The organism is Paenibacillus pinisoli (genome assembly GCF_003605435.1).
Classification (GTDB): domain Bacteria; phylum Bacillota; class Bacilli; order Paenibacillales; family Paenibacillaceae; genus Pristimantibacillus; species Pristimantibacillus pinisoli.
Map to the genome: position 1 here is coordinate 1 of NZ_QXQB01000009.1, position 86,675 is coordinate 86,675.

The following is an 86,675-nucleotide window of genomic DNA, read 5'->3' on the forward strand; positions in this document are numbered from 1 at the left end:
ATTGCTCCGTCTTTCCCGAATCGGCCATGCGACCAACTCGCGTATCCGGTATTAGCATTCGTTTCCGAATGTTATCCCAGTCTTACAGGCAGGTTACCTACGTGTTACTCACCCGTCCGCCGCTAACCATCAGGAGTGCAAGCACTCCATCAAGTCCGCTCGACTTGCATGTATTAGGCACGCCGCCAGCGTTCGTCCTGAGCCAGGATCAAACTCTCCATAAAAGTTAGTTTGACTTGCTCAATAACGTTGTTGCTTTTCTGTCATAAATGACAGGGCATTTTCGCTCGTTGTTCAGTTTTCAAAGAACAATCATTTGTCTTTCGTTTTACCGTGTCGGCCGTATGTCTCAGCGGCGACTTAGATAATATATCATGTATGCCTATACGATTGCAAGTACTTTTTTAAAAAAGTTTTCATAGACTCTTTTCTTCTATAATATGTTGTTCTTCTAGCAGATACACTTCGTCAGCCTTCCTCCTCATCATGCAAGCTATCTTGCTATGAACTCCTTAGCTGTATGGTTTCTTAAAACATATATAAAGGGCCCTCCACTAGGAGAGCCCATACTATTATCTATAGATAATGAATTAATACTCTTTGGCTTTTGTATACATCTTGCTCTCTTTGATCATTACCGCTTTCTTCTTGCTCTGCACGACACTAGAATCCAATGTCGTATCGATCGTTACCCACTTGCCGTTCAAATAAACTTCATTCCATGCGTGGTACACGTCCAGGTACTCTGTCTGACCCATGACCAGCTTGGTCGGAATATCCAGGCTGCGAAGCATCGCAGCAGTTAGAGAAGCATAACCGTAACAGATATCGGTCTTGGAAGTAAATGTGCGCTCGATATTCGGCAAATAATCGGATGGCACATTTTTGGCAAGCGCTTGATCATACACGATATTGGCTGTTATGAAATCATATACAGCCTTTACTTTCTCTGCATCGGACTTTTTCCCTTTCGCAAGCTCCTTGGCTTTTTTTATAGGTTTGTCCGTGCTAGTCCAGCGAATATTCTGTACTGAGTTCAAGTATACCGCGTTATCATTCTTCAGCTTTAAGGTGAGCTTGTCCTGCTTCAGGACCTTATAAGACTTCCCCGAGATATTCTCCAGCAAAGAGACCGTGTATTCCCCATTCCCGAGCTGCAGAGGAAAGAATTCTGTACTTTCACCGATCGGCAAATTGTACGTATAGCTTTCTTGGCCCTTTGCAATCATCACTTTTGTTTTCACATTTTTCTTCACATTATAAGAGACAGTTATGATTCCGCTTGAAGCATCTGACTTGTCCAGCCAGCTCTTGCCGGCGTTAGCATATGTCGTTGCAGGTACGTTTGAGAGAAAGAACAATGCCGCAATAAGCAGTAGAGTGAATCTTCGCACGAACAACACTCCTTTCGGTAGCTGGCTGCCATCAATAAAAAGGCCCTATAGCTTTGCGTCCCTGACTTTCGCCAGGTTTGCCATTATCGAGTCTACTATTCGACGATTCGTTCGATATAGACCTATACAGTGTTCTATATAGTCCTATGAAAATAAAAATAAGCATGTCCATTCGGTAGCTGGCTGCCATCATCAGGAAGGCCCTATAGCTTTGCGTCCCTATCTTTCGATAGGTTTGCCATTATCGTGTATTGCTTATATGGTTCTATACTACCACATTTTTCTAGTAAATCAATAGAGAACTTGTTCAAAAATGGTAGAATCACGGCTTGATCCATGCGTGCTGTCGAGCGAGTGAACTGAACGGTCGAGCTAACGAACAATTTTTTTGCAACCGCTGCTTATAGACTACTCTGCAGGCATACGAAAACCCCATCCTGTATTGGGATGGGGTTCTCTTCGTTGGTTCGCCTAAGCCCTAGTATTCGACTTTAGGTTAGTGACCAGTTGATCTAGATATATCATCAATTCATCCTTTAGGCTAGGATTATCTAATGCCATTTCAATCGTTGTTTTGATAAATCCTAGCTTTTCACCAACATCATACCGGATTCCCTCAAAATTATAGGCGTATACAGCCTCGGATTGATTGAGCTCCGCAATCGCATCCGTAAGCTGAATCTCCCCTCCTGCACCTGTTTTTTGATTCTCCAATATTTCAAATACTCTAGGCGTCAGGATGTAGCGCCCCATGATGGCTATGTTGGAAGGAGCATCCTCGACTTTAGGTTTTTCGATTAGCGATTGCACGCTAAGCAAGCGATTGTCGACTTCTTTGCCTGCAATGATGCCATATCTGAACGTCTCTGACGGGTCTATATTTTGTACCCCGATAATGGATGACCGGTATCGATTATACTGTTCAATTAGCTGTCTTAAGCAAGGCTTCTCGGCTTGAACAATATCGTCGCCTAATAGTACCGCAAACGGCTCATTACCAATAAACTTCCTTGCGCACCATATGGCATGTCCCAGGCCCTTCGGCTCTTTTTGCCGTATGTAATGGATATCAACCATTTTAGATGATTTCTGAACCTCATTGAGCAGCTCAAGCTTGCCCTTCTCCAATAAATTCTGTTCAAGCTCGAATGAGTTGTCAAAGTGATCTTCGATCGCCCTCTTGCCCTTGCCCGTCACGATGATGATATCTTCAATTCCAGACGCCACAGCTTCTTCAACTATATACTGAATAGTTGGCTTGTCGACTATAGGCAGCATTTCTTTGGGCATGGCTTTAGTAGCTGGCAAGAAGCGTGTCCCTAATCCAGCAGCTGGAATAATAGCCTTCCGAACTTTCATTCTTTCGCCTCCGATTTCCCAACTAATAATGATTTCATACTGTTTTTGGCTTTCAAAAATCTCTTCCTTTAACCCAAATGATTAGATTTTTCAGAAAAGTAACTTGAAAAAAATGCCCCACAGCTGTGGGGCATGGTTTTATTCGTCATAAGCCGTGTCATCGTATTTAGTGACCGCGCATATGAGGGAACAGAAGCACGTCGCGAATGGACGGCGAATCGGTCAGCAGCATGACCAGACGGTCGATACCGATGCCAAGACCGCCGGTTGGCGGCATGCCGTACTCCAGCGCGCGGATGAAATCATCATCCATATCATGCGCCTCGTCGTTGCCCTGCTCCTTCTCTTCCAGCTGCGCCTCGAAGCGCTCGCGCTGGTCGATCGGATCGTTCAGCTCTGTGAACGCATTGGCATGCTCGCGCGCCACGACGAACAGCTCGAAGCGGTCCGTAAAGCGCGGATCATCGGCATTCTTCTTCGCCAGCGGCGAAATCGCAACCGGATGTCCTGTAACGAACGTAGGCTGGATAAGAGTAGACTCGCAGCGCTCCTCGAAGAAGGCATTCAGAATATGGCCGAACGTCATATGCGGCTCTACCGGAATCTTATGCTCTTTCGCCAGAGCATGAGCTTCTTCATCTGTCATTTGGACGCTGAAGTCAACGCCCGTTACCTCTTTGACAAGGTCAACCATGCTGACTCTGCGCCATTGCGGCGTCAGATCAACGTCATGGCCCTGATACTTGATCTTCGTCGTGCCCAGAACCTCTTGCGCAATATGCGCAATCATATTCTCGGTGAGCGCCATAATATCCTTGTAGTCGGCATAAGCCTCATACAGCTCAATCATCGTAAATTCAGGGTTGTGGCGCGTGGAGATGCCTTCATTGCGGTAGACGCGGCCGATCTCGTATACCTTCTCCAGGCCGCCGACAATAAGGCGCTTCAGGTGAAGCTCAATCGCAATACGCATATACAACTGCATGTCCAGCGCATTATGATGCGTGATGAATGGACGTGCTGCCGCGCCGCCTGCAATGGAATGCAGCGTCGGCGTCTCTACTTCCAGGTAGCCCAGAGAATCCAGGTAACGGCGCATCGATTGAATGATTTTGGAACGGGAGATGAACGTCTGTTGAACGTCCGGGTTCACAATCAGATCGACATAGCGCTGGCGGTAGCGCAGCTCTACGTCCTTCAGGCCGTGATGCTTATCCGGAAGCGGAAGAAGCGACTTCGTCAGCACCTCCACCTCAAGCGCCTTGACCGACACCTCGCCCGTATTCGTCTTGAAGACAACGCCCTTCACGCCTACGATATCGCCGATATCAAGCAGGTCGAACGCCGCGAACTTGTTCTCGGCTACGGAATCCTTGCGGACATAGATTTGGATGCGGCCTGTCAGATCTTGAATATGAGCGAAGGCAGCCTTGCCCATGCCGCGCTTCTGCATGATGCGGCCGGCAATGCTGACCTTAATGCCCTGCTCCTCAATCTCTTCCTTGCTGAGACCCTCATAGGCGCTCAAGATGTCCTTGGCATTGTGCGTACGCTCGAACTTCTGACCGAACGGATCCACGCCTAGTCCGCGAAGCTCATCGAGCTTGTCTCTGCGAATTTGCAGAAGCTCGCTCAGCTCCTGTTCGCTGTTCTGGTTGTTATCATGTTCCAATTCATTCATCTCCTTAACACATTCGGCAAACGCTCAAAAAGCTTCCGGCAAGGAAGCTTTCGAAATCGTGAATCGCACACCTTATTTTTTGATATCGACAATTTTATATTGAATAATGCCCGCCGGTACGTTAACCTCTACGACTGTGCCTTTCTTCTTGCCCAGGATCGCTTTGCCAACGGGGCTTTCATTCGAAATCTTGTTCTGAAGGGGGTCGGACTCGGCTGTGCCGACGATCGCGTATTCCATCGTGTCGCCGAACTCCAAATCCTCTACCGTTACAATCGATCCGATGCTGACGGTATCGATATCAATCTCATCATTATTAATGATGCGGGCATTGCGAAGCATCTTCTCCAGCGTAATAATACGGCCTTCGATGAAAGCTTGCTCGTTCTTCGCATCCTCATATTCCGAGTTCTCGCTAATATCGCCATAACCGATCGCGACCTTGATCCGCTCAGCTACTTCACGACGTTTGACCGACTTCAGGTTCTCAAGTTCCTCTTCCAGCTTCTTGAGCCCGTCTTGAGTCAGAATGATTTGCTTATCGTTCATCTTTCCGATTCTCCTGTCGTGTGACTAATTTTTCATACGTTGTATGAATTCACTGTTACTTAATATATTACGCATGATACCCATCATACCTGCTGTTGCCTATGGTGGACTGTAACTTAAATGTTAGATTATATTGCACGATTATATTGCATGGTCTCTTGAATGTCAATCGGAGCCAGCCCCGCCATTGAAACCGTTTCATTTATGCGCCAAAAAGGAAAGACGACGACAAGCGGTTACTGTCGACCATTGTCGAATAACCGCCTGACGTGTCTTTCCATAGGTTAATGTACGGCTTCCCCGGCTGTGCCAGTCTCAGAGCCTACACCCTCGTTCTCAAGCGAGCGGATGAAGTTGTCCAAGATGATAACCATACGGTCGCGTCCGGTTTCCTCCATAATGGCATCCTTCACGCGCGCGCCGCCAGGCAGTCCCTTCAGATACCAAGCCAGATGCTTGCGCATCTCGCGGACGGCTACCGCTTCATTCTTCAGAGCAATCAGGCGGTCCAGATGGAGAATCGCCACTTCCATCTTCTCGCGAGGGGTTGGATCGCCCAGCAGCTCGCCGGTCGACAGATACTGGATCGTGCGATACAGCATCCATGGATTGCCCAGCGCTCCGCGTCCGATCATGACGCCGTCTACGCCCGTCTGCTCCAGCATCCGCTTGGCATCCTCAGGCGAGAATACATCGCCGTTGCCAATGACGGGAATCGATACCGCTTGCTTGACGTCCCTTATAATGTCCCAATTCGCCTTGCCGGTATACTGCTGCTCGCGTGTGCGTCCATGCACGCTGACGGCGCTGCCGCCAGCTTTCTCTACCATCCGCGCATTCTCGACTGCATACACATGCTCGTCATCCCAGCCGATCCGCATTTTCACCGTTACAGGCTTGTCGACAGCATCCACCACCGCGGATACCATCTCATATATTTTGTTAGGGTCCAGCAGCCAGCGCGCGCCTGCGTCGCACTTGGTTACCTTCGGCACCGGACAGCCCATGTTGATATCGATAATATCGGCATTCGTCTGCTTGTCGACGACTTTGGCCGCTTCGACCAGCGATTCGCGGTCGCCTCCGAAGATCTGCAGGCTGAGCGGCTTCTCCCGCTCATCGACGAACAGCATCTCCATCGTACGCTTGTTGCCGTGCAGAATCGCCTTGTCGCTTACCATCTCCGCACATACAAGCCCCGTGCCGAATTCCTTGGCAATAAGTCGGAAAGCCGGGTTGCACACGCCTGCCATCGGCGCCAGCACGACTCTGTTCTTCATCTCGATGTCTCCGATTTTCAGCATGCCGCCCTTCAATCCTCCTTCATGGTCATGAGTTCCTCGTAGCTGATCCCCAGCGTCTTCGCGATATGGTTGAGCAGCTTGGGATCATTCTTCCGCGTGCCCCGCTCCAGCGATCCCAGCACCGCTACCGATACGCCAAGCTCCTTGGCCAGCTCTAGCTGTGTATAGCCCTTCAGCTTCCGAAAGGCTCTGACGCGCTGCGCCAATTGATTGTTTTCCATAACGTGATGCCTTCCTTTCCTTCCCGAAGCGCCGCATAAGACGCAGCCTGAACCCCTTCGTGCAAAGGATGCGAATCCGAGATCACATCATGCAAGGGAACAAGCACGAACGCCCGCTCCATCATGCGCGGATGCGGCAGCGTCAGCTCCTCTTGATCCATTCTGACATTATCGTATAGGAGGAGATCGAGGTCAATGGTTCTTGGTCCCCAACGTTCATGTCGAATTCTCCCGAGGAGGCGTTCCTGCTCGAGCTGCTCGCGCAGCAGAGCCAAGGGCTCTAAGGTGGTGGACACGGCAATCGCCATGTTCAGAAAAGAAGGCTGATCGGTATAGCCAACGGGCTCCGTCTCGTAGATGCCAGATACGCGCAATACCCGAATCTCCGGGTGAGCGTCGATGCGCTCGATCGCATCCATCAGCAGCTTGTCGCGCTCTCCCATATTGGAGCCAAGGGCGATATAAGCTTCCGCTTCAGCGTTACGCTCGTACAATTCGGCCATCGGCATCCCGCTTTCTCGCAAGCTCAATCGTCACGCCGTCAAAGTGGATATCGAACGGCGGATGCGGCTTCGTCACGCGGACGGTAACGTCATTGATCATAGTATAAGCTTCAAGAACCCGCGATGCAATGTGACCGGCCAGCGCTTCAATCAGCTTGAAGGGAGGCCCCTCCACGATCGATTTGGCCAGAGCGTGAAGCTCCGCGTAGTTCACTGTATAGGCCAGGTCATCCGTAGCTGCAGCCTGCTCAAGATCAATGCCCAGATCCAGATCGACATAAAACTGCTGTCCCAGCTTGTTCTCCTCCGCGAATACGCCATGATACCCATAGAAGCGCATTCCCTTTACTATCATTCGGTCCATGTTGTCTCCTGCTCCCTTCCTGTCCGCAGCTATAGGCTGCGCTAGCACACTCCTAAGTCCGATATAGCATCGCGTCCATCATACGCGCTGTCCGCTTGATGGCGAGCACATCATGCACGCGTACGATCTGGCACCCGCGCGCTATGCCTAGCGCGACCGTCGCTGCCGTCCCCTCAACAAGCTCATCCACCGGCAAATCAAGCGTCTGCTTGATGAATCGCTTGCGCGATGTGCCCAGCAGCACCGGATACCCAAGCGCCGCCAATTCGTCCAGACGGTCCATCAGCTCCAAGTTGTCCTCATAGGTCTTGGCAAAGCCGATGCCGGGATCCAGCCATATGTGATCGTCCTGAACGCCCGCTCTTCTCGCAATATCGACACCGTTCTTCAGATCGGCTATGACATCCTGCACAAAATCATGGTAGTCCCGCTCATGGCGGTTATGATTCAGAATAACCGGCGCGCCATATTCGGCTGCCACAGCCGCCATATCGGGATCGCCTTTCAGCCCCCATATATCATTAATGATATGAGCGCCCGCCTCCAAGGACTGGCGCACCGTTACAGCTTTGTAAGAGTCTATCGAGATGGCGATTCCCGGCAAAGCTTCACGAACGGCCGCTATAACCGGCAGCACCCGCTTCAGTTCTTCCTCTGCGCTGACCGCCTCAAACCCGGGTCTGGTGGATTCGCCTCCGATATCCAGAATATCCGCGCCCGCAGCCACCATCTCCCTGGCGTGAGCGACGGCGCGGTCCACATCATTATAGCGGCCCCCATCGGAGAACGAATCGGGCGTCGCGTTCAATATGCCCATAATGAGAGTGCGCTGGCCCAAATCAAGCTTCACGCCGCCTCCCAGGTCATAGGATCGTTGCCAATATGTCGGTCTAGCATTCATCGTCTGTCACGTCTCCTCTTGCTCATTCGCTCTTCGGCTAGCATGCCCCATATCGCCGCCCTCTCATAACACTGCGGCATCCGCGCGGTATGAACCCAGCAGCTCCATTGTCACCGCACCGGCCGAACCCCCGCCAATCCGGATTCTCTCATAAGTATCAAAGCGAGTCAGCTCTGTGACGGGAACCAGCTCCTGAATGGAATTGGTCAGCCAGATCTCATCGGCTGAGGCAAGCTCTGCCCAGCCGTAATGCCCCTCTTGCACCCTATAGCCCGCAGCTGAAGCCAGCTCCATCACACGCCCTCGGGTAATGCCGGGCAATATGCCCGTATCCACTGCAGGTGTATGAACGATGCCCTGGCGCAAGAAGAACAAATTGCTTACAATACCCTCGGACAGCCAGCCCTCGCGTGTCAGCATTAATCCTTCCGCTGCGGGATGCGCCGGCATCAGATGCGGACTCCTGCCATCACCAAGCCCCAGAAGCTCTCTCTTCGCCATAATATTGTTCATATAATGAAGCGATTTGAATCGCACCGTTCCCTCCGGCGTATTCCGCACCGTGCGAAGCAGACGCAGCTCTTTGCCCAGCCGCAGCGCTTCCTCATTCACGGGCGGCAGCTCCTTCACAAGCAGGATGATCGTCGGCTGCGTATAATCGCCGCTTGGCAAGCCAAGAGCGCCCTCGCCGGCGCTCACCGTCAACCGCACGTAGCCATCCTCCAGCCCATTCTCCCGCAAGAGTCCCCCCAGCCAGTCTTCAAGCTGGCCTATGTTCATATCGAAGGGAATGCCCAGCTCCGCACATCCCGACTTCAAGCGATTCATATGCCGCTCCAGCAGATAGGGCTTGCCATGATAGGTTCGGAACGTCTCGAACAGTCCCAGACCGTACAAAAAGCCGTGATCATAGACTGAGATCACAGCTTCATGCGCGTCAACCACATTTCCGTTCAGACCGATTTTCATTGCACGACGCCTGACCGATGGCGCATGAAGTTGCGAAGCATCGTATGCCCATGGTCGGTAATAATGGACTCCGGATGGAATTGCACGCCTTCGATCGCATATTCCTTATGCCGCAGCCCCATGATTTCGCCCTCTGCCGTCTCTGCGCTGATCTCCAGGCATTCCGGCAGCGTCTCGCGGCGAACGATCAGGGAATGATAGCGCGTCGCTGTGAACGGCGATTCCATACCCTCGAAGATCGTCTTGCCGTCATGCAGAATGGGCGATGTCTTGCCGTGCATCAGCTTCTCCGCTCGCACGACCTCGCCTCCGAAGGCTTGTCCGATCGACTGATGGCCGAGGCAGACGCCGAGGATCGGAATCTTGCCTTTGAAATGGTCAATCAGCGACAAGCTGATACCCGCCTCGTTAGGCGAACATGGACCCGGCGAGATCAGGATATGATCGGGCGCCAGCTCCTCAATGCCGGCAAGGTCAATCTCGTCGTTCCGCTTCACGACGATCTCCTCGCCCAGCTCGCCCAAGTATTGCACCAGATTGTACGTGAACGAATCATAGTTGTCGATTACGAGTATCATGCTCCACATCCCCTTTTTCCAAATCTATTGATAGAAGCAAAGCTCCCCAAACTTTATTGCTCCGATTCTCTGTCTGCGAACCGCTCGCTATACTGAATCGCCTTCCACAGCGCCTTCGCCTTGTTCATCGATTCCTCATATTCGCGGTTCGGGTCCGAGTCGATGACGATGCCCGCTCCGGCCTGAATATAGACGGTTCCGTCTTTGATCGCCATCGTTCTAATAATTATATTAAATTCCATATCCCCGTTATAGTCAATCCATCCCATCGATCCCGTATACGGGCCCCTGCGCACGGGCTCCAGCTCTTCAATGATCTCCATCGTGCGGATCTTCGGCGCGCCGGTAATGGTCCCGCCAGGGAAGGTCGCTGCGATTACGTCATACGCATCCTTGCCGTCCGCCAGCTCCCCATCTACCTGCGACACCAAATGCATGACATGGGAGTAGCGTTCAATCACCATCAGTTCCTTCACCTTAACCGTTCCATAGGCAGAGATGCGCCCCAAATCATTGCGTTCCAGATCGACCAGCATAATATGCTCGGCGCGCTCCTTCTCATTCGTGCGCAGCTCCTCGGCGAACAGCAAATCCTCTTCCTCCGTGCGCCCCCTTCTGCGCGTGCCCGCAATCGGCCGAGTCCCCAGCTCGCGCCCCTTCAGCTCTACCAGCAATTCAGGCGAGGCCGACACCAGCTGGAAGTCAGGCGAACGAAGCATGCCCATATAGGGAGAAGGGTTAAAGAGTCTGAGCCACTCATAGAGCTCCTCTGGCGGCGTCGACACGGCTTTGGATTGCCGCTGGGCCAAGTTGACCTGGAATACGTCTCCTTGCCCGATATAGCGCTGTACAGCCCGCACAGCGTCCATATACATTTCCTTGGAAGTTGGAGATTCGACGCCCGGTATCGACTTGACGTCGATATGAAGCGATTCTCCTTCCATATAAGCCAATCTGCTTGCGCGCAGCTTCTCCGCCATCTCGCGCGCCTTCTCCTCCTCGAACCAGGTCAGCCAATAATCCGCCATTCCCTCGGCCCTTAGCGAGGCCTGCTCGTAGACGGCCCTCAGCTCTTCGTCCGACTGGCCGAACGATACCGGACTATGCACGACGCAATACACGACACTGCGCTTATGATCGACGACCCAAATTTCATTCATCCTCATGAACAAATAATCCGGCAAGCCGGAATCGTCACTCGCCAGCTCCGGCAGACGCTCAATGGTGCGCACGATATCATAGCTCCAAAAGCCCGCGCACCCGCCCAGCCACTTCGGCCCGTCTGCTGCCGCGAGCCGCGGACCTTTGCCGTCGCTCATCCATGCCCGCACTACCTCCAGCGGCTTGCCCTTCCACTTCTTGCGCTCCCCGGAATGCTCGTCCAGCCCGCGGAAATCGATCGACTCCGCCTCCAGCCCTTTGCCGCGAATGACGCTGTCCGGATGCAGCCCCAGATAGGTGAACCTTCCGTCCTTGCCGCTCTCCAGCACGAAGGCATACGGCGAGGCGTCCTGCCACGCTTCCTCCCAGGAGGCCACCTTGCCTCCCTGCTCCCTCTGAAGCGGCAGCTCCTTCACTAGCGGCAGCGTCGTATATCTCTGTTCGGCGCGCCACCGAATCCACTCTTCCCAGGCGGTAATCATCTTGTAAATCCCCCGATCCCCGATGCTTATTTCGCTCAGTATACAGAAATGCCCGAGAAAAGAAAAGCGCCTTCCATCCCGAGGAATGAAAGGCTCTTCTCTGACCTGCGTATGGTATAGATCCTAAAAAGGATTAGTTCTCGAAGTTGAACAGAGGCGTGCTCAGGTAACGCTCGCCGTTGCTCGGTACGATCGCAACAACGCGCTTGCCTTTGCCCAGCTCCTTCGCTACCTTCAGCGCTGCAAAGATCGCTGCGCCGGAGGAGATGCCGCACAGAATGCCTTCTTCCTTCGCTGCGCGACGCGCATGCTCGAATGCATCCTCGTTCTCAACCGTAATAATGCCGTCGTAGATCTCACGGTTCAGGATATCCGGGATAAAGTTCGCGCCGATACCTTGGATTTTGTGCGGGCCAGGGTTGCCGCCGGACAGAATTGGAGATGCCGCAGGCTCTACCGCATACACCTTAATATCAGGGAAGCTTTCCTTCAGCACTTCGCCAGCGCCGGAGATCGTGCCGCCTGTGCCGATGCCTGCAATGAACGCATCCAGCTTGCCGTCCAGGGAGTTGATCGCTTCCACGATCTCAGGTCCTGTCGTCTCGCGGTGGATCTTCACGTTGGCTTGGTTTTTGAATTGTTGCGGAATGAAGTACGAAGGGTTCTCCTGAACCAGCTCTTCCGCTTTGCGCACTGCGCCGTTCATGCCTTCGGAGCCTGGCGTCAGCACCAGCTCAGCTCCGTATGCGCGAAGCAGGTTGCGGCGCTCGATACTCATCGTCTCAGGCATAACAAGAATCGCTTTGTAGCCTTTCGCAGCTGCTACAAGCGCAAGTCCGATACCCGTGTTGCCGCTCGTAGGCTCAACAATGGTGTCGCCCGGCTTAATGCGGCCTTCTTGCTCCGCCACTTCGATCATGCTGATCGCAATGCGGTCCTTCACGCTGGCACCCGGATTCTGGTACTCCAGCTTTACATAAATCTCCGCGCTGTCTTCAGGCACGAGGCGGTTCAAACGAACAAGGGGTGTATCTCCGATCAGATCAGTTACGCTTTGTACAATTTTGGCCATGGAATGAAAGTCCTCCTTATTCCGACTAAAATAGTTGGTTTTTGACTAATTACATCTTATCAATCTCGCGCCAATGTTGTCAATAGTCACTTTTGCTTTCTATCAAGCGTAAACGGCTATCGCCGTCCTCTGGCGGCAACAGCTCACGTTTCGCGGTGAAATATAAGTCCAGTATAGCGTGAAACTTATACTTCCTTATATTTTGGAAAAAAAACGACCGCGCTCCCAGCACGGTCGTGTTCACTTCATCATCATCGCATCATAACGCATGAGCAGCTCATCCTCCATCACATTCAGAGGCTTGGCCCGCTCCAGCGCAAGCTGCCTGCGAGCCTGCTCGAACAGCCGGTCGCTTGCCAGGTTGGACGTTGACTTCCGGCCTGCCAGCTCAATAATCGCATAACCTTTCTCCGCCAGTTCGATTGGTCCGGCAATTTCCGCAACAGCCATTGCGGCTGCTGCGGCCAGAACCTCTTCGTCATGGAACGGATCATCCGCATCGACCATCCCCAGATCCCCGCCGTCTTCAGCCGTAAATTCATCATTGGAGTAGAGCCTGGCCATAGCCGCGAACGACTCCCCGTCCATCAGCTTCGACAGCACGCTCTCCGCCTGCTCTCTTGTACTCGTCACAATCCAGCGCAGATGGTATTGCAGCTGCGGCTCGAATTGCTCCGGGTGGTCCTGCATGTAGCGCTCCACCTCATGATCGGCGACCGTTATATCCTTGATTGTAAAATGCTCCAGCAGCAGCCGGTAGCGGTACTCTTCCTGAATCTGCTCCCTGGACAATCCGAGCTGTTCCTTCATCATTCGATAGAACGCTTCTTCATCCCCGTAGCCTTCCGCCGCAGCGGCAATCTCCCGGTTCAGCTCCTCCTGGGAGACGCGGTATCCGGTCGCCTTCGACTCCAGCTCCAGCGCATGCCGGAGCATCAATGCCCGAAGCACTTCGTCTCCATACTGCTTGTACAGCTCGCCGGTCAGCTCATCTCTTGTAATCGGCTGGCCTCCAACCGACGCCACTACGCTCCCATCGGAATCGGACGGAGCAGGGGGCATCGACGGTCCGCCTTGCTCGCTTCCCCGTAAACCAGGCAACGGCCACACCTTCACCACCACCATGCCCGTCAGAGCAATCATACAGACGGCTTGAAGGATGACCACAGCCTTCAGAACCTCATATCTCTTCATGGCCTGGACTGCCTTTCTATTATTGAACCGGCTTCGGCTTTGCTTGTGCCAGCAATTGCTCCAGCCGCTCCTTGCCGAACGAATACTTCTCATTGCAGAAGTGGCATACGACTTCCGCCTTTGCATCATCCTCAATAATCATGCGCAGCTCGGATTCCCCAAGGCTGATCAGCGTCTGCTCCACTCTCTCCTCGGAGCATTGGCATTTGAACATCAGCGGCATCGTATCGTGAATAATCAGATCTTCCTCGCCTACCAACCATTTTAGCAGATCCTCCGGCGTCTGGCCTTGGGCCAGCAAAGTCGTCACCGGCGGCATCTTGGCTACCGCCTCTTCCAGACGGGTAATCTCGGCGTCCGAAAGGCCCGGCATCAACTGAACGATGTAGCCGCCTGCTTGCAGGACGGAATTATCATTCTCCACCAACACGCCTACGCCTACAGCGGATGGCGTCTGCTCCGATACTGCGAAATAATACGTGAAGTCCTCCGCAAGCTCCCCCGAGATTAGCGGAACGCTGCCCCGGTACGGCTCCTTAAGGCCAAGGTCCTTCGTAACATGGATATACCCGGACGTGCCCACTGCACCGGCCACGTCGAGCTTGCCTCTCTCATTGCTGTTATGATGTGCCTGAGGATGATCGACATAACCGCGAATCTCTCCGTCTGCGTTGGCATCGACGACGACCTGGCCGATCGGCCCGTCGCCCTTCACTTGAATCGTCAATCTTTCCTTGCCCTTCAGCATAGCGCCCATCATGGCGCCTACCGACAGCGTGCGGCCCAGTGCCGCCGTCGCCGTAGGGAAAGAATCGTGACGTCGCCGCAGCTCCTCCACGATATTGGTCGTGCGGGTCGCGAATACGCGAATCTTCCCGCCCCAAGCCGTGCCGCGCACCAATATGTCCTTCAGCTGCTCTGTCATCTATTTAACCCTCCTGGTTGCGTTCATAAATAATTCTCAAGCCTTCCAGCGTCAGCAGCGGATCCACCTCTTGAATCGTCTCCGATTCGGCGGCAATCAGCTCCGCCAGCCCGCCTGTCGCAACCACCTTCGGATTCACGCCGAATTCGGCCCGAATGCGGTTCACAATACCATCAACCTGTCCAGCATAGCCATAAATAATACCTGCTTGCATCGACGTAATCGGATTTCGCCCAATGACGCTCTTCGGCTTCTGCAGCTCAATGCGCGGCAGCTTCGCTGCGCGCTGATAGAGCGCTTCCGTAGAGATGCCGATGCCGGGCACGATCGCTCCGCCGAGGTAACTGCCTGTTGTATCAATATAATCGAAGGTAGTTGCTGTACCGAAGTCAACGACGATAAGCGGGTAGCCGTACTTCTCGATGCCCGCAACCGAATTCACAATCCGGTCCGCCCCCACTTCTCGCGGATTTTCGTAACGGATATTCAGACCTGTCTTCACGCCCGGTCCGACAATAAGAGGCGTCTTGCGCACATATTTCAGGCAAAGCTGCTCCAGCGTCCGCATCAGCGGCGGAACGACCGAGGAGATAATGACGCCATCCACTTGCTCCATCTTAATCCCTGCATACAGGAACAAGTTATGAATGTTCATGCCGTATTCATCCACGGTAGCCGAGCGGTTCGTGCTCAGCCTCCAATGATATAGAAGCTCCTGGCCGCGGTAGATGCCGAGCACAATATTCGTATTGCCCACGTCAATGACCAGAATCATCCCCGGCCGACCTCCTTCTTCTCATTGAGATCCAAGCTGATATCAAGCGCTTGGAAGGAGTAAGTCAGACCGCCGACCGAGATCACATCGACGCCGCATGCGGCAATGCCGTGTATGGTATCCAGCTTCACGCCGCCGGAGGCCTCTACAATAATATGAGGCGACGTTGCTTTGATCAAGGCAACGGATTCCCTCATCAATTCATGCGTCATGTTGTCCAGCATAATGATGTCAGCGCCGCAAGCGAGCGCCTCCTCTACCTGTGCCAGCGACTCCGTCTCCACTTCGATCTTCATCGTATGCGGAATTTGGCGGCGTGCCGAAGAGACGGCAGCGGCAATGCCGCCTGCGCCCTTAATATGGTTATCCTTGATCATGACCGCATCATACAAGCCGAACCGGTGATTGAAGCCGCCGCCTACTCGCACCGCGTACTTCTCCAGCATGCGATGGCCAGGCGTTGTCTTGCGCGTGTCGACCAGACGGACCGGAAGCCCTTGAAGCGCATCGACAAAAGCTTTTGTTTTCGTAGCAATGCCGGACAGCCGCTGCATAAGATTTAGCGCAAGCCGCTCGCCAGTCAGAATGCTGTGCGTGCTGCCCTCTACTTGAATGAGCACCGTGCCCTTGGTGACGTTATCTCCATCGTTCACCTTCGCTTCGAAGGCAAGCTCCGGGTCCACCACCTCGAACACCAGCTTCGCCAGCGGAATACCCGCGATAACGCCATCTTCCTTCACATGGATGACAGCGGTCGAACGGGAGCCTGCCGCAATCGTCGTCTCCGTCGTGATGTCGCCGCTGCCGATATCCTCAGCCAGCCAGCTTCTGATCTGCTCTCTCATCTGCGCGTCATATCCGCCTGTCGTCCACTCAAACATCTTCGATTCGCTCCTCGGTCATGCCTTTTGTACGGTGCAGCACCGTATGTTTTCTCCATACCAGATCATCGCGCTCCGGGAAGTCCTCCCGGTAATGTGCGCCGCGGCTCTCTTCGCGCGTAATCGCCGACTCCGTCATCAATAGGGCGCAAGTGAGCATATTCGCGAACTCGAACTCCTCGCGTTCCGTCAGAATGGACTGGAAGATCGGCAGCTGCCGCTTCAGCTCTTCCAGACCTTTCTTCAGACCTGTCTCATCTCGCTTCAGCCCGACGTACCGGACCATGATCTTCTGCAGCTTCAGCCGGCGCTCGACGACCGCCTGCATAGGAGCGCTGCTGCGCTCAACTTCATTATAGAACTTAGGCTCCATATCAAGCGGCGGCGAATGCTCAATCCGCTTCACGATACGGCGGCCGAATACAATCGCTTCGGACAGCGAATTGCTCGCCAGCCGATTCGCGCCGTGCACGCCGGTCGAAGACACCTCGCCGCAGGCGAATAGCCGCTTAATATTCGTCTCGCCATTCAGGTCCGTCTTCACGCCGCCCATCATATAGTGCATGGCAGGCGCTACCGGAATCCAGTCAGAGGTAAGATCAAGCCCGTATTTCAAGCAATATTCATAGATCGTCGGGAAGCGGTGCTTCACCATATCGGCATGCTCATGCGTAATATCCAGATACACAAAGGTCGACTTGGTCGCTTCCATCTCGCTGACGATAGCCCGTGCCACAACATCGCGAGGCGCAAGCTCCAACTGCTCGTGGTAACGCTCCATGAAGCGCTCGCCTTTGATGTTGCGAAGGACAGCGCCTTCTCCGCGTACCGCTTCCGATATGAGGAACCGCGGAGCGCCTGGGTAGCATAGAGCCGTTGGATGGAATTGGACAAATTCCGCATCCCTTATGTAAGCGCCGGCGCGATAAGCCATAGCTACTCCGTCACCTGTCGCCACTTCCGGATTGGTCGTATAGCGATAGAGCTGACCCGCGCCGCCCGAGCACAGAATCGTGGCTTTGCCGCGCACGAACAACCTCTCGCCATTCGGCTTCTGCACAATCGCCCCGCAGCATTCTCCGTCCTGGGTAACTAGATCGATTACAAAATGGTCATCCCACACTTCGATTTTTTCATTGGCGACCGCATTCTCAGACAAGGCCCGCACAATCTCATATCCCGTTGCGTCGCCGTTGGCATGCAGAATACGCCGCTGGCTGTGGGCGCCTTCCTTGGTCAACGCGAATTCGCCGTTCTCCAGATCGAACTGCGTGCCCATCTTGATAAGGCTATGAACACCCTTCGGCCCTTCATGCACCAGGACATCGACCGCTTCCTCCGAGCATAGACCTGCGCCCGCAACGAGTGTATCCTGCCTGTGGTAGGCAGGCGAATCCTCATCGGAGATAACGGCAGCAATGCCGCCCTGTGCATAACGCGTATTGCTGTCGAGCAGCGACTTCTTCGTGATCATCAGCACCGAATGCTGTCTGCTTGCCCGTATAGCGGTAAAAAGACCGGCAATGCCGGCCCCAATTACGATGACATCTTTATCTAAGACTGGCAGCTTATCCAGCTCCACATCGACCAAATATCTTGGAATCATAACGCTTAGCTCCTTCACCCAGGTGTCATCTAAATTTGAACACTGCGACTACCGCGCATAAGCGAAGCAGCGCATGCTACTTCACTTGCAGCATGCGCTCGAGCGACAGACGGGCTTTGTCCGCAACTGCAGGCGGAACGTAAATTTGCGGCTGCATCGTCTCAAGAGCTTTGACGAGCTTCTTCAAATTGTTCACCTTCATGTTCGGACATACCAAATATTTGGACGCGAAGTGGAACGTCTTGTCCGGGCTGTCCAGTCTCAGCTGATAGCCTGTTCCGTCTTCTGTGCCCACGATGAATTCCTGAGCGTCGGACTCTTTGCAATACTTAAGAATAGCAGTCGTGCTGCCGACAAAATCGCCAAGCTCCACGACTTCCGGACGGCATTCCGGATGAACGACGAACTGCGCGTTCGGGTACTTCGCCTTCATCTCTTCAACGTCTTTCACCGTCAGCATGTCATGCGTGTTGCAGTAGCCTTCCCAGATGATTATCTTTTTGTCGGTGTTCTGCTGCACGTAGTGGCCCAGGTTTTTGTCCGGCACCCAGATCACTTCGTCGCTTTCTACAGAGTTGACCACCTTCACCGCGTTCGCCGATGTACAGCAAATATCCGTCTCCGCCTTGATCTCGGCCGACGAGTTGATGTATGTCACGACTGTGGCATTCGGGTGCTGAGCCTTCAGCTTGCGCAAGCCATCGACGTTGACCATGTCAGCCATCGGGCAGCCCGCGCGTTCGTCCGGAATAATAACCGTCTTGTTCGGAGCCAGAATCTTGGCGCTCTCCCCCATGAAGTGTACGCCGCAGAACACGATAACCTCGGCATCCGTCTGGGCAGCCTTCTGCGCAAGCAAGAAGGAATCCCCGCGGAAATCCGCTACTTCCTGTATTTCATCCCGCTGATAATAATGAGCAAGAATAATGGCATTACGCTCTTTCTTCAATTGCAACAGCCTCTCGCGCAGCTCACGATTCTGCTCCGCTTTGCGCTCCAGTGCCAATGCTTCCACGTTAATCCTCTCCTCTTATGAGGGATGGGCCTTTCGGTGACGCGCGATGGTCCCATTCCGTTATGCGGCATAGCGACTTTGTGAAATGATGCACAAACTCAGGGATTCGCTTGCCTATAGTTTAAACCAAAAGGGATAAATTCATTTGATTAAGATTTAATTTACACTTGGCAAGTGGCTCTGTCAATGGATGTTTCCTCATTTTATAGAAAAGAAGCCCGTCCTTGCCGGACGAGCTCTGGTCATTATTATTCGGTTCTGCTGTTATATCGAACATTCGGCTGCATTAGGCCAGGTTCAATTGCCACGTTACCCCGAAGCGGTCGGCTACCCAGGCGAACTTTCGGCTGAAGCCGTATTCACCAAGGGGCATCAAAGCTTTTCCGCCTTCCGACAACTTTGCACATAACGTCTCAATCTCATGCTCGGAGGAACAATTTACATATAAGGAGATCGCAGGCGTAAAGCCGAATGCATGCTTAACATGGCTATCGATGCACATGTAGGTGGTGCCAGCCAGCTTGAACGTGGCATGGATGACTGTCCCCTCCTCGCCGGGTCCTTCAGGCCCGTACCTGGAGATGCTTATCACTTCAGAATCCTCGAACAGCGAGAGATAGAAGTTCATGGCTTCCTCCGCTTGACCCTCGAACATCAGGAACGTATTGATTTTTTGCATTTGAAATTCCTCCTCTAGTCTTAAGAATGATAAGTCAGGCCGTCTTCTGCAAAGTCTTTCTAGCCAAGCCGAATATGATTCATCCCATGCTTGCATGTCTGCATGCTCTGACTAAAAAGATCGCACTCCTTCGCTGGCTGGCTGCAATGGAGTGCGATCTTTGACATAAGAGCGACCAAGCGGGCCGCTCATGATTCAAGCTACCTTCTTGCCGGGTCGTACGGCTGTCCAAGCGCCGCAGGAGCGCTGGAGCGGCCGACTGCCGCCGCAAGAACGATCAGCGTAAGCACGTACGGAAGCATGTAGAACACTTCCGTCGGGATTTGCTTCGAGAAATCGAACAGCTGCGCGAAATTCCGCAGCGCCTGCGCAAAGCCGAAGAATATGGCTGCGCCTGCAAGGCCAAACGGATTCCACTTGCCGAAGATCAGGGCGGCAAGCGCGATAAACCCTTGGCCCGAGATGGTATTGTGCGCGAAGCTGCTTGTCGTCGTCAGGGTAATGGTCGCTCCGCCAAGACCGGCAAGCGCGCCGCTCAGCATAACGCCGATATAGCGGTATTTCGTCACGCTGATGCCGACGGTGTCAGCCGAGCTTGGATGCTCGCCGACTGCGCGCAGACGCAGTCCGAACGGCGTCTTGAACAGCACGAAGAAGCTGATGATGACAAGCACAATAACGATATAAGTTGTCGGATAGGAACGGAAGATGCCTTCCCCGATAATCGGAATATCCGACAGGAACGGAATCGCTACCTTATGGAATACTTCCGTCAGCTGGCTCGTCTGAGCCGATCCGTCATAAAGGCTGCGGGTGAAATAAATCGCAGTTCCGAGCGCCAGAATGTTGATGACTACGCCGACTACCGTCTGGTCCGACTTGAATGTGATCGTCGCCACCGCATGCAGAAGCGAGAACACGACGCCGAAGACGGCTGCCGCAATCAAGCCGATCCAAGGCGAGATGCCGCCGAGGCCTGCCTGCGTCGCATAATCCGTAGCGACGGCCGCTGCGAAAGCGCCCGACACCATCAGACCTTCCAGACCAATGTTGACTACGCCAGAGCGTTCCGAGAACATGCCGCCGAGAGCGGCGAAGATAAGCGCAGTAGAGAATACGAGCGTAATATTAATCAGCTGGCCGGATATTTCAATAAACTGCATCTTACGCCGCCTCCTTCCGCTTAGCGCGTTTGCTCATGAACGGTTTGAGGATAAACTTCACGATGCCATGAGCCGCTACGAAGAAGATCACCGATCCGATGACGATCCGGACAATCTCTTGCGGCACGCCTGCACCGAAGCTCATGCCGGCGGAGCCGTAGCTGAGACCGCCGAACAGGATAGCTGCCAGCAGGACGCCTACCGGCGTATTGCCGCCAAGCAGAGCAACCGCAATGCCGTCAAAGCCGTAGCCAGGCGAAGCTGCCATAATCGTCTGGTTGCCGAATACGCCCAGAACCTCGAACACGCCGCCGAGTCCTGCGAACACGCCGCTGATCATCATGGATTTGACAATCGTGCGGTTGACGTTCATGCCGGCGTATAGCGCCGCTTCAGGATTGTGTCCGACTGCGCGCAGCTCGTAGCCTTGCTTCGTGCGCCACAAGATAATATAGAAGATAATGACGCATGCGAGCGCCACGAAGGTGCCCCAGTGAATTCGCGCTTTATCCATCAGCTGAACCAGCCAGTCGATATTCATCAGCGCCGATTCGTGAATGGCCCGGGACTTCTGCTGGCCCGGATCGGTCAGGAATCTCGATACAATCAAATTCGCCAGATAAAGAGCTGTCCAGTTCAGCATGATGGAGGAAATAACCTCGTTCACGCCGCGCTTCGCTTTCAAGTAGCCGACGATGCCCGCCCAGAGACCGCCGAACACTGCGCCGGTAATCACCGCAAGCGGACCGTGAATATACCATGGCAGATCAAGCAAAACGCCGACCAGCGTCGCGCCTGTCATGCCCATCACGAATTGTCCCTCTACCCCGATATTGAACAAGCCGGTACGGAAGGCGAAGGCAACCGCAATACCGGTAAAGATAAGCGGCGTAATCGCGCGAATCGTCTCACCCATATGATACGGGCTGCCGATGACACGATTGAACAGGGAGCTATAAGCTAGAATCGGATTATAGCCTCCCGCCAGCATCGCGATGGCTCCGATCAGCAAGCCAAGCACAATAGAAACGACTGGCACGAGCAGCGATCTTTTTTCGTTAAAAATCTTCTTTATCACGTCCATAACCGCTAGCTTCCCTCCCTGTCATGATCGGCATTGCCGGCCATCAGCAAGCCAAGACGCTCATCATCGCGATGATCGGCATCGACAGCGCCGACAAGCTTGCCCTCATACATAACCTCGATCCGGTCGGACAAGGCATACAGCTCGTCCAGCTCGAATGAGACAAGCAAGACCGCTTTGCCTTCGTTGCGCGCTTCCATAAGCCGCTTATGAACGAACTCGATCGCACCGATATCCAGACCCCGCGTCGGTTGAACCGCAATAATGAGATCAGGGTCTTTATTCAGCTCGCGGGCGATGATCGCCTTCTGCTGATTGCCTCCCGACAACGCGCGCGCATGCGTGTAAATGCCGGAGGTGCGGACGTCGAACTCTTCCACGAGCCGTGTGGTCAGGCTGTCCATCGCCTTCTCGTCGATGAAGCCCGCCTTGCCGTATTCCGGCTTGAAGTACGTATTCAAGATCATGTTCTCGCTTAGCTTGAAATCAAGCACAAGCCCATGCTTATGGCGGTCCTCCGGAATGTGGCCAACGCCCGCATTGGAAATTCTGCGCGGAGTATCGTTCGTAACATCTGCACCGTTCAGCTTCACATGCCCATCCTGCACCTTGCGCATGCCGGTGATGGCATAGATCAGCTCGCTTTGCCCGTTGCCGTCTACACCCGCAATTCCGAAGATCTCGCCGGAGCGTACCTGGAAGGTGGTGCCGTCGAGCACCATTTTCCCCTGGTCGCCTTTCATGCGAAGCCCATCGACAGACAGAACAACTTCGCCAGGCTGACGTTTGGTTTTCTCAACCTGGAAGTTCACGTCACGTCCCACCATCAGCTCAGCCAGCTGCCGCTCATTCGTCTCGCTTGTGCTGAGCGACTTAATCACCTTGCCCCTGCGGATGACCGTGACAGAGTTCGCCAGCGCCATAACCTCTTTCAGCTTATGCGTAATGATGATAATGGACTTGCCTTCGGCAGCCAGGTTACGGATGATATCGATTAATTCCTCAATCTCTTGTACCGTCAATACAGCGGTCGGTTCATCGAAGATCAGAATCTCCGCTCCCCGATATAACGTTTTCAAAATTTCAACCCGTTGCTGCATGCCAACCGTAATATCTTGAATCCGCATCTGCGGATCTACTTTCAGACCATAGCGCTCGGAGATCGATTTGACCTTCTCGTTCGCGAGCTTGTAATCAATCGTAAGCCCCTTCTTCGGTTCATTGCCGAGAACGATGTTCTCCGCTACCGTGAAGGGCTGCACAAGTTTGAAATGCTGATGCACCATGCCGATGCCCAGCTCAATCGCTTTGGAGGCGCCGTCAATGACCGTCTGCTCTCCGTTAATCCAGATCTCTCCCTCATCCGGCTGATACAAGCCGAACAAGATATTCATAAGCGTAGACTTGCCTGCACCGTTCTCGCCAAGCAAAGCGTGAATCTCGCCTTTCTTCAGCTCGAAGTTAATGGAATCATTCGCAACCAAGCCAGGAAACCTCTTGGTAATGCCCTTCAGTTGTACGACTGCCCCGCTCTGATCCATGCGTTCATCATCTCCCGGGATCACATATAGTTATTCGCTCTTTCTGATCAGAGAAACAGGACAAGACCGGCTCATGCCGGTCTTGCCTCTGTGACCCATGCCAAGCTTTATCGTGAGTCCGATGGTTCGTTCTTATGCAGACGGAACCGTAATTTCTCCGCTGACGATTTTTGTTTTGTACTCTTCTACCTTCTTCAGAACGTCTTCTGGAACGTTCTTCGTGGAAGTCTCTGGCAGACCTACTGCGTCGTCTTTCAGACCAAGGACTTGATGCGAGCCGCCTTGCCATTTGCCATCGATCAGATCTTTGGATACTTTCGTTACCGCCGCTTCAACGCCTTTCATCATGGAAGTCAGCGTTACTTCGTCGCCGAACTCCAGCGATTGGTCCTTGTCTACGCCGATAACCCATACTTCTTTGCCGCTCTTCTTGCGCTCGATCGCTTCGTTGAATACGCCATTGCCTGTACCGCCGGAAGCGTGGAAAATGATGTCCGCGCCGTCGTTGTACATCGTAGCTGCAATGCTCTTGCCAAGGTCAGGCTTATCGAAAGCGCCGGAATACGTAATATTTACTTTAGCTTCCGGATTCACGGCTTTAATGCCAGCCTCAAAGCCTTTCGCAAAGCGTGTAATAACCGGAATTTCCATGCCGCCAACAAAACCGATGTTGTTCGTTTTTGTCATCAGACCTGCTACTACGCCTACCAGGAAGGAGCCTTCTTGCTCAGCGAATGTAACGGAAGTTACGTTCGGAGCTTCTACAACGGCGTCAATAACCGCAAGCTTCGCGTCTGGGTTTTCAGTTGCTACTTTCTTCATAGCGTCTTCGAACAGCATGCCGATGCCCCAAGTCAGGCTGTAGCCTTCGCGAACGAAGTTGTTCAGGTTCGGCTCCATGTCTGCTTCGCCTTTGGACTCCAGGAACTTGGTCTCAGCGCCAGTGGATGCTTTCAGCTTCTGAAGAGCTTCCCATGCGCTTTGGTTGAACGATTTATCGTTAACTCCGCCTACGTCAGTTACCATGCCGATTTTGAAATCTTTGCCGCTTCCGTCTGACTCGACTTTGCTTCCGCCCTCATTGGTGCCGCCATTCTTAGCTTGTCCACAAGCAGACAATACGAGCGACATTGCTACTACTAGCATGAGCATAAAGCTAAATGTCTTTTTCATGCTTCAATTCTCCCCTTAATTAAATTGTTTTGAAACAGAACAACAACAAGCACAGCATTACCCTAACAGTATTGCTGTTTCTTGCCGCTATTATTTCATTATAGTTACAAAAAAATTTCCGTCAATCAAATTGTGTTAGATACATTAACACCGCCACTGCATGTTTATGTAACAATTTGCATGAATAATCATACTTGTCTAAAAAATGAAACGTCCCGCAGCTCCATGAAGGAGCGACGGGACGAATAGATGTTACTTTTTGTCAGGATCTTCGGAGCCGTTGCCGGTATTATCCGGTGGCGTCGCGTCCTTCGCTTCCGCCTCATCGCGAGGCTGAATGCGGACTTTCACGTCGCCAATCTCGTCGATGATCGGTTCAGCAGTTGTTACCTCTGCTGAGGAGGAGCCTTCGCCAGATGGCGTATCGCCTTCTGCCTTCAGCACGCCTTGTTCGATCAAGGATTTGATTTGCTCCATTTCAAGCGTCTCTTCCGTAAGCAGCGTATTCGCGATCAGATGCATCTCTTTGCTCTTCTCGGTCAGGAGCTTCTTCGCTCTGTCGTAGCAAGCATTGATAATGTTCTGCATCTCTTGGTCGATCTCGTACGCGATTGCATCGGAGTAGTTCTGCTCATGGCCCAGATCGCGGCCCAGGAACACTTGGCCTTGCGAATTGCCGAATTGCATCGGTCCGAGCCTATCGCTCATACCGTACTCCATAATCATGCTGCGCACGATGCTTGTAGCCGACTTGAAGTCGCTGTAAGCGCCGGTTCCGATCTCGCCGATGTATACTTCCTCCGCTACGCGGCCGGCAAGCAGTCCCGTTACTTTATCAAGCAGCTCTTGCTTGGTGACCAGCATGCGGTCTTCCTTCGGCAGCATGATGACATATCCGCCAGCGCGTCCCCGCGGGATGATTGTTACCTTGTGCACCTGATCGGCATGTTCCAGGAAGAAGCCGGCAATCGTATGGCCTGCTTCGTGGTAGGCAACGATACGTTTCTCGCGGTCGCTGATGACACGGCTCTTCTTCTCCGTGCCGACGATAACGCGGTCAATCGCATCATCGATATCTACCATGTTGATTTCTTTCTTGTTGCGGCGTGCCGCAAGAAGCGCCGCTTCATTAAGCAGGTTCTCGAGGTCTGCGCCGCTGAAGCCTGTCGTACGCTTCGCGATAACGTCCAGCTTCACATCGCCGGTAAGCGGCTTGTTGCGCGCATGGACTTTCAGCACCGCTTCGCGGCCTTTCACGTCTGGACGGTCAACCGTAATCTGACGGTCGAAGCGGCCCGGACGCAGAAGCGCAGGGTCCAGAATGTCCGCGCGGTTCGTCGCCGCGATAATGATTATGCCTTCGTTCGCGCCGAAGCCGTCCATCTCAACCAGCAATTGGTTCAGCGTCTGCTCGCGCTCGTCATGCCCGCCGCCGAGTCCGGCGCCGCGCTGACGGCCGACTGCGTCGATCTCGTCAATAAAGATGATACAAGGCGCGTTCTTCTTGGCGTTCTCGAAGAGATCGCGTACGCGGGATGCGCCGACACCGACGAACATCTCCACGAAGTCGGAGCCCGAGATGCTGAAGAACGGCACGCCAGCCTCACCCGCAACCGCACGGGCAAGCAATGTCTTACCTGTACCCGGAGGACCTACGAGCAATACGCCCTTCGGAATGCGCGCGCCGACGAGATTGAACTTGCGAGGATCCTTCAGGAAGTCGACGACCTCCACCAGCTCCTGCTTCTCTTCGTCCGCGCCTGCCACGTCCTCGAACGTGACGCGCTTCTTCTCCTCATTGTACAGACGGGCACGGCTCTTGCCGAAGTTCATCACTTTGCCGCCGCCGCCTTGAGCCTGATTCATCAGGAAGAAGAACAGTACGATAAGCAGAATGAACGGAATAATCGACGTCAGGAACGTCACCCAGAAGCTAGGGGTATCCATCGGCTCGGCCTTATACTCAAAACCGTATTCCTTCTGCCAGGCATCCAGATTCTGCTCTGCCGCAAAGGTGTTCATTGAGGTGGTGAAATTATCGTTCTCCGCACCCTCTGGCCTGTTCTTATATTTACCCGTAATGTAATACGATTCCTTATTGTACTTCGCGGTAATCGAAGCTACATTCCCCGCTTCCACAACTTGGCGGAATTCATCGTATCTCAGCGGCTTGGTGGAATCCCCTTGACCGCTAATATAATTAAAAACACCAACGGTAACCAAAAAGATGATCAAATAAAAACCGGTATTTCGCATGATCCGATTCATTCCCTACCTCCTCTCAGACGCTTTAGATATTTTACCATAGCATGACTTTCCATCACAATAGAGGCTACCGGAGGGTGGACATGTACGGTTCAAGCGCGATTACTTCTCGTAAACCTGAGGCTTCAAAATGCCGATATAAGGAAGGTTGCGGTATTTCTCCGCATAATCCAGGCCATAGCCCACGACGAATTCGTCAGGAAGCGTAAAGCCCTTATAGTTCGGCTCCAGGCTAACCGTGCGGCGCGCCGGCTTGTCGAACAGCGTGACGACCGTCACAGACTTCGTGCCTCTGTGCTCCAATACGTCGATCAGGTAGCTCAGCGTCAGACCGCTGTCGATGATATCTTCGACAATAAGGACGTCGCGTCCTTCCACCGACACGTCCAGATCCTTAATAATCTTGACGACGCCGGATGACTTGGTGGAAGCCCCGTAGCTGGAGACGGCCATAAAGTCGATCTCAAGCGGAACGGTAATAGTTTTCACCAGATCGGACATAAAAATAAACGCGCCTTTGAGGACGCAAATAACGAGCGGATTCCGCCCTTCGTAATCGGCGCTGAGCTTGGCTCCCAGCTCTCTTACCTTGACGCCAATCTGCTCTTCGCTGTATAACACTTCTTTGATGTCGTTCTGCAATTCAAAAGCCTCCCACACGTTACCTATGTTTATGTGTATTCCCTTGTTCCTTATTCGTTGAGCGCCGTAATACGCAGAACCTGCGTGCTTCCGCTTCCTGGCAGGGCATGCGCGGACCGGCGGATGCCGGGGATCCACAGCAGCTTGCCGTCCCCGTCGCAGAGCAGCGGATACAGCTCTCTACGGGAGGGCGGTACCTTCTCGTCAACGAACATATCTTGCACTTTTTTCGACCCATTTAATCCTAAAACATGAATCCTGTCTCCCGGCACGCGGTTGCGCACATGCAGCGGAAAGACGAGAGCGGCCACATCGAAGTACGCTTCCATGCGGGATGACGGCCTCTCAGCCGCAGTCCCAAGCCAATCAAGGCGGAAGCTCCATCCGCTTGGCTCTGCTTCAATTCGGTCATCGCTTCCCTGTTCGATGACGTAATCGTACCTGCTTGCCATAACCGGCCTTGCATTCGTATGTACCCATCTCATAACACCGTATTCGCGCAAGCAACGGATTCCGCCTGCGGCGTCCATCCGCCACGTAGCCGGAGCATGCGGAGATGCCGCCTGCCGCATCGTCTCAACAGCGCTATAGGTTATGTTTTCCGTATCCTGAGACAGATAATTTAATATTAGTTTAATCAATCTCCTTTGTAAAGCGACGTGCAGACCGGACAGCTCCCGGCATTCCACTTGGCATTCGCCCTCTTCCAGGCGTACGATGCGGCTGAACCATTCCCCCGCCTGCTGCTCCATCCACTCATCCTCCGCGCCCGCTACTTCGGCAAGCCGCTGAAGGGACTGGGGAAGCTGAGGATTGAACTGCATCAAGTACGGAATAATGTCCAGGCGAACCGTGTTGCGGAAATAATACCGAGCGAGATTGCTGCTGTCTACGCAATAAGGAATCTCATGCTCCTCGCAATAACGCAGAAGGTCTGACTTGTTCATACGAAGCAGGGGGCGTATGAGTTGCACATTTTTTTCGCGGCGGACACTGCTCATCCCGGACAGCCCCGATAGCCCCGCTCCCCGGATCAGCCGCATCATCACCGTCTCGGCCTGATCATCGGCATGATGGGCCAGCGCAATGCGCGTCGCGCCGTGCTCAGCCGCTGTCCGGTACAAGAATTCATACCGTTTCTCCCTGGCGGCTGCCTGCAGATTCAATCGGTTTTCTTCTATATAAGTAGGCAGATCCATGACGATTGTCTCGCACGGCACGCCTAGGCTGGCGGCGAACGTCTGGACTACCTCCAGCTCGAAGGCGGATTCCTCCGCCCGGAATCCGTGATTCACATGGGCAGCCACAAGCTTGATGCCCTGTTCAAGGGACAGTGCATGCAGCATATGGAGCAGCGCCATGGAATCGGGGCCTCCCGACACGGCGACCAGAATCTTGTCGCCTTCCTCCCACATGCCGTGGGCAGCCGCTTCCTTCGCGAGCTCCAGCTGAAGCGGTTCATTCATTATTCTGTTGCCCTCCTCTGCTACATCCATACATTGCGAAGCAGCCAGACGAATATCGATGCCGCAAGCAGTATGCCTGAGGCGGCCACCAGACCCTTCAGCCAGCCCGGCATCGAGGAGGATCGGCGCGTCTCCTTCCGGTGCATCAGCAGGCGCCATGCAGCCGCAGCCTCGTCCGCATCCCTGAACTCGCCATGCAGCGCCTTGCGCAGCCAGCCCGCCACCGGCTTCAGCGCCGCACAGCCCTCGGCAACCGCCATCAGCTCCACCGTCGACCGGTTCTGCGGCAGCAGCTCCTTCGTGAGCTGATGGAGGCGCTTCGGCTCATGCAGCTGGATGCACAATACGCTGTAGGAGAAGAGATCGTACTTCGGGTCAGCCGAGCGAGAGCCGCTGTTCCAGTATCCGCGGTCATAGATTTCCGTGAACTGGCGGATGCCCTTGCCGATAGCCGTCATGCCTCCGAAGTCGACCAGCTCGACATGACCGTAATCGGCCACCATCACATTCTCCACCTTCAGGTCGCCGAATACCCATCCCGCCCGGTGCAGCCTGCCAAGCTTGCCCAGCAGGTTCAGCCCGACAAGAGGGAACCATTCCGCGCCTTGCTCCAGCAAGTAGCTGGCAAGCGTCGTCCCGCGCACATACCTCATGACGTAGAACGGGTATTCCTTCCCGCCCGGTCCGTACAGGTCGTCGACGTCGAACAGGAACGGGTCCATGCCCTGCCCCTTCTGCTTCGCCAGCGACTTCAGCACGTTCACCTCGGATTGAAGGTCTACCGCATCCGCGCCAACCTTAAGCGCGTACCAATCCCTGTCCTTCTGGACCAGATAGACTTTCCCGTTGGCTCCTTCTCCCAGCAATCGCTCCACCCGGTACTTGCCTTGTCTCCACTTGCCGATTACGACGCTTCCGCGCCGCAGCTCCAGCTTAAACGACGTAGTCACCCATCATCCCATCCGTTTCATGTCTGCCTCTGCGGCCATAGTCCCCCGCTTCGCCCTGCCTGTAATAATCCACTACCTGCATAATCGCAGGCCCGGTCGGCGTTGTTCCGCCCATCTGGAGCTTGGGAAAGATCGAGTGCACCCCATTCAGATGGCTGGTCCATGCCAAATCCATAATGCAGTCGTCGCCATGGCGCGAGCCCGGGAAATGGAACACCGATATTTCACTATTACCCTGTCTGGCCTGCAAGCTAAGCATCAAATCGTGAATGGCCTCCTCGACAGCTGCCAGCTTCGGCTTCATGCTCGCGCTTGCATCGATCAGCAGAGCTACCCGAAGGCCCGATGACTCGCCCAGCTCATCGATGACACGCACGACTTCGCCGCGCTTCTCCGGAGGCAATGCCTCAATCGAGCCGTTGCCCAGTACCTGCTGCAGCTCCTTCTGCACCGCGATCTGGATCGTCTGTACCACGGTCTTCCTGGTCATCATCTGGACCGTCTGCGATAATTGCCGCGTATTGACCATACGGCTAAGTCCCCCGCCGGCCCGCGCAATCTCTTCAATCTCGGCCGCGCCAAGCTCGCCTACGTCTCCATGGTCAAGCACGCCTACCACATTGACATGAATGCCTTCCGACTTGGCATGAGCCGCCGCCACCACCGGACTGAGCCCCACATTCGAACAGCCATCTGTTATCAGCAAAATTTGCCTCATCATCGTCTATCCCTCCGCATCGCAAAGTTATAAAGCCTTTTCTATCAGCTTTGCCCTTTTTGAGAGAGATAAACGCCTATCGCCTATCATTTTCCTATTCCTTACCCGTATTTATCGGCTTTTCGCCGCTAGAAGGTAAGCTTCATATTAGTATAGCCCATACCTCCCGGGGTTTCCATCGCCCGGATCTGACAGCATTCGAACCGGATTGGGCAGAAGGACACGGTGACTTCGGATAGATTTACAGAGCGGATTCCCCATTAGATAATAGGAGTGTATGCCAAAAAATTCCTTGAAGGAGTGAGCGCATGTCGAACAAGGTTCTGCTGATTACGGGTGACGGAACAGAGGTTTTGGAAATTTTTTATCCCTATTACCGCCTGCTAGAGGAAGGTTATGATGCCGTCATTGCATCCCCGGAGAAAAAAGTGCTGAATACCGTCGTTCATGACTTTGTCGAGGGCTGGGAGACCTACACGGAGAAGCCTGCCCATCTGCTGCCGTCTCATGCTTCCTTCGCGGATATCGATCCGTCGGAATATATCGCGCTTGTCATTCCCGGCGGCCGCGCCCCGGAATATATACGCAACCATCCTGAGCTGCCGCGCATCGTTGAGCATTTCCTCCAAGAGGACAAGCCGATCGGCGTCATCTGCCACGGCGCGCTAGTCTTTATGGCGCTGAAGGATACAAGGTACTTCGAGGGCCGCACGATGACGTGCTACAACGCCGTGAAGCCGGATGTCGAGCGTCTCGGCGCTACGTACACGACGGACACGCTGCATGCCGACCGCAAGCTGGTCAGCGGCCATGCCTGGCCGGACCTGCCGGGCTTCATGAGAGAGTTCATCCGGCTTGTTCGGGAGGAACAGGCTGCACGTTATGAAGATGAGACATTAGTTCTATAAGAAGGCAGGCTATTCTAGCGGGTTCATTGGGATCTGTTGGGGTAGCCTTTTTAATGAAAGTGAAATTACAACTATAATACAAAAATCGGCCTTAGTCCCTAAATACGATTAGGGCTAAGGCCGATTCTATTTGACTATATAGATTTTAAAAATGCTTTTTAGAAGCGTAACAGAAGTTACTCCTCTGCCAACACCTTGAACTGCTCCAGCGTCTGCGTAAACCTCGCTCCATGGCCTTCAGCCGCCTCGAGGAAATAATTCATCGTCAGGATGAAGCTGCCTTGCCGTTCATTGCTTGTGACGTATACCGTGATGACTTCACTCAGACGATCATGACCGTTGATCGCGTGAATACGGTAGCCTTTCACGGGCTCGCTCACCTTCTCGATATCGCGCACCTCTGCAAACTGGTCAGTCAGCTTGCCCGCGATATCTGCAGCCAGCTTCTCCGGCAACGCGTCTACATCCTGTTCTATGGTCAGCGATACTTGCGGATACGGCTCTGGCAGCGGTTCAATGGTCGTAATGACGTCTTTTCCGTCCTGTTGAATGAGCTTATAGCGCTCTTTGTCATAATAAATCGCGTAGCGGCTCTCTTCATTTACATGGACCTGTCCGTTCGTCTCTTCCTTGTTCCCTTCGACCTCAACCTCGATTTTCTTCTCCGGCGCAAACCAATTCTGCACACTCTTCATAAATGCCTCTCCCGGCGGCAAGGCCAAAAAAGCTGCGATAGCAATGACGGCTGCTGTAAGTCCTGTAGTTGCTTTGATGATTGTCATCGTCCGTTTTCTCCTTTTCCCCTGTGGCTGTTCTCTGTTGTTCAATTTTCCCTCTATGGAATCTGCCAGAAACGGAGAGCCGTTCTCCAGTTGCGACTCGATCTTCGCCCACATCTCTTCCTTCAGATTGGAAGGATAGTTCGATTCTTCTTCCAAACGCTGCTTAAGCTTTTGATCCATATGGCTCCCCTCCCAATCGGTCTCTCATTTGCTCCCGCCCCTTGAGGAGGCGCGACTTCAGTGTATTGACGTTGAGCTCCATGATGTCGGCGATTTCCTTCTCGCTGTAGTTATGGAGATATTTTAGGATGAGCGGTATCCGGTACATATCTTGGAGAGATTGGAGGGCATCGTACAGATCGAGCTTGCCATCCGGCATGCTCGCTTCCACAGCCACCCGCTCCAGTTGCTCACCCAGCGGAACAACCTTCTTCTCCCGCTCCATCACCCGATAGCACTCGCGAAGCAAGATGCTGTAGAACCACGGTTTGAACGGCTTCGCTCTATCATATTGCCAGATATTCCGGTATACACGGAGGAAAGTCTCCTGCACCGCATCCTTCGCCCATTCCCGATTCTTTGCCACCAGCGCGGCTGTCCGCATCGCATAGTCGAAGTACTCATCATACAGACTGCGGAACGCCTCCCTGTCACCCTGAACGATCCGGCTGATCGTATCAAGCTCCACCTCATTCACCTCTTTCTTGCTGTTCTATAAGTATTACCCGGCAAGTTCGGAGAAAGTTTGCTCTTATGAAAATATTCGTGTGGAATGAAAAAAGCGCTTGTCTTAGAGACAGGCGCCACTTGCTTTCATATCTATCTTTATGGTTCAAACTACTTTATTGGTCTCTTTTCTATCCCTAACCCCCCACCGAATCCTATAAGAGGAACAGGTGTTACATGAGCTTTAAATTGACCATTCTCAAACTTTATATAGTAGCTTCGACTTCCTAGTGAAACAGATATACTCGAAGCCATATAATAATTGTTTTGCATTTGTTGCAACATGGTTGCTTCCATCATTCCAATGTTCATATCAAAACCGATAAACAAAGTTCCAACGGGATCAATATAAAAACCTACATTAATATTTGCCAGAGAAAATTCAAATCGCAATATGTCTCCACTTTCAAATGTAAGTTCGAAACCATTTTTATATTTGGAGTAAGAGGTATAAGCGCCAAAACCTTCCGATAAGCTAAACCCTATTTTTTCAGAGTACGCATCAAACATCTGGTCATAACCAGAGAATTCCTTAACAATTGGTTTTGCAGTATGTGAATTTTTATTCGTAACTGGCCCTGGATCCCGGACAGTTGGCTTTCTTGTAGCATTCCAAGCATTAAATTGGATGTTTGCTTTTTTGTAAGCATCAGTATAAACACCGCCTCTACCTACAAGATAGCCATTTTCAACAACTGGCTGATTGGCATCGGGGAACCAATATGATTTTTGTAGATCTTTGCATTCCCCAGCATGTGCCCAGTTACCATCTGCTGAAACACAGTAATTTCCTGTCGGATCGATATACTTCAAAGGATTATTTATTACATAAGTATAATAGTTTAATGTTTGTGTTTTATAAATATCACCTTGATACGTATCCTCATTAACAAACCTTCCAGTGATAGGATCATACCAACGTGCACGTAGATACTGCAATTCTGTCGAACTATCCCAGAACTCTCCTGAGTACCTGAATGTATTTGGAATTTCTTCTTCCTCAACAATTGGCTTACCCCAAATATCGTAGGAATATTCATTTAGTACGCTACCATCTGCCCCTATAATGCCCGTAACATCACCATGTCCGTTATAACCGTAGTACCCTACTTGGTTATTTACATCCTCTAACATTTCCAACTTATTTCCACGTAAATAGCTTACCTTTTCCACAATCATACCATCTGGCTGTACAATTCCTTCAGCTATGATATTCTGACCATCGTAATAATATCTAATGGTACTGCCATTTTCGGTCCGTTCAACCAATAAGTTATCGCCATTATATCGGTATGAAACAGAAGTGCCATCAGCCTTGGTCACCTTGGTTAATCGATCCCATTCATCGTACTCATACGCAATATTATCAGAAAGAGAAGGAGCAGAATCAGTTGTAAGGGTTTGGCGATTCCCTCTATTATCATAACTATAAGTTTCGTTAAACAGAGTAGAGCTTTGGATACGATTCAATTGGTCGTATGCAAAACTGTTATCAGAAGTAACTTCCTCATTATTTCTCTCGGAGATACTAGTAATATTTTTGTTGTTGTCATAATTATACTGGTATTCTCGCTTTAATTCTCCGTTGGCAGTTTCTTGTTTTAGCCTTGACAAAGAACCATTCGTATACGTATGAATTGCTTCCATAGTATTGTTACTATTTGTTTTTTGTAGTTGACCATTACTGTAGTAAGAGTAACCAATGGATTTCAAGTCATTCCATTTCAACTCGCTCAACTGATTTGTCGTATTATATTTATACGTAACTCTATCACCGAAAGGAGTAGTCATACTTACTCTTTGTCCCTGATTATTATAACTATAAGCAATGACCTTGCTATCAGGGAACGCAACATTGGTTACTTGACCTGTATGCGGATCATATCCATAATTCGTAGTGCCTGTATTATCCGTCATCGATTTTCTTGATCCATCGTTATAATACGTGAAGGAAATAGTCTCAGTGGGCCCTTGTTTTGACAACAACATATTCCGGTTATTGTAGGAATACAAGAAGGTCTGTCCCTTCTTATCCACTAATTTGCTTCGATTACTATTAGCATCATAAAAATATGTGACCTTTTGATTCATTGAATCAATACTCTGAATTAATCTCCCAAGCTCATCATACACTTTTTGAACTTCATTCCCATCGGGGAACGTTGTTTTAATATGTTGACCAAGTTGGTCATAGCTATACCTTGTCACTTCTCCCTTGGAGTTGGTTACTGCTGTAAGCTGACCTAGTATATCGTACGAAAATATTGTTGTAGCCTGATTGGCATCTGTCTGCTGTTGTAATAGTCCATTCATTAAATTATATGAATTGTGCAGCATTATTTTACGGCTTCCATTTGCTAGCTTCTCTTCTGAACGAATCGAACGTCCAAATTTATCAAATACCTCAATTGAAGTGTTGCCAACTGCATCCGTAATCAGTACTTCTCGACTAGAGTCGTTATAACTAGTAACCGTCTCAGATTTATTCGGAGAAATCGTTTTAGTAGAACGCCCCCATGCATCATACTGAAAAGAGTTCCTATTGCCAAAAGCATCTTCTACCCAGAGAGCCCGTCCATTCTGATCATGATCAGTGCGTAACTTAACTTCATACCCGTTCTTACCTATAATCCCCTCTTCGGATTTCCATCCTAGGCCATTGTAGACAGTACGAAGCTTTCTTCCCATTTCGTCAGTTACCGTCACTATATTTTGCAAATCGTTGTATTCCGCAATTAGTGACGTATTATCTGGATGAGTTACTCTAGTGATTCGTCCTATTTTATCAAGGTCATATGTTGTTCTGGCATCGTTGCCATCAACATATGCAATTAATTGACCATTTGTCTTATTGTATTCAAATCTCTTAGATATATGGTTCTGAATCCCATAAGCATCTTTATACAGAGTGATTTGCCTAGAAGGGAATGCACGATAAGTAGAATCATATTCAATTATAGTTAATTGCATCTTTGAGCCATTAGCTATATTGACTGTCGAGAAGTTGCCATGAGCATCTATTGACCCTTTGTATATATAGCTCAAAACTTCACCAGTCGAATTGTTTTTTCGTACAAAGGTTTCTACAATGTCCCCTTTGGCATTACGAATATACTCAGTATAAAGATATTGATTCGTATCAACCTGTTGAAGAGAATTCTTCAACCATTTTTTTGTCGCATCGTACGTATACGTTGTAGTTGCACCACTTGGATCAACAGACGAAATTACATTTCCATAGTCATCATATTGAATAGTGGTCGTTAACGTATCTGAAGTCTTGTTGTCACTCGAAATAATTGTTGTAGGTGAGTTTACCGCATAGTTGCGAGTTCCTACCTTTTTGGTATAAGTATTAGTTGTTGTCTTCTGCCAACCCTCGGCACTAGTCGATTGAGACTCTAGATAGAACTGTACAGGTTGATTATTATTAATAAATTCTTTTTTGTAGTTAAATAAGGTACTTGTTAATCCATCGAATAAAGTCGAACTAAACGTTTCCGTCTTTCCATGTGATTTCAAGTAATCCCCATTATAAGTAATCGTATGATAATTATTGAGCATCGAAGATCCATCACTGTACTGAAGACGGTCAGCTCTAGCAGATATACGATATGCTTCCATGAAAGATGAAGAACCCATATACCGTTTCACAGGTGCAGTCTCGTAGGTATATTCTGTTATAGCTCCTGTTGGATGATTGATCTTGGATAATAGCGCATAAGGATTAGATATGGCACGATTCTCGTCAAATCCCATTAAATTAAATTTTGCTGGCGCCAGGTTATAAGAATAGGTTGTTCTTCTACCTTCTTGGTCCGTTACAGCATCCAACAGTTCTTTACCATTTTCAGTTCGTTTTTCATATACAACTTTCTCTGTTCCCTTAGTTAAGATAACATTAGTTGTTGTATACGTAATATTAATAGAGTTTCCAATACTATCCGACACTTGGCTTAATAGCTTGCGATTATATGTTGCGTTTTGTGCATAGTGAAAACTGATAGTATTATTGTAGGCATCCTTCATTTGTATGATTCGACCATCGCTGGTGAAGTACTGCTTCAACATTTCATCCACAGTACTCAATACATATTTCGAAGACTCCCCATTTACACTGACTGTCGTATCCTCCTTAAAAGATAGGCCTAGCCATGTATAATCTTTCAGGTTTCCATTCTCAACATCATAGCTGCCGCCGTCGGCGAGGTATACTTTCTGTTTGCTGCCGTTTATTTCTACATGCGGAAGCTTCCAAGACCAGCCCTTTCCGATTGGATAGAGCTTCTCATTCAATGGTTGCTTGGTGGTGTTAATATAGCGATAGTCCTGCTCTTCACCCACTGGAAGCGGAACAATTGTTGGGGCCGGATTACTGCTTATATAATAATTATAGCCGTTGGAACTTTCGACAAACGCGCCTACTGATGCATTAATCCTATTAAGTTCACTAAGAGCATCTTCATAATCTAGGAAGACAACTGTGGTACGTTGTGTTGATTCGCCAGTACTTTCTCGAGGGTCGATCCAAGCAGACGTAATTTCATAAACATCTCTCTCATATCTGCCGTTTCCAATCGAACGCCAGCTTGAAGTTTTTGTTTTACTTGAGCTTCCTGGCTTTATTACTTGACCTTGATAGTTTTGTTGCCAAACTCGAGTATCCGATGCAGGCCTGGTAACTGTACCGGAATAATTAGCTATCCAGTGACCTGTACAAGGTGTGTTTGCCTTGCCGGTGGCCGGACACTCATTAACCGTTGTAGTTGTTGTTCTAGGCAAATTGCCGGAATAACCCCCGCTATTATAGGGATATGTGGAGGGACATTCAGGATCTTCACTGGTTTTCACCCATACTCCAGAGGAGTTGTACGATCCATATTTTTTACGAGAACACGATGCAGGCTGTGTTTTAGAATCAGCCGGTATATAGCTACCAGAAATAACAGACGATGTCCCCTGCTTGGTCAATGTTCCTGTATATCCATCTTGGCTATAGGATACAGATGCAGGAAAACTATTTGTGCTGCTCGTTCTGGATGTAGTTTGCATTCTGGAGTCAGCAGCTATTGTGTAAGTAATTCCTTGATTAAGTACTTGCGTCGCTTGACTATTAGTCGGGTAATTGCCATAAAGAACACTTTTATGAGATGGAATAAAGCTTGAGTCATCTGGGAGACCATCACCATTATAGTCATACTGAAGGAAAGACTTTTCATTGTACATAATGTCATAGGATACATATTTTCTAGTTGCATAAAATGAAACGTAATAGAAGTTTATAGTGACGGGGTAATACTGAATGGAATAGTCCATATCAAAAAATGCTGAGTCATCACTGCTATATTGTCTAGTCAGGTTAAATGACATTCCATTGCGTCCTGGAAGTGACATGTCTGTCATCCCAGTCATTAAACTACCCGACAAGCTCGATATAACTTCATTATTTAGGTTTACAGAATACGGCGCTTGGCTCATACTTTCCTTGGTATAAACCGGTGGTTCTTCTTTTGTAGGAGGCTTGGCCGCAGCAGCACTCTTGGAAGATGCGCTAGCTTTGTTTTCCAATCCTCCTTGCGACATATTTTCTTCTTCAGAATTATTCGGTTTTAGTTCCTGAAGAACTAGACTTACAGGCAATTCTGCATTTTTTACTTCGCTGGTAACCGTTTGTGATTCATTCACTTCAGGCGCCAGCAATATAGATTTTGCTTCCTCATATGTCATACCGTCTTGTTCAGCACGATAAAGAATAGAGTAGACATGACTCAATAGAAGCCCTGTATCTACCTCAGATTGAACAAACTCTTTACTTACATCAAATCGCTCTGAGACAATAGCGCTTGTAAGAGAGGACGATGATTCCTGTTGCTCTTCTGCATAGGCGCGATTGTTCAATGGAGCCTCAAATAGAGATACGAATAAAGAAATAATTAGAATGAATACAATTGCCTTACTTCTCCAACTAGCTCTCACTACATACACTCCTCAATAATTTTTATAACACACGTTATTGCTGCAGATAGACAGTCCCGCTATAGCTTTGCCGCCACACTCTTGTATCGACTTCCGGCTTAGTGACTGTACCGGAATAATTTGAAATTAATTGAACCCTACATCCTGTATTCGGTGTGCCGGATACAGGACAGGATCCCATTTGTGTAGTTGATGTTTTAATTAAAACTCCTTGAAAACCATTGCTGGAAATTGGAATAGCATCAGGACATAATGTTTCACTAGCTTTTTTCCATATGCCTTCACTATTGTAAACTCCAAACCATTCCCCAGAACAAGAATATGATTGTATTCTGCTTTCTGCTGGGCTATATGTACCCGATAACACTTCAGCAGCTCCTACCTTAGTCAAAATCCCTTTATACCCCCCCTGATCATATTCAATAGAATCAGGGAAGTTATTTAAGTTATTTGTTTGATAAACGGTAACTGTCTCTGACTCTGCTGGGCCCGGCTCAATTTCTCCACCATACTCAAAACTCATCGCATCCGCATATACCACACCTGCGCCGCCAGTTTCCGTGGATACCAGTTCTACAATTACTTCAGCGCGTACTGCTGCTGCCGGAATTTGTCCTTTTCGCTCCAGCTTCATGTAGCCGCTGGTTGTCGCCTCAGCCTTCACTTCCTGGTCGCCCAGGTGATTCCAATCCTGGTCAAAGAAACGTACGAGCAACTGGGCATAAGCCTTCGTTAATTGCTCCACCTTCACATGTCCGCTTAGTGTGTAGGCCTGTCCACCTTGCACCATTACTTCTTGACGAATGTGGCTCTTCTCCCATGAGCCAAGCCCTTGCGAATGGATTTTCACTGCACGGCTTCCGCTATATACAGGTGAGGCTACATTCTCTACAGCTCCTGTTCCGCTTACTTGTCCCTGCCAGCCAATGGTCTGTGTACCGTTGGCATATTCAAAATCCGGATTAGAAAGCAGATTGCTTGTTGGCGCTTCGTATGTGAATGAAATATCATCAAAATACATCACGCCGCCACCCTGATCTTCCGTAGCCACTAACCAAACATGGATTTGCGCTCGCTTCGCATTCGCCGGGACGATGCCTTGCTGTTCTACGTGAATAAAGCCCGTTGTCACTTCGTTGTGGGTAGCATTCTGATGAACAATGTACTGGTTGTTCTCATCCAGGAAGGTTACTTGCACCGCAGCCATGCTCTTCTCCAGCTGACTCACTTGTACCTCGCCAGACAATTTAAACCCTTGTCCACCCTCTACTTCGAACTCTTGCATGACTTGCGCATTATGCCATGCGTTTAATCCCGCTGCCTCAATCTTCAGTGCTCTTGTACCGCTTTTTACAGGCTGTTCCACAACCGTCACAGCGCCTGTACCCGAGCTGTCTTTGCCGCTTCGCCAGCTGGACATATCGGCTCCCGTGGAATACTCGAAGCCGCCATTACTCACCAAGTTATCGTCTGCTCCATACTCAAAACTCATTGCATCCGCATATACCACACCTGCGCCGCCAGTTTCCGTGGATACCAGTTCCACAATTACTTCAGCGCGTACTGCTGCTGCTGGAATTTGTCCTTTTCGCTCCAGCTTCATGTAACCGCTGGTTGTCGTCTCAGCCTTCACTTCCTGATCGCCCAGGTGATTCCAATCCTGGTCAAAGAAACGTACGAGCAACTGGGCATAAGCCTTCGTTAATTGCTCCACCTTCACATGTCCGCTTAGTGTGTAGGCCTGTCCGCCTTGCACCATTACTTCTTGACGAATGTGGCTCTTCTCCCATGCGCCAAGCCCTTGTGAATGGATTTTCACTGCACGGCTTCCGCTATATACAGGTGAGGCTACATTCTCTACAGCTCCTGTTCCGCTTACTTGTCCCTGCCAGCCAATGGTCTGTGTTCCATTCACTCGTTCAAAGCTTGCATTATTGAGTAAATTTGAAGTCGTTTCCTTTAAGTTTTCGATTGTGATTAAATTTCCATTTGAATCGTAATAGTATTTACGAATAAATTCACCGTCTTGCTTTATGCCAATTAGCTGATTGTTTGAATCATATACATACTCATACTGAAAGTTTTGTGACGCTGAATAAGCCATTGTTCCTAGACTCATCTGCAATAATAAGACAAGTAACATTAGACTTCTTACTCTCTTTAACATGAATAGAGACCTCCAACTTTATTAATAAAAACACTATCCTAGTTTACAGTTCTAAAGTTCTAATGTCTTTAGCTGTTTTTGTCGATATATGTCGATTAAACTTATATATTCATTATTACAATAATAAAAAGCTGGTTGATAATTAAAACATCAACAAGAACAAACTAAAAATCACCAATTTAACATCAGTTCATTAGTTCCATAATTCTATGCAAGGAAATATTTTATATAAATTTATCAAAACTAAAAAGTATGCTTATGTCCAAACATACAAAAAAGCTGGCCCAGTAATTAACCTGAGCCAGCTTGCAAGCTATATAATACTTTGAAAGTGATAATTGATTACCCTTTATGTTCTGTAAGATTGTTCAACTCACCGTCCTCGGACGCTCCATCCGCGTAACGCCTGGCCATCTGAACGAGGCCCATTCCGGCAGATGCTTGTCTACGCGAGCGACGAGCACAGTCATGTCGTCCACGATCTCACCCTCGTGGTAACGCACAACCGTCTCCAGCAGCGTATCCGCAATCTCCTGCGGGTCATCCGTCTGCATCTCGCTAATGATGCGCTTCATCCACATCTCCTTGTTCACCGCATGGCCCGGCGCATCATAGATGCCATCGCTCATCATGACGAGCGTATCACCAGGCAGCAACTGCATGGAGACGAAGTCGACATCGATATCCTGAATGATGCCGATCGGCAGATTGTTGGCCGTCACAGGAATGACCTCCTTGCCGCGCTTGATAAAGCTAGGCGTAGAGCCAATTTTCATAAACGTCGTATGAGCCGTATACAGATCGACAATCGCCAGATCGACCGTGGCATACATCTCCTCTGAGGAGCGGAGCAGCAGCACCGAATTGACCGACTTCACAGCCAGCTTCTCATCCATGCCGGACTGCAGCAGCTGCTGCAGGATCGACAGCGCCGCGCTGCTCTCCTGGCGCGCACGCTCGCCATTGCCCATGCCGTCGCTAATCGCGACTGCAAATTTCCCGTTGCCTAGCTCGACCAGGCTGAAGCTGTCTCCCGACAGCAGGTCTCCACCCTTGGCTGCTCCGGCCACTCCTGTCTCTATCTCATATTGCTTCGCTGAACCGAACGTCACCATAGTCGGCTCGCCATGCTTGGCTGGCGGCACCTCCGTCTTCACCGCAATATGCTCGCCCAGAATGTCGCTCAGCAGCGGCGCAATAATTTTGCGGCACTCGTCGAATCCCCTTTCGAACGAATGATACACCTCAATCTCGACGTTCCCCTCCTCCAAATTCACAATATCTACGCCCTGAATGGACAGCCCAAGCCCTTCTACCGCCTCTCTAATTTGCTCTTCCTGCAAATGCAGCGTCTGTCCCTCCCTCTTAATCTCCTTGGACAGGTCCTCCATGACCTGAGATACGCCCAGCAATTGATCTGCGACCAATTGGCGGGAGTCCAGAATCTGCTTCTTCCAATGCTTGTTGTTCTGATGCATCTCGTACTGATGCTTCATCACCGTCAGCACCTGAGAGGACTTCACGCAATGGGATCCCCACGTACGCGGCTGATCCTTCGTAGCCGGCACTTGGTTCTCCTCTACGGTCGTCATCATATCGGTCATCATTTTGTAAGTGTGGAAGAACTTGTCCTCCCAGCATGCCTTTTGCCGATGGCAGCTTGCACAGCTGCGCTCCGCAACCGCATTCATGAAATGTCCGATCTCCTCCTCGCGCTTCACCTCCGCTACATTCTGATTAAGCTGGCCGAAGCTGCGGGAGAGCTGGCGGAACACATCGGAGAATTGGGATACCCGCTCCGCCGTTACCTCCCTCACCCGCTTCGCATACTCATGCTGCGACTTCACATGCTCGTTGGTTCCCGGCACATAACGGGCAATGGTGCGAATAACGCCCCGCGGAGTGAGCAGCAGCAGCGTAGCGGCTGCGACGGACTCCCATGTCGAGCTCATGACATCCGGCCCCGTGCCAATATATATAGAAAGAATGGATGTGCCAAGCAGCAGGCCGAACGCAGCCGCCATCTTGCCTCCATCTCTTAGAAGCCCCGCCAATAGTCCGGCAAAAGCCAGCATGCTCATCTGAACCAGCGCGCTGAAATCCGCCAAGCTCAGAATCAGCCCTCCAATAACGCCCACGGAAGCCCCAAGCGGCGCACCCCCAGCCATTGCGAACAGGAGAATGAGGTACCTGGACATCACATGCTCAGCGGACATCCCGTACATCATCCATCCCACAGCACCCGTCATTACGGACGCAAGCAGGATCATCACGCAGATGATCTCCTCATGCTTGAGCGCCGCAGACTTCTTGGTCATCGTAAGCACCGGTATCGCATGGATGAAGACAAGCGTCAGCACGAACGCAAGCGCCGCCTCCACCACGACCAGCATAAAGCTGTACCAACTCAGCGTATCCCCGATAAAGATATTGAACAACTGAACAAGCAGCGTTGCGGTAAAGACCAGAATAGGAGCGGTTGACAGCTCCGCTTTCTCATACGCCTCCAGTCCCTTCATAAGCAGGAACAGCACCGCAATCTCCATCGCAATCCACAGTGGCGCAGGATCGACTGCGAACCAGCTTCCCGCTACCAGCGAGATGGCTACCCAGCCATAGATATCCCTTCTCATAAAATAAAGGACGGCAAAATAAGCAACGGCAAACGGCATCAGCGACTCTAGAATAACGGCTCGTCCGAGCAAAAATCCGATAGCGACAAGCAGTATGGTCCACTTCTTCGCGAGAAGCATGCTTGCCGCCCCCTTGACGGCACGCATATCCTTCCCTCTCTGTACGGCTTTCTGAAACCATCCCGCACGCTTCAGCGCCGGGATTCCCATCACGCTTTCCTTCTTCACTACTTGACACCACCAATCCGGGTTTGTTGTGTTTCCCATTATAGGAGCTTGTCCGTATGAAGTTTGTCACTTATCGTAATACGCCCAAAAGTTTTTTCCGACAAATTCGCGGGGCCATGCAGTCATTGTCACGTCAGGGTCAATCGCGCGCCCCTGCTGGCTTTGCCTGAGATCTGCACTGTTCACCAGCGTGTTCTCTATCAACAAAAAAGACAGATAGCGCTTCCAATTTGATGGCGAATGGACGCGGTAACCTGTCGGGATTAGCGGAGGATGGAAGAAAAGTATTTGTTTCAAATAGGAATATCGCTCAAACCGACTTCTCCGCCCCCGCACTCGACAGGTATTGAGCAATTGCCTTGCCCTCTGCCTCTTGCTGACAGCATCTGAAGAAGAGAAAAGTATAATCGCGGTCTAAGATAGGACAGTACCAGCCATACGCGTTGCATAAAAATCCCACATCTAAGCGCCCATTGGATTGAAAAGAATGCTGAGTACAACTGCGGACTACTAATCGAGATCGCACCGAGCGAAAAGGATGCTCCAAGTCGAGAAACTCGGCTTAGAGCGCGGCGATGGGCGGATCGCTAGGCTGCAGAACGAGAAACTCGGCTTAGAGCGCGGCGCCGAGCGGATCGCTAGGCTGCAGAACGAGAAACTCGGCTTAGAGCACAGCGCAGAGCGGATTGCTAAGCTGCAGACCGAGAAGCTCGGCTTAGAGCGCGGCGCCGAGCGGATCGCTAGGCTGCAGACCGAGAAACTCGGCTTAGAACGCGGCACCAAGCGGATCGCTAGGCTGCAGACCGAGAAACTCGGCTTAGAGTGCGGCGACGGGCGAATAGCTACGCTGCAAGACGAGAAACTCGGCTTAGAGAGACCGCCTCCAAACAGCACAGCCCGCCCCCCGCACTGGCACAATAAAAAAAGCAGGACCGCGTAGGTCCTGCTTGATCTATAGGATAGTAAGTAACGTTCAAGTTTATACTCGCTTGGCGCCGCGTCCGCCGCGTTTGCCTTCGGTGTTCTTCTTCAGGGAAGAGATACGCTCTTCGCTATCTTTCAAGAAGCGAGACATTTTATCCTCGAATGACGGTTTGCCGTAGGACGGTCTGCCAGACGATTGCTTGTTGAAGGGACGTCCGCCTCGGTCTTGGCCTCCGCGGTTGAATCGTTCTCCGCCTCCTGGTCCGCCTGCGCCTGTGCGCTCGCGTTGCGGTGGTGGCTGGTGGCCTTCTGGCCGGTCAATGGCTTGCTTAATGGAGAGTCCGATCTTTCCGTCTTTATCAACGTTGATCACTTTGACCTTCACGACGTCGTCAATCTTCAGATGATCCTTAACGTCCTTGACGTAGTTGTCGGCAATCTCTGAAATGTGAACTAGACCCGTGACACCTCCCGACAAGTCGACAAATGCCCCAAAATGCGTGATGCCCGTCACTTTTCCTTCTAACTTGGCGCCCACTTCAATTGCCATAAAATAAAATGTTCCTCTCTCAAAGTTTTGTGATAATTCAATTGCCCGACCATGCCAGGCGAACAAAACTTATTCGTCATTAAGCCGGGGTCAATTGACATTAAACACGATTACCGTATTTGAAACATCTATCTAGCCCTGCCTTAAAAAAGTCTTGTATCTATCGTGATTATAACCGAATCGCAGAAGCAAGGTCAACAGACGTTCACCCGATTCGGCGCCCCATTATTCGCTAAATATTTGCTGTTCTCCCTGTTTTACCATTCCTTGCTCCTTGGTGGCAAGCTGGGAGATATATTCGGGATCATTCAGACGCTCCACTTCGCGTTTGAGCGCTTCCGTCTGAGATCGTGTCTCCTCGATACTGCTCTCGATCGTCGTCAGCTTCTCGAATGTCGCCTTCTGCTGCTGCATTTGACCGAATAAGGTGTAACCCGCCCAGCCCATAAACAGGACAATGAACATCATCCAGATCCTGTACCGGCGTTTCGCGGCAGATCCGCTTACTTGTTTTTTTGCAGCTGCTTTCGGCATTAACGCTGACCCCTCCTAAACCATTGATTCCAACGTCCGGCAATGGCAGCTAGTCCCTTCGCGAGACGCTCCTCTACCTTCCATCGCTCCCAATGCGGCTTCAGCCAGCGCCCCAGCGGGCGCGTCGCAGGCTTTAACAGCCACGACAGCAATAGCCAAATTGGACGAACCAATTGTACCACAATTTTTAGCAGGAAAATAGTGAGTGCAGACCCAAATCCTAAAACGACCATTACTGTTTTATATAGCAGCAGGATCGGCTTCACGATCAGAATGTCGAATACCTTCAAGATGAAGGAGACAAGCGCTCGAATAGCGCCGATGATCCATCTCACCAGTCCGATCACGGGTCTGCTGAGCAGCCAATAATAGAGGATTACCCCGATAGCCAGTCCTAGAAACACGTATGCCCGCACCTCGCCGTTGTTGCTGGCATACAGCATCCGGAAGACGACGACTGCCGCCGCCATCCAGTAGATGATATCAAGCACCGGCAGCCACCATCGCGGAAATCGCAGCTCATTCGACACGACACGGTAGCCGTCGAAGACGACACCCATGCCAAGGCCGGATAGGAGCATGACGGCTACCGTCAGCCATTGAACGCTAAGGCTCACTTAAACAGCTTGCCGAACAGCCCCTTGGACTTGCTGGCTGCCGCTCCGTCCAGATAGGCGAGAGAGTGAATCAATCCTTCAATGGCAACCAAGCCCTGATCCAGGCTCAGATGCTTAATATGCAAATTTTGTCCCGTAACCGTCAGAAAGCCCAGCTCCGTCTCCAGCAGAAACTCTTCGCTATCGAAGCTCTCCACATTCACGACGCCGGTAAGCTCCAGCAGCTTCCGATTAATCAGCTTCACATCCTGATTCTTCTGCCCCTTGCCCGCTTCAGCCATAGACTCGTCCCCCGCTTCGTTAATTTCTCTATTACTGTATGGGGGAGGGACAAGGTTTAGAACCTGCTAATGGATTGGAGCGGAGTCGACCTAATGTGGCGCATAGCTAGCTGCAACTAGCTGCAACTAAGAGAAGCATCCCCCGAATGAACCTGGATGATCCCAAGGAACAAACTCACCCTGCGGGTGATTGAAGGACGAGTGATTGAAGAGCGGGTGATTGAAGGGCTCAAGCGTTCAATCCTGATCCTGCTTCCTAACGGAACTGAGCGACTCTATGCTTCATTTTTTATATGTTTATATCGTCTAACGGAATGAGGAAGCCTTATTGGCACCATCCGACCCGCATTCCGGCTCATTTAGGGCAAATAAGGGCTCTCTGTTCCTTTACCATTTAAAAAGGGCACATGGACGGGCAAATAGCGCCTCGTAGTTCCCTTACGAATGTTCAAAGAATGACTTACCCCGCTTCAGGACTTGCTTCAGCCAATTTAAGGCAGTTTTTTGCTGCTTAGAGCTTCTTTCCTTTCGAATGAATTAATCCACAACTTCTAAAATGGCATTATTTCCCAAACAGCAAAAAGGACCGCTCAGCATATAGCCAAGCAGTCCTTCTATTATTGCTTCTCCCAATCGAGATCGTTCTCGCGAGGGCGCTGTTCTTCTTTCACCAAAGTATAAAGCTCACCGGCTTCATCCTTGCGGGTCGTCTCGGTGAGACGCTCCACGCGGACCGTTACGATCTTCTGACCGTACTGGATCTGGAGCTCGTCCCCGACCTTGACGGCGCTGCTTGCTTTCGCTTCGCGGCCGTTGATCCACACCCGTCCTTGCTCGGATACATCCTTCGCAACGGTACGGCGCTTGATCAGGCGGGATACCTTGAGAAATTTATCTAAACGCATGTATTACTTGATCGCTTCTTTCAGCTTGTTGCCTGCTTTGAATGCAGGAACTTTGGATTCTGGGATCGTGATTTCTTTACCCGTTTGCGGGTTGCGGCCCACGCGGCCGGAACGTTTGCGAGTTTCGAAAGTACCGAAGCCGATCAATTGTACTTTGTCGCCGCTTGCAAGCGCGTCAGTTACTTCACCAAGAAAGCCGTTCAGGACAGCTTCAACGTCGCGTTTCGTCAGTCCACTCTTCTCTGCAATGTTGTTGATCAGGTCTGTTTTGTTCATGTGAATATCCTCCTAATAAATGACGGTTATTTGTGGCTGCCGCGTTGTAGCGGCTCACCCGTTGGCAAAATCTGCTCTTACGAAGAATACTTATTCTGCTCGAGAGAACAAAATCCTGCCGCGTACTGCAATTTTTTTTGGGAATAGTGCGGAATTTAGGCGAATTGTGGCGAAAGTCATGCAGCTAAAGTCTCTTAGCCTCTTCCCACCATCGATCCATCTCTAGTAAATCAGTTTGGTCAAAAGTTTTGCCGTTTATACGAAGCTGCTCTTCAATATATTGAAATCGGCTCTTAAACTTTCGATTTGTCCGAGAGAGAGCTTCCTCGGGATCAGCGTGGATGAATCGCGACGCGTTCACAACGGCGAACAGCAGGTCTCCCAGCTCATCGGCTTGCTTCTCTTCGTCTCCGGCAGAGATCGCTTCCCGCAGCTCTAGCAGCTCTTCTTCGATCTTCGATAAGACCGGACCCAGCTCGTCCCAGTCGAAGCCGACCTTCGCGGCCTTCTTCTGCAGCTTGTAAGCCTTCATGAGCGCAGGCAGATCCGGCGGAATGCCGTCCAGCTGCGACACCCTTGCAGCGTCCGTTCCCTTCCTCCGCTTCTCCTCCGCTTTCATGCCTTCCCAGTTCGCCAGCGCTTCGTCCGCATTCTGCGCGCCGGTCTCGCCGAACACGTGAGGATGACGGAAGATCAGCTTCTCGTTCAGCGTCTGAATGACGTCATAGACCGAGAATGCGCCAACTTCCTCTTCCATCTGGCTATGCAGCATGACTTGAAGAATCACATCTCCAAATTCCTCTTGCATGCCGTCCGGATCGTCGTTATCGATGGCTTCCAAAGCCTCATAGAGCTCTTCAATGAAGTTCTTGCGAATCGATTGATGCGTCTGCTCGCGGTCCCACGGACAGCCTTCTGGACTGCGCAGGATGGCCACGATCTCATGCAGCCGCTCGAATGACCGGTTGCGCAAGGCCGGATCCTCAGAACGCGGCACATAGATGATCGACAGATTGCCATATTCCTGATTGCGGTCGAGCTCATAGACCGGAACGGAGATCATCCGCTCTTGTCCCTGTACACCCAGCGCATGGCCGATAACGACCTCATAATCCTCCGGGTAACGCTCCATCAGCGCCAGCTTCACGTCGGAAGCCGTAAAAGCATCATACACCTGACCGATGATAGTATGCAACTCCGGCTGTAGAAGCGATGCCTTCAGCTCCGCCGCATCCAGCAGGGAGAAGCCCTCAATCGGATCAATGCCGAGAGAGGCGAAGGATGCATCCAGGAAGCTCTCGCCGCCCAGCACCGTCAGCTCGACGCCCTCTGCGGCGCAGCGCTCGCGAAGCAGCTGTACCGTGCGCTCCGCCACCATCGGATGGCCGGGAACGGCATACAGGATCGCACGGTCAGAAGCGGCAGCTCCCGACTCATGCCCGCCCTGCAGCGCTTCCTGCAGCAGTCTTGAGGCAATCGCCTCGTAGACCTCCGGGAAGGAATCATGCTGCTCGTACAAGCTGTCGAATGAAGTGTACGAGATATTATTCTCTTGAAGCAAAGCCATCACGGGATGGTGCTCGGTACGGACGAAGATGCGCTTCGCCGCCTGCAGCCGCCGCCAGATGCCCAGTGTAAGTTGATCCGGGTCGCCGGAGCCGAGTCCGACGATCACGATTGGCGAATTGGCCATGTGAATCCTCCTCCTTATGTAACGGACGGGCTAATGCTCGTCCAGCGGCGGAATCAGCCGAAGCCGCCGCAACCGGGCGGCCAGCCGATCGCCGCCCGGAATCGCGCGCCATTCGCGCGCGTCTATCGCGCCTGCGCGCAAAGCGGCGGCGGCGAAGACCACTACGCCGACGGCTGCGCCCGCCAGCGTCAATGCTGCCGCGAGGCTTCGCTGCGGCAGCCCGTGTCCGAGCGCGGCGCCTAGCGCGCGCTCGGCAAGCAGCACCGCGCTGGCCATAACCGCCAGCGCGACAATGCCTGCGGCTGCGGGGCCTATGCCGGCGCGCCGCTTAAGCTGTCCGTGCGGCGGGCGGAGCCCCGCAGCCGCACGGCGCAGCGCCGCCGCGCCCAGCAAGGCGGCGGCGCTTAGCGCGATCACGCCGGAGAGCGCTGCCCCCTCGATGCCGAGGGAGGGCACCAGCGCGGCGTTCAGCGCGCCCTTCAGCAGCGCTGCGAGCAAGAGCAGCGCCGCAGGCGCCCGCACCGAGCCAAGCGCTTGCAGCGCGGGCGCGACAACCGCGTTCACGCTGCCGGCGAGCGCCGTGCAGCCGACAAGCGCGAAGGCTAGCGTTCCCTTCGCATCCTTGTACAGCATAATATTGATCGGCTCAGCCAGCAGCATGAGGCCGATGGCCGCGGCTCCGCCCATCATCCAGGCCATCCTCAGCTGCAGCGACAGACGGGTCTGCAGCTCGTCAAGCCGGCCTCCAGCCTTCGCCGCCACGAGGCCTGGCACCATAGCCGCAGCTGCCGCGGCGGCAACCATCGTAACAAGCTGCACCAGCGGACCGCCCCGGCTGTATACGCCGAAGAGGCTCATCGCCGTCGCTTCGGCCATGCCGCTGTCACCGAGCAGCCGCGGCACCATGAATGCATCCACTACCCCTACAATCGGCACAACGATAGAAGCCAGCGCTGCCGGAGCGGCTATCGCTGCCAATTCCTTCATCTCCTGCGCAATGCGCTGGAATCCCAGCGGATTCCGAGCGGCCGTGCTCCTTGCAGACCGGTCACGCAAGCCGCCCAGCGAGAGAAGAATAAGAGCGGTGACCGCGCCTGCGCCTGCGCCGCCCATGACGCCCGCGGCCAAAGCGGAATCGCTCCATCCCGCGGTAAGGCCGAGCTGCAGCGCAAGGACCATAATCGCAACCCTGGCGCATTGCTCTGCCACCTGGGATGCGGCCGACAAGCCCATCCGCCGCCTCCCTTGCTGATAGCCCCGAAGCACCGCAGCAAGCGGCGCAAATATAAGCGCCACAGACAATACGCGTATAGCCAGCGCCGCGGAATCATCGCCTATCCATGATGCGGCCAGATCGGCGGTCAGCCACATCCCGATGAAACCGATGAGGCCCGTCATCCCCAGCAGAATCGCTGCGGCAATCACGGTGCTCCTCGTGCCTTCCAGAGCCTCATCTTCCTTCAGCTTGCGTGCAATAATGATGGATATTGCCGTAGGCAAACCCGCTGTAGCCAAGACTGCAATCAGCTGATAGAACGGATATACGGCATTGTAGATGCCGAATACGCGGTCCCCTGCCAAATTCTGCAGCGGGATCTTCTGCAAAGTGCCTACCAGCTTGGAGATCAGCGCAGCTCCCGCCATCAGGATTACGCCATTCCGCCAGATTCCGCCTCCGCGAAGTCTCGATGCCGTCCGGCCCATATGATAGTCCCCTGTTCCCTATGATTGGTTATGATTAATGATTATACCGTAAAGGGAGCAGATACCAAAAGAACAAACTCACCCTGCGGGTGATTGAAGGTCACAAGCGCTCAATCCTGATCCTGCCTCCTAACGGAACTGAGCGACTCTACGCTTCATTTTTTATATGCTTATAACGTCTAACGGAATGAGGATGCCTTATTGGCACCATCCGACCCGCATTCCGGTTCATTTAGGGCAAATAAGGGCTCTCTGTTCCTTTACTATTAAAAAAGGGCACATGGACGGGTAAATAGCGTCTCGTAGTTCCCTTACGAATGTTCAAAAAATGACTTACCCCGCTTAAGGACTTGCTTCAGCCAATTTTAAGCAGGTTTTTGCTGCTTAGAGCTCTCTTTTCGGCGAATTGATCCATAACTTCTAAAACGGCATCATTCCCTAAACAATGAAAAAGCTTCCCCGCAAGCGGCCGGAGCCGTACGGAGAAGCCGGTGTCTTCTTGCCTTATGTCCAGGCAGCAATAAGAATTCGAGCTTATTGCTCCATCTGCTTCGCCAAGAAGCCTGCAGCCGTCTCAGCCATCTTCGTCTCCAGCTGGCCCATCTTCACCGAATCATCTTTGCTGAGCAGCACCACAGCGCCGATCGGATCGCCGCCCGCAATAATCGGTGCTACGACGAAAGAGCTGTATTGATCTTGCACATCCTTCACAATTTCATAAGCGCCGCCGTTTGTTTCAGCCAGTGTCTTGCGGTTCTCCATGCAGGACTCCAGCGTATTGCCGACCGGCTTGTCCAGCAATTCCTTCTTGGAAGCGCCCGCTACCGTAATGATGGTATCACGGTCGGAGATAAGCGTAATATGTCCGGTACTCTCGTACAGCGACTCCGCATATTCCTTGGCAAAGTCGCCCAGCTCGCCGATCGGGGAATACTTCTTCAAGATGACTTCGCCGTCACGGTCGACGAAGATTTCGAGTGGGTCGCCCTCGCGTATACGCAGCGTACGGCGGATCTCCTTCGGAATCACCACACGCCCGAGATCGTCGATACGACGTACAATTCCAGTTGCTTTCATTTCTTGTTGCCCCGCTTTCCCTAGAGGATTTTGAATCGACTGGATGCTTGCATCACTTTTTTATAAAGAAACATCACTGAGAGCTCCACGAGGACTTGCGGCGTCCTCGAATTTCTTCCGGGTAGCGCCAAACGCAAGGCTTGGCCAATCCTATCCCATACCAGAACATTCGCAGCAGGCCGTTGTTATCGTAGGGTCTTGGTGCTGCTCCGGTACCTGAAGTGTTAAGATCCTTCAATGAAGAATTTGAATCTGACCATAGTATTCATCCGCTCCCAATTTCTTATGCACGTCTCCAGCGCGCCCCGCTGTTCCCTTGTTGAACCTTTAATCCGCCAGTCCAAGCCCTGCACTGCACAGAGTCTGTCCGCTTTAGTGATTAGTTCTTACGGTAAGAGACGGTCCTCGCAAGACATCCGGAGCCTTAGAATGCCCTCCAGAGCCGCATGTATCCAGCGTTGACCATTACACGGCAAAGACGGCATACGCAGCCATGTGCGTATGCCGTCCGTATTATTCCTCTTTGCGGGGCTTGCCGAGCCGCCCTGACTTGGCAAGCGCTTCGCGCAGCAAATATTCAATATGGCCGTTCACGCTGCGAAATTCGTCAGCGGCCCATTGCTCAAGCGCACGATGGATGTCGGGATCGAGGCGCAGCGGGAACGCCTTCTTCTCTTTCCCCATAATTCAGCGTTCCTTAGCTGTAGAGGGAGCCCGTATTGATGACCGGCTGCGCTGCCCTGTCAGATACGATCGAAACCATCAAATTGTTGACCATCGCGGCCCGCCGCTCGTTGTCCAGGTCGATTCCGTTCTCCTCCAGCTTCCGCAGAGCCGCATCCACCATGCCGACTGCGCCCTCAACAATCTTCTGACGCGCCGCCACAATGGCAATCGCTTGCTGCCGCTGCAGCATCGCGCTTGCGATCTCCGGCGCATAGGCAAGATGCGTAATCCGCGTCTCGATCAGCTCGACGCCGGCCACTTCCAGCCGAGCCTGAAGATCGCGCTGCAGCTCAGACGCCACTTCATCCGCATTGCCGCGAAGCGATACGCCATGCTCATCATCGAAAATATCGTACGGATATTGCGCCGCAATATGGCGAATCGCCGTCTCGCTCTGAATCTCGACGAACCGCTCGTAATGATCGACGTCGAACGTTGCTTTCGCTGTATCTACAACCTTAAAGACAACGACCGCGCCGATTTCCACAGGGTTGCCCTCTGCGTCGTTCACTTTCAGCTTCTGACTGTTGAAGTTGCGCACCTTAAGCGATACGGTCGCCTTCGTCGTGAGCGGCAGCGCCATCCACAAGCCGCTCTGGATAATGGTGCCGATATACGTGCCGAAGAAGGTGATCACCTTTGCTTCATTCGGCTGAACGATGACGAGCGATGTCGTAATCAGAAAAGCGGCAAGCAGAAGCACAAGACCCAATATGATGCTAAGTGCCGATACGGACGCTGAGGACAGCTGAAGAATAATAAGCGCCGCTCCGCCTACGGCTGCTACAATGGCGATAAGCAGCGCCAAATATCCACTGACATATAAAGCTTTTTTCTCCCTCATGAGATCCACTCCCATATCATTATGATATGTTCATGATATCACTTTTTACAAATATAAGCAATGGTTATTCATATCAGCCAAAGCATAATCAGTATCGCAAGACCTAGCGTCAAGTGGATCCAGCCGAATACTTTGGACAAGCGAAGTTCCCGGTTGCTTACATGAGACTCCCTTGCGTCAATGAACAACAGAAACAAGCCGCACAAGATGCATATGAGAAAGAGATAGCCCGTTAGGCCAATCGTGACCGCGTTCAACACTATACTTTAGAACCCCCTACATTCAGGTATACTGCCGCCGCTAATCCGTAGCGCAGCATAGACCTAAATCGCCTTCATGCCGATTCGCCGAATCCGCACCGCCACCTCAATATCGAAAGTAGTCTGCTTGTACATCTCCTGCCACTTCTCTTTTGATCCGACATATTGATGCCAGTACCCCGGCTTCTTGGCTCTGACCATCTCGCCGAAGCCGAATATATCGGAGCTCTTGCTTTGTGTCTTGGCAATGATGTTTTTGTAGAATTGGACGGAGCCTTCCTCTTGCTTGCGCTCGATCATGGCAATGGAAGCCGGATCCTCCAGCGAGATGCCGTGGCCCATCTTCTCTGCCAGATTCGCCTCGAGCTCCACTTTGATCTTAAAATACGGCTTGCCGTCCTTTATGCTTAAGTCTATTTTGGAATGACGATGCGTGACATTCGTCATGACAGCCGTAGTCAGGTCATCCTTATCCAGTAAGACGACCGCCCGGTATCCGGCCGGATTAATGCCCCGCAGCCCCAGAAAACCGGATATCTCCATCGGCTTCGTAACACCGACCAGCCTCTCCCCGCAGAAATACGCCAGCCCCTGAATCTCGACGTTATCCTGCTCCTTAATATCCACATAGGGCAGGAAGCCCTCCTGCCCTTTCTTCGAGGAATTGCTCCAATATTGTCCCAGATAATCCTTAGGGAACTTGCCCATCTTAATGGCGTTATCGAGCGTGGACATCAAGTAAAGCGTCGGAATCCTCTCCAGCCTGGGTGCCGCATTCATGAGCGCGAACGCTTTTCCTTTGGAGACCATCATCCATGCCATTCTGCGCACCTCCGCATTGCGGCGGAAGAAATCATTAATATTGCTCATATCCTTTTTCGCCACCTCCTCGGAGATGACGATAATCCGCAAATGGCCAAAAAACAGCTTGCTCGATACCTGCTGCTGCAAATTCATAAAGGCATCGTTAATGGAATGGCCTACGACATGAATGACCCACACCGTCCGGTTCGGGCTGCTGCCTGCCGAGCCGCCGGCTTCTCCCGGCCCAAGGGGAATTTGGCCCGGCAGGGCGATCTGCACGCCTACCTTGACCATACCCTCCTTGGGCGGAGGAAGCGAGCCGCGGACATGCGACACTTCATTTTCTTCCTTTCGAGCTGCCTCCTCATTTTCTGCCTCATCAATCGATACCCCAAGCACGACTGCCCGATCGTCGATCTCCAGCCGGTCCCAGCAGCCGCTCAAGACAGGGACAAACAGAAGCAGCACTCCGAATAATTGCAGGGAGCGCCTTGCAGCCATGCTCTTCATCACATTTGCCCCCTCTTCTTGCGAATCATCGCCAGCAGCAGCAGGAGCGCCGGATATGCAATCGTAATAATCAAGCCATACCTTCCGACCATTTCGATAATGCCATAGAGCTGTGTTACATTCTGGGGAACCATCGCCATAAAGAAGATAAAAGGAAACAGAATAAACGAAAACACCCGATGCTCGCGCAAACGGAATAATTGCTTCATGGCGTAAGCTGTCAGAAAGTAGCTGGACAGCAGCGTTGTGAACACTGCCGTCACCCATACTGCCAGAAAGGCGGCATCCAGCCTCTCCAAGATGTTCGCTGGCAGATTCGTCGCTTTCGCAAGCTCCAGTGTAGGCCACAGCAGCTTCTTGATTTCCTCGGAACCGAACACACTTACCGACGCTGCAACAATGACGATGTAGAGGCCGCCCGCGATCAAGATGCCGTATAGGCTTGCTTTCATCGCCTTCTTGGGCTGTTTCATAGACGGAATAATCAGCGTCAGAATGAAAGAGCCCTGGAATAGAGCGGCAATGGTCAGCACGCCAACAAAAACATGATTGGCCGGCGACCATATAATGGGCTGGAGGTTAATAATTTCGGCATTGTTCAAGGACAATATCGCAATCATCAAGCATGGCACCAGCAGCAGCGGGAAATAGAAATTATGAATATACGCAAAGGTCGTCAGCGACTTCCGCGCCGATATCGCGGCCAGCATCAGCATCACGATGACCGTCACCTCGACAGGGGTCGTTTTCAGTACCGCTGTTACGACCACTTCGCCGAACTCTCTAGCAGTCAGCGATGTTAGTACGGCAAAAAATGCGATGATAAATACACTGCCTAAGCGCCCAAGCCATTTGCCTATAATTTGCTCGCTATATTCAATGATCGTGTGATCCGGAAAGCGTATGCCGAGCCAGGTCACAAGCGCCAGTCCAAAGAACGCTATTACGCTGCCGATGAGCGTAATGATTGGAGCAGCCGATTCGGCTGCTCTCGCCGCGAATAGAGGGAGCGACAACACGCCGACACCGATAATCGTGCTGACGAGAATAGCCGCTGTCTGTAACACCGTAATTTGTCTGGTCTGCGTATTGTCCATGCCGGTTCTCTCCTTCTCTATCTTTTCTCTGGGCTGGTTTCACCTGTGCTAGGAGATGGCGCCTGATCCTCCACATGAAGCTTTATATTATCCTGCGGATGAAGGAACGCCGGCCTGTTCTTCATCCATTTGATCGGCGCCCGAATGAGCAGATCCTTCATGCCTTCCTTATCTCCCGGAACAAGCGGGCTCAGATAAGGCACGCCGAACGATTTGAGCGAAAGCACATGATTGGCAATAACGATAAGGCCGACCATAATGCCGTAGAGCCCAAATATGCCAGCCATAATAATAAGCGGAAAGCGCAGCAGCCGAAGCGCGAGCGCCGCGTTATAGGCTGGCGTGGCAAAGGAACCGATCGTCGTCAGCGCGATAATAACGACCGTAATCGGACTGGCGAAGCCCGCTGCTACTGCCGCCTGCCCGATTACGAGAACGCCGACGATCGACAAGGCGCCGCCGACCTGCTGGGGCAGCCGGATAGTGGCCTCTCGCAGCACCTCCATGGAGACCTCCATAATTAGCACCTCGATTACAGCCGGGAACGGAACTCCCGCTCTGCCTCCCGCTACGGCCACCGCGAATTCCGTCGGAATGAGCTCTGGATTGAAGGAAATAATGGCGACATACAAGGATGGAAAGACAAGCGAGAAGATTAGGGCAACAAGCCGTGCCAAGCGAATCGCGCTCATAAGCAGGAATCGCTCCGTGTAATCTTCTACCGTCTGATAGAACTGCCCGAATACGGTAGGAATAACCAGCGCCAAAGGCGAGCCGTCTACGAGAATGGCTACACGGCCTTCCAGCAGGTTCGCTGCAACCTTATCCGGCCGTTCCGTATATTGCACCTGAGGGAATGGCGACCACTTGTTATCCTCGATGAACTGCTCCAAATAGCCAGAGTCGAGGATGCCGTCAATCTCTACTTCGGAGAGCCTGCGGTCCAGTTCCTTCAGTACTTCCGGATCTGTAATGCCGTCCATATAGCAGATCGCTATCTTGGACTTGGACCGGGAGCCCATTTCCCGGGAATCGATTCGAAGCTCTGTCGACTGCAGCCGGTACCGGATTAATGCCAAATTCGTGCCCAGCGATTCGATAAAGCCTTCACGCGGCCCGCGGATAACCTGCTCTGTCGCCGGCTGCTCGATGCTCCTCTTTTCAACGCTGCGAGTTCCGATAATAAAGGCTTCCTTCATGCCTTCTACAGCTACAACCGTATCCCCGCCAAGAATAGCCCGAATCAGCAGATCGATGCCTCCCTGCAATTGGACTTCTCCATGGTACAGCGTCTCATATAGGAGAATGTCAGGCAGCTGCGCCAGCTCAATGGAACGGCCTTGCAGATGCATCGGAGCATGCATGAATGGCTTTAAGATATCTTCATTAACAACAGCTTGCTGTACCATATGGGAGAAGCTGTACATGACAGCGGGAAACCTGCCGAATACATGTAATTTGCGAATCGCAAGATCAGCGCTTTTGCCCACCGTACTGTCTATAATTCCTTCCAGTTCTTGTAGCGAGCCGCTCAACTTTTTTCCTTCGAACTCCGCTAAAGTATGGTTGGCAGGAAGCTTCTTCGGTTGCTTCTGTTGTTTTGTCCGCCTGTATCCCTTAATCAGCTTCATACGGTCACCGCCCTTTATTGCTGTCTGCAGCATGTTCTGCGCCTGATCCGTTTTAGTGTTTTCAATTCAGGGAAAATCTATCCAAGCCCGCCCATAGAAAAAAGACCGTATGCCCGGCATGATGCCGGACAAACGGTCTTCTTCGTTAAGCGATAAAGCAGAATTTATTCTGCTGCTTTCTCGTCATTAGCCGCGCCATCCGCTGGAGTCTCTGTTGGAGTCTCGGATGGTTCCGCGCCTTCACCCTCGCCCGTTCCTTCGCCTTCCTCGGACTTAGGCAGCGTGATCTTCAGCTCTTGCTTCGGCATCTCTTCCGTCATGAATTTCTCCATGTACGTATAAGCCGCCGCGCCTTTCACTTGGTTCTTCTCATCTTCAGTCAGCTTATCCAGCGTTTTGTCTTCACGCTTCTCAACTTTGATCACATGGTAGCCAAAATCCGTTTTGACCGGCTCGCCGATCACGCCGATTTCTTGCTCATACGTCGCGATTTTGAATGGCTCTACCCATTTGCTGCCCGCGTAGCCTTCATACAAGCCGCCTTTTTCCTTAGAGCCGGTGTCATCGGAATACTGCTTGGCCAGCTCAGTCCAGTCGCCGCCTGCATCCAGCTTCGCCTTTACTTCTTTGGCGCGGGCCAGAGCCTCTTCGTCCGTACGGAGCTCTTTTGTCTCTTGCGTATTCGGATCGGTCTCTGTCGTAGCAACCAGGATGTGGCGCACGTCGGACACCGCGAAGTCTGCTTTCATGGTTTCGAAGGCTTTCGCCATATCTTCATCTGTAACTTTGGAATTCATATGCACGACAGCCGCGGAGTTAAGCAGCAGGAACGTGGCAATGTCTGCGTCGGAGATTTTTTTCTTCTTCAGCTCTTCGGCAAAGGTCTTGTCCGAGTCCTTCAGCTCCTTGAAGCCTACCAATTGCTCGTCTACTTGCTTGCGTGCTTCCTTCAAGGAATCCTCCGATGCTTGAGCGCTCAGCAGCTTGAAGCTGACATATTGCTCCAGAAGCATCTCTTGGAATTGCGGCAGCTCAACGATCGATTCGTAAGCCGGCTGAGCCAGAACATAGACATCCAGATACTTTTTGAGTTCATCTTGCGTAACTTTGCCATCTTTGTAGGTTGCGACAACTTCGCCTTTGTCTACATTCTTGAACTGCAAGGAATGTTCGCCCTTCCCCTTGCCGCATGCCGCCAGCATCGTCATGACGAGCACCGCTGCAAGGACGAGCAGTGCGCTTCTGCGCCATGTCGATTTGCGTGTACTGTGAAACATGTTGAATCCCCTTTCAGATTATAAACTAGAGGTTGTTCAAAAAATCGTCTTCTGATCACGAAACAGCCAAGAAGCGTATTCGACACACGAATCTTGCGTTCGAAAACCCGACTTTTAGAACACGTACTATATAGAGGCTGTTCAATAGTCACTCCTGGTCACGAAGCATGACATGATGCCAACCGACTTTGAACATAAACTGTTATTATTGTATCAGAAAAGGAACCCGAAAAGCGAATCTGTCCTACGAGGTCGCATTTTGCAGCTCTTCTTTCTTAGGCAGCGCCTCGCTGAAGCCCTCCATGAACTTCTCCGACAAATGCAGCTTCTGCTCCATATTCAGCCCTTTCCCGCGCAGGAGAATAGTCGGCGGCGATTCTTGCTCTCCGCTTTGCTTGAAGCGGTTCTCCAGCTTCAGACAGAGCTGGTCCACCTTTTTGCGGGCGATACGGCTTCTCTTCGCCTCAGACAAACGGAAGATAAGGTCGTCACCCTTCTGGGTGATGGTCTCGATGCCATACTGGCTGCCATAAATCTTGAGCCTGGCCACAGACATCAGATTGCTGACCGCCTGAGGCAGATCTCCGAATCTGTCGATCAACTCGTCGATGAGATCGTCGCTTTCCTCGAACGTGCGAATGGCCGCCACTTTTTTGTAGATTTCGATTTTCTGTATGCTGTCGTAGATGTAGTCGGACGGCAGATACGCGTCGACGCTAATGTCGATCAGCGTGCTGACGGTCTTCTCCTCGACTACCTCTTCGCCTGTCATCTCTGCCTTGCGCTTCGCGATCTCCTCCGCCAGCATCTGCGAATACATATCGAAGCCGACGGACGCAATGAAGCCATGCTGCTCCGCCCCAAGCAGATTGCCGGCGCCGCGAATCGAAAGGTCGCGCATGGCGATCTTGAAGCCGGAGCCCAGCTCCGTAAATTCCTTGATGGATTGCAGGCGCTTCTCCGCCACTTCGGTCAGCACCTTGTCGCGCTGATAGGTGAAATAAGCGTAAGCAATGCGATTGGAACGTCCCACACGGCCTCTCAGCTGGTACAGCTGGGACAAGCCCATTTTGTCCGCGTCATGGACGATAAGCGTATTCACATTCGGAATATCGACGCCTGTCTCGATAATGCTCGTGCTGACGAGCACGTCGGATTCGCCGTCCAGGAAGTCCAGAATGGTCTTCTCCAGCTCCTGCTCGGACATCTGGCCGTGTCCGACCGTGACCTTCGCATCCGGCACAAGCGCATTGATCGCCTCGGCCATCTGATAGATGCCTTGAACCCTATTATACAAGTAGTAGACTTGCCCGCCTCTTGCAAGCTCGCGCTCGATTGCCTCGCGCACTAAAGCAGGGCTGTATTCCACGACATAGGTCTGAACCGGGAACCGGTTCTCCGGCGGCGTCTCGATGACTGACAGATCGCGTACCCCCAGCATGGACATATGCAGCGTGCGCGGAATCGGCGTCGCCGTCAGCGTAAGCACGTCCACATTCGTCTTCAGCTTCTTCAGCTTCTCCTTGTGGGACACGCCGAACCGCTGCTCCTCGTCCACAATAAGCAGGCCAAGCGACTTGAAGATAATATCCTGGGACAGCAGTCTATGCGTGCCGATGACGACATCGACAGTCCCGTTCTTCAGTCCCTTGATCGTCTCATTCTGCTCTTTGCGGGAGCGGAACCGGCTCAGCACCTGCACGTTGATCGGATAGCCGGAGAAGCGTTCGCGGAACGTCTCGTAATGCTGCTGCGCGAGAATGGTCGTCGGCACAAGCACCGCTACCTGCTTGCTCTCCATCGCCGCCTTGAACGCCGCGCGCACCGCTACTTCCGTCTTGCCATAACCTACGTCGCCGCACAGCAGACGGTCCATCGGCTGGCCCTTCTCCATATCTTTCTTAATCTCTTCAATCGCGCGAAGCTGATCTCTCGTCTCATCGTAAGGGAACATCGCTTCGAATTCCTGCTGATAGGATGTATCCTGTCCAAAGGCAAAGCCCGGCGTCGACTGGCGCTGCGCATACAGCTTGATCAGATCGTCGGCGATATCCTGCACGGACGCTCTTGCCTTGCTCTTCGCCTTCGTCCACTCCGCGCCGCCCAGCTTGCTGACCTTCGGCTCCTTCTCCTCGGACCCGACATACTTCTGGATCATATCGACCTGGTCGATCGGCACCGACAGCTTGTCGCCGCCGGAATACAGAATGTGCAGGTAATCGCGGTGAATGCCGCCAATCTCCAGCGTGCCGATGCCGACGTATTTGCCAATGCCGTGGTTATGGTGAACGACATAATCGCCAACCTTCAGCTCGGTATAGCTCTTGATCCGCTCGGCGTTGTCCATCTTCTTGTCGATACGCCGCTGCTTGCGCTGCTTCTGCGAGAACATCTCGCCTTCCGTAATGACAACCAGATGCGAGGAAGGCAGCTCAAAGCCTTGCTGAAGATTGCCCTCCAGCAGATTAGGCGGTTCTATCCCGTAATCATCCAGCACGCGGCGCATGCGGTCCATGCGTTCAGCATTGCCGGCCAGCATAATGACGTTCGCGCCGATCTTCTTCCAGCGCTCCATCTCAGACTTCAACACATTCATCTGTCCGTGGAAGTTTTGCATGGAACGGCTTGTCATATTAAGTATATTTTGCGGCTGGCTATGCGGAATCTGTCTTAAGAACAAGGATAAGAACAGCGTCGGGAACGGACGGTGGTGCAGAATCTCATCCGTCTCGCGCGCCAGCGTCAATCCAGGCAGCGACTTGCCGCTCTGCAGCAGATGAAGCGCCCACTCGCTCTCGTCCCGCTCCAGCTGCTTCGCCGTCTCGATGAGCCGCGTCGGCTCGTCAAGCACCAGCAGCGTATCGCTAGGCATATAATCCAGAATCGTCTGGCGCTCCGGATAAAGCAATGCAATATATTTATAGATTTCAGGAAAGTAGACTTGCTCTCTCAGCTTCTCCAGCTCGCTGCCCATCTCAGAACGCAGTCGGTCCTTCGCCGTACGGTCCGTCATCTTGTCGAGCTGCTTCTCAAGCAGGTCGGCAGCATGTCTGGCTGCTGCGGACATACGGGCGGCGTCTGCGATAATTTCTTGGCAAGGCGGAATCACATATGAATCCAGACGGTCCGAAGAACGCTGTTCTCCAGGATCGAAGGCTCGAATGGAGTCAATCTCGTCGCCGAACCACTCAATCCGGTACGCCTCCGAAGCTGTAAGCGGATAGAAATCAACGATGCCTCCGCGCACGCTCATCTCGCCGCGCGATTCTACGCGGTCCGCCCTTACGTAGCCGAGCGACGTCATCTGGAGCAGGAAGCCGTCCATGGGCAGCGTATCGCCGACTGCAACGCTAATCTGCGCCTCAGCCATGACACTGCTGATCGGCAGGTAACGCCGCACGCCGGAGAACGGCACGACAATAATCCCGCGATAGCCCTTGGACAGCTTGATCAGCACGTCCATGCGCTGCGCCAGCGTCTCGGGGCTCGAGATCGCCGCTTCGGCAGCCATCAGCTCATTCGCAGGATACAACATGACCTTATCGGGTGATAAACATTCTTGCAGATCCTCCGCTATCTTCTGAGCGGAGAACATATTATGCGTCACAACCAGCATCGGACGCTCTACCGCTTCTTCCAGCGCTGCGATCAACACTTGGCGGGAAGAGCCGGCGAGCCCGGATACCATCTGCTCACGCATCCCTTTGCGGATACCGGACAAGATTGACTGGACGTCCGAATCCGCGGCAAAAGCTTGAATTAGCGCTTTCAACGTTTGCGGCACCTCTTTTCTATACACAACCATGTTCGGCTAAAAATTTGATGTCATAGATTAGGGACTTGCAGCATTCCGTCAACCGATCATCCTCGCAAGCCGGTTAGCTTGGAAGCTTCAGCCCGGATTGATCTGCCCACGCAAAAACAGCTACATCCGGCCATAGGGCGGCATAGCTTGTTCTCGCAGTTACCTATCGGTTATTGAAGTGGGTTGCTGACCAGCAATAGATCAGGATTCGTAGTCAGCGCTTCATTGCAATAATCGCATACGACCTTGACCGTAACATCACCGTTCGAGTCATACGCTATTATATCGCTGCGCTCCTCGGGGGTCAAGAAATGGAAACCGAGCTGCTGCTCCGTCACCGACGGGCCGTCGATGGAGCCGATTGACGTCTTGCAATGCCTGCATATATAGTTTACAGCCATATGTATGCCTCCTGAAGAGTGGTTATACCCTTCAGTATGCCCCGCAAAGCCATAAATTAACGGATTACCGATTAAACTTTGCCATCGTTTCTTCGAACGGGGCCTTCAAGCCAAATTCTACGGCATCGCAAGCCTGCTCAATCATATGCGCCAGCTTGTCTCGCTCCGCCTTCGGGAAGTTCGCAAGCACGTAATCGGAGATGACGATGCCTGGCTGCGGACGTGAAATGCCCATCCGAATCCGGTGAAACGATTGCGTATTCAGATGCTGAATAAGCGACTTGATGCCGTTATGCCCGCCCGCGCTGCCTTGATAGCGCAGCCGCAGCTTCCCGACCTCGGTATCCAGATCATCATAGACAATAATGCCATCGGCAATATCCGCCTTATAGTAATCGAGGAAAGAACGCACCGCTTCCCCTGACAGATTCATATAGGTCATCGGCTTGATCAGCGCTACCTTCTGGCCGCCCACATTGCCTTCGCCAATAACCGCTCTATGCTTGCCCTGCGGCGTCAGCGCAATGCCCCAGCGCTTCGCCAGTTCATCTATCACCATAAAGCCGACATTGTGCCTCGTATCCTTATATTGAGCGCCAGGGTTACCCAGCCCAACAATCCATTTCATTTTAATCCTCCTCAAAGGTTTTCGGAGAAAACCTGCATCGTAAGCATAAGCTAAGGTTTTCGTAGCACCTCTATCTCGTACCTAATGTAGCATAATTAGCGCTATTTTGCGAAGAGTCGTGTTCCTAAACGCAAGCAAGCTGTCCTCCGTGGAGGACAGCTTGCAATCCTGTATCTATAGGTCCGCTTAAGTGCTTGTCGAGATTTCCTCGTGAACCGCATTGTCGGAACGCGACTCTGCTTCCTGCGCCTCCACATCCTGCGCTTCCTTCTCTTCTTCGCTCAGCTCTTTCTGTGGCGCCAGCACGGTGACGATCACAAGCTGGGAATCGGATTTGGCCTCTACGCCCTGAGGGAGCTTAAGATCGGAGACGAGAATGCTGTCGCCGATGCCTAGCTCGGATACATCAACCTCGATGGCATCAGGTATATTGCCTGGCAGGCATTGAACCTCCAGCTCATGGAGAATGACCGACAGAATTCCGCCCTCGCGCACGCCGGTGGAGTCGCCTGTCGCATCAATGCGGACGCTCGCCCGAACTTCCTCATCCATATTAATTTGGTGGAAATCAACATGCAGCAGCTTATGACTGAGCGAGTCGCGCTGTACATCGGCCACCATGACGGAATGCACACCGGATTCAGGTACAGTCAGCTCCAGCACTGCATTAGGGTTAGAACGCAGCAAAGATGACAATTCCTTCTCGCTAACGCTGACCGCAGCCGAAGACTGCAGTTTTTTGCCATATACGACGCCAGGCACCTGGCCGCTCATGCGCAGCTGGCGCAGATCGCCTTTAGTAACCCCGGCCCTTTGTTCTGCTTTTATTGCTATAGCCATATGGAACCCTCCTCGAAGAATTGGATTTCCATATCACTTTACCCACAACTACCAGAAATTAATCACATAAGTGCGTGTTCAAAACTACTCTTTGCGTTCTTTCTTCGCCTTCGCACGAGAGCGGATCTTGTCCGCGTAGCCCGGCTTATTAACCTGGCGCTCACGGGCAATCGCCAGATCGCCCTCAGGCACATCATGCGTAATCGTCGTGCCCGCCACCACATACGCGCCATTGCCGACCTTCACAGGCGCAATCAGATTGACGTTGCTGCCGATGAAGGCGCCGTCGCCAATCTCGGTGACCGCTTTGTTGAAGCCATCATAATTGACTGTTATGGCGCCGCAGCCAATATTAACATCCTTGCCGACCACAGCGTCGCCTACATAGCTCAGATGCGACACCTTGCTGCCGTCATCAAGCGATGCGTTCTTCAGCTCGACGAAATCGCCAACCTTGCAACCCCGGCCTAGCTTGGAGCCTGGACGAAGGTTCGCATACGGACCGACGGAGCTCTCTTCTCCAATAACCGATTCGGCGGCTGTCGAATATTTGATGCAGGCCCCGTTCTGAATAACAGTATCCACTACTTCCGCAGCCGGACCAATGACGCAGTCCTCGCCAATGACCGTTGCGCCGCGCAGTACCGTACCCGGGTAGATCACCGTGTCCGAACCGATCTGCACGCTGGCCTCAATATACGTATTTGCCGGATCAATAATCGTGACGCCGTTCAATAGATGCTTGCGGTTAATGCGCTCGCGCATATAACGCTCCGCTTCCGCCAGGGCAACGCGGTCATTGACGCCGATTGCTTCCGCCGTATCATCGGTGCAGAAGCCCTGAACGATCTCTCCCGCTTCCTTCAGCACGCCGATTACGTCCGTCAGATAGTATTCGCCTTGCGCATTGTCATTCGTCACCTTGCTTAGCGCGTCGAACAGCTTGCGGTTATCGAAGCAATACGTGCCGGTATTAATCTCTTGTACCGCAGCCTCTTCCGGCGAGCAATCCTTATGCTCCACGATCCGCTGCACCGTGCCGTCCTCTCCGCGGATAATACGTCCGTATCCCGCCGGATTCTCGAAGGAAGCCGATAGAATCGTAGCAGCCGCTCCGCTATCCGCATGCAGCTTCAGCATGGCATGGAGCGTAGATGCCTGCACAAGCGGCGTATCCCCGCAGATGACGATGGTTGTGCCCTCTTCCTTGCTTAGCAGCGGCGCAGCCTGCAGCACGGCATGGCCTGTTCCAAGCTGTTTCTCCTGCAGCACGTATTCCGCAGCGTCGCCCAAATGCGACTTCACCATCTCGGCGCCATGTCCGACCACGACTACCGTCCGCTCGCTGGACGCCTCCCTCACCGTATCGAGAACATGCCCTACCATCGGTTTTCCACTGACGGGATGAAGCACTTTATATAGTTTCGATTTCATCCGTTTGCCTTGACCGGCAGCCAGCACAATCGTCATTACTTTCATTTTTTCATTACCTCCCTATCGCCTAGCAATCCTCACTCGAATATAGCTCATATTGAAACAAAAGAAAAGAGAGCCGCGGCTCTCTTTTCCATACGATACCATTTTTGCAGAAGCCGAACAGCTCCGCTTTTATGCCCCTTCTTCAATCGCAACTTCATCAGCCGCGCGCTCATATTCTGCCAATACGGCAGCTTGAATCTTCTCACGAGTCGTGGAAGAAATCGGATGAGCGATATCACGGAATTCACCATCTGGAGTCCGCTTGCTAGGCATAGCTACAAACATACCATTATTACCATCAATAACACGAATATCGTGAACGACGAATTCGTTGTCAATGGTTATGGAAGCAATAGCCTTCATGCGACCTTCCGAGTTCACACGGCGGAGTCTGACATCAGTAATTTGCACTTGTGTTCACCACCTTTGCCTATCTGAGACTTGGTGTATACTTCCACGTTTTTGTGCCAATTCCTTCTGCATTTTTGGTAAAATGATACTCAATTTAAAATATTTTTTTTAGTATGCATTTTTTTCGTTTTCATTCGACATTTGTCGATGCAATCACTTCTATTTCGACAAGGACGTCCTTCGGAAGCCTTGCCACCTCTACAGCAGAGCGTGCCGGCTTATGGTCGCCAAAGTAGGATGCATAGATGCCGTTGACTGTCACAAATTGGTTCATATCTTTCATGAATACGGTTGCCTTCACCACGTCCTGGAACGTCGCTCCCGATGCTTCTAATACCGCTTTCAAATTACGGAACACCTGATGCGTCTGTTCCTCGATGCCGCCCTCTACCAGAGCGCCCGATGCATCCAGAGGAATCTGGCCGGACGTAAAGAGCAGCCCGCCCAGCTTGATCGCTTGCGAATAAGGACCGATTGCCGCCGGCGCTTCACTCGTCGAGATCACTTCAAGCTTCGGATTCGTTGACATGACCCTACCTGCCTCTCTAGCTTTTGAAATAATTGCCCGGAACAACTGTCGTCTGCTTCGTCTTCATATCTACGGCAGTAAGCTTGGCCAGTGAGATATAGTCTTCCAGCAGCCGCTCCTCCAGCTCGACCTCGCCGGATTCTACGAATACGCCGACTCCCGCAACCGTTGCCTTGAATTCATGCAGCAAGTCCATCATTCCCTGAATTGTACCGCCGGCCTTCATAAAGTCGTCGATAATGAGAACATGGGACTGCTCCTTCAGCGCTCTGCGCGCAAGCGACATCGTCTGGATGCGCTTGGTCGAGCCCGATACGTAATTGATGCTCACCGCGGAGCCTTCCGTCACCTTATTGTCCCTGCGGACAATAACCACCGGAATATTGAGGCAAGCCGCTGTCGCATATGCCAGCGGAATTCCTTTGGTCTCCACCGTCATAATGCAATCGATCTTGCGGCCTGAGAATGCCGTCGCGAACATGCGGCCAACATCGGCCAGCAGATCCGGCTGTCCCAGCATATCTGTCATATACAAATACCCGCCAGGGAGCACGCGGTCCGGCTGCTCCAGCTCCAGACAAATATTCTTCATAATATCAAGTGCGACGGACTCTCGCATCTGCGGCATATATCTCACGCCGCCGGCCGCGCCGGCCAGCGTCTGCAATTCGCCGATGCCCTCTTCCTCGAACACTTCTTTTATAATAGCCAAATCCTCGCTAATGGACGACTTCGCGGATTGATAGCGATCAGCAAATGCTGTCAGCGAAATTAACGTGTGGGGACGAGATAACAGATATTGCGTCATTTCTACCAATCTCGAGCTTCGCTTTAACTTCTTCATTTTGATCTCCCCCCCGCTAAATCCGAATAATATAAACCCAATATAACATTTTTATACGGATTCAATCAAGAAGAACGTCATCATTATGTAAGCATTCTTACCACGTATACTTCTTTGCAAAATCCGCGAAGGCCATTATAGATGCGAGGAAGCTTGGCTTCCTTCGATACCAGCCCGAATACGGTAGGTCCGCTGCCGGACATAAGCACTCCGTCTGCGCCAAGGCGAAGCATGCTTTCCTTCAATTGAAGCACTTCCGGATACATCTCCAGGGTGACGGTCTCCAGCACATTGCCAAGACCTGCGCACATGTCCTGGAAGGATCCTTGCGTCAGCGCCTCTCGCATTGCTGGAATGGATGGATGATGCTTCAGCTCATTGGCGCGCAGCCGCCCGTACACATCGGCGGTCGAGACGTTAATCGGCGGCTTCGCCAGAACGACCCAGCACTGCGGCGGCGGACCAATATGCTCCAGCTTCTCTCCCCTGCCCCGCGCGATCGCCGTGCCCCCTGTGACGCAGAATGGCACGTCGGAGCCAAGCTCCGCTCCAAGCTCGCACAGCTCGTCCTCCGATATGTTCAGATCCCACAGCCGATTCAGACCGCGAAGCGTAGCGGCAGCGTCGCTGCTGCCTCCTGCGAGTCCGGCGGCTACCGGTATCTTCTTGTCCAGATGAATATAGACGCCCTTTCTGACGTCATAACGTTCCTTGATCAGTCTTGCCGCCTGGAAGGCCAGGTTCTTCTCATCCAGCGGAATATAGCCGACTTGGCTCGATATAATAATCGTGTCGCGCGGCAGCTCCTCCATCTCCAGACGATCGGCCAGATCGACCATGGTCATGATCATTTCGACTTCATGATAGCCGTCTTCCCGTTTGCGAAGCACATCCAGCAGCAAATTAATTTTGGCTGGCGCTTTTTCATATATTTTCATCATGTTCACCCGTTCGTCTCTAAGCTTAGCTTAAGCCCCATTATAACAAAGGAATACAATAAAAGCTAAACCATGGCAACTGCTTCCTAGCAGTCGCCGAGGTTTAGCCTTTATGCGCCTTCATTATGGCTGCTGTGACTTTGACGCTGCCTGCTCCGCAAGCTGGATGGCACGCTTGACCATGTTGCCGGCATCCTTCGCTTTAATGCCGCCCCAGCCTTCCTGCTGGACGGTATCGTAGAATCCCAAGTCCTTGGCCAGCTCATACTTGAGCTGCTCGGACATGATACTGCGCCTTCTGCGTCCCATATCCATATCCCTCCGCTCATGGTTTGCCAGCTGATGCTGCAACTCAGCTTGACGAAGGTAGTATGTGTCCCCTACGGGCGATTATGCGCAAAAAAAAGCGCAGATTGCTCTGCGCCAGATGCCTTAACGGCCTTGTGAAACCTATGTCGATCTATTGTTGAAAAGCGATGCGTACTTGACCCTCATCATTGCACACGGTCACTTCCACGGATTCTGTCAGGATGTCCGCATAGCTGTAGGAGACGCGTTTGAAAGCGTGCTGTTCCTCATCCAGCTTGACAATGAACACAGAAGGGTAGATTTCTTCCAACGTACCGGTCCGTTCAATGGTCTTTCGGCGACCACCGTTTGCCCGAAGACGGATCTTGGATCCCACATGGGCTTCCAAGCTGCGTTTTATATCCAACAGCGCATTTTTTGCCATTGTCAGCTACCACCTCTTTCCTTGTCCATTATAACCAAAAAAAGAGGGTTTGTCAAATGAGGCAAAATATTATATCAGTCCAATATTTCTCTTGTCAACGGTGATTTCACCCATTTTTTTAAAAATGAGAAAATCTAAACAATAGTTTGTGCATTATTTCCTTGATTATACAATCCAATAGTCCTACGGGGCCGATGTCACCTTCGGCTTGGGCAAGCCAACGCGGTATCTTCCCATCGTCTCGATGCCGCCCACACCGTCAATACCGCTGATGGTGCCGTGAATGACATCCGGCAAATTAATCGCATCTCGTATGGATGTATAGCTGGCCTTGATGGCGATATAGACAGGGTCCAGCGCATGAATCAGGATGCGGCCCGGCGAACTGGCAAAGTTGGAGCCGGCCTGCAGCAGCGCCTCAAAATGCGATTGGCATGCGCCGGCTACGACGATGAGGCCGTCCCGGTTCTTCTCATACTCCCTGGCTACTCGCACTGCGTTCACGAAGTTCTGCGAATTCTTATAACTTGTAAGGCTGTAGATTTCATTCGGCGCACGGTTCTTGAGCACTCCGTCATGACCCGTAATGACAACGATGTCCGGCCTGATCTGAGGGAGCAGCCGGTACAGCACATCCGCCATCTGCGATTCATGAATATGAAGGCCATGTGCAGGCACATGCATCGTGTTGTACAGCTGCATGCTCTTCTTCAAGTAATTCCCGTCCCCATCCAGATGAAGCACCTTTCCGGGCACCTCAAAGTAATGGGCATTCTGCTGCTGCTCCTGGGCAAGCCTGATGGCTTCCTCGGTGTCATGCGTCTGCCGCTCTCTATCGGTCTGCATTTTCTTAAGCGATGCATTCACTTTAATTCGTACTTGCTGCACTGCGCGCGTAGACTCGGGATCGCGCACGACCGACAGATCTGGAATTGGCGCGTCCGCCAACAGACGGTAGTCCGTGCCCTTCAGGACGGCATGGTGAGTACGTACATCTTCGACACGGAACAACACGTCACCGCCGTACGATTTGCGGACGACCAGGTCTCCTTGGTTCATAGGTTAATCACCTCTTCGTCTATCCTATGGGCAGAACTTCCGAATGGTGATCAAAAATGTAGGCTAACGACTCCAGCCCGCTTCATACAGATTTCTCGACAGCTCGGCGAATTCGTCCAATGACAGCGTCTCGCCCCGGCGGCCCGGGTCGATGCCGATACGGTTCAGCATAGCCGTCATCTCCTCCCGGCGCTCCTTGCCGACGAAGGCCGTCAGATTATTCGCCAGCGTCTTGCGGCGCTGCGCAAAGCTGGCCTGTACAACGCGGAAGAAATATTCCTCGTCAGGCACGTCTACGGCAGGCGTGTCTCTTACCGTCAGCTTAATAACCGCAGAGTCGACGTTCGGCTGCGGGATGAAGACCGTATGAGGCACGGTGCATACAAGCTGAGGCACGCAGTAATACTGGACTGCTACGCTAAGGCTGCCGTACTCCTTGCCGCCCGGCTTCGCCGCCATCCGCTCGGCGACTTCCTTCTGAATCATAACGACAATATGCTGAAGCGGCAGACGCTCCTCCAGCAGCTTCATCAGAATCGGAGTCGTGACGTAATAAGGCAAATTCGCCACTACGCTGACGCCATTGCAATCAGCGAACTGCGTCTCGAACAGCTCCTTCAGGTCCAGCTTCAGCACATCGCCGTGTACGACCGTCACTTCCGGCCTGTCGGCGAGCACATCAGCCAGAATCGGAATAAGCCGCTGGTCAATCTCGACGGCCGTTACCTTGCCTGCTGTCTCCGCGAGCTTCTGCGTCAGAGAGCCGATGCCCGGGCCGATCTCCAGTGCGCCCTTATGCTCGTCCAGCTCTGCTGCGGCCACAATCTTGCTTAAGACGTTGCCGTCAATCAAAAAGTTTTGTCCAAGGCTCTTCTTGAACGAAAAGCCATGCTTCGCGATAATTTCCTTCGTACGTCTCGGCGTGCCGATATCGGGTCCGCCGGACTTCTTCGGCCCCTTAGCCTGTTCGCTGCCGCTCTCTATGCTCATCTTCATGATTCCTCCAGTTTCTTCTCCATCTCGCGCAGCGCGTCTTCGAACTCCGCCTTCGAGATGCAGAAGCTCGTACAGCGCTTATAGAACGTCTTGCCGTTGGCGTAGCCGATGCCAAGCAGCTTGCCCATAATAAGTCTCCGGTTCGCAGCATCCTCATGGACGATCAGCCCCGCTTCGATCAGGTCCTCCCACGCAATCTCGCCCTCTTGCGCCTGCGATTCCGTCCGAAGCTCGGACAAGGCCTTCACAATCGCCTCAGGGCTTGCGTTCTCGATTCCGATATCGCCTTTATAATAAGCCATCTCCTGCGGCAGGAAGGCATGCTTGCAGCCTGGGGCCCGGCGAGCTACAATCTTGCGGATGCGCTCGCCGGCATGATCGGGATCCGTAAAGATGATAACGCCTCTCCGCTGGTTCGCCAGCTCGATGCGCCGCAGCACATCTTCGCCGATGGCCGAGCCGTTCGTCTCGATCGTATCCGCATCTACAGCACGCTTGATGGCCGCTGTATCGCTTTTGCCCTCTACTACGATTACTTCCTTAATCAACGTTCCCATTCCTTCCTGTTCGTTCCCTTAGCTTCAGCATATCCTACCTTCCCTAATCATGCAAAGAAAGTTCATGGATGCCGCAAGAGGAAACGGGGCTGTTCCGGTGGTCATAATGACCCTCGGAACAGCCCCGCTTCGCTCTGACGCAGGTTAGCTTGCCGTCGGTTTGTTCGGACCAAGAATGTAGACCGTATATCCCGTCTTCTTGCCGAACTTCGTGGCATGGCTATTGCTGTCAAAATAAACATCGATCTTATTGCCCTTAATGGCGCTGCCTTTATCCTCCGCCCGGCGGAAGCCGATGCCCTCGATGTATACCCACCAGCCGATTGGTATAACCTTCGGGTCAACCGCAATGGTGCGGCCTTCCTTCACGCGAGTGCCGGAGGCAGTAATGCCATAGTCCGGATGATCCGTATCCTTGCCGGTCGACGCCACACCAGCCGAGTAGGCTGTCAGCGTTACATTCTTCAGCATCTTCTTCGCCTTGAACGTTACGTCGCCTTTGGTTACGGTCATCACGCTCGGACTGTTGTTCGACAATACGGTTACCTTCGGTTCAGGCTTCTTGGTGCCTACCGCGACCACCTGATCCACCGCCGCTGTCTGAACAACCTTGTTCACAATCTGATTCGATACCAGTACGCCATCCTCGTACTTTTCTTGCTTCTGCTCAACCACAACGCCTTCCTTACCGGTCTGTACGACCTTCTCCTTGCCTTGTTCCAGCGTCGGGTCTTCTTTCTTCACGATAGAGAATGGCACGGTCTTCTCGAGCTCGGACACTTTTGTGTTGACTCGAACTATAGTTATCGTCTCTTCCGCCTCCACGGAATCGTGAAGGGACGGACTAATTTTATCTTCATTGCGTAGCGTTAGATTGAGTTCCTCTATCGCTGCCTGTACCGTCTTCTCTGTCGTGTACACCGTTGATGTCTTGCCATCAGCTTTTACAACAACCGGAATTGCATGATTGACTTCAACCCGGTCCCCATTCTTAATCGGTGAATTAAGCGGGATAGACACCTCGTCATGAGGTCCAATTGTAATAGCTTGTTCATCCAGTAGGCGTTGCAGGACCCATTGTTTTGTTTCCACAACGGTTTCTTGTCCATTCACTACTACGGATACGCTTTTGACAGCCGTTCCGTACAACAACACCAAAAACATGAAAGTCATAGCGATTGAGATTACAGCGCTCAACATAATCAAACGCAAGTTTCCATGCTTCCATCGCATTGCGAAAGTCATGCTGGATGATCGTTTCCCATGGGTGTCCTTTGATGCCTGGATTAATCCCACTTCTTCGGTCCTCCTTCATAGCCCCGCCGCCAAGTGTTACGCATGTTACAACTGACGCGACTATAATATATTGGCGTGCAAGCACGCGCTCCAGTAAGCAGTCCCTCTCACCTCCCTGTTTATCCCTATGACGACGTTTTACTGTTTATTCAAACTTGGGATGGATGTCGCCCTTGTGAAGGATGTGTGTGGTAGGCGCCTAAGCGTTCACATGCGGGATGGGAGTGAGGAGTTATCATGAGGCTTATGATGGGCTGCAAGACTGGAAATCCAATACAAAACGAAAAGCTCTGATTTGAATGATACCTTCATCAGAGCCCAGTTGTAAAGAAGCGATAAAATGCGATTTTCACGAAAAAAGCAGGAAAACTTCAAAAATATACGTGATTTCAGCGACAAAAATCAGTTTTATTGCGCTAAAGGTCTTTATTTCTCGCTTTTAGACCGACTTTCATACGATTCCAAAACATTTTTTACCGTTTTCGGTGGTGATTTGCGCAATTTCGTCCACCGTTTTCCCCTTAATTTCAGCTGCCGCCTCTGCCACAAGAGACACATAAGCGGACTCATTTCTTTTGCCACGATATGGATGTGGAGTAAGATAAGGGGAGTCTGTTTCGATCAATAAACGGTCCATTGGAACCCTTTCCAAAACCTCTTTGGGAACCCTTGCATTTTTGTATGTGAGGGGTCCTCCGAATGAGATATAAAAGTTCATATCCAGACAAATTTTGGCGGTTTCCCAGCTGCCTGAGAAGCAATGCATCACCCCTCCGACTTCCTCGGCCCGCTCCTCCTTCAAAATTCGGATAATATCCTCATGAGCATCGCGATTATGGATGACGATCGGCTTGCCGATCTTGCGCGCAAGCCTGATTTGCTCCCGGAATACACGGTGCTGCACATCCTTCGGCGACGTATCCCAGTGATAATCCAGTCCAATCTCGCCGATCGCGACTACTTTCTTATGCTTGCAAAGCTCCTCGATCCAGTCCAGATCCTCCGGCTTCATATGTATGCTCTCCACGGGATGCCAGCCGACAGCCGCATAGATGAAATCATACTTCTCCGCCAGCTCCATCGTCGTTGGAATTGTCTCGCGGTCAAAGCCGATATTAACCATCAGCTCGACACCTGCGGCGCGCGCTCGTGCGATAACCGCCTCACGATCTTCGTCGAATTTGTAAGAATCAAGATGGGTATGCGTGTCAAAAAGAATCGGTAAAGTCATTCTGTCATTCACTCCTGTAGTTCAATTATTCCTTCATTAATCAAGCTTGAACAATTTCACCATCCGCTCAGGCAGTCGCTCTATATTTTCCCGCAGCGGCTCTTCTGGAAAATACAAATGATACTGCCCCTGGTGCAGCCCTGTAATGGAACGAACGATGTCGGATTTCATGGAAATCTCGCTAATTCGCTCCTCGTTGTCGAGCAACAAAATCGGCGCTTTTTCACGCTTTTCTCCGTTGTTCTGATCCGGCCTGTACACATCATAAGGAAGGTCGAACGGGTAGTCGATCTCCATATGGTAATCCGGGTTCAGACCGATGGACGACAATGCATCCGCTACTTCTAATAGAAGTGATTCATCCGGGTTATCAATGGTTACATACTTATATAACTGCCTGTTCATGAAGCGGCGGCATAGATCGCTGAGCAGCTCATCGGATTCCTCTGCCCATTCGGCGAATGCCGTCTGGGCAAGCGGTTCGTCCAGCTTTACATAATCTTCTAATGAAAGTGAATTGTTCAGAAGCTGCTGAAGCGGAGCTGCCATCCAGCGGAATGTGTAGCCCTGTTCGTTCAACTCCTTGGCTCGCCGGAAAATTTGCCTCAATATAATCTCCGAGCTGCGCGTGACGGGATGGAAGTAAATTTGCCAGTACATCTGATACCGGGACATCAGGTAATGCTCCACAGCGTGCATGCCGCTTTCCTTCACCACGATCTTGCCCTGATACGGCCTGAGCACCCTTAGTATGCGCTCCAGATCGAATGTGCCGTAATTGACGCCGGTGAAATAAGCATCTCTGAGCAAATAATCCATCCGATCCGCGTCCATCTGGCTAGAGATCAAGCTGACGACAATCGGCTTCGGATATTTCTTCTGTATAACAGCGGCCACTTTATCCGGGAAGTCCTCGGACACTTGTCTAAGCACTTTATTAATATCTGTATTGCCCTGCAGAATATTGCAGGTCCATACTTCATGGTCCGTATCGAAAATTTCTTCCAAGGAATGTGAGAAGGGACCATGGCCCACATCATGAAGCAATGCGGCACATAGCGAGACCAGCCTCTCTTCAGCCGGCCAATCCGGATAGCCGCTGCGCTCGAACTGCGATATGATACGCCGCGTAATTTCGTAGACGCCCAGCGAATGGGAGAAGCGGCTGTGCTCCGCTCCATGGAATGTCAGATAGGTGGTGCCGAGCTGCCGGATTCGGCGCAGCCGCTGAAATTCCTTGGTATTGATCAGATCCCATATGGTCTGATCACGAACGTATACATAATCGTGAACGGGATCCTTGAATACTTTTTCTTCCGTTAAAGGCTCTCTCATCTTCTCATCTCCTTTGTTCATAGTTTCGACACAAAACGCAAATCCTTTGTCGAATAGTGTCGTAAAATAGTTTCCAAAATGTCGAAGCTGTTGTATTCTATTACATAGCAATTATCCGACGATATCCCGAGATCGCTTGTGGCTACAGCGATCTGGCAGAAGATTCTAGGTTGACTGTTTTGGGAAGAGTTGGTATTATAGTAACATAGAATCTACAAACATTGTCGAATGATGACGAAAATACATTTTGTGAGAGGATTGATAGATAATGATGAAATCTACAGGTATCGTACGTAAAGTGGATGAGCTTGGCCGCGTGGTAATTCCAATTGAGTTGCGCCGTACGCTGGGTATTGGCGAGAAGGACGCTCTTGAGATCTATGTAGACGGAGAGCGCATCATGCTGAAGAAATATGAGCCTGCTTGTATCTTCTGCGGCAATGCAGAGAACGTTTCCTACTTCAAAGGAAAAATTGTTTGCCATATTTGTTTATCAGAAATGCCTACTCCTGTGACAAAATAAAAAAAATCGGTTATAATCAATTTATACCTACTTGTTAATTCTAACCTTTTTATACTCCTTGTTGCCTTCCTGCGCTAGAACCCGGCCAGGAAGGTCCTTTTTTTGTCCGGCCATTTCTATAGAACCTTCCCCTGTATACTACCGGTTTACTTCATTATAGATATCCCGCTTAGGCACTCCCCGATCAATAGCCGTCTTTTTTATCGCTTCTTTACGATCCATCATCGTCTCGTAGTGAGCGACATGTGCAGCGACGTCCAGCTCGGACCACCATGTCTCCTCATGAGCTGATTGGGCCGCTTCCGCTCCTGCGCCTTCTACGACGATACAGAACTCTCCCAGCGGGCCGTTATGGTTGAACCAGTCCAGACATTCCGATAACGATCCTCTCACCGCTTCCTCATGCCGCTTGGTCAATTCCCGGATGACAGCCGCTCTGCGATCGCCCAGATGCTCAAGCATAGCGTCCAGCGTCTTCGTCAGACGATGGGGCGATTCATACATAATGAGCGTCGCCGCTTGACCCGACAATTCCTTCAGCCACTTCCCAAGCGACTTCTTCTCTCTCGGCGGGAATCCCGCGAACAGGAATCGGTCCGTCGGCAAGCCCGACATAATCAAGGCCGACAATGCCGCATTCGCCCCCGGTACCGGAACGACCGTAATGCCCTGCTCTGTCGCTTCCGCCACAAGATCGGCCCCCGGATCAGATATGGCAGGCAAGCCGGCATCGCTTACTAGGGCAATCGATTGTCCTTCTGCCAGCAGCCGTATCAATTCAGGGCCGCTTGCGTTCTTATTATGCTCATGATAGCTGACCAGGCGGGTATGGATGTCGAAGTGGGTAAGCAGCTTGCGGGATTGTCTCGTATCCTCCGCAGCAATCAAATCCACTTCCTTCAGAATGCGAATCGCGCGCATGGTCATATCCTCCAGGTTGCCGATCGGCGTTCCTACCAAATAAAGCGTTCCCGCTTCTCCATTCATGCCATCGCCGTCTTGCACCGAATAGCTTCGCTGTCTCCTCATACGATCTGTACTCCTTCATCGTTGTATACCATAATAGGCGGCAGCAGCTTAATATCCGGCTTTCCGTCACGCATGGCCTCTATTAACACCATATTCGCTTCCGCTCCCGCATGGGGATGCACGAACTGGATTCGCTTCGGCTCCAGCTTCCAGCGTCTAAGCGACTCTACAATATCGAGCAGCCTGGACGGCCGATGCACCATCGACAGCTTGCCGCCCGGACGCAGCAGCCTGCAGCAAGCCTGTGCCAAGTCCTCCATTGTGCAATGAATCTCATGGCGGGCGATGGCATAATGCTCATTCTCGTTCTTGTCGCCTGCGGTTACCGGCATATAGGGAGGATTCACCGTTATAGCATCATAGGCGCCGTTCCCCGCAATCTTGGGATAGGTCCGTAAATCCTGCTCCAATACGGTAATCTGCTCCTCCAGCCCATTCATGGCGACACTTCTGCGGGCCATGTCAGCCAATCTCGTCTGAATCTCGATCGCATCGATAGAAGCCTTCGTGCGCGAGGAGAGCAGAATCGGAATTACGCCGTTGCCTGAGCAGAGATCGGCAATTCGGCCATGCTTCGGAATATTAGCAAAGCGGGACAAGAGCACCGCATCGAGCGAGAAGCTGAATACCTCGCGGCTCTGAATGATTCTCAGCCCCGTACCCGTCAGCAAATCATCGATTCTTTCGCCCTCGGCAAGCGGTATAGTTGGTTGTTCAGACACGTTCATGGTCTCTCCTTTATATCCTTCGTTCATTTTTTCCATTTTTAGGGGTTATTCAAAAAGTCCGCTTTTGATCACGAAGCATATCAGGAAGCCACTTCGACATCGAATATTGAATTCAGCCGGAACTTCCGGTGCTCACGTAGCTTCCACTACGCTCCGCTCCTCATTTCCTAGCTTTATTCAATCTTCTGCAGCGTTTTTAAAAAAACGCATCATCGGAAGCATAAGCTCATATGCTGAAAACCGGACTTTTTGAACTTACACTTTTTGACTGTTTCTTACCCTAAAAATTTTTAGAAAAAAGACCGTCCTCAGCGGTAAGGACGGCCTGTCGATACGGATTCCACTTTACTTATTCAAGAAGGAGAGGCAGAACAAGCAGTCGCCCTCCGTTCGCAGATGTCCGTAATATACGTTGCAAATATGGAATCCTTCATGGTATAGCCGCGTGAGATTATCATGGCCCTCGCCTACCGCAACGCTGCCCTCTTCAAGGCCAGCCTCATGATTCAGCGACAGCTCCGCATCTGCCGTACTGCTCTCGCTCTGTACGGCGACTCCCACCGCTTCGCGTTCGGAGGCCGTCTCCCTCTTGAATACCTGCCGCAGCTGATGATTCTCAAGGCTAAGACGTTTGTTCTCCTCCAGCAGCTCCTTCACCCTTAGCTTAAGGGCGCTGAGCTCGGCATGGAATACTCCCATTCGATTATCCAATTCGTCCATTTGAACAAAAATATCTCTCTTCTCCAAGTTCCCACCCCAGAACTTCAAGCGTGAGCGTTACCTCACCTATCAGAATGACTTCTGCCGCTTGCTTACTTCACAACGACGTCGTCGAACGGCAACTCTTTTGGCTTGCCTGGCACATCGAACAGTTGTACATACACGCTCTTCGTGCCGGCGTTGATTCCTGTCACTTTGCCCTCACCATACGAAGTAACGACGATCTTGCCCACGGCAGGCAATTCTTCGCGCACGCTCTCATAATTGTCATGCTCATACTTCAAACAGCACATCAGACGTCCGCACAGGCCCGATATTTTCGTAGGATTAAGCGAAAGATTCTGGTCTTTGGCCATCTTGATGGAGACCGGCTCGAAATCGCCGAGCCATGAGGAACAGCAGAGGACACGTCCGCAAGGCCCGATGCCGCCAAGCATCTTCGCTTCATCCCGTACGCCGATCTGGCGAAGCTCGATTCTGGTCCGGAATACACTGGCCAGATCCTTAACGAGCTCCCGGAAGTCGACACGGCCTTCGGCCGTAAAGTAAAAAATAATTTTATTGCGGTCGAACGTAAATTCGACATCAACCAGCTTCATGCGAAGCTGATGGCTCTTGATTTTATCAAGACAGGTTGCAAATGCATTCTTAGCCGCTGCACGGTTCTCTTCCACAACCTGCGCATCAACATCGCTTGCAATTCGTATGACCTTCTTGAGAGGGAGAACAACATCCGATTCACCGACTTGCTTCTGTCCCACCACCACTTTACCGTATTCGATTCCGCGGGCGGTCTCAACAATCACATGCTGTTCCTTATCCACGGGGTGCTCGACCGGGTCAAAGTAATAGATCTTGCCCGCCTTCTTGAAGCGGACACCGATGACATTATACAAGGATTAGCCCTCCTGTAAATTTACCAATAGTTGCTCAAACGCCAGTTGTGGCGATACATTCGCCCGCATGCGCTTGCCTGCTTCCAGGACATGCTCCATACAGCTTACCCAACCTGCGAAGGAGCGATTATAAGCATTGCTGCTTATCCATTCCAACTGATCTATGAAAACAAGCTTGTCCTGCCTTCCGGCCTGGAACTGTGTCAAATCTTTAAACCATAGTGTCAATAATGAAAGCAGCTGATCCATATGATTCGCTAAGTCTGTTTTAAAAAGCTGCTGCTGGGCAGTGATCATCGCCGCGGTGAATCGGGACGTACTCTCCTTGCCTAATTGTATCACTAGGTTTCTGATTTCTGCAAACCCATTCTGCTGGAGAATTTGTCTAGCGCCGTCCAGTCCGGAGGACAACTGGACTGCGGCTCGGGCCAACAGCGGCGAGGCCCCTTCAGCCGTCAAGCGCTCCAGCATCGCCTCTGCCGGCATTGGGAGGAAAGGCACCCACTGTGTCCGCGACCGAATAGTCGGCAGCACGGCTTGTCCGTTATCCGTAATTAAAATCGCAACGATCGGAGATACCGGCTCCTCTAGAAACTTCAGCAGGCTGTTCGCCGCTTGTATGGTCATCTTCTCCGCCGCTTCAATAATGTAGACAACGCGTCCTGTCTGCGTGCTGCGATAGGACAGCGAACGTTGCAATTCACGGATCTGGTCAATCTTGATGCTCTGCCCGTCCGGGGCCATCATAATCAGATCGCTTTGGTTGCCATGGTCGAATTTCCGGCATTCCAGACATTCGCCGCAAGCATCCCAGCCATCCGCGCTGCAGAACAGCGCTTTGGCAAATTGCCGGGCCATCTCCATTCTTCCCGTTCCGGAGGGCCCGCTGAATAGATAGGCATGTGAAATTTTATCGCTTTGGAGGGCGTGCTTCAGAATGCGCTGCGCCTTCCATTGTACGTCGGCATGCTCCAAACTCATCACTATCGTTCCTTACCTTTCCTGGCGTCGCAAGGCTAGAACATGAGATTGATCAGAATCCCCCGTATCTCGCCTATCTTGTTCAACAGCTCGATTCTGCCTTCCTCGCTGTCGAGCAAGTCCTCCGCCATCGTTACAAGCGTAGCATCGATCTCATCCAGAAGCTTGTATCGCTTCACGCGCCCGCGGCGGTCGAAGCCTCTCACTTCCTTCAGTCCAACACCGCGCCTGATTGTATCCTCCAGGAACTGCTTCACCATTTGGCGATAAAGCATCAGCTCCCGTACGGTCATATTCTTCGCGAGGCGATCGCCCTGCCGGTGAATATCCTGCAGCTTCTGGTTCAGCTGCTCCTGCGTCCGCTGCGCATCCTGCTGTACCATCACATCTGCGAAGCTTGTGGGTTGCACCGGCTTCATGGAAGAATCGGCGCTTGCCCGGTTCTGCCCGACCGGGCGCCAGCTTTGGTCTACTCTCATCTATGTCACACCCAATCAGAAGTGTTCGAAGCGTTCTACCGGCATTACGAATACCGCAGCTCCGCCGACCTGTACTTCAACAGGGAACGGAATGTAGGAATCCGTCGATCCGCCCATTGGGGATACCGGCGTAACCAATTGATCGCGCACCTTGCAATTCGAGCTGATCACTTGCAGCACTTCATGCACCCGCTCATCTTCAATGCCGATCATAAACGTGGTATTGCCTGCACGCAAGAACCCGCCCGTACTGGCCAGCTTGGTCGCTCTGAACCCTTCCCGAACAAGCGCATTAGACAGTTTGTTGCTATCCTTGTCTTGAATAACCGCAATGACTAATTTCATCTTCATTCCCCCTTGGCTTCATTAGAGATAGGTAAACAATAAATGACTTAGTCTTCCTCTGTGCTCGTGGCGCGAAGCAAGCTATATCCCACTCAAGCGTTGTTCGACAATAGCGACAACCGCTTGCAGCACCCGATCCGGCGTTTCCTCGGCATCTACCCGGCGTATGCGATCCGGGAAGCGGTCGATCAACAAGTGATAACCCTCCCGCACCCGTTCGTGGAACGATTGCCTCTCCAGATCAAGACGGTTAATCTCGCGGTCCGGGTTGCTCGCAATTCGCGACAGCCCTACCTCCGGCGAGACATCCATATAGATCGTCAGATCGGGCATCGTGCCGGCGATGGCGAATTGATTGATTTGCCATACTTCTTCAATACCGAGTCCCCTTGCATGGCCTTGATAAGCAAGGCTGCTGTCGACGAATCGGTCGCAGATTACGATCTCTCCTGCCTCCAGGGCCGGAATGACCTTCTCCACGAGATGCTGTCTGCGGGAAGCAGCATACAGCAGCGCCTCCGTTCTCGCATCCATTGTCGTATGCTCAGGGTCCAGTATCACGGTGCGGATCTTCTCCGCGATCGGTATCCCCCCGGGCTCTCTCGTCACAACGACACGATAGCCCTTATCCTGCATTGTATTCGCAAGCTGCCCAATGAGTGAGCTTTTGCCTGCGCCCTCTCCGCCTTCTATCGTAATGAACATTCCCCTGCTCAATCCTCGGTTTCCCCTTACTGTAAGTAACGTCTTTGTCCTTTCATTGTAACAAAGCGGTACTGCTACTACAATGAAATTTAAAGGGATATCGCCCGTATTTCGAGCCAGTTCAACATTTCTCTTCTATTAATATAGCGACCGTAGCCATAGTGCCATCCTCGGCCCCCTGAAACCTGGCCCCCGTATCCGATAATCGCCGAATATCCTTAAGATGCATCTCGGTAAATCGTTCGCCCGGATAGAGAATCGGTATCCCCGGAGGATAAGGTATGATCATCTCTGCAGATGGTTGATGCAGGGCTTCTTGCAATGGAACCCGCTTGCTTGGACGATCCTTTGTTCTTGCAAAAGAGACCGGCTCGCTGATCCCTTCGCTTAAGTCATCGGACACAGACTGCTTCTGATAAAGCGCCTCGCGACTTGGCTCAGCTACGAAGGATTCATGAATGTCCCTCAAAGCATCCTGCAACCGAGTTATGGCTTCATCAGCGGCAACATGTGGCCCTATGACCATCACCGTATACAGCGGATCCGACATCTCTGCCCAGCAGCCGCGCTTCTCCAGCTCCCGATGCAGCTCGAATCCTGTCAGCTGTCCACCAGGAACGGTTAAGATGAGTCTCAGCGGATCCTGCTGCTGACCCGGGAACAACTCAGGCTCTGCTGTTGCGAACATCGTATTAGTTTCTTTTACCCACATTCGGAAGGAATGTACCGCTTCGATAGCGGAATGGAACAGCCTATCGCCAAGACGATCGACTATTGCGCGGGAAATATCGAGCGAAGCCATGATCGGAAAGGAAGGACTGGAGCTTTGCACCATGGCCAGCGCTTCTTTTATCCTGCGACGATCCAGCAGCTGCCCCTGCATATGCAGCATGGCTCCCATCGTTAACGCCGGCAAAGTCTTATGCGTCGATTGGACTACGCCGTCTGCTCCTGCCCGAATGGCTGAAGTCGGCAGATCAGGATGCATCCCGTAATGAGCCCCATGAGCTTCGTCGATAAGAAGCGGTTTCCCCTGCTCATGACAAGCTTTCGCATATGTATCAAGCTTCATGCCCATTCCATAATAATTCGGGTTCGTGAGGAATACGGCTTTGGCCTGCGGGAATTGATACAGCGCCTGCTTAACCTGTTCAATGGACGGGACCATGGAGAGCCCTGTATTTGATTCCAGGCGCGGGGTCAAAAATACAGCCTGAGCGCCTGCAAGCTTCAATCCGTTAATAACCGACTTATGGACATTACGCTGTACGATGATGATATCGCCAGGATTACATACCGCGAGAATCATTGCCAAATTACCGGACGTGCTGCCGCCAACCAGGAGACAAGTTTCCTCGGCTCCATAGCATTGTGCAGCTAACTGCTGCGCTTCGAGGATAGCCCCTTCCGGATGATGAAGATCATCGGTGGAAGACAGCTCTGTCACATCAAGACGCATGACAGCTGATAGTTGCTTTTCTAATTGTGCTGCATCCTCTATATGGGATTCTCTGAGTGTGTGAACAAGGGCGGCGCCGTTATGGTGTCCAGGCACATGAAAGCTCGCGGGCTTGTTCTCCGCATGCTTCAATAACGCTTCAAGAAGCGGAGCTTTTAGTTTACCCATCATGTTGGTTCATCCTTCCGTTCCAATCCATTTAGTCCTACACCTATTGTAAGTAGTCCTGTCCCAGACGTAAATAAGAGATGCAGCCTATCGTCTTTATCCGCGGATACAAAAAAACAGCCTCTGTTACCAGGGCTGTCTCAAGCGTTTTTTTCCACAAATAATTGTTTCATCTGATGAATAAAGAATGGATATTTGGCATCCTTCACATCCGTATGGACCATCTCGGTCTCGCAATCGGCGCAGATGAAGCCGAGTACAATGCGGATCCCTTCTCCTTCGAGCTTCGGCTTGCCGCAAATCGTGCATTGATGAATAGTGGTTTGATCCATAATCATCCCCGCTTTCTCATTCCGTTAACTCTGTTCCTATTATTATGCCACGAATTCTATCGAAATATACTTGTTTCATAACTTATTTCAAATATTTATATATCTTATGCGCGAACTGGGCGAATGGTGATTGACAACGGGCGCAAAAAGTTGAACTTCACGAAGCATCTGCGTTTGCCGATATATGTAATAAAGTTTTAGCAAGATTACGGAAGGATGTCCTGCATGAAACAATCGTTAGCGGATCAAATGAACGCCACGATCTATCAATATCAATTGATCAAAAGAGTAATCGTCAAGTCAGAGCTCATCCTGAGCCATCTCATTATAGCCGCGATCTTTCTGGGCGTTCAAATGCTCAATTACGGCATTCATGGATTATTCGCCTGGCTATTTGGCTTTGCAGCTATTCAAGTGCTCCATCTCCTTATTATCGTTCTAACCTTTATCTCTGTCACTGAAGCAGCGGAGCGTCAATGGACATGGCGCATCACCCCGCCATGGATCGGATTCAAACCGGCCAATGATATCTCGCTCCTGATCTTCAGGCGCGTTCATCGTCATCTATTCTGGCTTGGCCTATGCATTATCGCTCTTCTCTACCCATGGACACCGCCATCCATTATGATCAGCCTTATATCATGGCATATCTGGCTCATCATCCCCCGTCTGATGTTATCCTTCGCTTTCCGCAAACAACGCAAAGACGGCGTCCTGCGTCTTCAATGGAAAGAAGCATCCTACTACCACCGCTAATCATGTCTATAATTATAGCCCTGTTGCAAACCAACAACAGGGCCCCTCAACATTCTCCCGTGGAGGATGGTATTTTGACTTTAGTTTTTGACTTTAGTTTTTGTCCTTAAAAATAATCAGCCTACCTGTCCATTCTGGTAGGCTGCTGTGCTTGGCGACGTCCATTCCGCACCGGATGAATCGGCTTCGAAGCTCTCGCATCACGGTCGGCGTCTGAACCTACCGCTAAGGCCGGGCCCACATCTCCGAGTTGCTTCGATGAAAAGGTTCAGACACTCTCCCAGACCGGGAGAGGAACGTCGCCGGGGTCATGGGGGTGAAGGGCTGCGCCATCCCCATGACCCCGAACGCACAAAAAACCTGCCGCATCATTCTGCGGCAGGCCATTTTGTGCTTGGCGACGTCCATTCCGCACCGGATGAATCGGCTTCGAAGGGTGACTTCACGGTCGGCGTCTGAACCTACCGCTAAGGCCGGGCCCACATCACCGAGTTGCTTCGATGAAAAGGTTCGGACACTCTCCCAGACCGGGAGAGGAACGTCGCCAAGCGTTTCGTACAGGCATAGCCTCGTACGAACAACAAAAACCTACCGCAAGTGAATGCGGTAGGTTATCTGTGCTTGGCGACGTCCTACTCTCCCAGGACCCTGCGGTCCAAGTACCATCGGCGCTGAAGGGCTTAACGGTCGTGTTCGGTATGGGAACGCGTGGTTCCCCTTCGCCGTC

The 86,675-nt window shown here is 51.9% G+C and carries 82 protein-coding genes, 2 rRNA genes and 2 riboswitches; of the genes, 5 read left to right on the plus strand and 79 right to left on the minus strand.

Annotation, left to right across the window (positions count from 1 at the left end):
- From D3P09_RS26165 to D3P09_RS26310, 30 genes are all read right to left on the minus strand, one after another.
- A 16S ribosomal RNA gene (locus D3P09_RS26165) occupies window positions 1–224 on the minus strand; the annotation flags it as partial.
- Window positions 225–590: 366 nt separating this feature from the next.
- Window positions 591–1,394, minus strand: a complete 804-nt coding sequence (locus D3P09_RS26170) for a transglutaminase-like domain-containing protein (protein WP_120114395.1) — start codon at window positions 1,392–1,394, stop codon at window positions 591–593.
- Window positions 1,395–1,407: 13 nt separating this feature from the next.
- Window positions 1,408–1,486: riboswitch (cyclic di-GMP riboswitch) on the minus strand.
- Between the two features lie 79 nt (window positions 1,487–1,565).
- Window positions 1,566–1,644: riboswitch (cyclic di-GMP riboswitch) on the minus strand.
- A gap of 221 nt (window positions 1,645–1,865) precedes the next feature.
- The gene (gene galU, locus D3P09_RS26175) at window positions 1,866–2,753 is read right to left on the minus strand and encodes a UTP--glucose-1-phosphate uridylyltransferase GalU (protein ID WP_120114396.1); all 888 of its coding nucleotides are present in this window, start codon (window positions 2,751–2,753) and stop codon (window positions 1,866–1,868) included.
- A gap of 166 nt (window positions 2,754–2,919) precedes the next feature.
- Complete coding sequence (gene lysS / locus D3P09_RS26180; protein WP_424452707.1) at window positions 2,920–4,425, minus strand: lysine--tRNA ligase; 1,506 nt, start codon at window positions 4,423–4,425, stop codon at window positions 2,920–2,922.
- A gap of 81 nt (window positions 4,426–4,506) precedes the next feature.
- Entirely contained in the window at window positions 4,507–4,983 is a 477-nt protein-coding gene (greA, locus tag D3P09_RS26185) for a transcription elongation factor GreA (protein ID WP_120114398.1), read from the minus strand.
- Between the two features lie 284 nt (window positions 4,984–5,267).
- Window positions 5,268–6,287, minus strand: coding sequence for a tRNA dihydrouridine synthase DusB (gene dusB / locus D3P09_RS26190; RefSeq protein WP_120114462.1), 1,020 nt, complete (start codon window positions 6,285–6,287; stop codon window positions 5,268–5,270).
- Between the two features lie 8 nt (window positions 6,288–6,295).
- Window positions 6,296–6,508, minus strand: a complete 213-nt coding sequence (locus D3P09_RS26195; RefSeq protein WP_120114399.1) for a helix-turn-helix domain-containing protein — start codon at window positions 6,506–6,508, stop codon at window positions 6,296–6,298.
- Entirely contained in the window at window positions 6,460–7,011 is a 552-nt protein-coding gene (gene folK / locus D3P09_RS26200; protein WP_120114400.1) for a 2-amino-4-hydroxy-6-hydroxymethyldihydropteridine diphosphokinase, read from the minus strand. The genes D3P09_RS26195 and folK overlap by 49 nt, the downstream gene beginning before the upstream one ends.
- Window positions 6,989–7,375 (minus strand): dihydroneopterin aldolase, encoded by a 387-nt coding sequence (gene folB, locus D3P09_RS26205; RefSeq protein WP_120114401.1) that lies wholly within the window; start codon window positions 7,373–7,375, stop codon window positions 6,989–6,991. The genes folK and folB overlap by 23 nt, the downstream gene beginning before the upstream one ends.
- A 52-nt stretch (window positions 7,376–7,427) precedes the next feature.
- The gene (folP, locus tag D3P09_RS26210) at window positions 7,428–8,276 is read right to left on the minus strand and encodes a dihydropteroate synthase (protein ID WP_120114402.1); all 849 of its coding nucleotides are present in this window, start codon (window positions 8,274–8,276) and stop codon (window positions 7,428–7,430) included.
- A 63-nt stretch (window positions 8,277–8,339) separates the two neighbouring features.
- The gene (locus tag D3P09_RS26215; protein WP_120114403.1) at window positions 8,340–9,245 is read right to left on the minus strand and encodes an aminotransferase class IV; all 906 of its coding nucleotides are present in this window, start codon (window positions 9,243–9,245) and stop codon (window positions 8,340–8,342) included.
- Complete coding sequence (pabA, locus tag D3P09_RS26220; protein WP_120114404.1) at window positions 9,242–9,823, minus strand: aminodeoxychorismate/anthranilate synthase component II; 582 nt, start codon at window positions 9,821–9,823, stop codon at window positions 9,242–9,244. Before pabA ends, D3P09_RS26215 begins: the two co-directional genes overlap by 4 nt.
- 53 nt (window positions 9,824–9,876) lie before the next feature.
- Window positions 9,877–11,466: an anthranilate synthase component I family protein gene (locus tag D3P09_RS26225; RefSeq protein ID WP_120114405.1), complete on the minus strand. Its 1,590-nt coding sequence runs from the start codon at window positions 11,464–11,466 to the stop codon at window positions 9,877–9,879.
- Window positions 11,467–11,599: 133 nt separating this feature from the next.
- Complete coding sequence (cysK, locus tag D3P09_RS26230) at window positions 11,600–12,538, minus strand: cysteine synthase A (RefSeq protein WP_120114406.1); 939 nt, start codon at window positions 12,536–12,538, stop codon at window positions 11,600–11,602.
- A gap of 240 nt (window positions 12,539–12,778) precedes the next feature.
- Entirely contained in the window at window positions 12,779–13,732 is a 954-nt protein-coding gene (locus tag D3P09_RS26235) for a peptidylprolyl isomerase (protein ID WP_165867592.1), read from the minus strand.
- A gap of 19 nt (window positions 13,733–13,751) precedes the next feature.
- Window positions 13,752–14,657 (minus strand): Hsp33 family molecular chaperone HslO, encoded by a 906-nt coding sequence (gene hslO, locus D3P09_RS26240; protein WP_120114408.1) that lies wholly within the window; start codon window positions 14,655–14,657, stop codon window positions 13,752–13,754.
- Window positions 14,658–14,661: 4 nt separating this feature from the next.
- The gene (locus D3P09_RS26245) at window positions 14,662–15,432 is read right to left on the minus strand and encodes a type III pantothenate kinase (RefSeq protein ID WP_120114409.1); all 771 of its coding nucleotides are present in this window, start codon (window positions 15,430–15,432) and stop codon (window positions 14,662–14,664) included.
- Entirely contained in the window at window positions 15,429–16,313 is an 885-nt protein-coding gene (gene nadC / locus D3P09_RS26250; RefSeq protein WP_120114410.1) for a carboxylating nicotinate-nucleotide diphosphorylase, read from the minus strand. The genes D3P09_RS26245 and nadC overlap by 4 nt, the downstream gene beginning before the upstream one ends.
- Window positions 16,306–17,919: an L-aspartate oxidase gene (gene nadB / locus D3P09_RS26255; RefSeq protein WP_120114411.1), complete on the minus strand. Its 1,614-nt coding sequence runs from the start codon at window positions 17,917–17,919 to the stop codon at window positions 16,306–16,308. The genes nadC and nadB overlap by 8 nt, the downstream gene beginning before the upstream one ends.
- Window positions 17,920–17,995: 76 nt before the next feature.
- Window positions 17,996–18,934 carry a quinolinate synthase NadA gene (gene nadA / locus D3P09_RS26260; RefSeq protein ID WP_120114412.1) on the minus strand — a complete coding sequence of 313 codons (939 nt, stop codon included), beginning with the start codon at window positions 18,932–18,934 and terminating at the stop codon, window positions 17,996–17,998.
- 286 nt (window positions 18,935–19,220) lie between these two features.
- Window positions 19,221–19,613 (minus strand): VOC family protein, encoded by a 393-nt coding sequence (locus tag D3P09_RS26265; RefSeq protein ID WP_120114413.1) that lies wholly within the window; start codon window positions 19,611–19,613, stop codon window positions 19,221–19,223.
- 200 nt (window positions 19,614–19,813) lie between these two features.
- Window positions 19,814–20,776: an ABC transporter permease gene (locus D3P09_RS26270; RefSeq protein WP_120114414.1), complete on the minus strand. Its 963-nt coding sequence runs from the start codon at window positions 20,774–20,776 to the stop codon at window positions 19,814–19,816.
- 1 nt (window position 20,777) lies between these two features.
- Window positions 20,778–21,860, minus strand: a complete 1,083-nt coding sequence (locus tag D3P09_RS26275; RefSeq protein ID WP_120114415.1) for an ABC transporter permease — start codon at window positions 21,858–21,860, stop codon at window positions 20,778–20,780.
- A 5-nt stretch (window positions 21,861–21,865) separates the two neighbouring features.
- Window positions 21,866–23,401: an ABC transporter ATP-binding protein gene (locus D3P09_RS26280; protein WP_120114416.1), complete on the minus strand. Its 1,536-nt coding sequence runs from the start codon at window positions 23,399–23,401 to the stop codon at window positions 21,866–21,868.
- 132 nt (window positions 23,402–23,533) lie between these two features.
- On the minus strand, window positions 23,534–24,574 hold the full coding sequence (locus D3P09_RS26285) for a BMP family lipoprotein (RefSeq protein WP_120114417.1): 1,041 nt from the start codon (window positions 24,572–24,574) through the stop codon (window positions 23,534–23,536).
- Window positions 24,575–24,826: 252 nt separating this feature from the next.
- Window positions 24,827–26,842, minus strand: a complete 2,016-nt coding sequence (ftsH, locus tag D3P09_RS26290) for an ATP-dependent zinc metalloprotease FtsH (RefSeq protein ID WP_120114418.1) — start codon at window positions 26,840–26,842, stop codon at window positions 24,827–24,829.
- A 99-nt stretch (window positions 26,843–26,941) separates the two neighbouring features.
- Window positions 26,942–27,481 (minus strand): hypoxanthine phosphoribosyltransferase, encoded by a 540-nt coding sequence (gene hpt, locus D3P09_RS26295; protein ID WP_120114419.1) that lies wholly within the window; start codon window positions 27,479–27,481, stop codon window positions 26,942–26,944.
- A 50-nt stretch (window positions 27,482–27,531) separates the two neighbouring features.
- Window positions 27,532–28,947, minus strand: coding sequence for a tRNA lysidine(34) synthetase TilS (tilS, locus tag D3P09_RS26300; protein WP_120114420.1), 1,416 nt, complete (start codon window positions 28,945–28,947; stop codon window positions 27,532–27,534).
- Window positions 28,948–28,967: 20 nt separating this feature from the next.
- The gene (locus tag D3P09_RS26305) at window positions 28,968–29,897 is read right to left on the minus strand and encodes a serine/threonine protein kinase (RefSeq protein ID WP_120114421.1); all 930 of its coding nucleotides are present in this window, start codon (window positions 29,895–29,897) and stop codon (window positions 28,968–28,970) included.
- Entirely contained in the window at window positions 29,881–30,615 is a 735-nt protein-coding gene (locus D3P09_RS26310) for a vWA domain-containing protein (protein WP_120114463.1), read from the minus strand. The genes D3P09_RS26305 and D3P09_RS26310 overlap by 17 nt, the downstream gene beginning before the upstream one ends.
- 308 nt (window positions 30,616–30,923) lie before the next feature.
- Here D3P09_RS26310 and D3P09_RS26315 point away from each other — a divergent pair, with 308 nt between their 5' ends.
- Window positions 30,924–31,523 carry a DJ-1/PfpI family protein gene (locus tag D3P09_RS26315; RefSeq protein ID WP_120114422.1) on the plus strand — a complete coding sequence of 200 codons (600 nt, stop codon included), beginning with the start codon at window positions 30,924–30,926 and terminating at the stop codon, window positions 31,521–31,523.
- Between the two features lie 176 nt (window positions 31,524–31,699).
- Here the strand turns inward: D3P09_RS26315 and D3P09_RS26320 are convergent, their stop codons facing one another.
- From D3P09_RS26320 to spoIIE, 5 genes are all read right to left on the minus strand, one after another.
- Entirely contained in the window at window positions 31,700–32,485 is a 786-nt protein-coding gene (locus D3P09_RS26320) for a hypothetical protein (RefSeq protein ID WP_120114423.1), read from the minus strand.
- Window positions 32,469–32,993 (minus strand): RNA polymerase sigma factor, encoded by a 525-nt coding sequence (locus D3P09_RS26325; RefSeq protein ID WP_243644532.1) that lies wholly within the window; start codon window positions 32,991–32,993, stop codon window positions 32,469–32,471. Before D3P09_RS26325 ends, D3P09_RS26320 begins: the two co-directional genes overlap by 17 nt.
- Before the next feature lie 149 nt (window positions 32,994–33,142).
- Window positions 33,143–39,007 (minus strand): RHS repeat domain-containing protein, encoded by a 5,865-nt coding sequence (locus D3P09_RS26330; protein WP_120114424.1) that lies wholly within the window; start codon window positions 39,005–39,007, stop codon window positions 33,143–33,145.
- Window positions 39,008–39,041: 34 nt separating this feature from the next.
- Window positions 39,042–41,174: a carbohydrate binding domain-containing protein gene (locus D3P09_RS26335; RefSeq protein WP_120114425.1), complete on the minus strand. Its 2,133-nt coding sequence runs from the start codon at window positions 41,172–41,174 to the stop codon at window positions 39,042–39,044.
- A 368-nt stretch (window positions 41,175–41,542) separates the two neighbouring features.
- Complete coding sequence (gene spoIIE / locus D3P09_RS26340) at window positions 41,543–44,017, minus strand: stage II sporulation protein E (RefSeq protein WP_120114426.1); 2,475 nt, start codon at window positions 44,015–44,017, stop codon at window positions 41,543–41,545.
- Between the two features lie 556 nt (window positions 44,018–44,573).
- Between spoIIE and D3P09_RS26345 the strand changes: the two genes are divergently transcribed.
- Entirely contained in the window at window positions 44,574–44,975 is a 402-nt protein-coding gene (locus D3P09_RS26345) for a hypothetical protein (protein ID WP_120114427.1), read from the plus strand.
- A 39-nt stretch (window positions 44,976–45,014) separates the two neighbouring features.
- Here the strand turns inward: D3P09_RS26345 and D3P09_RS26350 are convergent, their stop codons facing one another.
- The 33 genes from D3P09_RS26350 to D3P09_RS26510 form a co-directional block, all read right to left on the minus strand.
- On the minus strand, window positions 45,015–45,509 hold the full coding sequence (locus tag D3P09_RS26350) for a S1 domain-containing RNA-binding protein (protein ID WP_120114428.1): 495 nt from the start codon (window positions 45,507–45,509) through the stop codon (window positions 45,015–45,017).
- Between the two features lie 225 nt (window positions 45,510–45,734).
- Window positions 45,735–46,043 carry an FtsB family cell division protein gene (locus D3P09_RS26355; protein ID WP_120114429.1) on the minus strand — a complete coding sequence of 103 codons (309 nt, stop codon included), beginning with the start codon at window positions 46,041–46,043 and terminating at the stop codon, window positions 45,735–45,737.
- A complete protein-coding gene (yabQ, locus tag D3P09_RS26360) occupies window positions 46,043–46,660 on the minus strand; it encodes a spore cortex biosynthesis protein YabQ (RefSeq protein WP_243644536.1) in 618 nt (205 codons plus the stop codon). The genes D3P09_RS26355 and yabQ overlap by 1 nt, the downstream gene beginning before the upstream one ends.
- Entirely contained in the window at window positions 46,657–46,941 is a 285-nt protein-coding gene (gene yabP / locus D3P09_RS26365; protein ID WP_120114430.1) for a sporulation protein YabP, read from the minus strand. Before yabP ends, yabQ begins: the two co-directional genes overlap by 4 nt.
- Window positions 46,942–47,558: 617 nt before the next feature.
- Window positions 47,559–47,846 (minus strand): RNA-binding S4 domain-containing protein, encoded by a 288-nt coding sequence (locus D3P09_RS26370; protein ID WP_120114431.1) that lies wholly within the window; start codon window positions 47,844–47,846, stop codon window positions 47,559–47,561.
- Window positions 47,847–47,849: 3 nt separating this feature from the next.
- Window positions 47,850–48,122 (minus strand): HU family DNA-binding protein, encoded by a 273-nt coding sequence (locus D3P09_RS26375; RefSeq protein WP_116050095.1) that lies wholly within the window; start codon window positions 48,120–48,122, stop codon window positions 47,850–47,852.
- Window positions 48,123–48,306: 184 nt separating this feature from the next.
- Window positions 48,307–49,815 (minus strand): bifunctional methyltransferase/pyrophosphohydrolase YabN, encoded by a 1,509-nt coding sequence (gene yabN, locus D3P09_RS26380; protein ID WP_120114432.1) that lies wholly within the window; start codon window positions 49,813–49,815, stop codon window positions 48,307–48,309.
- A gap of 30 nt (window positions 49,816–49,845) precedes the next feature.
- On the minus strand, window positions 49,846–51,519 hold the full coding sequence (locus D3P09_RS26385) for an oligosaccharide flippase family protein (RefSeq protein ID WP_120114433.1): 1,674 nt from the start codon (window positions 51,517–51,519) through the stop codon (window positions 49,846–49,848).
- 534 nt (window positions 51,520–52,053) lie between these two features.
- On the minus strand, window positions 52,054–52,596 hold the full coding sequence (spoVT, locus tag D3P09_RS26390; protein ID WP_120114434.1) for a stage V sporulation protein T: 543 nt from the start codon (window positions 52,594–52,596) through the stop codon (window positions 52,054–52,056).
- A gap of 513 nt (window positions 52,597–53,109) precedes the next feature.
- Window positions 53,110–53,280, minus strand: coding sequence for a type II toxin-antitoxin system antitoxin (locus D3P09_RS26395; protein WP_120114435.1), 171 nt, complete (start codon window positions 53,278–53,280; stop codon window positions 53,110–53,112).
- A gap of 13 nt (window positions 53,281–53,293) precedes the next feature.
- Window positions 53,294–54,166, minus strand: coding sequence for an SPFH domain-containing protein (locus tag D3P09_RS26400; protein ID WP_120114436.1), 873 nt, complete (start codon window positions 54,164–54,166; stop codon window positions 53,294–53,296).
- Window positions 54,167–54,234: 68 nt separating this feature from the next.
- Window positions 54,235–54,426, minus strand: coding sequence for a CLC_0170 family protein (locus D3P09_RS26405; protein WP_120114437.1), 192 nt, complete (start codon window positions 54,424–54,426; stop codon window positions 54,235–54,237).
- Between the two features lie 63 nt (window positions 54,427–54,489).
- Window positions 54,490–55,740 (minus strand): Ger(x)C family spore germination protein, encoded by a 1,251-nt coding sequence (locus D3P09_RS26410; protein WP_120114438.1) that lies wholly within the window; start codon window positions 55,738–55,740, stop codon window positions 54,490–54,492.
- Complete coding sequence (locus tag D3P09_RS26415; RefSeq protein WP_120114439.1) at window positions 55,740–56,837, minus strand: GerAB/ArcD/ProY family transporter; 1,098 nt, start codon at window positions 56,835–56,837, stop codon at window positions 55,740–55,742. The genes D3P09_RS26410 and D3P09_RS26415 overlap by 1 nt, the downstream gene beginning before the upstream one ends.
- A 17-nt stretch (window positions 56,838–56,854) precedes the next feature.
- Entirely contained in the window at window positions 56,855–58,468 is a 1,614-nt protein-coding gene (locus tag D3P09_RS26420) for a spore germination protein (protein ID WP_120114440.1), read from the minus strand.
- Window positions 58,469–58,632: 164 nt separating this feature from the next.
- A complete protein-coding gene (locus D3P09_RS26425) occupies window positions 58,633–59,745 on the minus strand; it encodes a peptidylprolyl isomerase (protein WP_120114441.1) in 1,113 nt (370 codons plus the stop codon).
- A 244-nt stretch (window positions 59,746–59,989) separates the two neighbouring features.
- Window positions 59,990–63,550 carry a transcription-repair coupling factor gene (gene mfd / locus D3P09_RS26430; RefSeq protein WP_120114442.1) on the minus strand — a complete coding sequence of 1,187 codons (3,561 nt, stop codon included), beginning with the start codon at window positions 63,548–63,550 and terminating at the stop codon, window positions 59,990–59,992.
- Window positions 63,551–63,720: 170 nt separating this feature from the next.
- Entirely contained in the window at window positions 63,721–63,951 is a 231-nt protein-coding gene (fin, locus tag D3P09_RS26435) for an anti-sigma-F factor Fin (RefSeq protein WP_120114443.1), read from the minus strand.
- Window positions 63,952–64,015: 64 nt separating this feature from the next.
- A complete protein-coding gene (gene pth / locus D3P09_RS26440; protein WP_120114444.1) occupies window positions 64,016–64,579 on the minus strand; it encodes an aminoacyl-tRNA hydrolase in 564 nt (187 codons plus the stop codon).
- Between the two features lie 186 nt (window positions 64,580–64,765).
- Complete coding sequence (locus D3P09_RS26445) at window positions 64,766–65,419, minus strand: 50S ribosomal protein L25/general stress protein Ctc (RefSeq protein WP_120114445.1); 654 nt, start codon at window positions 65,417–65,419, stop codon at window positions 64,766–64,768.
- Window positions 65,420–65,503: 84 nt separating this feature from the next.
- Complete coding sequence (glmU, locus tag D3P09_RS26450; protein ID WP_120114446.1) at window positions 65,504–66,898, minus strand: bifunctional UDP-N-acetylglucosamine diphosphorylase/glucosamine-1-phosphate N-acetyltransferase GlmU; 1,395 nt, start codon at window positions 66,896–66,898, stop codon at window positions 65,504–65,506.
- A 129-nt stretch (window positions 66,899–67,027) separates the two neighbouring features.
- Entirely contained in the window at window positions 67,028–67,309 is a 282-nt protein-coding gene (gene spoVG / locus D3P09_RS26455; protein WP_087571183.1) for a septation regulator SpoVG, read from the minus strand.
- 130 nt (window positions 67,310–67,439) lie between these two features.
- A complete protein-coding gene (locus D3P09_RS26460) occupies window positions 67,440–67,838 on the minus strand; it encodes a RidA family protein (RefSeq protein ID WP_120114447.1) in 399 nt (132 codons plus the stop codon).
- Window positions 67,839–67,854: 16 nt separating this feature from the next.
- Window positions 67,855–68,682 carry a pur operon repressor gene (gene purR / locus D3P09_RS26465; protein ID WP_120114448.1) on the minus strand — a complete coding sequence of 276 codons (828 nt, stop codon included), beginning with the start codon at window positions 68,680–68,682 and terminating at the stop codon, window positions 67,855–67,857.
- 83 nt (window positions 68,683–68,765) lie between these two features.
- Entirely contained in the window at window positions 68,766–69,620 is an 855-nt protein-coding gene (gene ispE, locus D3P09_RS26470) for a 4-(cytidine 5'-diphospho)-2-C-methyl-D-erythritol kinase (RefSeq protein ID WP_120114466.1), read from the minus strand.
- A gap of 123 nt (window positions 69,621–69,743) precedes the next feature.
- Window positions 69,744–69,929 carry a small, acid-soluble spore protein, alpha/beta type gene (locus D3P09_RS26475; RefSeq protein WP_120114449.1) on the minus strand — a complete coding sequence of 62 codons (186 nt, stop codon included), beginning with the start codon at window positions 69,927–69,929 and terminating at the stop codon, window positions 69,744–69,746.
- A gap of 151 nt (window positions 69,930–70,080) precedes the next feature.
- Window positions 70,081–70,353 carry a biofilm formation stimulator Veg gene (gene veg / locus D3P09_RS26480; RefSeq protein WP_116050072.1) on the minus strand — a complete coding sequence of 91 codons (273 nt, stop codon included), beginning with the start codon at window positions 70,351–70,353 and terminating at the stop codon, window positions 70,081–70,083.
- Between the two features lie 183 nt (window positions 70,354–70,536).
- Entirely contained in the window at window positions 70,537–71,412 is an 876-nt protein-coding gene (yabG, locus tag D3P09_RS26485) for a sporulation peptidase YabG (RefSeq protein ID WP_120114450.1), read from the minus strand.
- Between the two features lie 63 nt (window positions 71,413–71,475).
- The gene (rsmA, locus tag D3P09_RS26490; RefSeq protein WP_120114451.1) at window positions 71,476–72,402 is read right to left on the minus strand and encodes a 16S rRNA (adenine(1518)-N(6)/adenine(1519)-N(6))-dimethyltransferase RsmA; all 927 of its coding nucleotides are present in this window, start codon (window positions 72,400–72,402) and stop codon (window positions 71,476–71,478) included.
- 2 nt (window positions 72,403–72,404) lie between these two features.
- Complete coding sequence (gene rnmV, locus D3P09_RS26495; protein ID WP_120114467.1) at window positions 72,405–72,956, minus strand: ribonuclease M5; 552 nt, start codon at window positions 72,954–72,956, stop codon at window positions 72,405–72,407.
- 153 nt (window positions 72,957–73,109) lie between these two features.
- Window positions 73,110–74,261 carry a 3D domain-containing protein gene (locus D3P09_RS26500; RefSeq protein ID WP_120114452.1) on the minus strand — a complete coding sequence of 384 codons (1,152 nt, stop codon included), beginning with the start codon at window positions 74,259–74,261 and terminating at the stop codon, window positions 73,110–73,112.
- A gap of 451 nt (window positions 74,262–74,712) precedes the next feature.
- On the minus strand, window positions 74,713–75,480 hold the full coding sequence (locus tag D3P09_RS26505; RefSeq protein ID WP_120114468.1) for a TatD family hydrolase: 768 nt from the start codon (window positions 75,478–75,480) through the stop codon (window positions 74,713–74,715).
- A gap of 48 nt (window positions 75,481–75,528) precedes the next feature.
- Window positions 75,529–76,827: an HD domain-containing protein gene (locus D3P09_RS26510; RefSeq protein WP_120114453.1), complete on the minus strand. Its 1,299-nt coding sequence runs from the start codon at window positions 76,825–76,827 to the stop codon at window positions 75,529–75,531.
- A 268-nt stretch (window positions 76,828–77,095) separates the two neighbouring features.
- Here D3P09_RS26510 and D3P09_RS26515 point away from each other — a divergent pair, with 268 nt between their 5' ends.
- On the plus strand, window positions 77,096–77,350 hold the full coding sequence (locus D3P09_RS26515; RefSeq protein WP_028609554.1) for an AbrB/MazE/SpoVT family DNA-binding domain-containing protein: 255 nt from the start codon (window positions 77,096–77,098) through the stop codon (window positions 77,348–77,350).
- A gap of 138 nt (window positions 77,351–77,488) precedes the next feature.
- Here D3P09_RS26515 and rsmI read toward each other — a convergent pair whose 3' ends face one another.
- The 10 genes from rsmI to D3P09_RS26565 form a co-directional block, all read right to left on the minus strand.
- Window positions 77,489–78,379: a 16S rRNA (cytidine(1402)-2'-O)-methyltransferase gene (rsmI, locus tag D3P09_RS26520; RefSeq protein ID WP_120114454.1), complete on the minus strand. Its 891-nt coding sequence runs from the start codon at window positions 78,377–78,379 to the stop codon at window positions 77,489–77,491.
- Entirely contained in the window at window positions 78,376–79,107 is a 732-nt protein-coding gene (locus D3P09_RS26525) for a tRNA1(Val) (adenine(37)-N6)-methyltransferase (protein WP_120114455.1), read from the minus strand. The genes rsmI and D3P09_RS26525 overlap by 4 nt, the downstream gene beginning before the upstream one ends.
- Before the next feature lie 345 nt (window positions 79,108–79,452).
- Entirely contained in the window at window positions 79,453–79,854 is a 402-nt protein-coding gene (locus D3P09_RS26530; protein ID WP_120114456.1) for an initiation-control protein YabA, read from the minus strand.
- Between the two features lie 65 nt (window positions 79,855–79,919).
- Window positions 79,920–80,723 carry a PSP1 domain-containing protein gene (locus D3P09_RS26535; RefSeq protein WP_120114457.1) on the minus strand — a complete coding sequence of 268 codons (804 nt, stop codon included), beginning with the start codon at window positions 80,721–80,723 and terminating at the stop codon, window positions 79,920–79,922.
- Between the two features lie 3 nt (window positions 80,724–80,726).
- A complete protein-coding gene (gene holB, locus D3P09_RS26540; protein ID WP_120114458.1) occupies window positions 80,727–81,704 on the minus strand; it encodes a DNA polymerase III subunit delta' in 978 nt (325 codons plus the stop codon).
- A gap of 35 nt (window positions 81,705–81,739) precedes the next feature.
- Window positions 81,740–82,183, minus strand: coding sequence for a YaaR family protein (locus D3P09_RS26545; protein WP_120114459.1), 444 nt, complete (start codon window positions 82,181–82,183; stop codon window positions 81,740–81,742).
- Window positions 82,184–82,198: 15 nt separating this feature from the next.
- On the minus strand, window positions 82,199–82,528 hold the full coding sequence (locus tag D3P09_RS26550; protein WP_119803331.1) for a cyclic-di-AMP receptor: 330 nt from the start codon (window positions 82,526–82,528) through the stop codon (window positions 82,199–82,201).
- Window positions 82,529–82,609: 81 nt separating this feature from the next.
- Window positions 82,610–83,245: a dTMP kinase gene (tmk, locus tag D3P09_RS26555; protein ID WP_243644539.1), complete on the minus strand. Its 636-nt coding sequence runs from the start codon at window positions 83,243–83,245 to the stop codon at window positions 82,610–82,612.
- Between the two features lie 109 nt (window positions 83,246–83,354).
- Window positions 83,355–84,863 (minus strand): aminotransferase class I/II-fold pyridoxal phosphate-dependent enzyme, encoded by a 1,509-nt coding sequence (locus D3P09_RS26560; RefSeq protein WP_243644540.1) that lies wholly within the window; start codon window positions 84,861–84,863, stop codon window positions 83,355–83,357.
- Window positions 84,864–85,000: 137 nt separating this feature from the next.
- Window positions 85,001–85,192 (minus strand): sigma factor G inhibitor Gin, encoded by a 192-nt coding sequence (locus D3P09_RS26565; RefSeq protein WP_120114470.1) that lies wholly within the window; start codon window positions 85,190–85,192, stop codon window positions 85,001–85,003.
- 225 nt (window positions 85,193–85,417) lie between these two features.
- On the opposite strand from D3P09_RS26565, the gene D3P09_RS26570 reads away from it, so the two are divergent.
- Complete coding sequence (locus D3P09_RS26570; protein WP_120114461.1) at window positions 85,418–85,948, plus strand: transposase; 531 nt, start codon at window positions 85,418–85,420, stop codon at window positions 85,946–85,948.
- A 258-nt stretch (window positions 85,949–86,206) separates the two neighbouring features.
- Window positions 86,207–86,407, plus strand: a complete 201-nt coding sequence (locus D3P09_RS27460; protein WP_133305066.1) for a hypothetical protein — start codon at window positions 86,207–86,209, stop codon at window positions 86,405–86,407.
- A gap of 160 nt (window positions 86,408–86,567) precedes the next feature.
- On the opposite strand, the gene rrf is transcribed toward D3P09_RS27460, so the two are convergent.
- Window positions 86,568–86,675 (minus strand): 5S ribosomal RNA (gene rrf / locus D3P09_RS26575); the annotation flags it as partial.

Excerpts from the sequence above, each read along its gene's own strand:
- yabN (WP_120114432.1), bottom strand. The coding sequence starts at position 49,815 with ATGGCCAATTCGCCAATCGTGATCGTCGGACTCGGCTCCGGCGACCCG.
- D3P09_RS26395 (WP_120114435.1), bottom strand. The coding sequence starts at position 53,280 with ATGGGGAAAGAGAAGAAGGCGTTCCCGCTGCGCCTCGATCCCGACATC.
- D3P09_RS26225 (WP_120114405.1), bottom strand. The coding sequence starts at position 11,466 with ATGATTACCGCCTGGGAAGAGTGGATTCGGTGGCGCGCCGAACAGAGA.
- folB (WP_120114401.1), bottom strand. The coding sequence starts at position 7,375 with ATGGACCGAATGATAGTAAAGGGAATGCGCTTCTATGGGTATCATGGC.
- D3P09_RS26335 (WP_120114425.1), bottom strand. The coding sequence starts at position 41,174 with ATGTTAAAGAGAGTAAGAAGTCTAATGTTACTTGTCTTATTATTGCAG.
- rsmA (WP_120114451.1), bottom strand. The coding sequence starts at position 72,402 with ATGAGCATAGAGAGCGGCAGCGAACAGGCTAAGGGGCCGAAGAAGTCC.
- D3P09_RS26565 (WP_120114470.1), bottom strand. The coding sequence starts at position 85,192 with ATGGATCAAACCACTATTCATCAATGCACGATTTGCGGCAAGCCGAAG.
- greA (WP_120114398.1), bottom strand. The coding sequence starts at position 4,983 with ATGAACGATAAGCAAATCATTCTGACTCAAGACGGGCTCAAGAAGCTG.
- D3P09_RS26410 (WP_120114438.1), bottom strand. The coding sequence starts at position 55,740 with ATGAAGAGCATGGCTGCAAGGCGCTCCCTGCAATTATTCGGAGTGCTG.
- D3P09_RS26460 (WP_120114447.1), bottom strand. The coding sequence starts at position 67,838 with ATGTCAACGAATCCGAAGCTTGAAGTGATCTCGACGAGTGAAGCGCCG.
- nadC (WP_120114410.1), bottom strand. The coding sequence starts at position 16,313 with ATGTTTGAGTGGACGACAGGCGGATATGACGCGCAGATGAGAGAGCAG.
- mfd (WP_120114442.1), bottom strand. The coding sequence starts at position 63,550 with ATGGTTGTGTATAGAAAAGAGGTGCCGCAAACGTTGAAAGCGCTAATT.
- D3P09_RS26570 (WP_120114461.1), top strand. The coding sequence starts at position 85,418 with ATGAAACAATCGTTAGCGGATCAAATGAACGCCACGATCTATCAATAT.
- D3P09_RS26270 (WP_120114414.1), bottom strand. The coding sequence starts at position 20,776 with ATGCAGTTTATTGAAATATCCGGCCAGCTGATTAATATTACGCTCGTA.
- D3P09_RS26550 (WP_119803331.1), bottom strand. The coding sequence starts at position 82,528 with ATGAAATTAGTCATTGCGGTTATTCAAGACAAGGATAGCAACAAACTG.
- pabA (WP_120114404.1), bottom strand. The coding sequence starts at position 9,823 with ATGATACTCGTAATCGACAACTATGATTCGTTCACGTACAATCTGGTG.
- D3P09_RS26420 (WP_120114440.1), bottom strand. The coding sequence starts at position 58,468 with ATGAAGCTGATTAAGGGATACAGGCGGACAAAACAACAGAAGCAACCG.
- tilS (WP_120114420.1), bottom strand. The coding sequence starts at position 28,947 with ATGAATGAACCGCTTCAGCTGGAGCTCGCGAAGGAAGCGGCTGCCCAC.
- galU (WP_120114396.1), bottom strand. The coding sequence starts at position 2,753 with ATGAAAGTTCGGAAGGCTATTATTCCAGCTGCTGGATTAGGGACACGC.
- spoVT (WP_120114434.1), bottom strand. The coding sequence starts at position 52,596 with ATGAAAGCAACTGGAATTGTACGTCGTATCGACGATCTCGGGCGTGTG.
- D3P09_RS26385 (WP_120114433.1), bottom strand. The coding sequence starts at position 51,519 with ATGGGCCGGACGGCATCGAGACTTCGCGGAGGCGGAATCTGGCGGAAT.
- D3P09_RS26315 (WP_120114422.1), top strand. The coding sequence starts at position 30,924 with ATGTCGAACAAGGTTCTGCTGATTACGGGTGACGGAACAGAGGTTTTG.
- D3P09_RS26350 (WP_120114428.1), bottom strand. The coding sequence starts at position 45,509 with ATGGCAATTGAAGTGGGCGCCAAGTTAGAAGGAAAAGTGACGGGCATC.
- D3P09_RS26560 (WP_243644540.1), bottom strand. The coding sequence starts at position 84,863 with ATGATGGGTAAACTAAAAGCTCCGCTTCTTGAAGCGTTATTGAAGCAT.
- spoIIE (WP_120114426.1), bottom strand. The coding sequence starts at position 44,017 with ATGGGAATCCCGGCGCTGAAGCGTGCGGGATGGTTTCAGAAAGCCGTA.
- folP (WP_120114402.1), bottom strand. The coding sequence starts at position 8,276 with ATGAATGCTAGACCGACATATTGGCAACGATCCTATGACCTGGGAGGC.
- fin (WP_120114443.1), bottom strand. The coding sequence starts at position 63,951 with ATGGCTGTAAACTATATATGCAGGCATTGCAAGACGTCAATCGGCTCC.
- D3P09_RS26285 (WP_120114417.1), bottom strand. The coding sequence starts at position 24,574 with ATGAAAAAGACATTTAGCTTTATGCTCATGCTAGTAGTAGCAATGTCG.
- hslO (WP_120114408.1), bottom strand. The coding sequence starts at position 14,657 with ATGACAGAGCAGCTGAAGGACATATTGGTGCGCGGCACGGCTTGGGGC.
- D3P09_RS26510 (WP_120114453.1), bottom strand. The coding sequence starts at position 76,827 with ATGAGAGAGCCTTTAACGGAAGAAAAAGTATTCAAGGATCCCGTTCAC.
- D3P09_RS26415 (WP_120114439.1), bottom strand. The coding sequence starts at position 56,837 with ATGGACAATACGCAGACCAGACAAATTACGGTGTTACAGACAGCGGCT.
- D3P09_RS26265 (WP_120114413.1), bottom strand. The coding sequence starts at position 19,613 with ATGCAAAAAATCAATACGTTCCTGATGTTCGAGGGTCAAGCGGAGGAA.
- D3P09_RS26425 (WP_120114441.1), bottom strand. The coding sequence starts at position 59,745 with ATGTTTCACAGTACACGCAAATCGACATGGCGCAGAAGCGCACTGCTC.
- D3P09_RS26400 (WP_120114436.1), bottom strand. The coding sequence starts at position 54,166 with ATGAGGGAGAAAAAAGCTTTATATGTCAGTGGATATTTGGCGCTGCTT.
- D3P09_RS26475 (WP_120114449.1), bottom strand. The coding sequence starts at position 69,929 with ATGGGACGCAGAAGGCGCAGTATCATGTCCGAGCAGCTCAAGTATGAG.
- D3P09_RS26195 (WP_120114399.1), bottom strand. The coding sequence starts at position 6,508 with ATGGAAAACAATCAATTGGCGCAGCGCGTCAGAGCCTTTCGGAAGCTG.
- D3P09_RS27460 (WP_133305066.1), top strand. The coding sequence starts at position 86,207 with ATGAAAAGGTTCAGACACTCTCCCAGACCGGGAGAGGAACGTCGCCGG.
- D3P09_RS26275 (WP_120114415.1), bottom strand. The coding sequence starts at position 21,860 with ATGGACGTGATAAAGAAGATTTTTAACGAAAAAAGATCGCTGCTCGTG.
- D3P09_RS26215 (WP_120114403.1), bottom strand. The coding sequence starts at position 9,245 with ATGAAAATCGGTCTGAACGGAAATGTGGTTGACGCGCATGAAGCTGTG.
- veg (WP_116050072.1), bottom strand. The coding sequence starts at position 70,353 with ATGGCAAAAAATGCGCTGTTGGATATAAAACGCAGCTTGGAAGCCCAT.
- glmU (WP_120114446.1), bottom strand. The coding sequence starts at position 66,898 with ATGAAAGTAATGACGATTGTGCTGGCTGCCGGTCAAGGCAAACGGATG.
- ispE (WP_120114466.1), bottom strand. The coding sequence starts at position 69,620 with ATGAAAATATATGAAAAAGCGCCAGCCAAAATTAATTTGCTGCTGGAT.
- yabP (WP_120114430.1), bottom strand. The coding sequence starts at position 46,941 with ATGGCTGAAGCGGGCAAGGGGCAGAAGAATCAGGATGTGAAGCTGATT.
- D3P09_RS26375 (WP_116050095.1), bottom strand. The coding sequence starts at position 48,122 with ATGAACAAAACAGACCTGATCAACAACATTGCAGAGAAGAGTGGACTG.
- ftsH (WP_120114418.1), bottom strand. The coding sequence starts at position 26,842 with ATGAATCGGATCATGCGAAATACCGGTTTTTATTTGATCATCTTTTTG.
- rsmI (WP_120114454.1), bottom strand. The coding sequence starts at position 78,379 with ATGAGGAGACAGCGAAGCTATTCGGTGCAAGACGGCGATGGCATGAAT.
- yabG (WP_120114450.1), bottom strand. The coding sequence starts at position 71,412 with ATGAACCAAGGAGACCTGGTCGTCCGCAAATCGTACGGCGGTGACGTG.
- D3P09_RS26310 (WP_120114463.1), bottom strand. The coding sequence starts at position 30,615 with ATGAGGCAAATTTTGCTGATAACAGATGGCTGTTCGAATGTGGGGCTC.
- nadB (WP_120114411.1), bottom strand. The coding sequence starts at position 17,919 with ATGATTCCAAGATATTTGGTCGATGTGGAGCTGGATAAGCTGCCAGTC.
- pth (WP_120114444.1), bottom strand. The coding sequence starts at position 64,579 with ATGAAATGGATTGTTGGGCTGGGTAACCCTGGCGCTCAATATAAGGAT.
- D3P09_RS26370 (WP_120114431.1), bottom strand. The coding sequence starts at position 47,846 with ATGCGTTTAGATAAATTTCTCAAGGTATCCCGCCTGATCAAGCGCCGT.
- dusB (WP_120114462.1), bottom strand. The coding sequence starts at position 6,287 with ATGCTGAAAATCGGAGACATCGAGATGAAGAACAGAGTCGTGCTGGCG.
- folK (WP_120114400.1), bottom strand. The coding sequence starts at position 7,011 with ATGGCCGAATTGTACGAGCGTAACGCTGAAGCGGAAGCTTATATCGCC.
- holB (WP_120114458.1), bottom strand. The coding sequence starts at position 81,704 with ATGAGTTTGGAGCATGCCGACGTACAATGGAAGGCGCAGCGCATTCTG.
- purR (WP_120114448.1), bottom strand. The coding sequence starts at position 68,682 with ATGAAGAAGTTAAAGCGAAGCTCGAGATTGGTAGAAATGACGCAATAT.
- D3P09_RS26355 (WP_120114429.1), bottom strand. The coding sequence starts at position 46,043 with ATGCCGAAAGCAGCTGCAAAAAAACAAGTAAGCGGATCTGCCGCGAAA.
- D3P09_RS26320 (WP_120114423.1), bottom strand. The coding sequence starts at position 32,485 with ATGGATCAAAAGCTTAAGCAGCGTTTGGAAGAAGAATCGAACTATCCT.
- D3P09_RS26345 (WP_120114427.1), top strand. The coding sequence starts at position 44,574 with ATGCTCCAAGTCGAGAAACTCGGCTTAGAGCGCGGCGATGGGCGGATC.
- D3P09_RS26445 (WP_120114445.1), bottom strand. The coding sequence starts at position 65,419 with ATGGCTATAGCAATAAAAGCAGAACAAAGGGCCGGGGTTACTAAAGGC.
- D3P09_RS26280 (WP_120114416.1), bottom strand. The coding sequence starts at position 23,401 with ATGGATCAGAGCGGGGCAGTCGTACAACTGAAGGGCATTACCAAGAGG.
- cysK (WP_120114406.1), bottom strand. The coding sequence starts at position 12,538 with ATGGCCAAAATTGTACAAAGCGTAACTGATCTGATCGGAGATACACCC.
- D3P09_RS26545 (WP_120114459.1), bottom strand. The coding sequence starts at position 82,183 with ATGAGAGTAGACCAAAGCTGGCGCCCGGTCGGGCAGAACCGGGCAAGC.
- D3P09_RS26515 (WP_028609554.1), top strand. The coding sequence starts at position 77,096 with ATGATGAAATCTACAGGTATCGTACGTAAAGTGGATGAGCTTGGCCGC.
- D3P09_RS26245 (WP_120114409.1), bottom strand. The coding sequence starts at position 15,432 with ATGATTCTGGTCATTGACGTGGGCAATACGAATATTGTGCTCGGCATC.
- D3P09_RS26525 (WP_120114455.1), bottom strand. The coding sequence starts at position 79,107 with ATGAACGTGTCTGAACAACCAACTATACCGCTTGCCGAGGGCGAAAGA.
- D3P09_RS26235 (WP_165867592.1), bottom strand. The coding sequence starts at position 13,732 with ATGAAGAGATATGAGGTTCTGAAGGCTGTGGTCATCCTTCAAGCCGTC.